Source organism: Alteromonas sp. IB21, assembly GCF_016405965.1.
In the GTDB taxonomy this organism is placed as follows: domain Bacteria; phylum Pseudomonadota; class Gammaproteobacteria; order Enterobacterales; family Alteromonadaceae; genus Alteromonas.
In genome coordinates, this window is record NZ_JAEFCD010000015.1 from 1 (window position 1) to 112654 (window position 112654).

Annotated in this window: 94 protein-coding genes, 8 tRNA genes and 2 pseudogenes; 44 read left to right on the top strand and 60 right to left on the bottom strand. The window is 43.9% G+C overall.

The annotated features are described in order from the left end of the window. Positions 1 to 176: 176 nt before the first annotated feature. The 15 genes and pseudogenes from JC525_RS11360 to JC525_RS11430 all read right to left on the bottom strand — a co-directional run. Positions 177 to 506, bottom strand: a pseudogene (locus JC525_RS11360) (M20/M25/M40 family metallo-hydrolase); the annotation flags it as partial. Positions 507 to 1214: 708 nt separating this feature from the next. Then, on the bottom strand, positions 1215 to 3107 hold the full coding sequence (locus JC525_RS11365) for a SurA N-terminal domain-containing protein (protein WP_198815953.1): 1893 nt from the start codon (positions 3105 to 3107) through the stop codon (positions 1215 to 1217). Between the two features lie 307 nt (positions 3108 to 3414). Beyond that, a complete protein-coding gene (hupB, locus tag JC525_RS11370) occupies positions 3415 to 3687 on the bottom strand; it encodes a nucleoid-associated protein HU-beta (RefSeq protein ID WP_012518978.1) in 273 nt (90 codons plus the stop codon). Between the two features lie 321 nt (positions 3688 to 4008). Next, positions 4009 to 6360: an endopeptidase La gene (gene lon / locus JC525_RS11375; protein ID WP_198815954.1), complete on the bottom strand. Its 2352-nt coding sequence runs from the start codon at positions 6358 to 6360 to the stop codon at positions 4009 to 4011. A 341-nt stretch (positions 6361 to 6701) separates the two neighbouring features. Then, positions 6702 to 7976, bottom strand: coding sequence for an ATP-dependent protease ATP-binding subunit ClpX (clpX, locus tag JC525_RS11380; RefSeq protein WP_105931757.1), 1275 nt, complete (start codon positions 7974 to 7976; stop codon positions 6702 to 6704). Between the two features lie 74 nt (positions 7977 to 8050). After that, positions 8051 to 8680, bottom strand: coding sequence for an ATP-dependent Clp endopeptidase proteolytic subunit ClpP (clpP, locus tag JC525_RS11385; RefSeq protein ID WP_105931666.1), 630 nt, complete (start codon positions 8678 to 8680; stop codon positions 8051 to 8053). Positions 8681 to 8778: 98 nt separating this feature from the next. Beyond that, positions 8779 to 10083, bottom strand: a complete 1305-nt coding sequence (gene tig, locus JC525_RS11390) for a trigger factor (RefSeq protein WP_198815955.1) — start codon at positions 10081 to 10083, stop codon at positions 8779 to 8781. Positions 10084 to 10435: 352 nt separating this feature from the next. After that, positions 10436 to 10512 (bottom strand) — tRNA-Pro (locus JC525_RS11395). Between the two features lie 43 nt (positions 10513 to 10555). Further along, positions 10556 to 10639 (bottom strand) — tRNA-OTHER (locus JC525_RS11400). A gap of 7 nt (positions 10640 to 10646) precedes the next feature. After that, a tRNA-His gene (locus JC525_RS11405) sits at positions 10647 to 10722 on the bottom strand. A gap of 168 nt (positions 10723 to 10890) precedes the next feature. Further along, positions 10891 to 10967 (bottom strand) — tRNA-Pro (locus JC525_RS11410). Between the two features lie 42 nt (positions 10968 to 11009). Then, positions 11010 to 11094: transfer RNA gene (locus tag JC525_RS11415), tRNA-Leu, on the bottom strand. A gap of 7 nt (positions 11095 to 11101) precedes the next feature. Beyond that, a tRNA-His gene (locus tag JC525_RS11420) sits at positions 11102 to 11177 on the bottom strand. A gap of 89 nt (positions 11178 to 11266) precedes the next feature. Then, positions 11267 to 11343 (bottom strand) — tRNA-Arg (locus tag JC525_RS11425). A 23-nt stretch (positions 11344 to 11366) separates the two neighbouring features. Beyond that, a tRNA-Pro gene (locus tag JC525_RS11430) sits at positions 11367 to 11443 on the bottom strand. Positions 11444 to 11833: 390 nt separating this feature from the next. Here JC525_RS11430 and folD point away from each other — a divergent pair. The 6 genes from folD (at position 11834) to JC525_RS11460 (ending at position 18146) form a co-directional block, all read left to right on the top strand. Continuing rightward, the gene (gene folD, locus JC525_RS11435; RefSeq protein ID WP_198815956.1) at positions 11834 to 12688 is read left to right on the top strand and encodes a bifunctional methylenetetrahydrofolate dehydrogenase/methenyltetrahydrofolate cyclohydrolase FolD; all 855 of its coding nucleotides are present in this window, start codon (positions 11834 to 11836) and stop codon (positions 12686 to 12688) included. 105 nt (positions 12689 to 12793) lie between these two features. Further along, complete coding sequence (locus tag JC525_RS11440) at positions 12794 to 13360, top strand: DUF1415 domain-containing protein (protein ID WP_198815957.1); 567 nt, start codon at positions 12794 to 12796, stop codon at positions 13358 to 13360. A 260-nt stretch (positions 13361 to 13620) separates the two neighbouring features. Next, the gene (gene tsaA / locus JC525_RS11445) at positions 13621 to 14340 is read left to right on the top strand and encodes a tRNA (N6-threonylcarbamoyladenosine(37)-N6)-methyltransferase TrmO (RefSeq protein WP_198815958.1); all 720 of its coding nucleotides are present in this window, start codon (positions 13621 to 13623) and stop codon (positions 14338 to 14340) included. Positions 14341 to 14494: 154 nt separating this feature from the next. Beyond that, on the top strand, positions 14495 to 16213 hold the full coding sequence (locus JC525_RS11450; protein ID WP_198815959.1) for a proline--tRNA ligase: 1719 nt from the start codon (positions 14495 to 14497) through the stop codon (positions 16211 to 16213). A gap of 38 nt (positions 16214 to 16251) precedes the next feature. Next, positions 16252 to 17094 (top strand): MBL fold metallo-hydrolase, encoded by an 843-nt coding sequence (locus JC525_RS11455; RefSeq protein ID WP_198815960.1) that lies wholly within the window; start codon positions 16252 to 16254, stop codon positions 17092 to 17094. A 35-nt stretch (positions 17095 to 17129) separates the two neighbouring features. After that, on the top strand, positions 17130 to 18146 hold the full coding sequence (locus tag JC525_RS11460) for a phospholipase A (RefSeq protein WP_198815961.1): 1017 nt from the start codon (positions 17130 to 17132) through the stop codon (positions 18144 to 18146). Between the two features lie 103 nt (positions 18147 to 18249). On the opposite strand, the gene JC525_RS11465 is transcribed toward JC525_RS11460, so the two are convergent. From JC525_RS11465 to guaB, 4 genes are all read right to left on the bottom strand, one after another. Further along, on the bottom strand, positions 18250 to 19152 hold the full coding sequence (locus JC525_RS11465) for a histone deacetylase family protein (protein WP_198815962.1): 903 nt from the start codon (positions 19150 to 19152) through the stop codon (positions 18250 to 18252). Between the two features lie 99 nt (positions 19153 to 19251). Then, positions 19252 to 20874: a methyl-accepting chemotaxis protein gene (locus JC525_RS11470; RefSeq protein ID WP_198815963.1), complete on the bottom strand. Its 1623-nt coding sequence runs from the start codon at positions 20872 to 20874 to the stop codon at positions 19252 to 19254. Between the two features lie 217 nt (positions 20875 to 21091). Next, a complete protein-coding gene (gene guaA / locus JC525_RS11475; RefSeq protein WP_198815964.1) occupies positions 21092 to 22669 on the bottom strand; it encodes a glutamine-hydrolyzing GMP synthase in 1578 nt (525 codons plus the stop codon). Between the two features lie 168 nt (positions 22670 to 22837). Continuing rightward, entirely contained in the window at positions 22838 to 24307 is a 1470-nt protein-coding gene (gene guaB, locus JC525_RS11480; RefSeq protein ID WP_198815965.1) for an IMP dehydrogenase, read from the bottom strand. Positions 24308 to 24407: 100 nt separating this feature from the next. Here guaB and xseA point away from each other — a divergent pair, with 100 nt between their 5' ends. Together xseA and JC525_RS11490 are read left to right on the top strand one after the other, a co-directional pair. Next, positions 24408 to 25760, top strand: a complete 1353-nt coding sequence (xseA, locus tag JC525_RS11485) for an exodeoxyribonuclease VII large subunit (protein ID WP_198815966.1) — start codon at positions 24408 to 24410, stop codon at positions 25758 to 25760. A gap of 75 nt (positions 25761 to 25835) precedes the next feature. Then, positions 25836 to 26936, top strand: a complete 1101-nt coding sequence (locus tag JC525_RS11490) for a hypothetical protein (RefSeq protein ID WP_233095137.1) — start codon at positions 25836 to 25838, stop codon at positions 26934 to 26936. On the opposite strand, the gene JC525_RS11495 is transcribed toward JC525_RS11490, so the two are convergent. The 23 genes from JC525_RS11495 to trmJ form a co-directional block, all read right to left on the bottom strand. Continuing rightward, the gene (locus JC525_RS11495) at positions 26933 to 27112 is read right to left on the bottom strand and encodes an exodeoxyribonuclease VII large subunit (protein ID WP_198815968.1); all 180 of its coding nucleotides are present in this window, start codon (positions 27110 to 27112) and stop codon (positions 26933 to 26935) included. The two genes, JC525_RS11490 and JC525_RS11495, sit on opposite strands and share 4 nt — an antisense overlap. Before the next feature lie 394 nt (positions 27113 to 27506). Further along, positions 27507 to 28952, bottom strand: coding sequence for a ribosome biogenesis GTPase Der (gene der, locus JC525_RS11500; RefSeq protein WP_198815969.1), 1446 nt, complete (start codon positions 28950 to 28952; stop codon positions 27507 to 27509). A gap of 306 nt (positions 28953 to 29258) precedes the next feature. Further along, positions 29259 to 30518: an outer membrane protein assembly factor BamB gene (gene bamB / locus JC525_RS11505; protein ID WP_198815970.1), complete on the bottom strand. Its 1260-nt coding sequence runs from the start codon at positions 30516 to 30518 to the stop codon at positions 29259 to 29261. A gap of 46 nt (positions 30519 to 30564) precedes the next feature. Continuing rightward, positions 30565 to 31185 carry a YfgM family protein gene (locus JC525_RS11510; protein WP_105931648.1) on the bottom strand — a complete coding sequence of 207 codons (621 nt, stop codon included), beginning with the start codon at positions 31183 to 31185 and terminating at the stop codon, positions 30565 to 30567. 12 nt (positions 31186 to 31197) lie between these two features. After that, positions 31198 to 32481, bottom strand: coding sequence for a histidine--tRNA ligase (gene hisS, locus JC525_RS11515; protein WP_198815971.1), 1284 nt, complete (start codon positions 32479 to 32481; stop codon positions 31198 to 31200). 82 nt (positions 32482 to 32563) lie between these two features. Further along, positions 32564 to 33682 carry a flavodoxin-dependent (E)-4-hydroxy-3-methylbut-2-enyl-diphosphate synthase gene (ispG, locus tag JC525_RS11520; RefSeq protein ID WP_198815972.1) on the bottom strand — a complete coding sequence of 373 codons (1119 nt, stop codon included), beginning with the start codon at positions 33680 to 33682 and terminating at the stop codon, positions 32564 to 32566. 8 nt (positions 33683 to 33690) lie between these two features. After that, positions 33691 to 34737 carry a RodZ domain-containing protein gene (locus JC525_RS11525; RefSeq protein WP_198815973.1) on the bottom strand — a complete coding sequence of 349 codons (1047 nt, stop codon included), beginning with the start codon at positions 34735 to 34737 and terminating at the stop codon, positions 33691 to 33693. A gap of 6 nt (positions 34738 to 34743) precedes the next feature. After that, a complete protein-coding gene (gene pilW, locus JC525_RS11530) occupies positions 34744 to 35934 on the bottom strand; it encodes a type IV pilus biogenesis/stability protein PilW (RefSeq protein WP_198815974.1) in 1191 nt (396 codons plus the stop codon). Positions 35935 to 35958: 24 nt separating this feature from the next. Next, a complete protein-coding gene (locus tag JC525_RS11535; protein ID WP_198815975.1) occupies positions 35959 to 37077 on the bottom strand; it encodes a bifunctional tRNA (adenosine(37)-C2)-methyltransferase TrmG/ribosomal RNA large subunit methyltransferase RlmN in 1119 nt (372 codons plus the stop codon). 309 nt (positions 37078 to 37386) lie between these two features. Beyond that, the gene (gene ndk, locus JC525_RS11540) at positions 37387 to 37818 is read right to left on the bottom strand and encodes a nucleoside-diphosphate kinase (RefSeq protein WP_012519000.1); all 432 of its coding nucleotides are present in this window, start codon (positions 37816 to 37818) and stop codon (positions 37387 to 37389) included. Positions 37819 to 38133: 315 nt separating this feature from the next. Further along, positions 38134 to 38544 carry a SufE family protein gene (locus tag JC525_RS11545; RefSeq protein WP_198815976.1) on the bottom strand — a complete coding sequence of 137 codons (411 nt, stop codon included), beginning with the start codon at positions 38542 to 38544 and terminating at the stop codon, positions 38134 to 38136. A 59-nt stretch (positions 38545 to 38603) separates the two neighbouring features. Further along, complete coding sequence (gene sufT / locus JC525_RS11550) at positions 38604 to 39137, bottom strand: putative Fe-S cluster assembly protein SufT (protein WP_198815977.1); 534 nt, start codon at positions 39135 to 39137, stop codon at positions 38604 to 38606. Positions 39138 to 39187: 50 nt separating this feature from the next. After that, positions 39188 to 39544, bottom strand: a complete 357-nt coding sequence (locus JC525_RS11555) for a HesB/IscA family protein (RefSeq protein ID WP_120961366.1) — start codon at positions 39542 to 39544, stop codon at positions 39188 to 39190. Between the two features lie 9 nt (positions 39545 to 39553). Beyond that, positions 39554 to 40771 (bottom strand): aminotransferase class V-fold PLP-dependent enzyme, encoded by a 1218-nt coding sequence (locus JC525_RS11560; protein ID WP_198815978.1) that lies wholly within the window; start codon positions 40769 to 40771, stop codon positions 39554 to 39556. After that, positions 40768 to 42024 carry a Fe-S cluster assembly protein SufD gene (gene sufD / locus JC525_RS11565; RefSeq protein ID WP_198815979.1) on the bottom strand — a complete coding sequence of 419 codons (1257 nt, stop codon included), beginning with the start codon at positions 42022 to 42024 and terminating at the stop codon, positions 40768 to 40770. The genes JC525_RS11560 and sufD overlap by 4 nt, the downstream gene beginning before the upstream one ends. Then, positions 42021 to 42782 (bottom strand): Fe-S cluster assembly ATPase SufC, encoded by a 762-nt coding sequence (gene sufC / locus JC525_RS11570; protein ID WP_198815980.1) that lies wholly within the window; start codon positions 42780 to 42782, stop codon positions 42021 to 42023. The genes sufD and sufC overlap by 4 nt, the downstream gene beginning before the upstream one ends. Before the next feature lie 3 nt (positions 42783 to 42785). Beyond that, on the bottom strand, positions 42786 to 44222 hold the full coding sequence (sufB, locus tag JC525_RS11575) for a Fe-S cluster assembly protein SufB (protein ID WP_198815981.1): 1437 nt from the start codon (positions 44220 to 44222) through the stop codon (positions 42786 to 42788). A 339-nt stretch (positions 44223 to 44561) separates the two neighbouring features. After that, positions 44562 to 45728: an IscS subfamily cysteine desulfurase gene (locus JC525_RS11580; protein WP_198815982.1), complete on the bottom strand. Its 1167-nt coding sequence runs from the start codon at positions 45726 to 45728 to the stop codon at positions 44562 to 44564. Positions 45729 to 45746: 18 nt separating this feature from the next. Next, positions 45747 to 46232, bottom strand: a complete 486-nt coding sequence (iscR, locus tag JC525_RS11585; protein ID WP_105931634.1) for a Fe-S cluster assembly transcriptional regulator IscR — start codon at positions 46230 to 46232, stop codon at positions 45747 to 45749. Between the two features lie 175 nt (positions 46233 to 46407). Then, positions 46408 to 47316, bottom strand: coding sequence for an alpha/beta fold hydrolase (locus tag JC525_RS11590; protein ID WP_198815983.1), 909 nt, complete (start codon positions 47314 to 47316; stop codon positions 46408 to 46410). A 31-nt stretch (positions 47317 to 47347) separates the two neighbouring features. Then, positions 47348 to 48820 carry a flavin-containing monooxygenase gene (locus JC525_RS11595; RefSeq protein ID WP_198815984.1) on the bottom strand — a complete coding sequence of 491 codons (1473 nt, stop codon included), beginning with the start codon at positions 48818 to 48820 and terminating at the stop codon, positions 47348 to 47350. 167 nt (positions 48821 to 48987) lie between these two features. Next, positions 48988 to 49812, bottom strand: coding sequence for a serine O-acetyltransferase (gene cysE, locus JC525_RS11600; RefSeq protein WP_198815985.1), 825 nt, complete (start codon positions 49810 to 49812; stop codon positions 48988 to 48990). A 5-nt stretch (positions 49813 to 49817) separates the two neighbouring features. Next, entirely contained in the window at positions 49818 to 50603 is a 786-nt protein-coding gene (gene trmJ, locus JC525_RS11605; protein ID WP_198815986.1) for a tRNA (cytosine(32)/uridine(32)-2'-O)-methyltransferase TrmJ, read from the bottom strand. Between the two features lie 363 nt (positions 50604 to 50966). On the opposite strand from trmJ, the gene suhB reads away from it, so the two are divergent. Continuing rightward, positions 50967 to 51743, top strand: coding sequence for an inositol-1-monophosphatase (gene suhB / locus JC525_RS11610; protein WP_105931756.1), 777 nt, complete (start codon positions 50967 to 50969; stop codon positions 51741 to 51743). 71 nt (positions 51744 to 51814) lie between these two features. On the opposite strand, the gene JC525_RS11615 is transcribed toward suhB, so the two are convergent. From JC525_RS11615 to JC525_RS11645, 7 genes are all read right to left on the bottom strand, one after another. Next, the gene (locus JC525_RS11615; RefSeq protein WP_198815987.1) at positions 51815 to 53002 is read right to left on the bottom strand and encodes an acyltransferase family protein; all 1188 of its coding nucleotides are present in this window, start codon (positions 53000 to 53002) and stop codon (positions 51815 to 51817) included. A 157-nt stretch (positions 53003 to 53159) separates the two neighbouring features. Continuing rightward, positions 53160 to 54101, bottom strand: coding sequence for a protein translocase subunit SecF (gene secF, locus JC525_RS11620; protein WP_198815988.1), 942 nt, complete (start codon positions 54099 to 54101; stop codon positions 53160 to 53162). 10 nt (positions 54102 to 54111) lie between these two features. After that, positions 54112 to 55956, bottom strand: a complete 1845-nt coding sequence (secD, locus tag JC525_RS11625; RefSeq protein WP_198815989.1) for a protein translocase subunit SecD — start codon at positions 55954 to 55956, stop codon at positions 54112 to 54114. 55 nt (positions 55957 to 56011) lie between these two features. Next, positions 56012 to 56350, bottom strand: a complete 339-nt coding sequence (yajC, locus tag JC525_RS11630; RefSeq protein ID WP_159494471.1) for a preprotein translocase subunit YajC — start codon at positions 56348 to 56350, stop codon at positions 56012 to 56014. Between the two features lie 24 nt (positions 56351 to 56374). Continuing rightward, positions 56375 to 57487 carry a tRNA guanosine(34) transglycosylase Tgt gene (gene tgt, locus JC525_RS11635; protein ID WP_198815990.1) on the bottom strand — a complete coding sequence of 371 codons (1113 nt, stop codon included), beginning with the start codon at positions 57485 to 57487 and terminating at the stop codon, positions 56375 to 56377. A 148-nt stretch (positions 57488 to 57635) separates the two neighbouring features. Further along, positions 57636 to 58682 carry a tRNA preQ1(34) S-adenosylmethionine ribosyltransferase-isomerase QueA gene (gene queA, locus JC525_RS11640; RefSeq protein WP_198815991.1) on the bottom strand — a complete coding sequence of 349 codons (1047 nt, stop codon included), beginning with the start codon at positions 58680 to 58682 and terminating at the stop codon, positions 57636 to 57638. A 426-nt stretch (positions 58683 to 59108) separates the two neighbouring features. Next, on the bottom strand, positions 59109 to 59312 hold the full coding sequence (locus JC525_RS11645) for a DUF6471 domain-containing protein (protein WP_233095149.1): 204 nt from the start codon (positions 59310 to 59312) through the stop codon (positions 59109 to 59111). A 335-nt stretch (positions 59313 to 59647) separates the two neighbouring features. On the opposite strand from JC525_RS11645, the gene JC525_RS11650 reads away from it, so the two are divergent. From JC525_RS11650 to JC525_RS11705, 12 genes are all read left to right on the top strand, one after another. Further along, positions 59648 to 60037 carry a DUF2170 family protein gene (locus JC525_RS11650; protein ID WP_198815992.1) on the top strand — a complete coding sequence of 130 codons (390 nt, stop codon included), beginning with the start codon at positions 59648 to 59650 and terminating at the stop codon, positions 60035 to 60037. Positions 60038 to 60061: 24 nt separating this feature from the next. Beyond that, positions 60062 to 60742, top strand: coding sequence for a PspA/IM30 family protein (locus tag JC525_RS11655; RefSeq protein WP_198815993.1), 681 nt, complete (start codon positions 60062 to 60064; stop codon positions 60740 to 60742). Between the two features lie 149 nt (positions 60743 to 60891). Continuing rightward, on the top strand, positions 60892 to 61947 hold the full coding sequence (locus tag JC525_RS11660) for a potassium channel protein (protein WP_198815994.1): 1056 nt from the start codon (positions 60892 to 60894) through the stop codon (positions 61945 to 61947). A gap of 12 nt (positions 61948 to 61959) precedes the next feature. Continuing rightward, positions 61960 to 62604 (top strand): YjfK family protein, encoded by a 645-nt coding sequence (locus tag JC525_RS11665; RefSeq protein WP_198815995.1) that lies wholly within the window; start codon positions 61960 to 61962, stop codon positions 62602 to 62604. Positions 62605 to 62620: 16 nt separating this feature from the next. Next, on the top strand, positions 62621 to 63037 hold the full coding sequence (locus JC525_RS11670) for a DUF350 domain-containing protein (protein WP_198815996.1): 417 nt from the start codon (positions 62621 to 62623) through the stop codon (positions 63035 to 63037). Between the two features lie 10 nt (positions 63038 to 63047). Further along, the gene (locus tag JC525_RS11675) at positions 63048 to 63716 is read left to right on the top strand and encodes a DUF1190 family protein (protein ID WP_198815997.1); all 669 of its coding nucleotides are present in this window, start codon (positions 63048 to 63050) and stop codon (positions 63714 to 63716) included. A 2-nt stretch (positions 63717 to 63718) separates the two neighbouring features. Further along, positions 63719 to 64885, top strand: a complete 1167-nt coding sequence (locus JC525_RS11680; protein WP_198815998.1) for a glutathionylspermidine synthase family protein — start codon at positions 63719 to 63721, stop codon at positions 64883 to 64885. Positions 64886 to 64906: 21 nt separating this feature from the next. Continuing rightward, positions 64907 to 65446: a rhomboid family intramembrane serine protease gene (locus JC525_RS11685; RefSeq protein WP_198815999.1), complete on the top strand. Its 540-nt coding sequence runs from the start codon at positions 64907 to 64909 to the stop codon at positions 65444 to 65446. Positions 65447 to 65492: 46 nt separating this feature from the next. After that, positions 65493 to 66194: a VC0807 family protein gene (locus tag JC525_RS11690; protein WP_198816000.1), complete on the top strand. Its 702-nt coding sequence runs from the start codon at positions 65493 to 65495 to the stop codon at positions 66192 to 66194. A 141-nt stretch (positions 66195 to 66335) separates the two neighbouring features. Further along, on the top strand, positions 66336 to 67028 hold the full coding sequence (locus JC525_RS11695; RefSeq protein ID WP_198816001.1) for an ABC transporter ATP-binding protein: 693 nt from the start codon (positions 66336 to 66338) through the stop codon (positions 67026 to 67028). Positions 67029 to 67135: 107 nt separating this feature from the next. Then, positions 67136 to 70072, top strand: coding sequence for an ABC transporter permease (locus JC525_RS11700; RefSeq protein ID WP_198816030.1), 2937 nt, complete (start codon positions 67136 to 67138; stop codon positions 70070 to 70072). Then, positions 70069 to 71559: a lipocalin-like domain-containing protein gene (locus JC525_RS11705; RefSeq protein ID WP_233095139.1), complete on the top strand. Its 1491-nt coding sequence runs from the start codon at positions 70069 to 70071 to the stop codon at positions 71557 to 71559. The genes JC525_RS11700 and JC525_RS11705 overlap by 4 nt, the downstream gene beginning before the upstream one ends. On the opposite strand, the gene glsB is transcribed toward JC525_RS11705, so the two are convergent. The 3 genes from glsB to JC525_RS11720 all read right to left on the bottom strand — a co-directional run bounded on the left by glsB (position 71556) and on the right by JC525_RS11720 (position 75256). After that, positions 71556 to 72464, bottom strand: coding sequence for a glutaminase B (gene glsB / locus JC525_RS11710; RefSeq protein WP_198816032.1), 909 nt, complete (start codon positions 72462 to 72464; stop codon positions 71556 to 71558). The two genes, JC525_RS11705 and glsB, sit on opposite strands and share 4 nt — an antisense overlap. A gap of 122 nt (positions 72465 to 72586) precedes the next feature. Then, positions 72587 to 74047, bottom strand: coding sequence for an alkaline phosphatase (locus tag JC525_RS11715; RefSeq protein ID WP_198816002.1), 1461 nt, complete (start codon positions 74045 to 74047; stop codon positions 72587 to 72589). A 246-nt stretch (positions 74048 to 74293) separates the two neighbouring features. After that, entirely contained in the window at positions 74294 to 75256 is a 963-nt protein-coding gene (locus tag JC525_RS11720) for a chemotaxis protein CheV (protein WP_198816003.1), read from the bottom strand. A 555-nt stretch (positions 75257 to 75811) separates the two neighbouring features. Here JC525_RS11720 and JC525_RS11725 point away from each other — a divergent pair. The 4 genes from JC525_RS11725 (at position 75812) to JC525_RS11740 (ending at position 82143) form a co-directional block, all read left to right on the top strand. Next, a complete protein-coding gene (locus JC525_RS11725; protein ID WP_198816004.1) occupies positions 75812 to 77407 on the top strand; it encodes an isocitrate lyase in 1596 nt (531 codons plus the stop codon). 283 nt (positions 77408 to 77690) lie between these two features. Further along, positions 77691 to 78635, top strand: a complete 945-nt coding sequence (locus JC525_RS11730) for a LysR family transcriptional regulator (RefSeq protein ID WP_071959609.1) — start codon at positions 77691 to 77693, stop codon at positions 78633 to 78635. A gap of 98 nt (positions 78636 to 78733) precedes the next feature. After that, entirely contained in the window at positions 78734 to 80929 is a 2196-nt protein-coding gene (locus JC525_RS11735) for a malate synthase G (protein ID WP_198816005.1), read from the top strand. A 320-nt stretch (positions 80930 to 81249) separates the two neighbouring features. Continuing rightward, positions 81250 to 82143, top strand: coding sequence for a patatin-like phospholipase family protein (locus JC525_RS11740; RefSeq protein WP_198816006.1), 894 nt, complete (start codon positions 81250 to 81252; stop codon positions 82141 to 82143). 23 nt (positions 82144 to 82166) lie between these two features. On the opposite strand, the gene JC525_RS11745 is transcribed toward JC525_RS11740, so the two are convergent. The 6 genes from JC525_RS11745 to JC525_RS11770 form a co-directional block, all read right to left on the bottom strand. Next, the gene (locus JC525_RS11745) at positions 82167 to 83183 is read right to left on the bottom strand and encodes an NAD-dependent epimerase (protein WP_198816007.1); all 1017 of its coding nucleotides are present in this window, start codon (positions 83181 to 83183) and stop codon (positions 82167 to 82169) included. Continuing rightward, positions 83184 to 84308 (bottom strand): nucleotidyltransferase family protein, encoded by a 1125-nt coding sequence (locus tag JC525_RS11750; RefSeq protein ID WP_198816008.1) that lies wholly within the window; start codon positions 84306 to 84308, stop codon positions 83184 to 83186. An 11-nt stretch (positions 84309 to 84319) separates the two neighbouring features. Continuing rightward, positions 84320 to 85222 (bottom strand): HprK-related kinase A, encoded by a 903-nt coding sequence (locus JC525_RS11755; protein WP_198816009.1) that lies wholly within the window; start codon positions 85220 to 85222, stop codon positions 84320 to 84322. Positions 85223 to 85250: 28 nt separating this feature from the next. Next, positions 85251 to 85484: a hypothetical protein gene (locus JC525_RS11760; RefSeq protein ID WP_198816010.1), complete on the bottom strand. Its 234-nt coding sequence runs from the start codon at positions 85482 to 85484 to the stop codon at positions 85251 to 85253. Positions 85485 to 85501: 17 nt separating this feature from the next. Next, positions 85502 to 86035 carry a twin-arginine translocation signal domain-containing protein gene (locus tag JC525_RS11765; RefSeq protein ID WP_198816011.1) on the bottom strand — a complete coding sequence of 178 codons (534 nt, stop codon included), beginning with the start codon at positions 86033 to 86035 and terminating at the stop codon, positions 85502 to 85504. Positions 86036 to 86317: 282 nt separating this feature from the next. After that, on the bottom strand, positions 86318 to 87112 hold the full coding sequence (locus JC525_RS11770) for a S1C family serine protease (RefSeq protein ID WP_332874105.1): 795 nt from the start codon (positions 87110 to 87112) through the stop codon (positions 86318 to 86320). A 67-nt stretch (positions 87113 to 87179) separates the two neighbouring features. Here JC525_RS11770 and JC525_RS20240 point away from each other — a divergent pair, with 67 nt between their 5' ends. The 6 genes and pseudogenes from JC525_RS20240 (at position 87180) to JC525_RS11800 (ending at position 95399) form a co-directional block, all read left to right on the top strand. Then, a complete protein-coding gene (locus tag JC525_RS20240) occupies positions 87180 to 87881 on the top strand; it encodes a YdcF family protein (protein WP_442859552.1) in 702 nt (233 codons plus the stop codon). Between the two features lie 63 nt (positions 87882 to 87944). Then, positions 87945 to 90458 carry a tetratricopeptide repeat protein gene (locus JC525_RS11780; protein WP_198816013.1) on the top strand — a complete coding sequence of 838 codons (2514 nt, stop codon included), beginning with the start codon at positions 87945 to 87947 and terminating at the stop codon, positions 90456 to 90458. A 107-nt stretch (positions 90459 to 90565) separates the two neighbouring features. Continuing rightward, positions 90566 to 91387 (top strand): PEP-CTERM/exosortase system-associated acyltransferase, encoded by an 822-nt coding sequence (locus JC525_RS11785; protein ID WP_198816014.1) that lies wholly within the window; start codon positions 90566 to 90568, stop codon positions 91385 to 91387. After that, the gene (locus tag JC525_RS11790; RefSeq protein ID WP_198816015.1) at positions 91380 to 93011 is read left to right on the top strand and encodes an FAD-binding oxidoreductase; all 1632 of its coding nucleotides are present in this window, start codon (positions 91380 to 91382) and stop codon (positions 93009 to 93011) included. Before JC525_RS11785 ends, JC525_RS11790 begins: the two co-directional genes overlap by 8 nt. A gap of 223 nt (positions 93012 to 93234) precedes the next feature. Continuing rightward, positions 93235 to 94224, top strand: a pseudogene (locus JC525_RS11795) (EDSAP-1 family PEP-CTERM protein); the annotation flags it as partial. 113 nt (positions 94225 to 94337) lie between these two features. Continuing rightward, a complete protein-coding gene (locus JC525_RS11800) occupies positions 94338 to 95399 on the top strand; it encodes a GNAT family N-acetyltransferase (protein ID WP_198816017.1) in 1062 nt (353 codons plus the stop codon). On the opposite strand, the gene JC525_RS11805 is transcribed toward JC525_RS11800, so the two are convergent. Both JC525_RS11805 and JC525_RS11810 read right to left on the bottom strand, forming a co-directional pair. Further along, the gene (locus tag JC525_RS11805) at positions 95380 to 95964 is read right to left on the bottom strand and encodes an acyltransferase (RefSeq protein WP_198816018.1); all 585 of its coding nucleotides are present in this window, start codon (positions 95962 to 95964) and stop codon (positions 95380 to 95382) included. The two genes, JC525_RS11800 and JC525_RS11805, sit on opposite strands and share 20 nt — an antisense overlap. Continuing rightward, a complete protein-coding gene (locus tag JC525_RS11810; protein WP_233095140.1) occupies positions 95961 to 97220 on the bottom strand; it encodes a TIGR03087 family PEP-CTERM/XrtA system glycosyltransferase in 1260 nt (419 codons plus the stop codon). The genes JC525_RS11805 and JC525_RS11810 overlap by 4 nt, the downstream gene beginning before the upstream one ends. A 140-nt stretch (positions 97221 to 97360) precedes the next feature. On the opposite strand from JC525_RS11810, the gene JC525_RS11815 reads away from it, so the two are divergent. From JC525_RS11815 to JC525_RS11875, 13 genes are read left to right on the top strand one after another with little or no spacing between them, the layout of a single operon-like run. Beyond that, positions 97361 to 99898, top strand: a complete 2538-nt coding sequence (locus JC525_RS11815; RefSeq protein WP_198816019.1) for a hypothetical protein — start codon at positions 97361 to 97363, stop codon at positions 99896 to 99898. Next, positions 99895 to 100860: a glycosyltransferase gene (locus JC525_RS11820; protein WP_198816020.1), complete on the top strand. Its 966-nt coding sequence runs from the start codon at positions 99895 to 99897 to the stop codon at positions 100858 to 100860. The genes JC525_RS11815 and JC525_RS11820 overlap by 4 nt, the downstream gene beginning before the upstream one ends. 2 nt (positions 100861 to 100862) lie before the next feature. Further along, positions 100863 to 101972, top strand: a complete 1110-nt coding sequence (locus tag JC525_RS11825) for a glycosyltransferase (RefSeq protein ID WP_198816021.1) — start codon at positions 100863 to 100865, stop codon at positions 101970 to 101972. Continuing rightward, a complete protein-coding gene (locus JC525_RS11830; protein ID WP_198816022.1) occupies positions 101965 to 102981 on the top strand; it encodes a polysaccharide deacetylase family protein in 1017 nt (338 codons plus the stop codon). Before JC525_RS11825 ends, JC525_RS11830 begins: the two co-directional genes overlap by 8 nt. Further along, the gene (locus JC525_RS11835) at positions 102981 to 104054 is read left to right on the top strand and encodes a GNAT family N-acetyltransferase (RefSeq protein ID WP_198816023.1); all 1074 of its coding nucleotides are present in this window, start codon (positions 102981 to 102983) and stop codon (positions 104052 to 104054) included. Before JC525_RS11830 ends, JC525_RS11835 begins: the two co-directional genes overlap by 1 nt. A 12-nt stretch (positions 104055 to 104066) precedes the next feature. After that, positions 104067 to 105947: an asparagine synthase (glutamine-hydrolyzing) gene (asnB, locus tag JC525_RS11840; RefSeq protein ID WP_198816024.1), complete on the top strand. Its 1881-nt coding sequence runs from the start codon at positions 104067 to 104069 to the stop codon at positions 105945 to 105947. Continuing rightward, a complete protein-coding gene (locus tag JC525_RS11845) occupies positions 105937 to 107001 on the top strand; it encodes an acyltransferase family protein (protein ID WP_198816025.1) in 1065 nt (354 codons plus the stop codon). The genes asnB and JC525_RS11845 overlap by 11 nt, the downstream gene beginning before the upstream one ends. After that, complete coding sequence (locus JC525_RS11850) at positions 106998 to 108107, top strand: glycosyltransferase family 4 protein (protein ID WP_233095141.1); 1110 nt, start codon at positions 106998 to 107000, stop codon at positions 108105 to 108107. Before JC525_RS11845 ends, JC525_RS11850 begins: the two co-directional genes overlap by 4 nt. 8 nt (positions 108108 to 108115) lie before the next feature. After that, a complete protein-coding gene (locus JC525_RS11855; protein ID WP_198816026.1) occupies positions 108116 to 109501 on the top strand; it encodes a hypothetical protein in 1386 nt (461 codons plus the stop codon). Then, positions 109488 to 110384, top strand: a complete 897-nt coding sequence (locus JC525_RS11860; RefSeq protein WP_198816027.1) for a glycosyltransferase family 2 protein — start codon at positions 109488 to 109490, stop codon at positions 110382 to 110384. The genes JC525_RS11855 and JC525_RS11860 overlap by 14 nt, the downstream gene beginning before the upstream one ends. A gap of 5 nt (positions 110385 to 110389) precedes the next feature. Then, positions 110390 to 111715, top strand: a complete 1326-nt coding sequence (locus JC525_RS11865) for a glycosyltransferase (protein ID WP_233095142.1) — start codon at positions 110390 to 110392, stop codon at positions 111713 to 111715. 10 nt (positions 111716 to 111725) lie between these two features. Then, a complete protein-coding gene (locus JC525_RS11870; protein ID WP_198816028.1) occupies positions 111726 to 112154 on the top strand; it encodes a polysaccharide pyruvyl transferase family protein in 429 nt (142 codons plus the stop codon). Between the two features lie 21 nt (positions 112155 to 112175). Then, complete coding sequence (locus tag JC525_RS11875; protein ID WP_198816029.1) at positions 112176 to 112559, top strand: hypothetical protein; 384 nt, start codon at positions 112176 to 112178, stop codon at positions 112557 to 112559. Positions 112560 to 112654 lie beyond the last annotated feature (95 nt).

Consider the following 112654-nt stretch of genomic DNA (forward strand, 5'->3'; position numbering starts at 1 on the left):
CGGACTTAGAAAAAGCTGCTTAACTGGGTTGTGTGAATTTGCTTGACCACGTCACCATAAATACGAAGTGGTCTACCAGCCCTCACTAGATTGCATTAGTGACGTTATCTAAACCCTTTGCTGTCAAAACATCTTAAAAGATAACTGCCTTAAGTGTGGTAAACAACATTGTGTCTTTACCTGCCACACACGTTTACAAGGACGGCGGCATAGATATCTTCAAGGGTAAGTAAATCTGATAAATGGATGTGTTCGTTTACCTGATGGATGGTTGTATTGGGAACCCCCACCTCTACCACTTGCGTACCCTCACTGGCAAAAAACCGTCCATCCGAGGTACCGCCAGATGTGCTCACCACTGGATAGCGCCCGGTTGCAGATTTTATCGCATTTTCTATGCAAGTGATTAAGCATACCTCTGCGTTATTGTTAGGTTTGCTCAGATACGCTTCACAAGGTCGGAAAGCACTTAAGGCTGGGGAATGAACAGACATACGTATAGACCTATAGTAAAACTTGGGTCTATTACACGAACTTAAGGTGACACGTTTATAACAGTTTTGAGACGATGCAATGACAGACGTGGGTTGATTTTCTCGGCACCTCAATAGGTTAAACATAAACGCCAGTCAACGCTAATATTACCGCTAGAGATTGTTTAACGCGCAGCGGCTTGTTATAACTAGAACATCTTCTTTAAAAAGGCATTACAGTGTTAAAAATTATTGTCTTAATACCACTTATTCTATCTCTGCTTTGGTTTGGTTATTTGCGAGCAAACAAGTACACGTTAGAACAAGGTAAACAGGGGTTCTTATATATCTTCGTACTCTCAGGTGTAATCTCTGCGTTTTACACTCTTATGCTTTTTTTAACGCATTAGCCAACTTCAGTAGACCAGAGTGCTAAACACCTTCAAAGACAGTGTGCGTTATTAGGAAAACATGAATAGCGTTTCTGAGTTGAATTTTTAAGGCTCTCTTTCACAAACTCGTTATTCAAAGTTCTCTTTTGAAGGCACCTCTTCTTAGAATGCCCTTCAGCTTTACCGAACTCTTCCCAGGTTCTGCACTGAATTTGGGGCATCACTTTCAACATTAACTACTTTGCACACTCAATAAAAAAGCCAGCATAATGAACTATGCTGGCTTTAAAACGCTGTATCCTCTATGCCCACCCATTTCGTTGTACTATGGGGGGCAGTGGATAAATCTCTACAGAGCTTCGGAAATAGTTACGTCGGCGCTTGCACGTAATGCATCGATATACTGCTGATAAACGCGCTGCCCCTGAACCTGCGCTAAGCGCTGCTTAAGGCTTTCACCTAGCTCACTTTCAAGGGCCGGCGCTGGGTTTACGCCCTCAAGCATAACTACAGCCACATCTCCGTTTACTGTCGTTGCGACGTCAACCTTATCATCACCTTCAAGGGCAAGAGAGAATAAAGTGTCAACCAGCGCACGGGATAACGTACCGCCGGCTCTCTGGACGTTGGTTGCCGTTTGCCAAGATACAGATTTTGCGGAGAGTTCACTTTCAACGCTTTCACCTGCTCGTACCTTTTGAGCTACGTCAAATGCCCATGCTTCCGCTGCTTCTCTTGATTTCTCGGCCTTCACTGATGCTTCAATACCTTCGCGTACTTCATCAAGCGACTGTGTACGCTGAGGCTGATGCTCAACTACACGAGCAACAACAACGGTCTCTTCGTCTAGCTCGATAATATCACTATTAAGCCCCTCTTCTACCAATTCAGAAGAAAACGCAACGTCTAGTAACCCCGGAGAACTTAGGTCTGCGGGCGCTGTATTACGACTGAACAATACCGATTCCCGAACAGGCAAATCGACCGCATTAGCTGCGTCTTCTAGCGTATCTGGCACTTCGAATGCAATCTCAGCTAGCGTATTTTGAAGCTCAAAATACTTTTCCATTGCTGCATCGTAAAGAAGCGTGTCGCGAATTTCACTAGCCACTTCGTCAAACGATTTAACTTGTGCTTCTTTTAGTTCAGTTAGCTTGATAATGTGAAAACCAAAGTCAGTTTCAACAACATCAGATACGTCACCTACACTTTCTAATGCAAACGCCGCTTCGTCGAACGCAGGGTCCATCATCTCTGGTGTAATGAAATCTAAATCACCGCCATTTTCGGCAGAAAAAGTATCGTCAGAATTTTCTTTGGCAAGAGCGGCAAAATCAGCGCCAGCATCAAGCTCGGTTTTAAGTGATTGAGCTTTCTCTCTGGCACCGTCTACGTCGTCAGCCGCTTCAATAAGAATATGAGAAACGCGGCGCTCTTCTTCAGTGCCGTAGCTAGCAATATTATTTTCGTAATAAGTGCGCACAGCCTCATCATTCACAGAGACGCGGCCTTTTAAGTCTTCAACGCTTAGTTTTACGTAGGCAAGTTTAACCTGTTCTTCTGTGTCGAAAGACGCGATATTGTTGTTATAAAAAGCTTCAACATCGGCATCAGTTACTTCAACAGAACTCGCAAATTCGTCAGAACTCACTAATACGTACTTGGCGTCTCGAGTTTGGCGCTGAAGCGCATTTGCTAGCTCCACTTCACCATCAAGAGCAAACGAAGAGTTAGTCAAGGCAGCGGCCAACTGATTCTGCGTCATCTGGACGCGTAAATAATCGCGGAAGTCGGCTACTTGAAAACCATTTTGACGAAGAATAGCCTGGAATCGCTCGTTATCGAACTGACCCCCGAACTGAAATTCAGGCATCTGAACTATGGTTTCACGAATTTGTTCATCGCTTACACGCAAGCCCATATCGGTAGCTTGCTGCTGAATTAGCTTCTCAGCAATCAGTCTGTCTAAAACATTTCTTCTGAAATCTGCAAGGTACTGCTCACTAGAGAAAAGCTGAGCAATGCTTTCGCCGTATTGTGATTCCATTTGTGCACGCTGATTTTGATATGCACGCTCTAGTTCTTGTGCCGAAATCTCTTCGCCGTTAACAGTAGCTACTGCAGTAGTACCTGATGACGTCAGATAACTTCCTACGCCTGCGAATACGAAACTTAAGACGATAAGCGCAATAATTGCCATCGCCCAAGGGCCTTGAGAACCTTCTCTGATTCTTTCTAGCATGATTGTTCTTCAACTCCGTTGCTTACTACAATTACCGAGGCACACCATTAATTGGCAAGGGCCAGGTAAAATAAGCGCTGATTATAACCCAATGCTGCCGAATATAAACGCCAAAACACACTAATTGTGTCGTCTTTTGCGTTGAAACCGCATTGCGAGGCTAAGCACAAGACTCATGACGCCTCAGGGATTATTCTGACTTTAAATAGTGAGGTCACGTCAAGCCGCTTACCCCAATATTGAATTATTTTGTTCACAAATAAAAAAGGCGATGGACTAGCCATCGCCTTTTTCTATAATTTTTTGCTTAGTTACAAGCGTCTTTCAGTGCTTTACCAGCTTTGAAAGATGGAACTTTCGCTGCTGAAATCTGAATAGTCTCACCAGTTTGTGGGTTACGGCCACTGCGAGCTGAACGTTCGCGAACTGAGAAAGTACCAAAGCCTACTAGTGCTACTTGGTCGCCGTCTTTAAGCGCCGCAGTTACTGAGTCAGTGAATGCGTCGAGAGCGCGGCCAGCGGCTGCTTTAGAAATGTCTGCACCAGCAGCGATTTGGTCGATAAGTTGAGACTTGTTCACAATTATGATCCCCTTCGATTGTTATTATACTGTTTGTCCAAAACGTTTTTGCTTGGACGTTATAGCAAGCTTGCTTGTTAACATCAAGCTTCAGTCACAATTAATTAACTTTATTAATGAATCGCTGCAATCCCTTTTGTGGCAAGGCTTCAAGCGAATACCATTTAAAGGTAACACAACTTTTGTGACTTGAAAGCCCTATTTTTAAAAAAATAGGCTTTTCTTTCCGCCAACGAACGTTTTTTATACAATTATTGCAATTTTATATAAAAAATGTGGCTGCACGCCTTTAAAATTAAAGGATTACAGCCACGACGTCAGTTATTTTTTAACCACCTCAAAGCTTTCCACTGGCTCCTGAAGTGCGATATCAAGTACTTCATCAATCCACTTGACCGGGTGAATAGACAAATCTTTCTTTACGTTATCTGGAATTTCTTCCAAATCACGTTCATTTTCTTTCGGAATAACCACTGTTTTAATACCACCACGATGGGCTGCCAGTAGTTTTTCTTTAAGGCCGCCAATCGCGAGCACTTCACCGCGCAGGGTTATTTCTCCGGTCATCGCCACGTCACATTTCACAGGGTTGCCGGTGAGTGAAGAGACCAGCGCAGTGCACATCGCAATACCTGCACTTGGGCCATCCTTCGGTGTAGCTCCTTCAGGTACATGGACGTGAATATCACGTTTTTCATAAAAATCATCGTTGATGCGAAGTTTTTCAGCGCGACTTCTCACTACCGTCATCGCAGCTTTAATCGACTCTTGCATAACGTCACCTAGCGAACCCGTTGACGTCATTTTGCCCTTACCAGGGACTGACGTGGTTTCGATGGTAAGCAAATCGCCACCTACTTGAGTCCACGCAAGACCGGTCACCTGACCGATTTGATTGTCCTTGTCCGCTTTGCCGTAATCGAATCGCTGCACCCCAAGGTAATCTTTAAGGTTATCCTGTGTTACCACCACCTTATCTTTGCTCTTCTTCAGCAAGATATCTTTCACGGCTTTGCGGCACACTTTAGACACTTCGCGCTCTAAACTACGTACACCTGCTTCACGGGTGTAGTAACGAATCATACCAATGACGGCGGAATCGGTAATTTCAAGTTCTTTGGTTTTTAGGCCATTGCGCTCCATTTGCTTACCGATGAGATGATTCTTAGCAATATTAAGCTTTTCATCTTCGGTGTAGCCTGACAAGCGAATCACTTCCATACGATCAAGCAACGGCCCAGGAATATTCATGCTGTTTGATGTAGCAACAAACATCACGTCAGACAAATCGTAATCCACTTCTAGGTAGTGATCACTAAAGCTATTGTTCTGCTCTGGATCAAGCACTTCAAGGAGCGCTGACGCTGGGTCGCCGCGCATATCTGAAGACATTTTGTCTATTTCATCGAGCAAAAACAGTGGGTTCTTAACACCAACTTTTGCCATTTTCTGCACTAACTTGCCCGGCAGTGAGCCGATGTAAGTACGACGGTGGCCACGAATTTCGGCTTCATCACGCACGCCGCCTAACGCCATACGCACATATTTTCGACCGGTCGCTTTTGCAATCGATTGACCTAACGAGGTTTTACCAACGCCTGGAGGCCCTACAAGGCATAATATCGGGCCTTTAAGCTTTTTCACGCGCTGTTGAACCGCGAGATACTCAAGGATGCGCTCTTTTACTTTTTCCAGACCATAGTGGTCTTCATTAAGCACACTTTCAGCGCGGGAAAGGTCTTTTTTCACAGGCGAACGCTTGTTCCAAGGTACATTTGTTAGCCATTCAATATAGCTTCGTAGAACGGTCGCTTCAGCTGACATAGGAGACATCATTTTCAGCTTCTGAAGTTCAGCCTTCGCTTTGTCTTCGGCTTCTTTTGGCATCTTCGCGTCAGTGATTTTCTTAGACAGCGCTTCAAACTCGTCAGGCGCGTCGTCTAATTCACCTAATTCTTTTTGAATGGCTTTCATTTGCTCATTCAAATAGTACTCACGCTGGCTTTTCTCCATTTGCTTTTTAACACGGGTACGAATTTTCTTTTCGACCTGCAGCAAATCAATCTCGCCTTCCATTAGCGCCATAAGATACTCAAGGCGTTCATTGACGCCCTGCATTTCCAACACTTTTTGCTTTTCAGTAAGTTTAAGGGGCATGTGCGCGGCCATCGTATCGGCTAAACGCGCTGCATCCTCTATACCGTTAAGTGATGTAAGCACTTCTGGTGGAATTTTCTTGTTGAGCTTTACGTAACCTTCAAACTGAGAAACGGCAGAGCGAATTAATACTTCTTGCTCGTTTTCATCAATACCTTCGTCTTCTAGCTTATCTACATGTGCTACAAAGAAAGGCTCGGATTGCTTGTAGCTTTCTATTTCACCGCGAACACTTCCCTCCACCAGCACTTTCACCGTACCATCAGGTAGCTTTAAAAGCTGCAGAATAGTGGCAATAGTACCTACGGTGTAGATATCGTCTGACTCAGGCTCATCAACGCCTGCATCTTTTTGTGCTACTAGGAAGATTTGTTTGTCATTCTCCATTGCCGCTTCAAGGCACCGGATAGATTTCTCACGCCCAACGAATAGGGGTATGACCATATGCGGGTAAACAACCACGTCCCGCAAGGCAAGCACAGGAATTTCAATGCGATTTTCACGCTCAACTGTCATACTTGTTCTCAATTTGTTTGAAATGTCATTTTTATATGGGGATGCAAGAGCAAAGTTCAATCGAAACTTATTAAAGTGCGTTAATTCCTTTATCTTACCTTCCCTGCTCTAGGGCCTGTTGACCTATACTATAACCATTATCGATTTTTTCGTTTAAGGCAACACTTAACTGGAAAATCTAGCAGAAAGGATAGATTGTATGGCTTCAAGCGGTTAAATATCGCTCAAGTTATCAATATTTCGAACAGGTATATGATTTTTGTTGGCTCGAAAGAGATAGGCAACAGCAATTAAAAAAGGCCCCGAAGGACCTTTTTAGACAAGTTTAGTAACGCTAACTATTATTCAGACGCTGCTTTTTTCTCATTACTGTCGTAAATCAAAATAGGCTTCGACTCGCCGCGAATAACCGTCTCGTCAATGACAACCTTGCTCACATCATCCATTGAAGGAAGATCGTACATGGTATCAAGCAGCACAGCTTCAACAATTGAACGAAGGCCGCGAGCTCCCGTTTTGCGAACCATTGCCTTTTTCGCTATTGCATTTAAAGCGTCGTCACGGAACTCAAGCTCAACGTCCTCCATTGAGAACAACGCACCGTATTGCTTGGTAATCGCATTCTTAGGTTCGCGTAGAATTTGAATCAGCGCTTCTTCATTTAATTCTTCAAGGCTGGTTACAACCGGTAGACGACCAATAAACTCTGGTATCAGGCCGTATTTAACCAAGTCTTCAGGTTCAACCTGTTTGAACAACTCGCTGATTTGCTTGCTGTTGTCTTTCGACTTAACTGTTGCACCAAAACCAATGCCCGTATCTTTTTGCGCGCGCTGCTCGATAACTTTATCAAGTCCAGCAAACGCACCGCCACAGATAAAGAGGATCTTAGAAGTATCAACTTGTAGGAATTCTTGCTGAGGATGCTTACGACCGCCTTGAGGTGGTACCGAAGCAACCGTGCCTTCGATCAGCTTAAGAAGTGCCTGCTGAACACCTTCACCGGATACATCGCGTGTAATAGACGGATTATCAGACTTACGAGAAATCTTATCAATTTCGTCAATGTACACAATGCCGCGCTGTGCTTTTTCAACGTCGTAATCGCATTTTTGAAGAAGCTTCTGGATAATGTTTTCTACGTCTTCCCCCACATAACCAGCCTCGGTTAACGTGGTGGCGTCAGCCATTGTAAACGGTACATCCAACAAGCGCGCCAAGGTTTCGGCGAGAAGCGTTTTACCACTTCCCGTAGGGCCTATAAGCAAAATATTGCTTTTGCCCAGCTCAACGCCATCATGAACATCGCCATTACGCAAACGCTTGTAGTGGTTGTACACCGCTACTGACAATACCTTCTTTGCATGCTCTTGCCCAATAACATAGTCGTCAAGGTGAGCATGAATTTCACTTGGTTTAGGTAAAGCGTCCTGCTTTTGCTTTGGCGCGATTTCCTTAATTTCTTCGCGAATGATATCGTTACATAACTCAACACACTCGTCGCAAATGAATACCGACGGGCCTGCTATCAACTTTCTTACTTCGTGTTGGCTTTTGCCACAAAACGAACAGTACAGTAGCTTGTTATCACCGTCACCGCTTTGCTTATCACTCATTACTTTTGCCTCTGCCTTACCTGAGCCGAAAACCAAAACGTGCTTTGCACTGACTCAGGTCTACTATAACTATACTACTTAGTTCCGGCTACGTCAGATCGATTTGCTAAAACTTGGTCAACTAGGCCATATTCTTTTGCCTCTGTTGCGCTTAGGAAATTATCGCGATCTGTATCGCGCGCGACTTTTTCATAGTCTTGACCGGTATGGTCTGCCATTAGGCGATTCAATTTCTCTTTAATAGACAGAATTTCTTTCGCATGTATTTCAAAATCAGATGCCTGACCTTGGAAACCACCCAGCGGTTGGTGGATCATAACACGCGAGTTAGGTAGACAATAACGCTTACCTTTCGCACCTGCAGAAAGAAGAAATGCGCCCATGCTTGCAGCTTGACCCATACATACTGTGCTCACGTCAGGCTTGATGAAGCGCATCGTGTCATATATTGCCATACCCGCAGTAACTGAACCGCCTGGCGAGTTGATGTATAGGAAAATATCTTTCTCTGGATTTTCCGCTTCTAAGAACAACATTTGAGCAACGATGAGGTTGGCCATGTGATCTTCAACTTGTCCTACTAAGAAAATAACGTTTTCTTTTAAAAGACGTGAATAAATGTCGTATGAGCGTTCACCTTTAGAGGTTTGCTCTACAACCATAGGAACAAGTGCATTCATTGGGTCAAACGGGGTATTAGTCATAGCTACCTTGATTATCTAGCGTTAAAAACAAAAATGCTCGGAAGGCTCCGAGCATTTAAGCAGTTGCTGACAAGTATTGTCAATCAGACAGTAAAAAATTACGCCTGTTTGTTCATAACCTCGTCAAAAGCTTTAGTTACTTCAGTAACTTTTGCTTGCTCAAGAACCCACTCGATAGCTTGCTCTTCAAGCGCAACGTTTTGCATTTGCTGCATAAGCTCTTGGTTATTGTTGTAGTAATCAATAACTTCTTGAGGGTCTTCATACGCAGAAGCGGCAGTTTCGATCATCTCGTTAACTTTAGCTTCGTCCGCTTTAAGTTCGTTCTGCTTAATCACTTCGCCTAGAAGTAGACCAATAGAAACACGACGCTTAGCGTTGTCTGTGAACAATTCAGCAGGAAGGTCTGGTAGGTTCTGACCGCCGCCTTGCTGACTAAAACGCTGTTTGGCCTGCTCGCGAAGTGCATTGACTTCTTGATCGATAAGCGCTTCAGGAATGTCAAACTCGTTTGCTGCTACAAGCTTTGCAATAACATCTTCTTTAACTTGCGCTTTAAGCGTTTGGTTTAGTTCACGCTGCATGTTCTTGCGAACTTCTGCTTTAAGCGCGTCAACACCGCCTTCTTCAACACCGAATAGCTTTGCAAACTCTTCGTCAACTTTAGGAAGATCTAGACCTTCAACTTTTTTGACGGTAGTTTTAAATACAGCGTCTTTACCTTTCAGGTTTTCTGCATGGTAATCTTCAGGGAAAGTCACTTCAATAGTCACTTCCTCACCTGCTTTCGCACCAACGAGTGGCTTTTCGAAACCAGGGATCATGCGGTCTTTACCAAGCTCTAACGCGAAGTCTTCAGCTTTACCGCCTTCGAACTCTTCGCCATCAATAGAGCCAACAAAGTCGATAATTACTTTGTCGTCTTTCTTCGCTTTACGCTTAACTTCTTTCCAAGTGGCGTGCTGCTTCTGAAGGGTTTCCATCATGTTATCTAAATCTTCGTCAGTAATTTCTACTACTGGCTTCTCGATTTCGATATCACTTACACCTTTCACTTCTACTTCTGGGTAGACTTCGAAAGATGCAACAAACTCTAGGTCCTGACCGTCTTCATCTTTAGTCAGTTCAAACTTAGGCATACCTGCAGGCTGAATTTTTTCTTGAATCACTGCTTGGTAGAAGTTTTGCTGCATAACATCGCCAGCGACTTCTTGGCGAACTGCCTGGCCGAAACGCTTTTTGATTACGCTTACAGGAACTTTGCCTGGGCGGAAGCCGTTGATGCGTTGTGTTTTTGCCAACTGCTGTAGGCGTGACTTAACTGCTGAATCAACCGTATCAGATGGAACGGTGATAGTAAGACGGCGTTCTAAACCCTGGGTCGTCTCGACTGAAACTTGCATTATGTTACCTCAACTATACGCCTTTACAGGCGCTTTGTTCCCAATCCCCTCTCCCGTCATGCATTAATTGCATATCACGCCGGGGTAGAGGTCGTTATTCGACGTTAATCACTTCAAAGTTAGGTCGCGAACTCGCGTCAAAATACCAACCTGAAGCAAACGTACTGGTTAAAAAAAGACGCGGTAGTATACAGCCGCATACCACAAGAGTCGAGAGGCAAACACAAGTTTGTAACACGCTTTTGAATGCATTTTGAGCAAAAAGCAAGACTTTACGCGCGGTTTTGAAACAAATAAGCAGGTGTTCGTGAAAAATACGAAAAGAGATAATGATAAGATTGAGAGAAGATAATGGTCGGTGAGACAGGATTTGAACCTGCGACCCCTTGTACCCAAAACAAGTGCGCTACCAAGCTGCGCCACTCACCGACAGAGATATCTTTTTAAGACAAACTTTTGCAAGCTTGATATATGGTGCGGAAGGAGAGACTTGAACTCTCACGCCGTGAAGCACTGGAACCAAATCCAGCGTGTCTACCAATTCCACCACTTCCGCAAAAAAGTGGGGTGGACGATGGGACTTGAACCCACGACAACCGGAATCACAATCCGGGGCTCTACCAACTGAGCTACGCCCACCACAGTAATCCTTTTTCGTCTCATGTGTGAATTGAAAACACATAAACGACTGTCGAGCTGTAAGGATTGAACAATTATGCTCGATTGTATTCTTAATGTCGATTTGATTATGAGCAGCCCGAAGAATTACTTAGACGGACAGCACTGATTAAATCGAAAAAGCAAAAATGGTCGGTGAGACAGGATTTGAACCTGCGACCCCTTGTACCCAAAACAAGTGCGCTACCAAGCTGCGCCACTCACCGACAGGAATGCTTTGTTAAGCTTTTAAGAAAAGCTTGAAAATATGGTGCGGAAGGAGAGACTTGAACTCTCACGCCGTGAAGCACTGGAACCTAAATCCAGCGTGTCTACCAATTCCACCACTCCCGCAAAAAAGTGGGGTGGACGATGGGACTTGAACCCACGACAACCGGAATCACAATCCGGGGCTCTACCAACTGAGCTACGCCCACCATAGGGTGTGTTTGCAGTTTACATGCCTATGATTTGGCAATATAAACGTAAAAATTCAGCCTTACTATCAGGACCTACCTGAGTCGCATGGCGCGCCCGGCAGGATTCGAACCTGCGACCCACGGCTTAGAAGGCCGTTGCTCTATCCAGCTGAGCTACGGGCGCTTGGCGAATCTTTACTGCAAAAATGGTCGGTGAGACAGGATTTGAACCTGCGACCCCTTGTACCCAAAACAAGTGCGCTACCAAGCTGCGCCACTCACCGACTGTCGTTTCGACCTTGACGCCTTAGCCTCAGTGCCGTCACGGGGTGCGAATATTACTGACATCCCCCCACCTCGTCAAACACTTTTTCAAATAAAATAAACAACCGCTCACAAAGCATCCATTCTCACGTTTTTTTGAACAATTCGAGCATCATATGGTGACGCTATCTTTATACTTTTGCCCTGTTTGAGCGATTACTTAAAGATACAAAAACAGGCGCCAATAGCGCGTTGATGATGTTGATGGAAAGCGTTAGTTTATTTTCCAAGAAGCATTCAAGATGTTTGTAATCGTCAGTTTCCAATAATTGCTAGAGTATTAGCCCCATTTTGTGAAACAATATAGGGCACTTGTTGACCACTCAACCATATAAGAATCGTACAAGACTATGACCGCTCATCTTATTGATGGCAAATTAATTGCCAAACAAGTTCGCCAACACGTAACCTCCTATGTTGAATCGCTTACACAAGCTGGAAAACGACAGCCTGGGCTAGCCGTTGTGCTAGTTGGCAGCGATGCAGCTTCTCAAGTGTATGTATCAAACAAGCGAAAAGCGTGTGATGAAGTAGGCTTCCTCTCTCGCTCTTTCGACCTTCCAGCTGATACCACAGAAGAAACGTTGCTAAATTTGGTGGACGAACTAAACGAAGATAAAGAGATAGACGGTATTTTGGTACAGCTTCCTCTGCCAGCGGGCTTAAATGCAGAAAAAGTACTAGAGCGTATTCACCCACATAAAGACGTTGACGGGTTCCACCCTTATAACATTGGTCGCCTGGCACAGCGTATTCCTGCGCTACGCCCTTGCACGCCAAAAGGCATTATGACCATGATCGAGTCTACTAAGCGTCCTGTGAAAGGGTTAGATGCTGTTATTGTGGGCGCTTCTAATATTGTAGGTCGCCCAATGAGCCTAGAGCTATTGCTCGCAGGCTGCACGGTAACCACTTGCCACAAGTTCACCCAAGATTTAAAAAGCCATGTTCAACGCGCTGATTTATTAGTGGTTGCTGTCGGTAAACCGAACTTCATACCGGGCGACTGGGTAAAACCGGGCGCGATTGTGATTGATGTGGGCATTAATCGCGTAAACGACGGCTCACTAGTGGGCGATGTAGATTTCGAAAAAGCAAAAGAACGTGCTGGTTGGATTACACCCGTACCCGGTGGTGTTGGGCCAATGACTGTGGCTAGTCTTATTGAGAATACCCTAGAAGCCTATGTGAAATACCACTCATAAAGAGCTTACATTAAATCTAATTTTTAAGGCAGAAAGTAAATTTCTGCCTTTTTTGCTTTATACTCTCCACACTTTAAATACAGACCTAAATTGAATAACTTCTTTATGGCAGAACCAACCTCTTCGTTGTGCGATAAGCACGTTATCGATGCTACGCTTATGTGGGTTGACGATATCGTAATAAAACACAACTTTTGCCCCTTTGCGCGTTATGTAAGAACGCCCAACCAAATTCGTTGTGTAGTCGTTGCTGGCGATACGGGAGATGTCATTCAATCCCTTTTTGATGAGTTGCGGCATTTAGAAGAGAATGAAAGCACTGCCACAACGTTAATTGCGCTTACCCACTCAACTATTGCTGATTTTGATGAGTACCTCGATGTGTTGGCTATTGGTGATAATATGCTTCACGATTGGGGATATAGTGGCACTTACCAACTGGCCAGCTTCCATCCAAACTATGTGTTCGACGGTAGTGACGTAGACGATGCTGAAAACTACACGAATCGCTCCCCCTACCCACTTCTGCACTTAATTCGCGAAGCTGACATTTCGCGCTATATGAAAAAAGAAGAGGATGCAGAGAAGATATTTAGTCATAACATCGAGAAGGCACAGGCACTGGGCTGCCCCTATTTTGAAAATGTGCTAGAGGGACTTAAAAAAAGATAAGCCCACCCTATAAAGCACGTTAGTTAATTTAGCACGCTGCGTGGAAGGCTATTTATAGCGCTTTCTCAAACGGTAAACTAAGTACGAGCTTTGGCAGGCCAAAGAATTGAATTACTCCAGGGAAACCAAAGAAGGACGTGGTCTTTTCGACAAAAACATCCTTGCTTGGTCCAAGCGTTAACTTGAAGCGTTATAGTACATGCCAATTATGAGAGATATATGACAATTCAACTCACATTTAATGACAATAGGAATACCGCGTGAGCTCTACTAGTTCCTTTGAAGTGTCGAGCATTGCGACTATTGAGACGCCTTTTAAGCAAAAGTTTGCTGTACCAAGACAGGCCAATCTAGCCAGAGCAAAAGGCACCATTACCTTCAACGAAGGTTTCAACGACATCAATATGCTAAAGGGTATCGAAAGCTATAGTCACCTGTGGCTTTTATTCGTATTTCATCAAAATATTGAACGTGGTTGGAAAAGCGCGGTAAAAGCCCCCAGATTAGGCGGTAACGCTACCATAGGCGTTTTTGCAAGCCGAAGCACTCATAGACCAAATAGTATTGGCATGTCTGTCGTTGAAAACGAGGGCGTGACGATAGAGGAAGGCAAAGTAACGCTAAAAGTCGCAGGGGTAGACTTAGTAAGCGGTACGCCACTCATTGATATCAAACCTTATATTTCCTACGCTGATAGTATTTCTGGAGCGAACGACACCCTCGATGACATTAATCCTATCCCCCATCGAAAGGTATTTTTCGCGCCGAATCTCTCGACAACGCTAGCCAAAATTGAACATCGACATCGTGATTTTTCCACTCTTGTGACCGCTGTGCTTGCACAAGATCCTCGCCCTGCCTATAAACAGCAGCATGATAATGACGAAAAAACCTATCGTGTCACGCTATACGATATTGACGTGGGTTTTATGATAAAAGACGCGGTTGTGTGGGTCACAGAACTCGCTCCGTTGGGATAATTACACGAATAGTGTTAAGCGTCTGTGGCGAAAAGGCTCACAGTTAATTAGAATACGCCCAAACGTGTGACGTCTTATCTCTGCCTAAATGGTTTTTTGATAGGCCTCTACACTTACGCTCATAAATACATTTATAACAGGATACCTGCTTTACATGCGCACTAGTCAATATTTGCTTGCCACGCAGAAAGAAACACCTGCAGACGCAGAGGTTATTAGCCACCAGCTTATGCTAAGAGCTGGCATGATCAGAAAGCTAGCTTCAGGTCTTTATACTTGGCTGCCATCAGGTCTTCGTGTCCTAAATAAAGTCGCTAATATCGTTCGCGAGGAAATGAATAAAGCGGGCGCAATCGAGGTGCTTATGCCGGTTGTTCAACCCGCCGATTTGTGGGAAGAATCTGGTCGCTGGGAAGAATACGGCCCAGAATTGCTTCGCATTAAAGACCGCCATCAGCGTGATTTTGTATTAGGCCCTACGCACGAAGAAGTGATTACTGCGCTTGTACGTAATGAGATTAGCAGCTACAAGCAGCTTCCACTTAATCTATACCAAATTCAAACTAAATTCCGCGACGAAGTACGCCCCCGTTTCGGCATTATGCGTGGTCGCGAATTTACTATGAAGGATGCCTACAGCTTCCACTTAGAAGACAGCTGCTTAGAAGAAACCTATCAGAAAATGTACGACGCCTACTGCGCCATTTTCTCGCGTATGGGCCTAGACTTTAGAGCGGTAATTGCAGATTCAGGTTCAATTGGTGGTAACCACTCTCACGAGTTCCACGTACTTGCGGCTTCGGGCGAAGACGATATTGCGTTCTCAAGCGACAGCGATTACGCAGCAAACGTTGAAATGGCAGCAGCCGTTGCTCCAGAAAAAGCGACGCCTTCTGGCGCGGCTGTTGAAACAAAAGATGCCAAGGGTAAAGATTTCAACGCTATTTTAAAAAGCGTTGAAGCAGATGTAACAAAAGCCGTTAAAGTTATCTTGGTTAAAGCCGCTAACGAACTTAACGACAAAGGTGAGGAAGTAAATTCTGATAAGTGGGTAGCATTAGTGCTACGTGCTGACCATGAGTTAAATGACGTTAAAGCAGAAAAGTTAGAGGGTGTTGCTACACCGCTTGTTGAAGCTTCTTTCGAACAGGCAAAAGACATTCTTGGCGTTTCTCCGTTGTTTGCTAACGCAAATAACCTGCCGATTCCCATGTATGTTGATGCCAGCGCAGCAGCCCTTGCAGACTTCACTACTGGAGCTGGCGTAGGCGGTAAGGTGAACATTAACGCTAACTGGTCAGAAGATATAACCGGTGTTGATATTCGAAACGTGGTGGCGGGTGATGCGTCTCCTGATGGTAAAGGCACCCTTGATATTAAACGAGGCATTGAAGTAGGCCACATATTCCAGCTTGGCCAAAAATATTCAAAGGCCATGAATTGTGGTGTGCTAAGCGAGTCAGGTAAACATCAAACGCTGACTATGGGTTGTTACGGCATTGGCGTATCACGCATAGTCGCGGCAGCGATTGAGCAAAATCACGATAAATTTGGCATAAAGTGGCCAGATCCTATCGCACCGTTTAAAATTGCATTAATACCAATGAATATGCATAAGTCTCATCGTATCAAAGAAGCGGCCGAAGCCCTTTACGAAGAGCTTATCTCGCTAGGTGTAGAAGTGCTGTTTGACGACAGAAAAGAGCGCCCAGGTGTTATGTTCAATGACATGGAATTAATTGGTATACCTCACAGTATTGTTATCGGTGAAAGAAACCTAGATAATCAACAGGTTGAGTATAAAAATAGACGTACTGGCGAGAAGCAGTTATTAGATCTCAGCGCAGCAAAAGACTTTGTAGCCGCACTCTAACATCTGAACTTGCCCCAAAGTTAAAGTAAAGAGGGCGTATGCGGTTAACATTCTATGGCGTAAGAGGGTCTATACCCACACCGGGAGCAGCTTTCGTTCGCTATGGCGGTAACACAGCATGCGTTCATATCGAGCTTGAGGACGGTACCGACATCGTCCTCGACTCGGGTACGGGCATTCGCCTACTTGGCGAGCACTTAGTGAAAAAGAACACGCCTATTCATCTTTTGCTAAGCCATAATCATTGGGACCACATCCAGGGTTTTCCCTTTTTTCCTCCAATATACCAAGCGGAACGAGAAATAAATATCTACCCCGGGCAAACCATATTTGAAGAACCCGACCAAATTTTAAAACAAATGGAAGGCTCGTTGTTTCCCGTACCAAGGAGTGCGCTTAAAGCAAACATATCACTCATTGATATTCCGAAAGCAGAAAAAGCCTTCGCGATAGGAAGTGCGAAAATCGCGAGACTTGCAATGAATCACCCGGGAAGCGGCAGCGCATATTGCATTGAAGCTGACGGTGTGAAGGTTGCCTACATTACAGATAATGAACTTTACCCTCCCTATAAAAAAGAAACTGATTTTATTGATTTTGCTAAATTTGCCGCGAATGCAGACTTACTTATCCACGATGCACAGTATATGCTAACTGATATGCCAGCTAAAAACGGGTGGGGCCATTCTGTGGCCGAGGAAGCAGTAAAATTAGCAATGGCATCCAATGCAAGAAAATTAGCACTATATAGTCATGATCCAGAACGTACCGATGACGATATAGATGATGTTGTAAAGCATTGTAATGAATATGTCACAGTAGCAGAGTCTACTTTACATGTTTTTGCATCATCCGAAGGCCAAACACTGGACTTCAGTTAAGCACAACAATAACCCCATGTTACGGAGAATTTAAGGTGTCAGTGTTAAAGCCTTTTGTATTTTTGGCTGCATTTGCTGCTAGCGCGAGTGTGTGTGGACAAGAAACATCATCAAATGTTGTTAATAACCCGCCCCAGACAGTTGAAAGCGTCGAACAGGAATCTACTCAAAGCGACGTCAGTGATGCCTCGCAAGATGAAGACGGCATTGAAATCATAGATATCATCAAGCGAGATACCACTTCCGAAAGCGCATTAGATGACCGTTTAGAAGGCGATAAAGAAGCACTGGATAACGTGTTTGCTATTACGCAACATCGACAAAATTACCTGCTTCCCATTACTTACGTTTCCAACCCCAATACCACTGGAAACGAAGACTTGACGGACGAAAACGTCGACAATAAAGAAGCAAAATTCCAAGTCAGTGCCAAACTCCCCCTTTACTTAGAAGATACAGGATTCGACGGGGTGTATTTTGGCTTTACGCTGACATCATTTTGGCAGCTGTATAATAGCGAGGCATCTAAGCCGTTTCGCGAGACCAACTACGAGCCAGAAATTTTTTGGCAGGAAACCGCTGATTATTCCGTACTGGGATATAAATTTAATACATTTCAAGTAGGCTTCAATCACATGTCTAATGGGCAAAGCGGTCTACAATCAAGAAGCTGGAACCGCCTATTTGCCTCTATTGTATTTAGTGACAACGACGATATTTATTATCTTAAAACGTGGTATCGCATTCCTGAAGATGAAAAAGAAGACCCTCTAGATCCTACTGGTGATGATAACCCTGATATCGAAGACTATTACGGCCGTATGGAGTTTGGGTACGGTAGAAAAATTGGTGCTTTCAAAGTACTTGCGCTGCTTAGAAACAACCTGGACTTTGATGAAAACAGAGGCAGCATTCAACTAGACTTTACTTATCCAATTTCAGACCGCTATGAAGTGCTTCTTCAGTACTTTAACGGGTACGGCGACTCGCTTATCGACTATAACCGTTCTCAAGAGCGTATTGGTATCGGATTCCAGTTACTCTTTTTGTAAAACAACTAAGCATGTTTGAAATAAAATGCGCGCTACAAACGATTCGTTTTTTTATTATCTTGTTTGAGCGCGCTTTTTATTTTTCGCTATATATTCGTTGCAGCTAATCAATCACACCGGCAGCGCGATAAAGCTGAATGTGCACATCCACCAGTGCTGCAATATCTCTTTGGTACCCCCCGCCAATCACTGCCGCTATCGGAACACCTAAGCGATCGGCCAAAGCAAACACCTGCTTATCTCTTTCATAAACGCCTTGGGTAGAAATATGTAGATGCCCTAAATCGTCATTCACGTGCACATCGACACCTGCATCGTAGATAATGGCGTCTGGCTGAAATTGCCGTAAAGCTAATGTCAGCGCTTGTTCAAGCGTAGTTAAATATTCATCGTCTTCGGTGCCTTTAGCTAGGCCAATATCAATATCCGAATGCTGCTTCCTATGCGGAAAGTTTTTTTCTCCGTGAATGGATAAGGTAAAAATATCTGAATCATTCTCAGCAAGCTTTGCCGTACCGTCGCCTTGATGCACGTCTAAATCAACGATAAGCACATTATCGATGGATGAATTTTTCTGCATGGTTTTAGCGGCAAGGTATAAATCATTGAATAAGCAAAAACCAGAGCCGAAATCTGCAAAGGCATGATGATACCCCCCTGTGAGGTTGAGGGCTTTACCATTCTCTAACGCAAGTGACGCAGTTAAACAAGTACCAGCAACAGCTGTGCGGGTGCGTTCAATCAGCTGCTGCGACCAAGGGAAGCCAATACGCCGCATGGCTTTCTTATCTAACGAACCTGCGGTGAGCGCCTCAACGTACATAGGATCATAGAAGCTAGTGAGCACCTCATCGCTGATAGGCTCCGGCTTAACAAACCGAGTCGCACTAACACCGCGGTTTATGAGTGCATCGCGAATTCCCACATATTTTTCAATTGGAAAGCGGTGACGCTCGGGAAGGTCTAGTTGGCTATAAATCGGATGAAATACAAGTGGTGTTGTCATTGGGATCAGCGTAATTTCTCGAAAACAAGCGCGCATCGCGCTATGAAAAAAGGAGCAATGCGCTCCTTTTAGTTATCGATTTATACTGACAAATAGGGATTAGCGGGTCAAACTATTCACCACTTTTTCCACGTTATCTGACATACTTTTCATAGAGCGAGACATATCGTCACGCTGCGCCAACTGATGGTATTTCTCTGACGATGTAACCACATTGCTGATAATTGCCTCTACCTGATGCAGCACCGCTTCTTGTTCGTCAGCTGCATCGTTTAACGCAACAACAACGCTTGCGGTTTCTTTTATATCTCTCACCACATTATTCAGCGTTTCAAGAGCGGCCGCCGCTTCAGCTGCGTTAGTATCGGATAGCTGTTTACCTGAGGACATTGCTGACACAGCACCTTTTGCTTCAGCCTCGAAACTGCTCAATATATCGTTGATTTCTTTCGTCGACTGTTGTGTTTTAGCCGCTAGCGCGCGAACCTCGTCTGCAACTACAGCAAAACCTCGACCGTGTTCCCCTGCCCTGGCAGCTTCAATGGCTGCGTTAAGCGCAAGCAGGTTCGTTTGATCTGCAATTTCGTTGATAACGTTTACCACTTTCAAGATATTCGTGCTGCGCGTTTGAAGGTCTAATACGATATTACTCGACTCTGTCACCGTTTTAGCCAGCTGTTTAAAGCCTGCGTTTGCACTTTCAAAAGTCGCATAACAGCTTGCCACATTTTTTTCTGAATTATTCGTTGCTACAGCCACTTGGTCAGTGATTGCTACCAAGTTTTGCACAATCTCTCTAAGCTTATCTGTACTGCTATCAAGAGATCTGGAAGCATCTCGCTGGCCATTCGCGCCTTCCATGATGGATTGACTAACATTACCTAGTGTTCCGAACGCTTTTTCCATTTCTTTCTCAGCTTGCTGTAATTGCGCCACCGAGTCTTTTAGCTTGCACTGCAGTGCGCGCGCTGAATCTGCCAGCATCCCGAGTTCATGGTCACTCGAATAGGTTAAGTGGTAATCGTAACGACTGTTGGCAAGGTTTGATATGCACGCGGCGACTTGTTTAGTTGGATTAATGACTTGGGAGCGCAGTCGAGCAATCACATACACCATAGAAAGTACAGACAGTACAATGGCGGCCAATAAAATCATCCAAAGCATAGCGCGAGTACTTGATTTAAGTTCAGCAATTGCATTTGCTGAATCTGTTGCAATATCTGACGCTATGGTGGACAAAAGCTCAGCAGGCTCTCGGTCAATACCCTTAACATAGCTGTCACCTACTTTTGGGTCAAACCCTGAATTGATAAAGGCGTCATACCCCTCTCGGTATTTTTCAGCCATGACTGAGTGAGCCTGCTGAAACTTGCGTATGTCGGATTTAACAGCGTCATTAATGACGCCATTTGCTAGCATTATGTCAAACTGACGGGTGATCTCAGCTTCCCGTTGTTTGAAGCGATCCCAGTACTTTTCTCTATCACTTTCCTTGTAGCCACGAAGCAATACGTTTTTCCACTCTTGCACCTGCGTTTTAAACGTACCAAGCGTAGTATTTACGTCACGTTCTGACTGAACAAGGGTGTTCTCCAGCTCGTCAAAAGAGTTAAGCAGTGAAAACGACTTATAGATGGACGCGCCGTTTAGTAGGACAAGAATGAGAAAGCTGGCGAGGACGGGGGTCATCACCAAACGGCTGATGCTTGTGTAGTTGAACACGGCTTAACCTTTAGTATGAATTGTAAGTAGGACGGCGCCATTAAATGATATTTTTGTGACATTTAAGTGACACCCTAGGTATAACAATAAATACTTTTATATTTATCTTTATACTAAATGGTACTCAGCGTTTTTACAGACAATAAAAAAGAGCCCGCGGGCTCTTTTAATGTAATAACTAAGAATAGTTGGCTAAGAATAGGTAGTAATTAGCGGCCTATTCCCACTCAATCGTAGCGGGTGGCTTACCAGAAATATCGTAAACCACACGGCTGATGCCGTCGATTTCATTGATAATTCGGTTCGACACCTTACCTAGGAAATCGTATGGCAAGTGTGCCCAATGCGCTGTCATAAAGTCGATGGTTTCTACAGCTCGAAGGCTTACCACCCAGTCGTATTTACGGGCATCACCCATTACGCCCACAGAGCGAACTGGAAGGAATACCGTAAACGCTTGGCTAACTTTTTGATACAAATCAGCCGCGTATAGTTCTTCGATAAAGATTGCATCAGCACGACGCAGTAAATCGCAATACTCTTTCTTTATTTCACCAAGTACACGTACGCCTAAGCCTGGGCCAGGGAAAGGGTGACGGTAAAGCATGTCGTATGGTAAGCCTAGCTCAAGGCCTATTTTACGAACTTCATCTTTGAATAGTTCACGCAGTGGCTCAACAAGGCCAAGTTCCATATCTTCTGGAAGACCGCCCACGTTGTGGTGCGATTTGATAACGTGTGCTTTACCTGTGGCAGAGCCCGCTGACTCAATCACATCTGGGTAAATAGTACCTTGCGCTAACCATTTGGCGTTCTCAAGCTTGCCCGCTTCTTCATCGAACACGCGAACGAATTCATTACCGATAGCTTTACGCTTAAGCTCAGGATCTTCTATACCTTTAAGGCGATCAAGGAAGCGTTCTTCAGCATCAATTCGAATAATGTTTAAACCAAAGTGGTCGCCAAACATTTCCATGACTTGATCAGCCTCGTTTAAACGAAGCAAACCATTATCAACAAACACACAGGTCAGATTTTTGCCGATAGCACGATGAAGCAACATAGCGGTTACTGATGAATCAACGCCACCAGACAGCCCTAAAATGACTCTCTCATCGCCTACTTTTTGTTTAATGCGCTCAATTGCATCATCAATGATGGCGTCAGCAGTCCAAAGCTTCTCGCATTTACAGATGTCCATAACGAACTGAGTAAGCAATCGCATGCCTTGGCGAGTGTGCGTTACCTCAGGGTGAAACTGTACGCCGTAGAATTGTTTTTCAGCGTTATACATAGCTGCATGCGGGCAAGATGCGGTTTGCGCAATGGTTTCAAAACCTTCAGGAATCGCCGCTACCTTATCACCGTGACTCATCCATACATCTAAAAGTGCTGCGCCATTATCGCCAATAGCATCTTCAATTTTATCCAGCAGCGGGCTTGGCTTTATTACTTCAACCTGTGCATAACCAAACTCACGTTTGTCTGAACCCAGTACACCACCACCTAATTGCTGTGCCATAGTTTGCATGCCGTAGCACACGCCTAGCACCGGCACGCCGGCTTCAAATACGTACTCAGGCGCGCGTGGTGAGCCTTCTTCGGTTACCGACTCAGGGCCGCCTGACAGAATAATACCCTGCGGGTTGAATTCGCGGATTTGTTCTTCGGTCACATCCCATGCCCAAAGTTCACAGTAAACACCGATTTCGCGAACACGACGCGCGATCAACTGCGTGTATTGCGAGCCAAAATCCAAAATAAGTATGCGTTGGTCGTGTATGTTTAAACTCATAAAAAGCCTTTTTCTATTCCAACCACTAAGCTACGTTTCGCAATAAAACGTGGGCATAGTGTTTGTAAACAACCTGTCCGAGGCATGGATGCCGAGGCCAAGCTCCCATGGATGGGTTTACAGCGTGGTTGTGTCAAACACTATGACCACGCTGAACGATAACTCGCCTTAACCTAAGCGGTAGTTTGGCGCTTCTTTGGTAATGCTTACATCGTGAACGTGACTCTCACCCATTCCGGCAGACGTCACTCGCACAAATTGTGCTTTAGTGTTGAGTTCTTCGATGGTCGCACAGCCAGTTAAGCCCATGGCTGAACGCAAGCCGCCCATTTGCTGGTGAATAATGTTCGCAATTGGACCTTTATACGCTACGCGGCCTTCAATACCCTCTGGTACCAATTTTTCCGCGTTATCAGATTCTTGGAAATAGCGATCTGACGAGCCATGGCTCTGATCCATAGCACCTAATGAACCCATTCCGCGATAAGATTTGTAATAGCGGCCTTGAAAAAGCTCTACTTCCCCTGGTGCTTCTTCAGTACCCGCCAGCATACTGCCGACCATTACGCAGCTTGCGCCAGCAGCCAGCGCCTTGGCAATGTCACCAGAAAAACGAATACCGCCGTCAGCGATAACAGGAATATCTGTACCTTTAAGCGCTTCAACTGCATCAGATACCGCAGTAATTTGTGGTACTCCACAACCGGTAACAATACGAGTTGTACAAATTGAACCAGGGCCAATACCCACTTTAACTGCATCTACGCCTGCATCGGCTAGGGCTTTCGCACCATCGCCTGTTGCTACGTTACCTGCAATAATCTGAACTTCAGGGTAGTCGGCACGCACTTTCTTAACACGGTCAATAACGCCCTGTGAATGGCCATGAGACGTGTCAATAAGCAATACATCAGCGCCGGCTTCAACCAATAGCGCAATGCGCTCGTCAGTACCTGGACCGACGCTTACCGCTGCGCCCACGCGAAGACGACCAAGCGAGTCTTTACATGCATTAGGCTTATTTTCTGCTTTTTGGAAATCTTTAACTGTGATCAAACCGGTTAGCTTGAACGCGTCGTCAACCACTAGAATTTTTTCAATACGGTGTTCATGCATAAGGTCTAACACGACCTCAGAGCTTGCACCTTCTTTAACCGTTACCAGATCATCCTTTCCGGTCATGACGTTACTAATAGGAAGGTTTAAACGTTTTTCAAAACGAAGGTCGCGACCTGTCACAATACCAATCAGGTTATTGTCTTTGTCTGTTACCGGGAAGCCTGAGTAGCCTAGGCGCTTGGAGAGAGCGATAACTTCACCGATAGTTGCGTTTTCTTCTACCGTTACCGGGTCAGATACCACGCCGCTTTCGTATTTTTTAACTTCACGTACGTGTTTAGCTTGCTCTTCAGGTTTCATGTTTTTGTGAATGAAACCAATACCACCCTCTTGAGCCAACGCAATAGCGAGTCGGGCTTCAGAAACCGTGTCCATGGCAGCAGACACCATTGGAATATTCAGCGTTACACCGCGCGTTAGACGGGTCTGTAAATTTGCAGTATGGGGAAGGACGGTCGAGTGGCCGGGAACCAGCAACACATCGTCAAACGTCAGGGCTTCTTGGATGATACGTAGCATGCAACAACACCTATTCAGTTGAGGGTTAATTGCGGCGCAATTGTAGTGTTTTTTGTTTTTCAGGTAAACTCTAAATGTATTAAACCCTGTGATTTTTTTTATGTTTACAAATTCGCCATCTACATCTCGACAAATTTTAACAGTTACCAAGCTAAATCGCTTAGCCAGAACCGTACTTGAGGGCGAGATTGGTCTTATTTGGCTGTCAGCCGAAATTTCTAACTTTGTTGCGGCAGCATCTGGGCACTGGTACTTCACGCTCAAAGATAATAAAGCTCAAGTTCGAGCCGCGATGTTTAAAGGGGCCAATCGCAATGTGCGTATTCGCCCCAAAGAAGGCGATAAAATACTCGTGCGCGCGTCTGTGGGGCTTTACGAAGCGCGCGGCGACTATCAACTGGTCGTTGAGCATATGGAAAGCGACGGCGAGGGTGCACTCAAGCAAGCGTTTGAAGCGTTGAAGTTCAAACTTAACAACGAAGGTTTATTTGATACTTCAAATAAGCGCCCTTTACCAGAGCGCATTAATCGCATTGGCGTAATCACCTCATCAAGCGGAGCAGCACTTCACGATGTATTGAGTGTATTGAAGCGCCGTAGTCCGCAAACTGAAGTCATTGTCTATCCGTCAATGGTGCAGGGAGAAACAGCGCCGCTACAGTTGATTAATGCACTGCGCACAGCCAACAGGCGTGCAGAAGTCGACGTGTTATTGCTCACTCGGGGAGGCGGCTCGTTAGAAGACCTGTGGTGTTTTAACGATGAAGGCTTAGCACGAGAAGTCGCGGCGAGTAGCCTGCCCATTGTAAGCGCTGTTGGCCATGAAGTAGATTTCACCATAAGCGATTTCGTGGCTGATTTGCGCGCCCCTACTCCATCAGCTGCTGCCGAAATCTTAAGCCAGGATTCAACTGCCCTCTATCAAACGTTAAATCAGCAAAAACAGCGATTAGCACGGGCTATTAATCAGTATTTGCAGGCAAGTAAGCAGCAACTAACGCTAAAGAAGCAGCGTTTGAACGCGTTGCACCCTCAAAGCCGTATTCAGTCTCAGTGGCAAACCTTAGACAGGCTGCAGCTTCGTTTAGCACATAAGATGCAAAGTGACCTAGCCAACGCCGAAAAGCAACTGCACGCGCTGAAGTACAGGCTAAACCAGCAATCTCCAGCGGCAAAGGTCGCACGAGCCAAGGACAAACTTGAGTATGCCAGCAATAAACTTACCGCTAGTATGAGCGCGCTTATCAAGAGTAAGAAAAATGAACTCGGAGGAAAGGTCAGCCTCTTACAATCTGTGAGCCCGCTTTCAACATTAGCGAGGGGCTATAGCATTACACTAACAGACAAAACTGCTATCAACAGCGTGGATAAAGTGAATATTGGCGATGAGATAAAATCACGAGTGACGGACGGTGAAATAATCAGTAAAGTGACAAGCATTCAGCGCCAATAGGTAGCCTTTAGTATTATGCCCGTTTATGTAACAGCGATTTCGTTTTCTAGTTTGTGCCAGCGGGCTCGTACAGTCTTGGGCGAAATTTTAAAATACTCAGCACCAGTCTCTGTATTTTTCTCGCGCTTTTTTACTTCGGCAATGCTGTTTGGCTTTGCCCATGCCTATGCGGTCAACCAGAGCGTGTCTGTTTTCTCTACCTACCCAAGCGAAGCCTTGCTTGAGGCCTGTCATTCACAACAAAAACTCGCCTTTTTAACGCCAGCCGATACAGACAATACCAACCTGTGTTTCGAAGATGCTATTTCGCCAGAAAGCTTCATTACAGTTCTCAACGAATCTGGCGAATTTGATAATCTACTTCCTTATGGCGAGGGAAACGACTATGAGTTGCTTATTGCCAATGTAGGTGCCGCGCCAAATGAGCACCAGCAATATGCCACGCAATTCGCTGAGTTCACGCTGCAATGGCGCGGTGTAGAAATAGATACTTCATCGTTTGATTCAGGCGTCGTTACACGTGACGGCAGCCCTATCGATAACCTTGATGGCAAAAAAGACGCACATCTTTTGGTCTCTCGCTGGCTTCAACACATGAAGCAAAGCGGAATATTCACTAGCAAATTCTTATTTAATGCATTAAATGCAAGCAATTATGATGAAGCGCTGCAAGTGCCAGACACCGTTGGAGAATTCACAAAACTAGACACCCAGCTTTTCCCTGACCCGTTTAGCGGCGCAATCACTCGCTATACCCATCCGGATTTCGAAGACGCCTTAGTTGATGTAACTATTTACCCTTTTTTAGGTCAGCTTTCTATCGAAGAAAATGAACTATTGCCAAAACAACTAGAAAGTGACTTGCAGAAAGCCCGCGCAACCGCCGAGCTACGACAGCTAACCTTGTATCAAGTTAGCCCAGTGTCACCTTATGAGGTAAATAGCCGATTAGCAGGATGGAAACTGGGGTTGAGTGCGGCCTCAGACACCTCGCCAACTATCTATGCAACCACCTATGTATTTAGGCAGCAGGATAAGATTGTAAAAGTATCTACCACCTTTCCACCTGATTTTTCAGATAACATTGTCAATCAGTTGATTGTTCAGGTTGAAGTACCTGAAGAGTCTGAAATGATGAAAAAGGTTCGTTCTTTGCTTTTAGAAACCCAGCGCTAAGCTTTTTTTACGGTAAGTCGCTTAGACAGCGCGACCTTCAATGTTGACTTCCTCTCTGTATCGCTGCTCAGAATATAAACCTTTTGTTGTTCTTTTGATTTGTATCTGTCAAACCAGTTATACATCTGATTCTTCTGAAGTGGTGTAGCGACATTAAACAATTTTTCTACTGACACAGTTACTCCTTAACGTGGCTAGTGGTTCGCTGAATCAAGGTTGATTGCAAAAATTACTCCACAACCTCCTGCCGTTGTTACCCTACGAATTTAAAGAGATTCAATGACAACAAAGGTAGTTACTGATAAACGGCAGGTGTGGAAAAAAGGAAAAGAATACAATCTGAGTGTAATTATGACTCAGTTGATTAAATTAATAAAAACAGTTAGTTAATTAAGTAAGACTAATCTAGAAAAGTGTGACACACCGCTGACTTGAATCCAACTCGCCCAGTATTTCATCATACTATACCTCAGCTTAAACTGGAGAAGAGCGCGGGACTATGACTGAACATCTCATGGAAACAGGACGCTACCTAAACTTAATCATAAATAGCGCCTTAGTTTTAACCCGTTATTTTTTATCTTTATAGTAAGACATCATGCGTCGGCGCTTACGCTGCTGCGCCAAGGTTAAATTGGCCTTTTTACCTTCGAATGGATTGGCACCTTCTCTGAACTCAATCTTAATAGGCGTCCCCATAATCTCAAGCGCTTTTCTAAAGTAATTCATCAAGAAACGTTTGTAAGAGCTCGGCAAGTCGTCAACTTGGTTACCATGAATTACAATCACTGGTGGGTTGTATCCGCCAGCGTGGGCATACTTCATTTTCACTCGACGACCGCGCACAAGAGGTGGTTGATGGTCGTCCTGTGCCATTTCCATAATTTGCGTCAGTAGTGCGGTATTAATACGCTTAGTGGCGCTTGAGTAGGCCTCTTGCACTGATTCAAACAAATTACCGACACCAGAGCCATGCAGTGCGGAAATAAAGTGAATACGGGCGAAATCAATAAAGCCTAAACGACGATCCATCTCACGTTTGATATCGTCTTTAACATCAGTACTCAATCCATCCCATTTATTCACGGCTACCACCAGTGAACGGCCGGAATTAAGCACAAAGCCCAGTAGGCTTAAGTCCTGATCAGTGATCCCCTCTCGGGCATCAATGACTAGTAAAACCACATTGGCCTCTTCGATGGCCTGAAGGGTTTTTACAATTGAAAATTTCTCCACCGCTTCGCTGATTTTTCTGCGCTTTCTCACCCCCGCGGTATCGATGAGAATGTACTCTCTCTCATCGCGCTCCATAGGGATATAAACGCTGTCTCGCGTCGTGCCTGGCATATCGTATACAACAACGCGCTCTTCACCGAGAATACGGTTCGTGAGCGTAGATTTACCCACGTTTGGTTTGCCTACTATAGCCAGTTTGATGGGAAGTTCTTGCAAGCGCTGACGCTGGGTTTCCGCATCTTCCTCTTCCTCTGGCTCTTCTTCGATAATTTCCATATCAGGAAAATCAACTTCCAGAGGTTTAAGCGCATCTTGTAATAGTTGGCTTATGCCGCGCCCGTGAGCAGCCGCAATTTGCTTTATCGCACCTAAACCAAGTGAATAAAACTCAGCGCTTTCACTGTCGCCATCAATGCCATCAACCTTGTTGGCTACAACAAATACCTTTTTGTTTATGCGGCGAAGGTGGTCAGCGATACCTTGGTCTGCTGGCAGTAAACCCGCCCTCGCATCCACTAAAAATAGAACGACATCCGCCTCTTCTATAGCTAAAAGTGACTGTTGGGCCATTTCAGCATCAATGCCCTCTTCATCGCCCGTAATACCGCCGGTATCCACTACGATAAACTGGCGCTTTTCAAATTTCGCCTGGCCATATTTACGGTCGCGAGTAAGGCCCGGGTAATCAGCAACGAGTGCATCGCGGGTATTTGTAAGGCGATTAAACAAGGTTGACTTGCCCACATTTGGGCGGCCAACCAAAGCAACAACGGGTAACATTTATCAGATCCTAAGGGTCATGAAAGCTAAAAAAGCACAAGCCATGCACACCAAATATCACAAACTAGGTTTAAGAGAATGATTCTCTCACACGTGGTGTTTTAGATGAGGCTTTCGAGAATGGGCGCATTATACCTTGTTCACAACCTAATACCAATGCAGTTCTGGGGGGACTTAACACATTGCCACAACAAAATGAATTAGGTGCTCGAAGGCTGTGTATGCACTATTGTAGACAAAAATAAAGGCGCTTCGACTATCACCCGAAACGCCTCTGCTAGACACGGTTGTTACGCCGCAACTCTATTAGTTTGGTATGCGCACCGACGCAACAACGCCATTTCGCGTTACCGCAACTACACTGTCATCCACCTTAAGAGGCGCAGCAAAAATAGCGTCGTCTTCGTCATCGCCGCCTACATCCAAGCGAGCTACGATTTCACCGGTTTCCTGTTCAATCCAATGAAGGAAACCCCAGTTATCGCCAACCACAATGTGGTCGCCCACAGGCGTGGCAGCAGTTAGCGAACGCTGCTTGAGTAAGCCTTGAGACCATAGTTCTACACCATTGCGTCTGTCGAGGGCGTAAACGTTAGAATTATTGTCTACTACGAAGATTTTGTTCCCCTCAATACTCAGATTGCGAAATGATGCATATTCACGTTTCCAAATAACGCGACCAGAACGAAGTTCGACTGCAGCTAATGTGCCGTTGTAAGAGACCGTATAAATAGTGCCGCCAAACAATACTGGTGTGGTATCGATATCAACAATACGCTCTAGCTCAGTTGCACCCGAAGGTGTCGCTATAACGGTTTCCCATGCAAGCACCCCTGTTTCGATAAGGTTCACCTGAATCTTTCCAGTCGGCGTACCTACGATAGCGCCACCGTTAGACGCAATAGGGCCTGAAATGCCGCGAAGGGTTAATGGAGGGGTGTCGCCTTCATGTCTCCACAACTGCTCGCCAGTGCGCGTGTTAAAACCGAAAAGACTGCCTGCACCTGTATTTACAACTAAAATGCCTTCGTCCGCTGCAGGCGCTGCTAGAATTTCACCTGGCACAGTGGCTTCCCAAACAAGCTCACCGCTTTCTGCGTCCATTGCCGCAACGTGACCGTTCTCAGTGCCGATAAATACATGTCTATCGGCAACGGCAATACCACCAATTCGCGCAGTTTCGCCGCTACGCCATAACTTGGTTACCGCGCTCATCATGCCTTCAGAACGAAACTGAGCGAAGTCTTTTTGCCACAACACCTTTCCAGACTCTGGCTCCATCGCCACAACGACACCGTGACGGTCTGCTGCATATAATTTGTCGTATGCGTAAACCGGGCGAAGACGTGAAAAATAGTGGTCTACACCGTCTCCAATATCACGGTCCCAGGCTACCTGTGGAGAGAACTTAGCTTCAATCGGCTTCAAACGGCGAATTTCTATTTCTTCGTCGTCTGCAAACCAATCAGAAATGGTTGAACAGCCTGACATTGTGATAGACACCGCGAGTGCCATACCTATCGTGCGAGCAAATCGACCTTTACGGCCACACGTGTTGTGAAACAAATTGCGTACCTCTTTATTATTTACACCAGCCCAATGGGGCTATCGCTTACTGAGCTGCAGATACCGAAAGGTTATCTAGCTTCATTTGTAAAAGCGGATTGTTGGCATTTTTTTCTAACGCATTTGAATAAGCTAAACGAGCATCGTCAAACTTGCCTTGTTTCTGATACACGTCGCCTTTTAGTTCAGAAACTTCTGCTGAAAATGCGTCGTTTGTTACATTGCTAAGCGTAGACAACGCCGCGTCCAGCTGGTTCATTTCAATTTGCACGCGAGCTAAACGAAGTGACGCAAGTACTTTTAATTCATCGTTTTCAGCAAAGGTAACAACGCTATTTAAATGCGATGCCGCTGCGTCTAAATCACCAGCATCTACCGCTTGCTTAGCCGCTAGTAGACCCGCGATACTCGCATAGCCACTGTCTTTATTCTCTTCGATAAACGCATTCACTTTTGCATCGCTGCCTTCGGTGCCAAAAGTCTCAACGGCATTTTGGTATGCAACAGATGCTGCTTCTTTGCTTTCAATTTGCGCATCTGAGTAATAACGCCAGCCCCAAAGACCGCCTAAACCTAGTGCAGCACCAACAATGATTGCGGTACCGTGTTCTTTCCAAAAGCGCTTGATCGCTTCTACTTGTTGTTCTTCTGTTGCGAACTGTTCCATGATGTCCTCTTTTTATTGTGCGCCCAGCATCTCTGCAACCTTATCAGATAAGGCATCAAAGCTAACTGTAACTTGTTCTTGGCCGTCGCGTAGTGGCTTCACACCTACTTCGCGAGACTGCATTTCGTCATTACCTAAAAGCAGCGCCAAACGTGCACCTGTTTTATCTGCACGCTTTAATTGTTTTTTAAAGTTGCCGCCGCCACAGTGCATCATAATGCGTGTATTTGGAAGCCGAGTACGAAGATGTTCTGCTACTTCTATTGCGTAAGACTGTGCCTCATCGCCCATTGCCGTTACGTAAACGTCAGCAAAACTTGAATCTTGGCCTTCTTGTGTTAGCGTTGTTAGCAACAGTACCAAACGTTCTATGCCCATGGCAAAGCCAACCGCTGGTGTTGCTTTACCGCCTAACTGTTCTACCAAGCCATCGTAGCGACCACCTGCACATACGGTGCCTTGGGCGCCTAGGCTATCGGTAACCCATTCGAACACAGTACGGTTGTAGTAATCTAGTCCGCGTACTAAACGAGGGTTTATTTCAAATTCAATGCCCGCTTGCGTTAAGCGCGCGCAAAGCGTTTCAAAGTGAACTTTAGATTCTTCATCCAGGTGATCGATAAGGGCTGGCGCATCGGCAATAGCCGCTTGAACATCTGGGTTCTTAGAATCGAGCACGCGAAGCGGGTTAGTTTCTAGTCGGCGTAATGAATCTTCATCTAGCTGGTCAGCTCTTTCTTTTAAGAACTCCACTAGCGTATCGCGATAGGCTGCTCGCGCTTCGTTTGAGCCTAGGGTATTTATTTGCAGTTTTACATGCTGCTCAATACCGAACACTTTCCAAAAACGTGCGCTAAGTAAAATAACCTCTAGGTCAATGTCTGGGCCATCCATACCATAGGTTTCCACACCAAATTGGTGGAACTGGCGATAGCGACCTTTTTGTGGACGTTCGTGGCGAAACATCGGGCCCATGTACCACAAACGCTGTTGTTGGTTATACAATAAACCGTGCTCGTTACCTGCACGCACGCAGCTTGCTGTGCCTTCGGGACGAAGCGTCAAACTGTCGCCATTTCTATCGTCGAAGGTGTACATCTCTTTTTCAACGATATCGGTTACTTCACCGATTGAACGCTTGAATAAGTCGGTGCTTTCAACGATGGGAGTACGTATTTCCTGGTAACCGTAACTCGCCACCACTTGACGAAGTACAGATTCTACCTTTTGCCACGTACCGGAAATCTCCGGTAGGCAGTCATTCATGCCTCGAATTGCCTGAATAGTCTTAGCCACGTGAAATTCTCATACTGCTATATAGTGAAAAGCCCCGCATTATAGGGGCTTTAGGAATAAACAACAATGAACAAAAAACCTCTTAGTCTTTTACCGAGACCTGTATTTTATTTTGTTCACTTATACGGGATGCTTTTGCGCGTATTTTTGCCTCAAGTTTGTCGACCAAGTCATCATTTGGAAGACGTTCTTTTACACGTTTGCCGTCTTCGTAAAGGCCGCTCATGTTACGCGCTCCGGTAAGGCCTAAGTCAGACACTTCCGCCTCACCAGGACCATTAACCACGCAACCTATGATAGACACATCCATTGGCGTAAGGATGTCTTCCAGTCTTTGTTCAAGGGCATTCACTGTGCCGATTACGTCAAACTCTTGTCTTGAGCAACTCGGGCACGCAATGAAATTGATCCCACGAGAACGAATGCGCAGTGACTTCAATATATCAAAGCCCACCTTTATTTCTTCTACTGGGTCAGCTGCAAGAGACACGCGAATAGTATCGCCTATACCTTCAGCCAATAGCATGCCAAGACCTACCGCACTTTTGACTGCGCCCGCCCGTTGACCGCCAGCTTCAGTGATGCCCAAATGAAGAGGTTGATCAATTTTTTGCGCCAACAAACGGTATGCACCTACAGCAAGAAAGACATCCGAAGCTTTAACACTTACCTTGAACTGATCGAAGTTAAGCTTGTCGAGAATATCAACGTGTCGCATGGCAGACTCAACAAGTGCTTCTGGGGTAGGTTCGCCATACTTTTCTTGCAAATCTTTTTCTAAAGAACCGCCGTTCACACCAATGCGAATAGGAATATTTTTGTCTTTCGCACAATCAACAACAGAGCGCACGCGTTCCATGTTACCGATATTACCGGGGTTTATACGCAAGCAATCCACACCGTATTCCGCCACTTTGAGGGCAATACGATAATCGAAGTGGATATCAGCCACGAGTGGCACACTCACCTGCTTTTTAATTTCTTTGAACGCTTCAGCCGCTTCCATGGTGGGGACAGATACGCGAACGATCTCCCCTCCCACAGCAACAATGCGATTAATTTGTTCGACTGTCGCCGCCACATCAGTGGTGCGAGTATTTGTCATAGACTGAACAGCAATGGGAGCGCCATCGCCAATGGGAACGTTACCTACATTAATACGCGTAGACTTTCTGCGTTTAATAGGGCTATCTGCAAACATCTGATTACCTATAAAGGAAGTGCGAACCGAGCTGTTTTACCGTTCTGGTATGAAGAAATATCAACAGTCTCGCCGTTAACTGATATACGCACATTATCCGGTGCGCCGAGCGTAACTTCAACAGGAGGGACACCCTGAATTTCCATCACACGTCCTTTTTGCTTAACCCCGTAGGCAATTGCTTCGCCGGACGCGTCTTTTATATTAACCCAGCAATCGTCAACGAAAGTAAAAACCATAGAAATGGGCGCAGCATCACTTTCTGCGGCAATTCCAAGATTAGGTTCAGATTGGCTATTACTGCTTACTAACGCCGTTAAATTATTGCTTTCGTCAATGTCCGTATCAGGGGCTGAAATAGCCCCTTCGTTTATACTACCGTCTTGTGCAAATTCATCGCTTTGTAAATCAAGTTCATTATCGGTAGTTGACTCTTCCATTGAAGAAGCGTTTGAATTGAAAACTCCATCACTAGAAGACGTTGATGATGCAGGCTTACTTGATAAATCACTGCCACCTAGCTGACTTCGATTCGATGCATCACCCTCAGGTGTGATAGGTGTATTAGCCGCCTCTCGCTTAACAGCTTCACTGAGCGGGACTTCTGAAACCGCTTCATCACCTGGCTGCTGATACCACCACATGACTACGCCAGCGATGATAAGCAGCAAAATAACATAGGTGACCATCATCCAGCGGTCATCGTGTGTCTGTTTGGCGACACGCTTTGAAAAACTTTGAAGTTTTTCTGAAGATGGGACCGATGTTTGATTGTGATACCGCTCAAAAGCCTCAATAACTTCGTGAGAATTCATGCCTAATTGTTTGGCATAGTTTCTTACGTATCCCTTCGTAAACGTCACAGATGACTTTTCGTCAATGATATCGCCTTCTAAGTCATTGATTTGCTTTGATTTTAAGAAAAGTTTGTCAGCAATATCCTGTTGAGATAAACCCAACTTCTCTCGGCGTGCTTTTAGCATTGCCCCAGGGCTTGGCGTATTTTCTTCTTGTTGCGAAATTACTTCTTGATTCGCGTTTTCTTCTGACACCATTAAACCTTATTCCTCCTGCATATTAGGTGGTACTAACCAAAGCTTCTGACCAGCAATAATAGCGCCAGTATTCTCTAGGTTATTCCACTCCTGCAGTGTCGCCATTCTGATATTGTGCAGTAAAGAAATACGATATAAGTTTTCACCGTCTTTTACTACATGGAATTTATTACTTTGGGCTGATAATTCAGTGTTTTGGTTCGTTTCGTTGTCCAACGCAAGGTTTACCTCAGGCGCCTCTTCATCTTTATGAAGTGTAGACTGTTGTTTCGAATCATTTTCACCGCTACTCGATTCAGCCTTTAAGGTTTGCTCTAGAGGCTTATCCTCTGCCTTATCATCTTCTCCCGAACTTGAACCTTGACCATTACTCGGTTCTGCTTTGGTAGATTTCACCGTTCTAACCACTTTGCTTTGCATCGTTTTTCGTTCGGCTAGATAGCGCTGGGTTAGTCCACTCTCGGGATAGACAGAAACCATCATATTACCGTAATCATTAGCGGCGTCGTAATCGCCCTTACCTTTTGCCACTTCATAGGCTAGCCATAAATAGTCTGGAGACACCCTGGCGACACGCTCATATTTACGTAAAGTAGACTCAGCGAGATCCCACTGTTCTGTTACAGTATACAATTCACTTAATAAGAAAAGGGATTTACCTCGCGCCGGCTGATGATTTAGCGCTTCTTGAAGATAACCCATCGCATCTTCTAATTCGCCTTGGCTTTGTGCGCATAGTGCGAGATTTTCATAGGTTTGGGCCGCATTCGCGTAAAGGCGATTATTGATGGCTTTAAAGAAATAACGCTTTGCGTCGTCATATTCGCCGTTTTGACATTTAAACGCACCATAGCTATTGGCAATGTCACCATTATCAGGGGCTATTTCGATAGCGGTTTGATAGAACTCTTCGGCACGGCGGTTATCACCAACCAGCTGGTAATAATAGGCCATAGCAAATTGAACGTCCGCAGAGCGTGGATTGAACTCTAGCGCCTTGTCTAGGTTCTTTTTTGCTTGAGTATAATTATTGTTTTTAAGGTAGGTAAGCCCAAGCGACGTGCGTGTTCTTGCCGCTTCCTCGTGGTCGAAATTACCACCGTACAAGCCAGACTGGCTGTTACTTACACAGCCAGTCGCTAATAAAACCGCACTTAATAAACCAACGCGAAGTGAAGTGCGCAATCCTGCAACCATAGTCTTACCCTAATATCTTAATGATTATTGGGCCATTTTTACTGAAATTGCCTCGCCCTTCACCTGTTTTTTTAACATTCTTTTCGTTCTATCTACTACATCGCCCACTAATTGACCGCATGCAGCGTCGATATCATCGCCTCGTGTTTTACGCACTACGGTGGTAAACCCATATTCCATAAGCACTTTAGCGAACCTATCGATACGAGAATTGCTCGAACAGGTGTATGGAGAACCTGGGTAGGGATTGAAAGGTATTAAGTTTATTTTGCTCGGTGTATCTTTCAATACCTTTGCCAGCTGATGAGCCTGCTCAGTGCTGTCGTTGATATTCGAAAGCATCACATATTCAACCGTCACACGACCTTGGTTCGCTTTAGACTTAGCAAGGTAACGTCTCACACCCGCTAAGAAAGCCTCGATGTTGTACTTTTTATTCACAGGTACAATTTCGTTACGCAACTCGTCCGTTGGCGCATGTAGTGAAATAGCAAGCGCAACGTCAATTTGATCGCCAAGCATATCAAGCGCTGGTACAACACCAGAGGTACTTAATGTGACACGGCGTTTTGATAAACCAAAGCCAAAATCGTCTAACATGATATCCATTGCTGGCACCACGTTTTTAAGGTTTAACAGCGGCTCGCCCATTCCCATCATCACAACATTTGTAATTGGACGCTTGCTTGTATCCTTAGAAAGCCCAAGGAAGGTGGCAACGCGCCATACCTGACCGATAATTTCGCTTACACTGAGGTTACGGTTAAATCCCTGCTGGGCCGTTGAACAGAAAGTACATTCAAGGGCGCAACCCACTTGCGAAGAAACACACAGAGTTGCACGGTCGGTCTCTGGGATCCAAACCGACTCTACCTCTTGACCGCCCTCTAAGGACAGCGCGAATTTGATAGTTCCATCGCTAGCTTCTTGAAAGTATGCAATCTCTGGGGCTTTAATTTCGCAATTTTCAATAAGCATGGCACGAAGGTTTTTATTGAGGTTACTCATTTCCTCGAAATCGCTAACACCGTGCTGGTAAATCCATTTCATTACCTGATCGGCACGAAATGGTTTCTCGCCCATTTCCTTAAAGAAACTGCGCAAGCCTTCGCGATTTAGATTTAATAAGTTAGTTTTTGCCATGAATACGATGACCCTTGTACCTTCGAGGGATGCCCCTCTTACTGCTAAAAATGGTGTAAAAATCAGGCAACTTGAAGATCGCTTGAACAGCGAATGGCTGCTGATTAAAATTTGTGCGGATTTTACCACAGATGAGATTTGAGAAAAAGCCGATTTAACGCAGAGTATCGTTAAGTTTGGCTATACTTGAAACGCCTAATTTAGCTTAACTATATGAGAAACACGCAGAGCGCATAAAACGCACATCTCCTCTTTTTCAGCGCAAAAAAAACGAGGCGCTGTAGCCTCGTTTTTTCTACTTCCGTAATCTTAGCGAGTACGTGGGCAGATTTCTTCTTCAGAGAAGAAGTATGCGATTTCACGCGCTGCAGATTCTGGAGCGTCAGAACCGTGGACTGCGTTTTCGTCGATTGACGCAGCGTAGTCAGAGCGAAGTGTACCTGCAGCGGCATCAGCTGGGTTCGTTGCGCCCATGATTTCACGGTTAGCTAGAACAGCGTTTTCACCTTCTAGTACTTGAACCATCACTGGACCAGACGTCATGAAGTCTACCAGTGCGCCGAAGAAAGGACGCTCTTTGTGTTCTGCATAGAAGCCTTCTGCTTGCTCTTTGCTCATGTGGATCATCTTAGATGCCACGATGCGAAGACCTGCAGATTCGAAACGGTTGTAAATTGCACCGATAACGTTTTTAGCTACCGCATCAGGCTTGATAATCGAAAAAGTACGCTCAAGAGCCATGTTCTCTCTCCAAACAATTAGTGTATGTATCTTTAAAATTTTGGCCGCGAATTATAGGCAATTAATAACGGCTTGACCAGCGCCTTTTTAAAACAGGCGTAACGTGTTGTTTTTTATTAAGATGTGTCGTCAGATTAACGCGTAGACCATGACAATTTGATGACAGTGTATACTTTATTTTGCGACGGCAGACATTTGATAGCCGCAATATCTGCCCTGAGCAAAGAACTAAAATGGAGTAACAGAACATCTATTCAGCTAAGTGTCTCAAGTAATCAACTCGTATTTGGCTATGGCGTCAAAAACTATAAAGTACTAAGCATTCGCTTTTGCTAGCTCTTGGATCTTTCCAACTATTGCGCGCAAACCATTCCCTCTTGTTGGGGTGATATGGCGCTCCAAGTCCAACGCTTCGAAATAGCCGTCTATATCAAACGCTAAAATATCGCTAGGCGTTTTGTTATTGTACGCCGCAAGCACCAGAGCGAGTAACCCTTGAACAATAACCGCGTCACTATCGACATCAAAGTTAATTTTGCTGCCATCATACGACTCAACCAACCAGACACTGCTCTGACAGCCTTTAACTAGGCGCTCGGGCGTTTTTGCATCTTCAGGTAAACCCGGAATAGATTTTCCTAAATCAATGATGTATTGATAACGCTGTTCCCAATCATCGAAGAACGCTAAATCATCAATAATTTCGTCACTGCTAGGTAGTTGCATTGCTATTTCCGTAATTTTGTAAAAAGAAAATGAATTGGACGCTAAGTTAACTTAACCGCTTAAAAGAATAAACCCGCTTCAAGCTGAGCTTCTTCGCTCATCATATCCCGTGACCATGCAGGGTCGAAGACGAGTTCTACGTTAACATCCTTAACGTGTGGCACCATAGCAACTCGATACTCAACGTCACCAACTAATACCGGCCCCATGCCGCATCCGGGCGCAGTAAGCGTCATATCGATATTTACAGCGCCTGATGCCTGGTCAATAACCACTTTATAAATGAGACCAAGGGACACGAGGTTTATCGGAATTTCGGGGTCGTAAATAGTTTCTAACGCGTCCCACACCTGCTGTTCGCTGATGTTTCCATCTTCGGGGGCGTCAAAGCTAAGCGTCATGGCTTTACGGCCAATTGCACCAGCATCTGTACCATCAATACGGTACATATTGCCGCGCCACGTTACCGTATAGTTACCACCGAGCTCTTGGGTGATATTCACAAACTCGCCTTCAGGGATCACGGTAGGGTTACCCGCAGGAACTAAGCGCGCTTTACAGTCGCGCTCGGTGGTCACCATTTTTTGCTTCATAAACTACTTAGTACTCTTAGTTCTACTGTTGATGATCTTTATCGCGGCGCTTAGCCTACGTTAAAGCTCTCACCACACCCGCACTCATCAACCACGTTCGGGTTGTTGTATTTAATAACGCCGTTTACGCCTTCCGTTACGTAATCAATTTCTGTGTTACGCAAAAGGTCTGTTGCATCTGCAGCTACTGCCACATTCACAATAGGAGAGATTTCTACTATCTCATCGCCCGCCTGCGCACTATCAGCAAAATCAAGCACATAAGCATAACCCGTACAGCCGCTGACTTTTGTTGATAAACGAATTAACTGACCAGGTTTGTCTTTAAGCTTACTTTCGAAATGCTTAACGGCACTGTCAGTTAGCGTAATGAGCTTTGTACTAGGTACGAAAGTTTCAACACTCATAATGCCTCCTTAGGCCAACATCATTTTTGCTTTTTTAAGTGCAGCAAATAGGCTGTCCACTTCTTCAAGCGTGTTATAAATTGAGAACGATGCACGAGCAGTACCGGGAACACCGAGACGCTTCATTAATGGCTGGGCACAATTATCGCCAGTGCGAATCGCCACACCTTGCCTGTCTAAGATAAACCCAATATCAGCCGGGTGTGCGCCATCAAGTGCAAAGCTTAGGACGCCAACCTTATTAGGGGCCGTTCCTATGATACGCATGCCTTCAAGTGCTTCAGCCTGCTGTGTCGCATAAGCAAGCAGTTTTTGCTCGTGCTCGTGCAAGGCTTTTACATCAAGGCCACTAAACCAATCTACTGCGGCTCCCATGCCGATAGCACCGGCAATGTTAGGCGTGCCTGCTTCCAAACGATTTGGTAACGCTCCCCATGTAGCTTCATGGTAAGTGACATCTTTAATCATTTCGCCGCCAACCTGCCAAACCGGCCAGGTTTCTAGCACGTCTTTTTTACCCCATAGGCAACCGATGCCCGTTGGGCCAAACAATTTGTGACCAGAAAAAGCGTAGAAATCGCAGCCAATATCTTGAACGTCAACACCGCCGTGAGCGATGCCCTGTGCGCCATCAACTAGAACCCATGCACCAACAGCTTTGGCTTTTTGGGTGAGTAACTTGATAGGGTTGACGGTGCCTAGCGCATTAGAAACATGAGGAAAAGCCACCATCTTGGTGTTTTCAGACAGCAATCTATCGAATGCGTCAACGTCAAGTTCTCCGCTATCGAAGATTGGAACAATGTTGAGCGTTGCACCAGCACGTCTGCAGGCCTGCTGCCACGTAACTAAATTGGCGTGATGCTCAAGTTCAGTCACCATTACTTCATCGCCTTCGCTAAGAAGCTGACCTACCCCATTCGCCACTATGTTAATGGCTTCAGTAGTGCCGGCAGTCCAGATGACTTCTTCGCGAACCGTTGCGTTAATAAACTTAGCTACGCTGGTACGTGCATTTTCATAGCGGCGGGTCGCCTCATCCGATAGATGATGCGCGCCGCGGTGCACGTTCGCATTCGTCCCTGTATAAAAGTCGACAAGCGCGTCAATTACAGCCTGAGGCTTTTGCGTTGTCGCTGCATTATCAAGATAGACGAGCGGCTTGCCGTCTACCGTTTTAGATAAAATGGGAAACTGGGCACGAAGTGCTGCAACGTCTAAGCTCATTTAACCTCCATTTGGGAGAAACGCTCACTCAAGATAGGTGCTAGCCATTCACGCACCGCCGCATTGGGCACGTCGTTGATAAGCTCTTGAATAAACCCAAAATTAAGCATGACCAACGCTTTGCTGCGAGAAATCCCGCGGGTTAGCATGTAGTACAGCGATTCTTCTTCAATTTCGGCAACCGTTGCGCCGTGGGCACATTTAACGTCATCAGCGTAAATTTCAAGCTCAGGCTTAGTGTTAATAACGCCACGGCGAGATAGCAACAAATTACGGTTGTTAAGCTCTGCTAACGTTTTCTGAGCATCACGATGAATATGGATACGGCCATTGAATACAGCACGGGCTTTGTCACCTACGATGCCGCGCGCATTTTCTTCTGTCGTGCCATTGGGCATGGCATGCTCAATCGTTGAGTGAAGATCGAATAGTTCGCCCTCAGCCAGAAGATAAATGGCGTTCATTTTCGCATCGGCAAATTCGCCAGCGTGATGGATATCAACGTCTAAACGGGATAACTCACTGCCATACCCCACCATAGTGCTGTTGAGCGTAGTGCGGTTGTGAAGTTTAAAGTGGCTACCACCTAACTGTTTTGCTTTGCCAGTAAACATGGCAAAACGATAATGCTCTAGATGAGCATCATCACCTAAATCGTATTCAGCAAACGCGGTTGTTAAGCTTTCGGTATCACCGAAGCCTTGCTCAATGACGGTAGCGCTTGCGCCTTCAGCGACTTTCACGACTACGCGGGTATGCGCATCTACATCTTGTGAGGCCATGTTTACGATACGAACCGGCGTATCAATTTTCGCGTTTGCTTCTACGTTGATAAATACACCGTGTTGGCATAATGCATCGTTCACCAAACCAAACATATGACGGGCAGGTTTAACCTGACCATATACGCTACTTATGGCCTGCTGTGTTGCAGCATCATCGGTATTTAGTGACGTGATTGTCATGCCAGCCGGTACGTCTAACGTATTAACCTGTGTTATCAAAACGCCATCAACAAAAATCAAGTCTAGAGCATTAAGGTTATCTATAGCCGGTACTGGCAGGTTCTCAGCTTGTACAGCTTGTTTTGCTTCACGCTTTTCTACAGACGTGAGCGGCGTAAAACGCCAGCTCTCACTTCTTCGAGCTGGCCAACCGTCGGCTTTTAACTGTGCTAAGGCCTGTTGACGCACGGGCGATAAATAGTCGTCGCGCTGCGCTGTATCAATGACCTGTTCTAGCCATTGACTCATGCCTCAGCCTCCTCGTACGCCTTACCTAGGAATGCGTATCCGCTCTTTTCTACTTCTAGCGCTAATGACGCATCGCCACTTTTGACGATTTTACCGTCGGCAAGAATGTGTACAAAGTCAGGCTTGATGTAGTCAAGAAGACGCTGGTAGTGAGTAACAACAATGAAGCTGCGCTCACCGTCGCGTTGGCTATTTACGCCATCGGCAACAACCTGTAGGGCGTCGACGTCAAGGCCAGAGTCTGATTCGTCAAGAATACAAAGTTTTGGCTCTAGCAAAATCATTTGCATGATTTCGTTACGCTTCTTCTCACCACCTGAGAAACCTTCGTTTACACCGCGCTTAAGAAAGTCTAGTGGAAGCTGAACTTGCTTACATGCCTCTTTCGCCTTTTTAAGGAACTCAGCAGCAGTCAGTGGCGCTTCGCCGCGCTCTTCACGCATGGCGTTTACCGACTCTTTCATAAATTCCATGTTGCTAACGCCAGGAATCTCTACTGGGTATTGAAACGCAAGGAAAAGACCTTCTCGCGCACGCTCTTCAACATCAAGCTCAAGCAAATTTTTACCGTTAAGGGTCGCTTCACCTTCACTTACTTCATAGCCGTCACGCCCAGAGAGCACGTAACCTAGTGTACTTTTACCGGCACCGTTAGGGCCCATGATAGCGTGTACTTCACCAGGTTTAACTTCAAGGTTAAGACCCTTAATGATGTTTTTCTCTTCCACGCTGGCATGTAAATTCTTGATACTAAGCATTGATTACCCCACTGAACCTTCAAGACTAATTTCGAGCAGTTTGCCGGCTTCTACGGCAAATTCCATTGGCAGCTCTTTGAATACTTCTTTACAGAAGCCGTTAACAATCATAGAAACGGCTTTCTCTGTGTCTAGACCGCGTTGCTGACACAAGAATAATTGTTCGTCGCTCACCTTCGATGTTGTTGCTTCGTGCTCAACAATGGCCGAAGGGTTACGGCTTTCGATATAAGGGAACGTGTGAGCGCCACACTTGTCGCCGATAAGTAGCGAGTCGCACTCGGTGAAGTTACGTGCACCGTCTGCGCGCGGGCCCATTTGAACCAGTCCGCGATAAGCATTGTTGCTGTTACCCGCTGAGATACCCTTGGAGATGATGGTCGACCTGGTATTTTTACCCACATGGATCATCTTCGTACCGGTATCGGCCTGCTGACGACCGCGCGTTAACGCTACTGAGTAGAACTCACCCACACTGTTGTCGCCTTTAAGAATACAGCTAGGGTACTTCCACGTTACCGCAGAGCCCGTTTCTACCTGCGTCCATGATATTTTCGCGTTGGTATGCGCAATACCGCGTTTCGTTACGAAATTGTAGATACCGCCTTTGCCGTTTTCATCACCCGGGTACCAGTTTTGTACCGTTGAGTATTTGATTTGGGCGTCGTCCATCGCAACTAATTCAACCACCGCAGCGTGCAGCTGGTTTTCGTCGCGCTGCGGTGCAGTACAACCTTCTAGATAGCTCACGTAGCTGCCTTCGTCGGCAACAATCAACGTACGTTCGAACTGCCCCGTGTTCATTTCGTTAATACGGAAATAAGTAGAAAGCTCCATTGGGCAGCGTGTGCCTTTTGGAATATAAACGAATGAACCATCTGTAAATACCGCGCTGTTTAGCGCTGCGAAGTAGTTATCTGTGCGCGGAACTACTGAACCAATGTATTTCTTAACAAGGTCTGGATATTTGTGAACCGCTTCAGAAATCGGGCAGAAAATAACGCCCGCTTCTTCGAGCTTTTCGCGATATGTGGTCACAACAGAGACCGAGTCGAATACGGCGTCAACTGCAACACCCGCTAACATTTCTTGTTCGTGCAGCGGTATACCCAGCTTCTCATAGGTACGCAGTAGCTCAGGGTCAACTTCATCTAGCGACTTCGGCTTATCTTTCATACTCTTTGGTGCCGAGTAGTAAGAAATTGATTGATAGTCGATTTTAGGATAGTCAACGTGTGCCCAATCTGGCTCTTCCATTTCGAGCCATGCACGATAAGACTTCAAACGCCATTCAAGCATCCATTCTGGCTCATTTTTCATTGCTGATATGCGGCGGATAACCGACTCGTCCAGGCCGCTTTCAAACGTTTCTGATTCGATTTCTGAATAGAAACCCGCATCGTACTTTCTTTCTAACGCCTGTTCGATCTGTTCACTCATGTTGGGATCTCACTTGTTTGCCTGCATTTGCTGCCACTTTGCTTTCCTGACGATTAAATTACCCCACGGTCTTGGTAATTTAAGTACTCACTTTTGTTCGGCCTTTAATCTGTTAAGCATCTATACGCTTACCTAAACGGCCGAAACTGCCAGTTACATTGAGGACAGCCTAAAATTTTGGTGCCGTAGTATATAATACCCGACTATTTCACTCAAATATTCAGCCGCTATTTTACAGCGGTAAATACTCTTTTGACGCTACATGTGGCATTTTCTGCGCCCCATGGCTATTAATTTTAATTCATAGTCTTCACATGAAGACTCACTCTGAATGGTGATTCACGCGGTAATTGCAGCACGTAATTTCGTCGTTACGTCAACAACCTTCTTTACTACGTAATCTATGTCATCTTGGGTCGTAAAACGTCCAACGCTAAAACGAATGCCCGCATGGGCAAGTTCGTTGCTTCGACCGATAGCCTTTAATACATATGAAGGCTCTAAGCTCGCCGATGTACATGCTGAGCCAGACGATACCGCAATATCGTTCAACCCCATCATTAGGCTTTCACCATCAACACCAGCAAAACTAACATTAAGAATACCTGCTATACGCTGTGTCGCATGGCCGTTAAGATAAATATCGTCTAGTTGCTGCAAGCCTTGCCAAAGTGAATTTCTAAGGGCGAGTATGCGCGCATTATCATCATCCATCTTAGATACGGCTAAAGAAAGCGCTTCACCCATTCCAACAATTTGGTGAGTAGCTAGCGTACCCGAGCGCATGCCCCGTTCGTGCCCGCCACCGTGAATTTGTGAAACTAACTTAATTTTAGGACGTCGGCGGACGTAAAGTGCTCCCATTCCTTTCGGGCCATACATCTTGTGAGCCGACATCGACAGCAAATCTATGGGTAACTCCGCCAAATCCATTGCAATTTTACCCACGCTTTGCGCTCCATCCACATGAAAAAGCACATCATGCCCGCGGCAAATATCACCAATAGCTTGAATATCTTGAATTACACCTAGCTCATTATTCACGTGCATAACAGACACTAAAATGGTGTCTTCGCGCAGCGCATTTTCTAGATCTGTTAATTTTATCAGCCCGTCTTCTTGTACCTTAAGATAAGTAACTTCAAAGCCTTGGTTTTCCAGGTACTCGCAAGTGTCTAGGACTGCCTTATGTTCAGTGGCCACGGTAATAATATGCTTACCTTTCTCGGCATATCCCTCGGCTACGCCTTTTATCGCAAGATTATTAGACTCGGTGGCACCTGAGGTAAATACAATTTCTCTTGGGTCACAGTTGAGGGCGTCGCTTATTTGATTTCTTGCGACATCTACCGCTTCTTCTGCCATCCAGCCAAATCGATAGCTACGAGAGGCTGGATTGCCAAAGTTTCCGTCAAGTGTCAGGCACTTTGCCATTGCCTCGGCAACGAGTGGGTCTACCGGTGTAGTTGCGGCGTAGTCTAGATAAATGGGTGTTGATAAAGCCATGGGTTAGTCAAAACCTACTTAGAGTTGAATACTTACTTCAATGTCGCTAGTTATGTGACGCAGGGATGCGTTACTGTCTTGACGACCAGCGACCTCTTGAACATCCCGCTTTGCCATTAGCTCACCTAACGTGATTGAATTTAAAAACGTAGCGATTCGATCACTTAAATCCTGCCACAGGCTATGGGTTAGACAGCGGTCGCCGCCTTGACAGTCAGCTTGACCTTGACAGCGTGTGGCGTCGATTGATTCATCCACTGCGCGAATGACCTCTCCTATCGCTATCTCGCTGGCTTCACGGCCTAATAAATAACCGCCGCCAGGACCACGAACACTATCTACTAGTTTCTCTTTACGAAGGCGAGAAAAAAGCTGTTCTAAATAGGATAAGGAGATTTCTTGTCGTTCTGAAATGTCGGCAAGAGGCACTGGACCACGCTTTGAATGCAAAGCGACGTCAAGCATCGCGGTAACCGCATAGCGCCCTTTAGAAGTGAGTTTCATTGGATTCTCCCGCCGTTTTGTGATGGCTGAAATTCTCACATACCCGACTAAATTGGTCAAGTATAAAACCTAGTAAAATAGTCAAGTATTATTGATGGGTGCAATCGGATTTCTAAATGAAAAAAGAGTGACTCACACTCCTTGAGATAGACGAACTACATTAAAGGCAGTCATCTTACTCAGTGTTTAGATGAATGTGGGCGAGAATACTGTCTGCTATTCGATGGGACTGAAGGGTATCAATTTGGTGGCGCAACCCGCGCAGAACCTGATGTTTCGCCCCCGATATTGCTTTTGCTGTAGCGGCACCGCCACTTGGGTGAACCATGCGATCCACATCACCATGTATCACTAACGTAGGGGCAGTGATCTTCTGAAGCGATGTGGTGCGATCGCCGGACTTCATTATAGCTCCAATTTGTCTAAACATGGCTTTAGCGTCACTCTTTGCGCCATTTCTTTGCCATGCTAGTCGCGCATATTGATGCCACTGATTAATAGCATCTTCTGCCACACCATCGCCAATATGGGTCATCATAGCGTGGTAGTTTTTAATGGCCTCGCTTTCATTCATCGGCGCTTTTGCTCTGGCCATTCGCAATAGCGTTGAATAAGAGGGCTGCCCTACCCGTCTATTCCCTGTTGTAGAAAAAATCGAGGTTAAAGACTTAACATTTTTAGGATATTCGCTGGCCAGCGTTTGGGCTATCATTCCACCCATCGACATGCCTACGATATGTGCATTCTCAATGTTCAATGCTGACATTAGCTGCACGGTATCCTCAGCCATTTTGTCTAAACCGTAAGCATCTTTGGGCGCTCTACCCCGCAACTGCTGCAATAAATTAGGGTGAGGAGTATTACTACGAACAGAACGGCCGGCATCACGGTTATCAAAGCAAATTACATGTAAACCACTTTCAACTAACCGCTCAATAAGAGCTTTGGGCCAATATACAAGCTGTAAGCCTAGCCCAGCTATTAAAATTAGGGTGTCGTCATTGCCCGCTCCGTGCTCTGCGTAGCAAAATTTGTCGCCGCATTTTAGCGTTATATACTGTTCATTATGCTGCGCTAAGCTCATATTATTTCTCTTGAAATTTTCGACAAAATCATCAGCCTTGCTCTGCTCTTTTTTCAAATTTCAGCGCAGGGTCATCAACGCAACCTTTGCGAAAAATCTTCACATCTTCTGCATAGTTGAACGACATCGACCAGGGAAAATGCATACCTTGCCGGGGTAGCTTGTCTAATGACCGTTGAATATATCCTGCACCGAAGTTTAGCAGCGGCTGTGTTTCCATATCTGGATCTGCAATAGGCGTACACTGCAAAAAGCCGTGATGCTTCATGTGATTCAGTAACCGTGTAAAATGCTCGCACAAAAGCCCTATTTTTAACGTCCAAGAAGACGCTGTGTACCCCACCGCAATAGCGAAGTTAGGGACACCACTAAGCAACATGCCTTTGTACGTGACGCATGTTGGAAGGGACACGGGGTCGCCATCTATCTTGGGAATAAGCCCCCCTAACGGTAAAAGATTCAACCCTGTGGCAGTAACAATAATATCAGCATCTAAATGTTCGCCTGACTCAAGTTGAATACCCGTTTCGGTAAAAGTATCGATAGTATCGGTGGCAACCGAGGCCTTTCCACTGGAGATTGATTCGAACAAGTCTCCGCCTGGAACAGCGCAAAGCCTTTGCTCCCAAGGATTATAAGGAGGATTGAAGTGCTTATCGACAGGATAGCCTTCAGGCAGCATTTTGATGTTTAGGCTGCGTATGATTTTTCGGGCTCGTTTCGGGAAGCGCTGGCAAAATGCATATACCCAGCGCTGTTTCGCAATATTAAACCGTCTGGCAGCATTAAATGCGATATCGTCGTTAAACAAGGCGCGTAAATACTTTGCGATAGGATCTTCTACAGGCACAGGCAATACATAAGACGGCGTTCTTTGCAGCATTGTCACGTGCGAGGCTGTTTTTGCAATTGCAGGAACCAGGGTTACCGCCGTCGCACCGCTGCCTATTACGACAACTCTTTTATTTGCGTATTCCAGATCTTCGGGCCAGTGCTGAGGATGAACGATTTGACCGTTAAAACGGCATTGCCCTGAAAAATCTGGCGTATAACCTTTGTCATAACGATAATAGCCTGACGCATTGAAGATCCACCTTGCAGCTACTTGTTCACTTTGCCCGCTTTGTTCAGACTCAAGCGTTACCAGCCAATACTGTTTGTCAGTTTGCCAATTTATATCAACAACACGGGTTAAAAAGCGTATGTGCTTTTTAATTCCGCTTTCGACTGCCGTCTCTTCTATGTAAGCCTTTATTGAATGTCCATCTGCAATGGCTTTTTTTTCTTTCCACGGTTTGAAGTCGTAACCGAAGGTAAATAAATCGGAGTCTGACCGAATTCCCGGGTACTTAAATAAATCCCAAGTGCCGCCGAGATCACCTCGTGCCTCAATAATCGAATAGGACAAGTCAGGACATTTCTTTTGAATGTGGTACGCACAACCAATTCCGGAGATTCCCGCGCCAACAATCAATACATCTAAAAATGGCACTGTCTTTTGCATACTTGACCTGAAGTGATGACTAACATTTCACATCAATGTATGTTCAAGATGGGGAGTAGTCAATTAAGACTGTTAATTTAAGGTTAACACAACATATTATCGCATTAATGCTGGGTTAAAGCTTAGCTTAAGGCTCGTCCTTTACACTTATAGGAATGACTCAGTGTTTAAATTGCCGGGTCGAACGAAGAATGTGCCTTCTCTCGCTCTTGGGTTTCTTTCAAATCGAAACCTGTGTCAGCAAAATCCTCAGCGCTGATATTATGTAAGTTGTCTGTACACACTTCACCACCTAGTGACTGAATAACCTTGCACATCTCTTCCACTTTTGTGTCCATTTGGTGCATATGTTCCAGCATGATACCCATGGCATTCGCCACAGGATCAGGGTTATCAAGCGCAACCGCGTAGGCATCAAAACCGTATTTTTGGGCAATTTTGTCACGCTGGGGGTTTACCGTTGCATTTGAGTCTTTTTGTTTGGAAATAATGATGCGCCCCGGGATCCCCACTGCGGTTGCGCCATCGGGAATATCTTTTACCACAACGGAGTTAGACCCTACTTTGGCATTTTCGCCAATAACGATTGGCCCTAGTACTTTGGCACCTGCGCCAATTACCGCCCCATTTTTAAGTGTAGGGTGACGTTTACCTGCCTTCCAGCTAGTACCACCAAGCGTGACGCCATGATAAAGGGTTACGTCATCGCCTATTTCGGCTGTTTCACCAATGACCACACCCATACCATGGTCGATGAATACTCTGCGACCTAAGGTTGCTCCAGGGTGAATTTCTATGCCCGTCAGCCAGCGGCTAAAGGTTGATAAGGTGCGCGCCAACCATTTCCATTCCGCCTTCCAGAGTTTGTGACTTACGCGATGCAGCCACACTGCGTGCAGGCCAGGATAATTAGTTAACACCTCAAAGGTGTTTCTAGCCGCGGGGTCACGATGAAAAACACCTTTGATGTCATCTTTAATACGGGCAAACATAATGCTTACTCTTGCTCTTCTTTCGACGTGTTTTCGATAACCGGCGCTTCAGTTGAGTCACTTTGACTTACACTTGCTGACTTAACAGATTTGTCGATAGACGCCAAAATACCGCGCAAGATATTCAACTCTTGCGACTCTGGGCGTGCTCGATTGAACAAACGACGAAGCTTAGTCATCACAACGCCAGGATGGCTTTTGCGAATGAACGATGTCCCCTCTAGTGTAGTTTCAAGGTGCGCGTAAAAACGCTCTAAATCTTCGTTTAATGGGTACGTTTCCTCTACGCTTGGGTAGCTTTCACGATTTAGGAAGGCCATGCGAATTTCGTAACACAGGGTTTGAACAGCAGCTGCCAGGTTCAGAGAGCTATATTCAGGGTTAGCCGGAATACACATATGGAAATGGCACTGCTGCAATTCTTCGTTCGTTAAGCCACTGTTTTCGCGACCAAACACCAATGCAACTGGGTACTTTTCCACTTCTTGAACTAGCTTTTCACCGCAGTCACGAGGGCCAAGCATAGGCCAAGAATGCGTTCGAGAACGGGCTGATGTGCCTACAACTAAACCACAGTCTTTTACCGCTTCTTCCAATGTGCTAACAATTTTGGCATTTGCTAGTACATCCCCAGCGCCAGCCGCTAAAGCACTTGCTTGGCCATCAGGTTCGTTCACTGGGTCAACAAGATAAAGGCTACTGAGCCCCATGGTCTTCATGGCGCGCGCCGTCGAGCCAATGTTCCCAGTGTGAGAGGTGTTAACCAAAATGATGCGAATATGTTCGAGCATGCCTGCGATACCTACGTACTTTCAAAAAAGGATGATACTGATATGTTAAGCATCATCTAATGAACTTCAATTAGGGCAAGTTTATCACAGCGGCAGTATAGATGGCTATTCGGAGCTGTCTCCAGACTAACGAATTGGATGCATATGCTAGTCCTTTTAAAAGTTGTGTAAGTCAGCCGCTTCTTGTTTTTCTGTATTCGTCATCTAATCCAGTCTTTACTTCTTTGATTAGCACGCTCTGTTATGGGATTTCATTTGCATCGCTCACTGATTCTGGTAGACTCCGCCCGTTTTCGAAAACAACTAGCTATTTTTTATACAGCTGGATTGTTTCATTGGTCTTTTACAATTGGTGGTTTATCTATGCATCCTATGCTGAATATTGCGGTGCGCGCTGCGCGTGCGGCTGGAACAGTTATTGTTCGCGGTTTTGAAAAACATAACGAAGTAGCAACAGAGTCGAAAGGCTTAAACGACTTCGTGACACAAGTTGATAAAGAAGCAGAACAAGCGATTATCTATAAAATTCAGCAGTCATACCCAGAGCACTGCTTCCTAGGTGAAGAGTCTGGTGAGGTTCATGGTAAAGAGACAGATTATCAGTGGATTATCGATCCATTAGATGGCACCACCAATTTCGTGAAAGGCATTCCTCATTTTGCCGTTTCAATTGCACTTCTTCACAAAGGCCGTTTAGATCAAGCGGTTGTATTCGATCCTATCCGCAGCGAATTGTTTACCGCTAGCCGTGGACAAGGTGCACAGCTTAATGGTTACCGTATTCGCGCTTCTAAGCCTCGTGATCTTTCAGAAACCATCATTGCTACTGGTCTTCCGTTCAAAAACAAGTCTGCATTCGGTGAATACGCACTTAGCCTAAACAAAATTTTCCATGAAGTAGGCGATATTCGCCGCGCAGGTAGCGCAGCGCTAGACCTTGCTTATGTAGCTGCTGGTCGTCATGACGGTTACTGGGAGCGCGGGATCAAATCTTGGGATATCGCAGCAGGTGAACTGATTGTTCGTGAAGCGGGCGGTTTGGTAACCGACTTTAAGGGTAACAATGACCCGCTACATAAAGGCGAAATTGTTGCTGGCAGTGCAAAAGTAGTTCAAGGCTTGGTTAAACACCTTAAGTAATCTGCTATCGAGCAGAAAAATAGTAAAGGCGCTATTTTAATTTCAGCTGGCGCCTTTCCTTTCACAAAGCTCTATGAAACTTTTCTTGGTAAGAACCTACCTTTTATACTTTTTAATGTGAAATTTTTTCCAGCCTTAATAGCAGGCCTTTCAATAAGCAAGAATGTTATTGCAGATATTACCACTACAACAAAAGACACTATCGGAAGGAATAGAGCGTACTCACTTAATGTTAAATTGGATATTTTTGTTGGTGACCAATAAGTGAAAATAAAGTACAACACTACCCCATGTAATAAATAGATGCTGTAGCTTATTTCACCGAGAAGCACAGAAGCCCTTGCAGATAGTATCCCAAAAATGCTGTTACCGGAGGCCACTAATATGAACAGAGCCGCCATCATAATTACATGAAACGAATCCAGCGTATGAGGATAAATTAATAGAATGGCTACTAAGAAAAGGCTTAGGGTTGAAACCAATAAATGGTCGTAATTTAAGTAAGCATTAATATACGCAGAAAGCGGGTAAGCAGCCGCACCGATAGCAAAGTATATTAAATATTCAGATGAAAAGTATCCAACACGAATTGGATATATGTAAGTATAAACCGCTACCAACCCGAGAAAAATAAGTCCTAACTTCCCTACAAAACGATTCAAACAAAATATAATTGGCAGCATCAAGTAAAACAACCATTCATACTTTAATGTCCAATCAACACCAGCGATTATAGTCTTTGTATCTGAAACGTCATTTATAGTTCCACCAATAAAAAACATCCATTTAACATATTCTTTAAATAAGTGTTTAGCTGACACGCTGACTTCAAAGCTTGAAGCTGAAAATACGAAAAACGATATCGCGCAAAGTGAAAACAGATATAACGGATATATCCTGAATATTCTCGACTTATAAAGAGAGAACCAATTTACAGCCCGATCTTTATTTATTATACGAGAGAAGAACAAGAACCCTGTGATCATAAAAAATATCGCCACTCCTACTTTTCCCAAGTTTTGAAAAAAATTTTCAGGTGGACGCTGCCAAACTTGATTTAACTTCCAATAATAGGTAATCACGTAATGGTGAAAAAAAACAGATAATGCAAGGTATCCTCGTATACCATCGATAGCTCCAAATCGATTGTTTCTACTTGAAAGGTAGGAAAATTTTTTCGTTTTGCTTAAAGTAAACCCAAGCACCATACAGGTAAAAAGAGACAATATAGTTATCAAAAAACCTTGCAAATTTTCCATGTCTTATATTCCTTCGATTTCAGAACCTCATCCATGAAATCTGCAGTTACAGTAAGGCGCTAGTAAAATAAGTTTGTATATTAATACTTTTTTGTTTGCAAAAAAAACCGCATCACTGGATGCGGTTTTTGAATTTAAATGCTATTTGCCCCACATCTTAAGGCATAGGGTCTAAATCTGCGCCTTCTTTATCCACTTGCGGTGGCATTAGGTCTTCTTTACTGATACCTAATGCAAGGGCCACTGAACTTGCTATGTACACCGATGAGTAAGTACCTACCACTACACCAAATAATAATGCAGTGGCGAACCCATGAATAAGTGCTCCACCTTTGTAAAATAGCGCAACCAAAACTAACACTGTCGTTAATGAGGTGATGATAGTACGGTTTAGGGTCTGCGTTAGCGAGATGTTGATAATCTCAACAGGTTCACCTTTACGAATTTTGCGGAAGTTCTCACGAATACGGTCACACACAACAATGGTATCGTTAAGTGAATAACCAATCACCGCAAGCACCGCAGCCAGTACCGTAAGGTCAAATTCAATTTGCAGTACCGAAAACAAGCCTAACGTAAGAATAACGTCGTGCGCTAGCGCCGAAACAGACCCTAACGCAAAACGCCACTCAAAGCGCATCGCGACATAAACTAAAATACATAACAGCGCAACCAGCATTGCTAGGCCGCCCTGTTCTGTCAGTTCTTCACCGACGTTAGGACCGACAAACTCAATACGTCGCATATCGACAGCCGTACCGTCAGCACGCAGTGCCTCTAGCACCTGCTCGCCAATAGTCACTGCTTTGACACCATCTCTCGGTGAAATACGAATAAGTACGTCTTGGCTGCTTCCGAAGTTTTGCACAATGGCATCTTCAAAATTAGCCTCGTTTAGTTGAACGCGAATAGCCTCTAAATTGGCTGAATCTTCGTAGCCCACCTCAATTAACGTACCGCCAGTAAAGTCTAAGCCCCAATTAAGGCTATTCACCCCAAGAGAAACAAAAGAGCCAATAATGAGAATTGTCGATAACACCATCGCAGGAAAGCGAAGGCGCATGAAATTAACGGTTTCGGATAATTTTAATAATTGCATTTTACGCTCCTTAAATCGCTAATTTCTCTACACGTTTGCCGCCCCATACTGCGTTAACAATAACGCGAGTAACCAAAATAGCGGTAAACATTGAAGTTGCGATACCAATCATTAGCGTAATAGAGAAGCCTTTAATTGGGCCGGTACCTACTGCGAACAGTATTAGACCAGCAATGAAAGTAGTGATATTCGCATCCAATATGGTTGAGAATGCACTGTCATAGCCGTGATGAATAGCTTGCTGTGGACTACGCCCATCGCGAAGCTCTTCGCGGATACGTTCAAAAATAAGCACGTTCGCATCTACCGCCATACCAACGGTTAGAACAATACCCGCCATACCTGGAAGCGTTAACGTTGCGCCCGGGATCATCGACATAATGCCAACAATCATTACCAAGTTGGTAATAAGGGCAATGTTCGCCACAACGCCAAATGCTTTGTAGTAAATCAACATAAAAACAAGCACTGCCGCTAAACCATATACAATAGCCTGCATACCTAGCTCAATGTTTTCTTTACCCAAGCTTGGGCCTACGGTGCGTTCTTCAACAATTTGAATTGGCGCAATAAGTGCACCCGCGCGAAGTAGCAACGCTAAATCACGAGCTTCTTTTGGAGAATCAAGCCCAGTAATTTGAAACTTACTGCCTAGCTGTGCACGAATGGTGGCAACAGAGATAACCTGTTCTTCTTTCTCAAAGATTAACTTGCCGTCTTTATTTCTCTCACCCGTGGATTTGTATTCAATAAATACAGTAGCCATTGGCTTACCAATATTGCCTCGGGTCAAGCGAGACATCTTGTTACCGCCCTCAGAGTCCAGTGAAATATTGACGTTTGGAAGACCGTACTCATCTACCCCACTGTTTGCATCAATAATATGGCTACCAGTAAGCATAATGCGCTTTTCAAGTAGCTGAGGAATGCCTTGTTGGTCTTCGATAACTTGAGAACCAGGTGGTACACGGCCATTCAATGCGTCGCGAATATCGTTCTTCTGGTCAACCATGCGAAATTCTAGTGTCGCCGTTGCGTTTAGAATTTCTTTTGCACGAGCGGTATCTTGAATACCTGGTAGCTGAACCACAATGCGCTCTGCACCTTGTTTTTGAACAAGCGGCTCTGCCACACCAAGCTGGTTCACACGATTACGAATAATGGTGATGTTTTGCTTAACCGCGTTGTCACGAATTTCCTGAAGCTTACTTTCAGCGAAAATAGCGCGAAGGGTTAGGTCGTCGATTTGATTGAAGGTAAGATCACGGCTTTGATTGCGTAGGAAGAATTCAGCCTTATCAAGGGTTTCTTCATCCCGGAAAGTAATGTCGATATGGTCATCAACCTGCTTTACGCCACGATAGCGAATACCTTCTTCACGCAAAGATGTGCGAAAACCATTCTCTGCGTCTTCCAACGACTTAGTGATTACTTCTGACATATCCACTTCCATTAAGAAGTGAACGCCACCTCGAAGGTCAAGGCCAAGCTTCATTGGCGTACCACCTAGCCCTTCAAGCCACTCTGGCGTGTCTGGCGCCAGGTTCATAGCAACGTAGTAATCATCACCGAGCACTTTTTCAAGGGTTTCGCGAGTAACAAGCTGCGTATCTGAATCAGAAACACGAACTAAAATTTGCTCGTTTTCAAACTCAACACGTTTAGGTGAGATATTCTTTTCGGCAAGGGCTGCTTTTACTTGCTCAACGGTGGCGTTTGTCACCACAGCATCACGGCCAGCTGAGATTTGTACGGCGTGATCTTCGCCGTAAATGTTAGGAAGTGCATAGAGTGCACACATTGCAACAACAATGAGTACACTCAGTACCTTCCAAATGGAGTTTTTGTTTAGCACTGGATAATCCTTTCGTGCCAAAACCGGGAAGCATCCCGGCCCCGGCGGTTGTTACTTACAGTGACTTCATTGTGCCTTTTGGCAGCACAGCAGTTACTGAAGACTTCTGAACAACGATGTTGTTTGATTCATTTAGTGCCACTTCAATGAAGTCTTTTTCTTCTGACACTTTTGTGATTTTTCCTACCAAACCACCTTGGGTTAGCACTTCATCACCTTTGCTTAGTGAAGAAACCAAGTTCTTATGCTCTTTTACGCGCTTTGCCTGTGGACGGTAAAGCAGGAAGTAAAAAATAAGACCAAATACGGCCAGCATAATGATCATTTCCATGCCACCACCTTGCTGAGCACCGCCAGCTGATTGCGCGTAAGCGTTTGAAATAAATAGGCTCATAAAATTCCCCAAGTATTATCGTTGTTATAGTGCCGGAACCGGCAACCCTTTTTGTTCATAAAATTCTTGTACAAATTCATCTAGCGTACCAGCGTCAATCGCATCGCGAAGACCCTGCATTACACGCTGATAGTAACGAAGGTTATGAATGGTGTTTAGGCGCGCACCCAAGATTTCGTTACATTTGTCCAAGTGATGTAGATATGAGCGAGAATAATTTTTACAAGTGTAGCAATCACAATTCTCATCTAATGGTGACGTGTCGTTTCTGTGTTTCGCATTGCGAATCTTCACTACGCCTTCAGTCACAAACAGGTGACCGTTACGGGCGTTACGCGTTGGCATTACACAGTCGAACATATCGATACCGCGACGCACAGACTCAACCAAATCTTCAGGCTTACCTACGCCCATTAGGTAGCGCGGCTTGTCTTCAGGAATTTTTGGTGCAGTGTGGTCAATAATGCGGATCATATCTTCTTTTGGTTCGCCTACTGAAAGACCGCCAATGGCGTAACCGTCAAAACCAATAGCTTCAAGACCAGCAAGCGACACATCGCGCAGCCCTTCGTACATACCACCCTGAATGATTCCAAATAAAGCCGCTGGGTTGTCGCCGTGTGCTTCTTTACTTCGTTTAGCCCAGCGAAGCGACATTTCCATCGAAATACGCGCTTCTTGCTCAGTCGCAGGATATGGCGTGCATTCGTCAAAAATCATAACAATGTCAGAACCTAAGTCACGCTGAACTTCCATCGACTTTTCAGGTGTAAGCAGGATCTTTTCGCCATTTATAGGAGAGCGGAATGTTACACCCTCCTCGGTAATTTTGCGCAAGTCGCCCAAGCTAAACACCTGAAAGCCGCCCGAATCAGTAAGAATGGGCTTATCCCAATTCATAAAATCGTGCAGGTCACCGTGCTGACGAATAATGCCAGTGCCAGGACGAAGCATAAGGTGAAATGTATTTCCAAGACAGATGTGTGCACCGCTGTCTTTTAATTCTTCTGGGGTCATCCCCTTAACCGTACCGTAAGTGCCTACGGGCATGAACGCTGGGGTTTCAACAACACCGCGTTCAAACACCAAACGACCGCGTCTGGCTCGGCCGTCGGTTTTTAACAACTCAAATTGCATGTGCAAGCATTCCCAATTTAATGCGCGTTTGCGCTGGGTATAAAAATAAATTGGCGGCGATTATACCAGTAATTTTGCTGAGATCATGCCCCGTATCTATGTTTATCTGTAACTAAACGAGTACGAGGCAAATAAACGCCTGCATTTTCTAGGCGCGCTCAATAAACATTGAATCACCATAACTGAAGAATCGATACTCTTTTTCAATGGCTTCTTGATAGGCATTCATTACATTATTTTTACCTGCAAACGCGCTAATTAGCATCATTAGCGTGGACTCTGGCAAGTGGAAGTTTGTGAACATGGCGTCCACAACTTTAAACTCAAAACCTGGATAGATGAAGATCTCCGTATCCTCATTAAACGGCGCAATAATTTCTTTATTTCCGCTATCAGCACTCGCCTTAGCGGCTGATTCTAGGGAACGCACTGACGTAGTGCCTACCGCAATGACTCGTTTGCCGTTAGCTTTTGTTTCAAGCACTGCGTCTACTACTTCTTGCGGAACTTCGGCAAACTCTGCATGCATTTTATGCTCTTGGATGTTGTCAACACGAACTGGCTGAAACGTCCCTGCACCAACATGCAAAGTCACAAACGCCAAATTCACGCCTTTCGCTTTTAACGCACCTAGAATAGCCTCATCAAAATGGAGCCCAGCTGTCGGAGCTGCTACTGCACCAGGCTTCTCATTATAAACCGTTTGATAACGCTCTTTGTCTGAGTTTTCATCGGGGCGATCGATATAAGGAGGAAGTGGCATATGGCCGTGAGCTTCTAACAGCGACAGCACGGTTTCATCGTGCTCAAATTGCAGAACAAATAACGCATCGTCTCTACCAGTAACCGTTACATTCACCTTTTCTTCAAGAATAAGCGTCGTACCCGGTTTCGGCGCTTTACTAGCTCGCACATGTGCAAGTGCAGTATTGTCAGACGTAATACGCTCTATAAGTACTTCTACTTGGCCACCCGTTTCTTTCTTACCCAGCAGGCGCGCTGGGATCACCCGTGTGTTGTTAAAAACTAGCAAATCACCAGGGTCTACAAATTTTAGCATATCAGCGAACATGGTGTGTTCTACACTGCCGCTTTTACCGTTTAGGTGTAATAAGCGACTAGCTGTACGCTGTTGAGTGGGATATTTGGCGATAAGTTTTTCGGGTAGCTCAAAGCTAAAATCTGATAGTTTCATAGTTACAACAATATTAGGTGTTAATGTTAAGCCAAGGTGCAATTTTAAGTATCGTTAAGTTTATACTAAAGGCTAAAGAATTGGCTAAAGCTTACAGAAAAGAAAGCAGTACAAATCTTAAAGCTCATACTTTTCAGATAGCTACACAGGTTCGTATAATTTCAAATAACTAAGCATCGAAAGAGATACGCTCGACCATCATTCTTTGATAGCATCATTTTTCTTAAACGCTTAAGATGAGCGTAGATAGTGATGATGTTCTCCCAATAACATTCCTTATTATTTGTACCCGGCATTTGCTGGGTATTTTTTTATCTGCAATGCCGATATATCATCCACGCTTTCACAATTTAAATCTGGTTATAAACCTGGCTCTGTGTCAACAAAATCTCTACTGCCCAACGATATCCCCTTATTTTACGCGTTTTAGCGTTCAAGATCAGTTAAGATTTCTTCTAAAAGTGCAGCATCTAGTGGACGTGCTTTCAATACATATAAGATTTGTAACAGTAAATCCGCGCCCATTATCCCTTTGTTAACCTTGTTTCTAAGATTATCTGCGCTTTGCTCAACCCCAATTTCCTCAAGCCTTTGGCTTAACGCTTGGTACTTTACGCCCCGAACCGACATTTCAGACTTCACTACTCTAGCCACGGTTTGTCGCCACGCATTTTTAGCTTTTATCGTCGTCAAGACGACCTCCAAAACCACACATTTGTGATATATAATTTACAAAAACACACTTTTTTACACTTAAAGCACGTATTTAATATTGACGATTATGGCACAATGCGTCTACACTGCAAGTCAAGATATTGGCGAAAGTGGAAATAGTCGGTACAGTACAGCGGGTGCCGCCACCTTTGATTGCTTTCTTTATAAGGTAGAGAAACACAATAAGGTTAGCGCCCCACACACGACATTCATTTTCAACATTATCGCTTCAATAATTAAAGGAGAAAGGTATGAGCTGGGAACTGGAGAGCATCGAGAGCTTATTAAAAGAGCACGATGACTTTGTGGTAACACGTGAGGAGAACTGCCTGCTTATTGCTAATCAAGACGGCATTGATGCATGGCTTGCGATTAGCGGAGAGCAGATATTAGTGGAAAGCCTCTTGTTTGCTGCTTCTGATGTAAAAGACAAAGCCGCGTTAGACCATGAAATTTTGTCTACCCATATGGTGTTTCCTCTTACCACAGTAGGCATTTCAAACATTGGTGGTGAAGAATACTACACAGCCTTTGGTGCACTAAGTGCCCAGTCAAAAGCCGAAAGTATTGTTATTGAAGTCGAAACCCTGTTTCAGAATGTTGCATCTTTCTTAGATGCCTACGAAACACACCTTAACTAAAATTTACTTCTTAAGGAGAAGCGAATGTCAGTGTGGAAAAAACTAATTACTGCAGTAAAAGGTGGTGCTACCGAAGCTGCTCAGTCTGTTGCAGACAGTCAGGCTATTCGAATTCTGGAACAAGAAATCAGAGAGGCCAAAGAAGAGTTGCGCAAGTCCGACCATGCGCGTACGCAAATTTTGGCGAAGTGTAAGCTTTCTCAACAGAAAGTCGATAGCTTTAATTCGTCCATCGCCGAATATGAAGCGCATGCTCGCAAGGCGATTGATAGCGACCGTCAACTTGCCCTTGACTGCGCGCAGAAAGTGGCTGAACTGAAAGAAGAGCGTGAGCAAGAGCAAGCATATCTTGATCAATTTAAGCAGTCAGAAAAACAACTTGCGCATAATATTCAGCAGGCTAAAGCTAATTTGCGTCGACTTGAACAACAGGTTGATATGGTAAAGGCCACTGAAAGCGTTCAGAAAGCACAAGTTGCTGTGTCTTCACGCCACATGGGCGCGAATAGCAAAATGAAAACGGCGACAGAGTCATTGTCTCGTATTCAGGATAAGCAAAAGATGCGCAATGCTGAACTACAAGCAGCGGAAGAGCTTGCTAGCGAAGAGTCGAGCAGCGATCTTGAAAAGCGCTTAGCCGAAGCAGGTATTAAAGGCAGTAAAACCTCAGCCGATGACGAGCTAGCGCGAATTCTTGGTAAGTAAGTATGTGAAATGGGAGCTTTAACGCTCCCATTTTTAATTCTTGTTACAAAATCATACAGTTAAACTCACCTTTTGGTGATAACCTAACCTAGACAAATCAAGCACTTCAAGGCAGAGTAAGGGCACGCATAACAAGGGCTGTTTCTTTTATGTCTCCATGGATAAAACTGCGAAAAATCATGCTGCAATATTTTGCAGAATCACGTTGGTACACCATAGTTGGTGCCACTGCTTTTTACGCAGTAACAAGTTACTGGCTGCTGTACGCTGCTAACGAAAAAGATCTCATTGCCAATACCGACTTTGTCTACTGGCTAGCGGTAACCGCCTCAACGGTAGGCTATGGCGACTTGTCCCCTGTCACACCAGCCGGAAAATTAATTGTAGCGCTTTACGTCATACCGCTTGGTTTAAGTATCTTCGCCATGGTTATTGGTCGAATTGCAGCTTGGGTTTCATTAACGTGGAAGAAAGGATTGTTGGGTATGAATAGCTTAATGCTGAATAACCATATCTTGGTAATTGGATGGAATGAGCAGCGTACCATGTTGCTTCTCGATTTGATCCTTAAGGAGCGTGACGCCATGGCTGAGCGCCCAGACATTGTGTTGTGTGTAAAAGCCGATATTACTAACCCAATGCCAGGTGTTATTGAATTCGTGAAAGTCGACTCATTCAATAAAGACGAGGACATGGACCGCGCCTGTGTTGGCACTGCCCGAACCATTCTCATTGATAATCCTCAAGATGATGTAACCATGACAACCGCGCTTTACTGTACTAAACGTAACCCTGATGCGCATCAAGTGGCTTATTTTAACGATGATAGCTTGGTCGGCCTTCTGCAAGACCACTGTCCGAAAGTGGAGTGTACACCCAGTGTTGCTATTGAAATGCTGGTTAAAGCAGCCTTTGACCCAGGCTCAAGCATGCTCCATCACGACTTATTGAGTATTGATGAGGGGCAAGCGCAATTTTCTGTCAAAATTCCAGAAAGTTGTTCAGCGATTTCCGTAGCCAAATTGTTTGTTAACTTGAAACGTAAGCACGACGCTATATTTATCGGCTATGCGCCCAATGGTTTGGTAAAAGAAATGGTAGTAAACCCGTCATTAGATGCTACGTTGAATCCGGGCGACACGTTATTTTATATTGCCGAGCGCCGAATTAATGCAATTAACTGGTCGTCTCTTGACGCTGACTAAGAGGCCGTAAATATGTTTAGTAAGTTATTTAAGAAAGCGGAACCCAAAAAGCCTAAATCGCCTGAAATCATGGGGCTTTATCTTGGTGGTTCCTTCGAATTGGATAATTTAAAGCTCTCCCTTTTAGAGCCTGAATTAACCATAGAAGGCGCTGCACGCTCCCAGCTTATTCAAGCGGTTGGCGAAGCACCGCTAGATACTGGCGGTACCCTACTTCGATTTTATACCGATGACGACGGCTTCTTACAGGTCGTTACCGATGGCGGTTTATCAGAAAACCATGTTACTGATGTTAAGCTCTGGCACTTTTACGAAACAAAAACCATTGGCAATACTGCCCAGTGGAATGACTGCTTGAAAAACGTGATTAGCCAGCCTACCTATGAGCTAGATGGCAAGGTGTTTACCCGGGTTTGGGGCGCAGTAGGTGACGAATCGCCGCCGGTAGCGGTAACAGAAACTACTTATGAAGAAGATGGGGATGTAAGTAAAACCGATCAATTTATGATGCTTTACGAGCGTCCTATCGCAAATAATAGAGTAGAAACATTGCTTGTTGTAGGTGAAGAAAAACAAGTGGGTAATAATTTAGACAGATGTTTGGTGGTCTCTACAGGCTTTGATATAGAGCCTGCCGATATCACGATAAACGGTTAATTAAAAAGGAATAGTTATGGATACAATCATGCAATCTTTGGCAGGCTTAGATAACTTTGCGCTTTACTTCGGCTTGTCGATTGTCTTTCTGTTTATCTTTAAACTCGTGTATGCGCTAGTTACCCCGCATGATGAATGGAAGCTGGTTAAAGAAGATAAGAACGTCGCTGCCGCTATTGGTTTCGGCGGTGCGATTATTGGTTTTGCCATTGCATTAGGTAGTGCTGCTTCAAACTCTGTTGCCGTGGTGGATTTTGGTATTTGGGCGCTGGTCGCTGTTGTTGCACAGTCTCTCGCCTTCGCCATCTTACGCTTTAGCTTCATGCCAAAAATCGCAGAGCGCATCAACAACAATGAAGTTTCGGCAGGTGTGATGCTTGCCAGCATGTCAATTGCCGTTGGCTTATTAAATGCCGCTTGCATGACCTATTAAGGGGGCAGCGATGACTGATAAACAAAATACTCCGCTTAACCTTCATGAAAATATGCAAGGTGAAAAGCCCGTACTAAAGCGTACCAAGCACATTGACCTTAGCCGCATGCGAAAAGGCTTTAGTATTAAGCCCTTGGCGTTGGGTGTCGCTAGCGTTATGTTAAGCGGTTGTGGTGGGGAAAAAGAAGATGCCACTATTTACACTTCACTAGAAGACTGCAAACAGGACTACCCTGGCGCCGTAGAGCGTTGTGAAGCTGCTTACCAAACGGCGGTAGACGAGGCCATGCGCACCAGCCCGCGCTTTAGTTCTGAATATGACTGCGAACACGAATTTGGTCCTAATCAGTGTCAGCAAGTGAATAATGGTGGTGGTAGCTTCTTTATGCCATTTATGGCGGGCTATATGGTGAGCTCTTTGCTTTCACCAAGTCGTTATTACTCTCAACCTTTGTACACGTCGTATTCGTACAACTCACCGTTTCGTTCACGCTGGATAACTGCAGACGGCTATGTCTTCGACGGTGATATTCGAAAAAGAAATTACCGTGTAAATAAGGACGTTTACAAGCCTAAGCCCACAGTGAACCGCACGATGAAACGAGGCGGGTTTGGTAGCAGTGTGCGTGCTAAATCGTCTTGGGGCAGCAGCAGCCGTAAAGGCGGCTGGGGCGGATAAGTATGTTTAGAATGCCATGCCAGCCTCGCAAAGGCTGGCAGCAACTGGCCAATGAGTTCGGTTTTCATTTTCATACCATGTATGGCGAACCCTACTGGGATGAGAGCGCCTACTACCAATTTACGCTAGCGCAAATCGAAAATGACATCGAAGACCCCACTGCCGAGCTACATCAGATGTGTCTAGCAGTGACTGAGGATGTGGTAAATAGTGAGGAATTACTCACGCGCTTTCGCATCCCTGAACAGCATTGGGACTTAGTACGTAATAGCTGGCGTGAGCGAGACCCAAGCTTATATTCACGTCTTGATCTTGTTTACAGCGGCAAGGGACCAGCAAAATTATTAGAGAACAACGCAGATACGCCCACCAGCTTGTATGAGTCGGGCTTTTGGCAGTGGCTGTGGCTATCGCAAAACGTGGATAGGGGAAAGCTGCCCTTGCACGCCGACCAATTTAACAGCTTGCAAGAAAAGCTGGTGCACCGCTTCCGAGAAATAGCCCTTCATTATAATATCAATCAGATGCACATGGCGTGCTGCAAAGATACCGTAGAAGATCGCGGAACCGTGCAGTACCTTCAAGATTGCGCAAAGGAGGCCGGTCTAAGCACCGACTTTACTTTCATTGAAGATATCGGCTTGGCGGACACTGGCGTTTTCACTGACCTTCAGGATGCCCCCATCACAGATTGCTTTAAGCTTTATCCTTGGGAATTTATGCTGCGCGAAGAATTTGGCGACGTATTAGAAGATGCCCAGGTTAATTGGATAGAGCCGCCGTGGAAATCAGTGATTTCTAATAAGGCGCTTTTGCCTCAGCTCTGGAAAAAGTTTGAAGGCCATCCCAATCTCCTCCCCTCTTATTTCTCAGATGAAATCAGCGCAAAGAGTCTGTCTGGAAAATGGATTAAAAAGCCACTTTTTTCCAGAGAAGGCGCCAATGTTTCTATGATTGAGAGTGGCTTTGAAAACGTGCTTAGCGAAGGCCCGTATGGTGAAGAAGGCTTTATTGTTCAAGCATTTGAACCTTTACCCGTTTTTGAAGGTAATCATACTCTTTTAGGGAGTTGGTTGGTAGATGACATGCCAGCGGGTATTTCGGTAAGGGAAGACGCGTCTGCTATTACTCAAGATCTTTCTCGCTACCTTCCTCATATTATTCTGTAGTCTATTTTAGGGGCCCTTTTGATGAAGCCGCTTTCTTTCCAAATTCGCGTACTGCTAACGCTAGGTGCACTATTAATTGTAATAGAAGCTGCCAACTTGCTTACCGGTAATGCACTTAACCAATTTGGTGTAGTGCCGCGCACGCTATCAACATTGCCCTATATTTTTACTGCCCCTTTTCTTCACGGTACGCCGACGCATTTAATGGCCAACTTGGTTCCGCTATTACTATTTATGGGGCTAACCATGCAATGGGGAAAGCGCACCTTTATTATCGCTACGTTCAGCGCACTTATTATAGGTGGTTTAGGCGTGTGGCTATTTGGCAGAACGGCAACCCATATCGGCGCAAGTGGTATGGTATATGGCTATTTCGGCTTCCTTGTACTAGCTGGCTTTCGTAGTAATAAAGTGCGGTATTTGCTTATTTCACTTGTCGTTGCTGCACTTTACGGCGGAATGCTGGTTGGCGTACTTCCCACATCGAAATTTATTTCCTTTGAATATCATCTGTTTGGCTTTATTGGCGGCTTATTCGCCGCATGGCACTGGGCACGCTAATTAGTTTACGTATAATTGGCTACAAGATAAGACGTTGTTAAAAGATATGTCAGCAGTACAAGAACCGACTCAAAAAAACCAAGGCTTTTTCGGCAACCTCGCGTTTAACATTGTTATTCCCGTGGTACTGATGAGCTATGCAAGCTCTGAAGATTATTTAGGCCCGGCGTGGAGCATTGTCGCTGCATTAAGCTTTCCTATTGGCTATGGGCTATGGGACTTAAAAGAATCTGGAAAGGTCAACGGCTTTTCTGTGCTAGGTATTATCAGCGTGCTGCTCACTGGCGGCTTCAGTTTACTTAAACTTCCTGCTGAATACATTGCGATTAAAGAGGCAGCGATACCAGGTCTTATCGGCATTGCTGTGCTCATTACCCAATACACTAACAAGCCTTTGGTTAAGATCCTTATCCTAAACGACCAAATTATCAACTGGCCCCATCTTAACCGAGTACTAGATGCCAAAAACAAACAGAGCGAATTTAAAAAGAAAGTAGCGGTTAGCTCTTATATCGTTGCCAGCTCCTTTTTTCTTTCATCGGCGCTTAACTACATTCTGGCTAAAATGATTTTGGTTAGTGAACCGGGCACCACCGCTTACACTGAAGAACTAGGTCGAATGACCGCGCTTAGCTATCCGGTGATTGTCATTCCGAGCATGATTTTGCTTATTGCTGCCCTTTGGTATTTGTTTGCGCAAATTAAAAAGATTACTGGCGAAGAACTCGACAATTTTATAAATCAGTAACGCGTTTACCACTAAGGGGCTCACCGCCCCTTTTTTGTTTCTCGCAAACAGCTACGCCTTTTAAGCCTAATACCTCCCCCATACGTATAGAGTTTACTGCTGAGTATTGTCGGCGCTTATAGACTATAAAAATACCTGCCTATGCTGATTATAAACAAGTTGAAAAAATCATTTTCTGCCTCAGAAAAGCCGCTGCTAAACAATCTTGAACTTACATTAAATAGCGCTGAATCAGTAAGCATTCAGGGCGCATCTGGCTGCGGAAAATCAACATTGCTGTCGCTAATCGCTGGTTTTGACAGGCCAGATAGCGGTGACATACTCATCGACAACTTATCTATTACGGAACGTAAAAATAAGGCTCACGACATTGATGGGTTTCGCAAAAACAAACTGGGCATTGTCTTTCAAAGCTTTAACTTGTTCGATTGCTTTAACGCATGGGACAACATTGCATTCACAGCACGGCTCAAAGGAAATTACGATAAAGGCTATCAGCAAGCACTTATGCAGCAGCTGGGTATTGTAGCGCTTTCCAAAAAGCCCCTAAGCCAGCTTTCTGGTGGTGAACAGCAGCGCTGCGCCATTGCCCGTGCCCTTGTGCATCGCCCTTCCCTTGTGCTAGCCGACGAGCCTACAGGTAACTTAGATGAAACCACCAGCGAGAGCGTAGCGGATCTGCTTTATCAAACCTGTAAGAATACTAATACCGCGTTAGTGGTAGTTACGCACAGTAGCGATGTGGCCAAACGAGCAGACCGAGTTATGAGACTGCATAAAGGTGTACTAGAAAATGCTGGGTCTAACGACAGTTTCGTTTCATCTACCCTTTAGTGCATGACATTGCGATGACATCCAACACCAAAATAAAGCGCCAAAACAGCAAGTAAAAGGAGAAACGGTTGCGTACCTTATTGCTCACTACCTTAGCTCTCTTTGCTATGGCGAAAAAGCGTCCGTGGGAGCCGTTGCTTATTATTTTTGCTATTGTTTTGGCAAATGCAGGGCTAGTTACCGTTCTATTGATAAACGAGGGCGCCACGCAGGGTGAGCTGCTGCAAAATAAGCAAAATCTTTTAACCAATAGCCTTGTTACGCCATCTGACAAGGCGGTAAATTTCACCAAAGAGCAGTATTCGTTATTGCGAAGAAGTGGTTTTACTCAGCTTATTGCATTTACTACACGCGATATCACGCTAACCTGTAGCAGCGAGAAAAACGAAGCTCAGGAAACCAAAAAGCATTCGACTATTACGCTGTTAGGTATAGATTCCCAGCCATTTCTGGGAAGTCGGATGCGAGGCTTTTCTGTGCCTGACATGTCTTTACTCCAAAACTCAATGTCCACTTCGCAAGCTCCATCGAAAAATAACACACGGATATTTAGTCCAAAGCCATCGAATTCACAGCGCTCAGCCTCAGATACGTTTGATGCTTTTGCAGTAAATGGGCTTCTACATCCTGCCACAAGTGCGAAGCTAAATTGCCATAACCATCATGTGCCGCCGCAAATAGAGTCAGCAGAAGGTAAAGAGACACAACTTTTCTGGCCCGCGAATATAGCTACTAACGCCACCAATCTGGTTCCCCAAGATACGCTAGTGATCCCAATTGAAGATTTTTATAAAGGCAGTATTAATGTAAACGATGGGCAATTTCCACTTGCCGGGGTTATTGCTTTAACTGCGCTTAACACGCAAGACATCAGTGATATAGAGGCGATTCTTGGTATATCCGTCTCGGTGACTACTTCAGGTGCTACAAATGAAACAGGCTCTCTACCCGACAGCTTTCGTTTAAACCTGTGGGCGATGAGTGCACTTATGGGGGTAGTAGCGCTATTCATCGTGCTTAATGCGCTTAATTTAATGTACCGTACACGCTTACCTAACATCATTCGTTTTCGTCAGTTGGGTATATCAAGTGCAATATTAACGAGTGCTTTGTTTACAGAACTCCTTTTATACTGTCTGATAAGCATACCTATCGGAATGTTTTTAGGCTTTCAGGCCGCGACGTTGCTCTCTCCGGTAATTAGCGGTACTTTTACGTCGCTGTTTAACGCAGTGTTTGTTAACCCCGATGTTAATTTACTCTCGCTGTTTGGCCTGGCGCTATTCGTAACATTTCTCTCGCTAGCCCTGTTTGCACTCGTACCGGTAACAAAGCTTTCAAAGGCTTTGACCGTTAATCGAGTGAAGAAAACGAAAGGCGCTTCTCTCTTATTTGTTCTGACTTCAACACTGTTTACGCTCCTGTTGCTCTTCGCTGTAGAGCAGGTTGTTGCCTCAACCGCTTCTGCACTTTTCTTCGTTGCACTGCTTCTGCTATCTAGCTGTGTGCTAGTACTACTATGGCTTCCGATTATCGCAAAAGCACTAACAAGCATTATGCCGAAAAGGTGGCCGGTGTTTTATTATGTTATTGCCAATATGCATTCATTATCGGGCAAAACCCGCCTTGCAGTATGTGCTTTTTTCATCGCCCTTACAGCCAATATTGGCATGAATACCATGACGGATAGCTTCAGGAACGCAACCGAGCAGTGGTTAACCCAAAGGCTTTACGCCCCCTTCTATTTATATACCAACCAGCCACTTTCAAAGGTGAAGCTTTTATCCTCGATGACCACGACACCTCTTTTGAAAGTAGAAGGAAAAGTCATAGGCGTCGCTGGAAACGAAGGGGGCTCAATAAGCAGGGTAGATGCGCCCACAAAGATATCTATAAGTAGCTACCCTGTTCACGACACCGGCAAAAAAGCACTAGTGTTAGATTCAGTACTTAAAACAGTTTCAAGCACCGTTTCGGGCTCAATGTCAGGCTCAGTGTCAGGCTCAGTGTCAGGCTTAGCGCCGAATTCAGAAAAAGGCACATCACCACAGAATAGGCTAGAGGGAGACAAAGCGCTTAATTCTGTGTGGCGAAAATTTGTTAACGGCGAAGGTGTTTTTATCAATCAACAGCTTGCCTACAAGCATGACATAACGCTAGGTGATACGCTGGCTATTTCGAGTATCACATTGCGTCAGTCAGAAACATCAGACAACGCTGCGCTAAATGCTCAAATAGCGCAGGCTGGTTCAGAGGTAAGTTCAACTGTCTTTTCAACAATGCCTAAGTGGAAAGTACTCGGTATCTATCCTGATTATGGAAATCTGAACGGTCAAGTATTGGTACCCCTGCCCTTCTTTGCCACGCAAGATGATGTCATTAAAAACGCATTGTACTCTGGCGTGATGGCAATCTACCCAACGGCAAAAACCGATAAACCTGAAGCCAAAAGCGCTGAAAAGAATAAAGAGAGGAGCGGTGATATTAGCGACGGATTATCGATGCCTCTTAATTCAAACGACGCTAAGTTTAAGGCTCAAGTAGAAAAGGTGCTGGACGCACAGCCCCAAATGCGTGGTAAATACACCTTGTATGCCAAGCAAAACTTACTCGATATCTCTATGCAAACCTTTGATAGGACTTTTGTGTTGACGGATGGCCTAAATATTACAACGCTTCTGGTTGCAGGCATTGCTTTCGCGGTTTCACTGACGGTATTAACCCTAGGCAGCGCGGCGCAGCTATCGGTACTTAGAGCCCTTGGAGTAAGCCAAATCAAAGTGAAATTTGCACTTTTTATGCAGTACATGTTGCTGTGCTTTATGTCTGCACTTCTTGCCGTACCTTTTGGTATTTATCTGGCGTATGTATTTATCAACTTAGTAAACAGATACGCGTTTAACTGGACATACCCGCTCGCCATTAACGCACAAGTCATTGTATCTAGCGTGGGCTTGTCTCTGCTTATCGTATCACTAGTACTGCTACTTCCTTTGGGCAAGTTAAAGCCTAAAATCGACTTAAGGCAAGAGGTTCAGCTATGACGCTAAATCATGCTAAAAAGCTGTCATTACAACTGTTAAACCACTATCTAAAACAATGGAAAAAGTTACTGATAAGCCTGTTAGATAAAGAGGAAAAACAGATAAAATCTTCAGCATTGCCTGGAATTATCGCTGCGTGCTGTATATTAGCGGCTTGCAGCGATCCCGCCGATGGAACGATGAAAAATGAAACCGGTGGCAAAAATACCTCTTATAGCGAAGCTAACGTCAGTACAGCTGATAACAATGTAAAGAAACCCACCAGAAAAACCAATGGAGTGAATAATACCCCCAACCGCTTCTTTGGAGACATGGAAACTAGCGCTCGGTTTACCTCTGTAGAGCGCAATACGCCCTTAACATTGCCTTCTGATCACAAAAGCCATCCTGATTTTCAGCTTGAGTGGTGGTATTTAACCTTCGTACTGGAAAACGAAACTGGCGATGAAATCGGCCTTCAATATACCCTCTTCCGTTTTAATACCAGTGACGATGCTCATAACGATGCCACAAGTAGTAGCTGGTCAAACGGGCAGCAATGGATGGGACATGCATCACTTCATACCGCAAACGCTCATTACTTCGAAGAACGCTTCGCTTCTGGCGGCGTGGGCAACGCTTATGTTCGCTCACAACCATTCAGTGCAGCCATAGACGATTGGGTGTGGGAAAGCTCAACGAAAGATATAGGTGACAACAACGAACGTGAGAGCATGTTCCCCTCCACACTGTCTTTTGCATTTGGACAATCTAAGCAAGCAATGTCTGACATTCCTGAAAAAGAAAACCAAAAGGCATCATCACCTGCTGCAGTAACCAGCGCTCACAAGCTCAACGACAATGCCGTAGATGTCTCGTTAACCCTAACCACTTCAGGCCCTTTTATTAAGCATGGTGAAGAAGGCTATAGCAAAAAGACCCAAGACGGGCGTCTGCGCTCGTACTATTACAGTCAGCCTTTTATTCAGGCCGAGGGCATTATTGATGTTGACGGGAACGCGATAAACGTAAAAGGCAACGGTTGGTTCGACCATGAGTGGACAAGCCATCTAGCCAATAATCAAGCCATGGGATGGGATTGGTTTTCGCTTCATTTAAACGATGGCAGTAAGTTAATGGCTTTTCGCATGCACGCCGCTAAACAGAACGAAAGAGTAAGTAAGGATTACGACAAGCATGACGAAAACCACGTAAACGAAGTTTATACAACCGCCAGCTATATGAATGAGAACGGACGTAAAGAGACCTTGAGCCAAAATGACATTTCTATCTCGCCATTAAATAATGAAACGATACACCGCTCAAATCGCCGCCACATTGTTCCCTCTCATTGGCAAATAAAGATCCCTTCAAAGGATATCGACGTGACTGTCTCTACGTTTAAAAAAGATCAATGGAACGACAGTGTTTTCCCCTACTACGAAGGGCGCGTGGAGGTACAGGGAAGCCACTCTGGGAGCGGCTTTATGGAGTTGACAGGCTATTAATAAATAGACCAGTTTATGCGTTCACTCAGCGAGGTTAGTGCGGCAACGCCTAGTTGGGAGTTACCTACACTGTTAAGCGCTGGTGAAAATACGCAAATTGAGAAACGTCCAGGTACGACAGCAACAATACCACCGCCTACCCCGCTTTTACCTGGCAGCCCCACTTTGAACGCGAAACTACCGGCTTCGTCGTACATGCCGCTGGTTGCTAACAGGGCATTCACCTGTTTAGTTTGATAAGGCGTAAGCACTTGTTCGTTGGCGCAAGTAGAAAAACCGGCGTTAGCAAGAAAACTGGTAGAACGCGCCAAATCTTCACAACTCATTTCCAGCGCGCAGTTGTGAAAGTAGTTTCTAAGCACATCTTCCACCTCATTTTCAAAGTTACCGTAGGCTTTCATCAAATAAGCCATTGCCGCGTTGCGAGAGCGATGCTCAAATTCAGATTCTGCCACTACTTTATTAACAACAATCTCACCGTTACAACTTAAGCGCCTTACAAAATCTCGCATGGCAATAAAAGGGGAAGCAAAACGGGACTGCACCATATCGCTAACCACCAGCGCACCGGCGTTGATGAAAGGATTACGTGGAATACCGTTTTCGTATTCCAGCTGCACTAACGAGTTAAACGGCAGACCCGAGGGCTCGCATCCCACGCGGTCCCACATGGTATCTCCATAGTGATTAATAGCTAACACTAAGTTGAAAACCTTCGAGATACTTTGAATAGAAAAAGGAACGCTGGCGTCGCCGATTGACGTAATTCGCCCTTGGGTGTCACAAATTGATATACCAAATTGTCGTGGGTTTACCGTCGCCAGAGCTGGAATGTAGTCAGCAACCTTGCCCATTCCCAACATAGGTTCAACTTCTTCAAAGATATCTTGAAGTAACGACAGCATTTCGTTTTCCATTCTCTGTTATAGCCTCATTTTTTGCTGATAAAAATAAAGCGCCTGTTATATAACGCCGGCGCTTTATTTATTAAATGGTAAATCTCAAATCAAAGAAATTACCGCACTAACTAGTTGCAGTGCCAGTCCTCTTTAAAATTACACTGTTCGTCTTCATCAGACGTAAGCTCTATATTAGTAGATACTTTCTTCGCTTGCGGCGCGATCTGTACTGGCTGTTTTTTATCAATAAAACTGAAGATTTTCTTCGCAATATCCGTATTGTCAATTTGCCCCATGAAAGACTGATAGCCCGCACCGAAAGCAAAAACTTCAACATCTACCCCAGTATGGCCACCAGTTGTCCAACCTGTGTTAGTTTTTGTATCTAGAAAGGTCTTCACCGCCATGAAGCGTGTCTTATCATCCTGGTTCGATACGCTATCAAGGGTGGCAAGCTCTTCCTCACTTAAAGAAAGACCTAGCTTTTTCGCAACAAACTCGCCGGGGTTTTCTTCGTTCGCCATTTCAAGTGCAATAGTCATTACCGATGCAGACATCGATTTCAAATGCTCTGGGCTCCAGCGGTAGTCGCCATTAGCGCCAATCGTTAAACCGCCAGTACTGTGATCAGCAGTTAACACGACCAAGGTGTCTGGATTAGTTTTAACGTAATCCCGCAGGTACTCCATGGTTAGCGCTAAGTCGTGCATTTCAGCCATAGCAGAAGCGATGTCATTTGAATGACCAGCCCAGTCTACCTGACTTGCTTCAACTAAAAGAAAATACCCGTTATCGTTTTCTAAGTGCTTGATGGCATTTTGCGTTAAGTATTCAAGGCGATTTTTACGCTTATCATCAAGTACTGCAGGCAGCGCTACAGGTGCAAATAAGCCCAAGACGTTACTGCCAGCCGGTACTGATGCAAGGCGGTTGTATGATTCAGCATATTCGTAGCCCGCATCAATAAACTGGGCCAAAATGTCTCTGTCTTCACGTTCAAAGTATGAAGTACCGCCACCCAGCATTACATCGGCAACGAACTTTCCATCAGCGCGAACATCGAAAAAATCTTCCGCAATTTCGTTATAGTTCTTGCGGCTTTCATTGTGCGCAATATAAGAAGCAGGCGTCGCATGAACAATTTGAGATGTCACCGCTAAACCAGTGCGCATGCCTTTACTTTTCGCGTGATACATCACTGAGTTCACTGGCTGTTTATTTACGTCAACGCCAATTGCACCATTGTATGACTTAACGCCAGTAGCCAATGCGGTTGCCGCTGCCGCCGAATCTGTTACATAGCCAGAAATCTGAGCAGGATAAGTCGATGCATTGCCAACCAAAATATCGTCAAATACAACGGGTTCTATCTGAGGTGTTGAAGGGTCATCAACATAATTACGGTATGCGGTTGTATAGGCAGGCCCCATGCCGTCTGCAACAACCATAATAATATTTTTCGGTACAGATTGTAGCTGAACACGATTGGCGTTTGCAGGCTGGTTTGCAGATTCAGTAATACCACAACCCGCTAGAATGGCGATTGACGCACAGCTTAAAACGGATGTGCGAACAAATTGTTTAATCATTTAAACTTCCCTGAGTAAGTTAAAGTATCTAACAACGCTTTTAATCAGATGCAGATACGAAAAATTGGTGCTATCGCTTTTATTCGCTGATGCGCGTTAAAGTTTTTGCAGCGATAAGAGATATTAGTGTAATGCAGGCAAGCGAGATGCTCAAAGCTTTTGGATAAAATTACTACACGACAAGCTCTGCGCTACAAGATGACCATATGGTCATCTTGCAAGTCTAGCGTTGAAAAGGGGAAAAAGTTACTTATCGTTGGTAGCGCCTAGATATTCGCGCATGCGCTGCTGTGCAACGTCGACAAGCATATCCGGCTGGAATTTTGAAATGAATCGATTGCATCCCACCTTTTCTACCATCGCATCATTAAAGCTGCCGCTAAGGGATGTATTAAGGGCAATAAACAAATCACTCATTCTCGGATCGCCGCGCACTTCCGATGTCAGTCTATATCCGTCCATCTCTGGCATTTCAGCGTCGGTAAACATGAGTAATATCTCATCAGTAGGATTTTTGCCTTCATCAGCCCATTTCTTCAGTAACGAAAGCGCTTCAGCCCCGTTCTTACGCTCAATAATGGAAATACCTAGCTGCTCAAGCGTATCCCTAATTTGTTTCCTTGCCGTGCTGGAGTCATCCACTATAAGCACTTTCTTGCCCACGAAGTGATTCACTATTTCTTTGTCCAGCACTTCCTCGGAGATAGATGTGTCGTAATCAATGATTTCAGCCAGTACTTTTTCGACGTCAATGATCTCTACTAGCTCTTGTTTACCCTCAACATTCACCTGAGTTATGGCGGTTAAATAGTTTGACTTTCCAATTGCAGAGGGCGGCGGCTGGATAGAGCCCCAAGAGGTGTTAACAATGTTTTTAACGTTACCAATAATGAAACCCTGAACACTTCTATTGTATTCCGTAATGATAACGTTCTTTGCCGTTTCTTCTGTGGATGTGCCTCGCATCTTGATTGCTTGGCGTAAATCGATGATAGGAATTGAACTACCACGGTAGTTCATCACGCCCTTAAGATTATGGTGAGAACCTGGCATGATATTGAGCTTTGGGACATTAATGACTTCTTTAATCTTGAAGACGTTCATAGCAAAAATATGACGCGTTCCAAGCTGAAACATTAAAAGTTCCAGCCTGTTTTCTCCAACGAGCTTAGTTCTTTGATCAACTGACGACAGTACACTGCTACTCATAAAACCCACTTTTTATCTTAATATCAATTAGCTAGCCAAAATATTGCAGACATGTCACCGCTAAATTTGCTCACCGAGAATGTACCCTGCCTACTCACACAAAGCCATTACCCTTTTAGCTAATAGACTGATTAAATAACCGACAGCAACTACTGCTTATACCAACTACTGCTTACTGCACCTAGCATTACACCTGCTATTACATCCACACTATAGGCACATATCTGTCTCTTTGTATGGACCTATTTGAGGGGGGCACGTCGTATCACCCAGCCGTTTTCACGTCACCATGCCTTTACACTGGAAGCTTAGGGAGCAGCAACAACACATTCTGCGTTATGTCTTCATACACTCTGTGATCTCACTATATTAGCAAAAGTGTCCGAGATACTATTTACGCCCGCCAAACATTCACAAAATAAATGACCGCAATGCAAAATATATATTTCTCTTATTCCAATTCCGGCACTAGGATGAAATGGAATCAACGGGAACGCCCTACAGCGTAAACATAAACAACGTTAAGTATTTTAATTATAGTCGGGAGAGACGCTCATGTCGCAATATCAACAAGACATTGATAACTTCGCCACATTAAAGGCAGCACAAAACGGAACTTGGGAAGGCATTAATCCAGAGTTCGCTGCACGCATGAAGGTTCAAAACCGTTTCAAAACAGGTTTAGACATTGCTCGTTACACAGCAAGCATCATGCGCAAAGACATGGCTGAATATGACGCAGATTCGTCTCAGTACACACAGTCATTAGGCTGCTGGCATGGTTTCGTAGGCCAACAAAAAATGCTTTCAGTTAAAAAGCATCAAGGCACTACAAGTAAAAGCTACCTTTACCTTTCAGGCTGGATGGTAGCAGCACTTCGCTCTGAGTTTGGTCCTCTTCCTGACCAATCAATGCACGAGAAAACGTCAGTTTCTGCACTTATTGAAGAGCTTTACACTTTCCTTCGCCAAGCAGATGCACGTGAATTGGGCGACCTTTTCCACAAACTAGACGACGCAAAGAAAAATGGCGGTGATGTAGCGGCTATCCAAGCTGAAATCGACAACTACGAAACTCATGTAGTACCAATTATTGCAGACATCGACGCAGGTTTCGGTAACGAAGAAGCAACGTATTTACTTGCAAAGCAAATGATTGAAGCTGGCGCGTGCTGTATCCAAATCGAAAACCAGGTATCTGATGCGAAGCAATGTGGTCACCAAGACGGTAAAGTTACGGTTCCACATGAAGACTTCCTAGCAAAAATCAATGCGGTTCGCTATGCATTCCTAGAACTAGGTGTTGATGAAGGTGTGATTGTTGCACGTACTGACTCTTTAGGTGCTGGTCTTACGCAGAAAATTCCTGTGTCTACCTCTGAAGGTGACCTAGCTGCCCAGTATAACGCATTCCTTAAAACAACTGATGTTGCGGGTGTAGAAGACCTAACTGAAGGCGACTTAGTGCTTAAGCAAGGTGGTAAGCTTGTTAAGCCAGAGCGCTTACCAAACGGTTTATTCCGCTTTAAAGACAACACAGGTTTTGACCGTGTAGTACTTGACTGCGTAACGTCACTTAAGCACGGTGCTGACCTACTGTGGATTGAGACTGAAAAGCCTCACGTTGGTCAAATCGCAGAAATGGTTAACGCTATTCGCGAACAAGTTCCAAACGCTAAGCTGGTATACAACAACTCTCCATCGTTCAACTGGACGCTTAACTTCCGTCAGCAAGTATTTGACGCATGGACAGAAGCAGGCAAAGACGTGTCTGGTTATGACCGCGCGAAACTTATGTCTGCTGACTACGATGACAGCGAACTTGCAGCAGAAGCTGATGAGAAGATTCAGAGCTTCCAAGCTGATGCGGCACGTGAAGCAGGTATTTTCCACCACCTTATCACGCTACCTACTTACCACACTGCAGCACTGTCTACTGACAACCTTGCAAAAGGTTACTTTGGTGAAGAAGGCATGCTTGCTTATGTACGCGGTGTTCAGCGTCAAGAAATTCGTCAAGGTCTAGCATGCGTTAAGCACCAAGCGATGGCAGGTTCTGACCTAGGTGATACACACAAAGAGTACTTCTCTGGTGAAGGTGCACTGAAAGCATCTGGTGAAGACAACACCATGAACCAGTTCGACGTATAACGCGAACTAGCAATGAGTTAAACGGAAAGTATCCCAACCTTTCCTACAGGGCACCTTCGGGTGCCCTTTTTTATACCTTCCATTTATTTCATTTATGCCTTAAACAAAAAATAAAGAAAACTATCTTTTTTTTGATTTCATCAAAAAACCAATATACTCAATAAAAACCAATAACTTAAAGAGATAAAAATTATCAATTTAAGACTAAACGCTTATCTGACATTGAAATAAAAAAGCTTTATAATAGCTGCGTTTAATTCGGTTTAAGAAGAGCATTAGAATAATGAATATAGCGAAGGTCGACCTGAATTTATTGGTTTATTTGGATGTGCTGTTACGCGAAGGAAGTGTAACAAAAGCGGCAAACCAGCTAAGTATTACTCAACCAGCAATGAGTAACGGCTTAAAGCGCCTTCGCGATCTGTTTAAAGATCCGCTTCTAGTCCGCACCAGTGACGGGATGACACCCACTAAGCGCGCGCTTGAACTGCAGCCTATTATTCGCGATGTGCTTAGTCGATTAGAAAGTTCTATTCAGCCAGAAACTGACTTCGATCCGCTGACCAGCGACAGAACCTTCCGCATAATGACCAGTGACTATGCGGAGAGTACCTTGCTACTTGAATTAGTGGGCAGGCTAGCCGATTTAGCGCCTAATATTACTCTTGACCTTATAACGCCAAGCGACGTGACGTTTCACGATGTAGAGCAAGGTAAGGTGGATATGGCGATTAACCGCTTCGATGAACTTCCTTTGTCTTTTCACCAAAAAGTGATTTGGTACGACACGTTCAGTTGTGTGATGAGTGCCGACCATCCGCTCGTTGAGAAATGCAACCTTGAAGGCTATCTGAGTGCTCAGCATATTTGGGTTAGCAAAACTGGCTTTGGCGTGGGCGTGGGTATTGACCCAAATGAAGTTCAAAAACTTGGTTGGGTTGACGCTGAGCTAACAAAAATTGGAAAACAACGGGCAATTCGTGTGTTTACGCGTCATTATCATGCAGCCCTACAGATTGCGAAAAAACAGAAGCTTATTGCTACCTTGCCAAGCAAAGCTGCCCGTTTATTTAAACACGATCCAGACGTAGTGATTAAAGAGCCCCCTTTTGACATACCACCGATTGCGTTAAAAATGGCGTGGAGCGCCCTACTTCACCACGATGCAGGACACATTTGGCTACGCCGTTTAATCAGCGATGTGGCTAGCGAAATGAACGCCGGCTAAACATTCACGAGATATATGGCAAAAATACAAACCATAAATTAAAAAACTATCTCTATACACACTACACTGGGTTAACAGACAAATGTATAGAGGTAGTTATGCAAGGATATATTACTAGAGGCCGACTACAGGTTGCCGAACAACTCGATAACTTTATCAACGAACAGGCTCTTCCTGGTACAGGCGTAGATAAAGATGCTTTCTGGCAAGGTGCTGAAGCCCTCTTCGAAAAATTCATTCCTCAAAATCGCGCGCTGTTAGAAAAGCGAGAGCAGCTTCAACGTGCAATTGACGACTATCACAAGGCTGGCAACCCAGTAAGTGGAAATCAATATACTGATTTCCTTAAAAATATTGGCTACCTCGTTGAACAACCTTCTAACGTAAATGCTCAAACACAAAATGTTGACGCTGAAATTGCTGCTATGGCAGGCCCTCAGCTAGTAGTGCCAATAAACAACGCTCGCTATGCACTTAACGCGGTAAATGCCCGTTGGGGAAGCCTTTACGACGCATTATACGGCACTGACGTTATAAGTGATGAAGACGGTGCAGAAGCTGGCAAAAGCTACAACCCTGTACGCGGTGCCAAAGTCGTTGCGAAAGCGAAAGACTACTTGGATAGCATGATACCGCTTGCTAAGGGCAGTCATGCCGATGTCACGAAATACAAAATAGAAACAGGCAAGCTTTCCATCACGCTTTCAGACGGCGATGAAACTACCTTAGCAAATACTGAGCAATGGCAAGGATATCAAGGTGACATTAGCGCACCGTCAAGCCTGCTATTTGCACACAATGGCCTGCACTTCGAAATTCAAATTGACCCCACACACCCTATTGGTGAGAGCGACGCCGCAAACGTAAAAGACGTGCTGGTTGAAGCCGCGCTTACAACTATCATGGACTGCGAAGATTCAGTTGCTGCAGTCGACGCTGAGGACAAAACCCTAGTGTATAGCAACTGGTTGGGCCTAATGAAGGGCACCTTAAGCATTGAAATGACAAAAGGCGGCAAGCAACTCGTTCGCGCTATGCACGACGATAGAAGCTATCAGCCCTCTAAACACGCGTCAAAGAGTCAATTAATAGATGGAGAGCTGCGGCTTTCTGGGCGAAGCCTTATGTTTGTTAGAAACGTAGGCCACCTAATGACGAACAACGCCATGCTCTTTGACGGCGAAGAAGTGCCAGAAGGGATCATGGACGGGTTAGTCACTTCACTTATAGCAAAGCATGACCTTTTGGGTAATAGTAAATTTAAAAACAGCCGCGAAGGCAGTATTTATATTGTTAAACCTAAAATGCATGGGCCTGAAGAAGTGGCGTTCTCTAACGCGCTATTTGGTGCTATCGAGCCTATCATCGATGTTCCAACCAACACCCTCAAGATGGGCATTATGGATGAAGAACGTCGTACGAGTGTTAATCTACAAGCGTGTATCGCTGAAGCAACCTCACGTGTTGTGTTTATTAATACAGGTTTCTTAGATAGAACCGGTGACGAAATTCATACCTCAATGCTTGCTGGGCCCTTTGCAGAAAAAGCTGCGCTTAAGTCGATGGCGTGGATTAAGGCCTATGAAACCGCAAACGTCGCTATAGGCCTTCGCTGCGGCCTTTCTGGCAAAGCACAAATTGGTAAAGGCATGTGGCCAATACCAGATGAAATGCAAAATATGATGACCGCTAAAATAGGTCATCCGAAGGCCGGGGCTAATACGGCGTGGGTGCCCTCACCTACTGCCGCGACACTGCACGCGCTTCATTATCATGACGTAAACGTGTTTGACGTTCAGAAGTCTCTTGATGCCGATTTTGATGGGTTAAGCGATATTCTGACCATTCCATTGTTAGAAGACGCTTCAACGCTCACTCGTGACAGTATCAAACGAGAAATCGACAATAATGTTCAAGGTATTTTGGGCTACGTTGTACGCTGGGTTCACCAAGGCGTAGGTTGCTCTAAAGTGCCAGACATCAACAATGTTGGTCTTATGGAAGATCGTGCGACCTTACGTATTTCGTCGCAGCACATTGCGAATTGGCTAGAGCACGGCATTGTGAGTGTTGATCAGGTAAAAGAGTCCTTGGCTCGTATGGCAGTGTTAGTCGATGAGCAAAACGCCGGCGACCCTGAATATATTCCAATGGCGCCTGATTTAGACAATTCAATTGGCTTCTTGGCCGCAAGCGACCTTATCTTTAAAGGTAAAGAGCAGCCTAGCGGTTACACTGAACCTTTATTGCACGCCCGTCGACGTGAGATGAAGGCGAAGCTTGCTGGCAATTAAGTTTAGTTATTGATAACTAAACGTCTACTATCAAAACCTTGCCCACCTGCTGTTATAACAGAGGTGGGCATTTTGTTTTGACCTCTTCTACAAGTGGCGTCTTTTTAGCTGAATGCTTCGCATGAGTACATAGATACGGGGTACTCTACATCGCGTTGTGTAGCGATGGAGCCACACACTAGACTAAAGATTTCCACTAAATAGCCCCGCTATTTTGCCGTTATACAGCAAGTAAACAAAGCTTTTGACAAGAGGTTAAGCATTGGCAGTTAAAGCAAAAAACTGCGGTTGTAACAGCCTTATTATTATGGAGTATGCAGATGCAGCCAGCCTCGGCAACAGTTCCAAATGACCTATTACAAGGGGGCATCTCACACATTGTGCCCATTTTTTCAGGCGGAGGAACGCGTTTAAGCGCACACATTGGTATAATTAAGGCCTTGAATGATATGCGTATTGACTTCGATACGCTAGTAGGTGTATCGGGGGGCTCTATTGTCGCATCGCTCTATGCCAAGGGTTACTCTGTTGAACAAATGCGAGAGCTAGCGCTAGTCACTGACTTCAAGCAATTTACCGAGTTCTCACTCGTAAGACTTCTGCGCGAAGGTGGACTTTCATCCGGTGACGTTTTTCAAAAATGGATAGATAAGCAACTCGATGGAGCTGTGTTTAGCGATATGCCGATGGATTTGAACATTCTTGCCACCGATGTGAACGGCGGTGGGCCCGTTTTATTTAACAAAAAGACAGCACCTGATATGAAAGTGTCTGAAGCTGTACGTTACTCCATGTCAATCCCGCTTATATTTTCGTTTAAGCCGTTCAAAGAGTATTTGCTAGTAGATGGCGCCATATTATCAGAAGACGCTCTCTTCGAAGATTGGCGAGGTGATGGAACGCCTTCGGTATGTTTCAGGCTGCAAAGCACTGAACAAAAGCGCAAGGTAATTAAGAAAAATATTCTTCAACTGCCTCAATATGTCAGCATGCTTATTCGTACGTTTATGACGGCAATTTCTCGGGAATACGTTAATGCTAAGTATTGGCATAATACTGTGGTGGTAAATACGGGTGAGATTTCAGCGGTAGATTTTTCACTGTCGCCTGACATCAAGAACACACTTTTTGAACTTGGTTATGCCACCACAAAAGAGTTTCTGCCCAAAAAGTGTGCGGGTGTAATGAAACGAAGTGCACTTGATGTGATGTAACCTAATCAAGTGCTCAATAGAAATCAAATTTTGTAAAAGTCTCGATACCAATCGACAAAGGCCTTTATGCCGGTCTCTACATCCGTTGAAGGCTGATAGCCGGTATCAGCAACTAAAGATGATACGTCAGCATAAGTATCAGGCACATCGCCCGGCTGCATAGGAAGCAACTCTTTTTTAGCCTCAATGCCCAAAGCACTCTCAAGGGTCTCAATAAACTTCAAAAGATGAACGGGCGTTTGCGCACCAATGTTATACACCTTATAAGGCGCCTTACTGGTACTTGGGTCAGGATTGCTGCCATCCCAGTTTTCATTAGGTTGAGCCACATTATCCAGCGAGCGAATGACTCCTTGAACGATATCATCAATATATGTGAAATCACGACGGTGATTACCGTAGTTATAAACTTGAATAGTTTTGCCTTCTAATATGGCTTTGGTAAATTTGAACAGCGCCATATCTGGGCGCCCCCAAGGGCCGTACACGGTGAAAAAGCGCAGCCCAGTTGTAGGCAAGTTATACAAGTGGCTGTAAGTGTGCGCCATCAGTTCATTGGCCTTTTTAGAGGCAGCATACAAGCTAACTTGGTGGTCTACATTGTGTTGCTCTGAAAACGGCATTGTTTCATTCGCGCCATAAACTGAGCTAGATGACGCATACACCAAGTGCTCGACTTTATTATGGCGACACCCTTCTAAAATATTTACGAAACCGACGATATTGGAATCGACATAAGCGTTCGGGTTTTCAAGGGAATAACGTACGCCAGCTTGCGCCGCCAAATGCACTACTCTGTCGAACTTGTGTTCCTCGAAAAGAGCAGCCATTTTTTCGCGTTCTTCAACGCCCATTTCTACGAAAGAAAACAAATCAGCAGCAGATGATGATTTAATCTCGTCTAGACGAGCGTGCTTTAAATTCACATCGTAATAATCGTTAATGTTGTCAATCCCGACAACTTGGTCACCACGATTGATAAGGTATTGCGATACAGCTGCACCAATGAAACCAGCTGCTCCGGTGACCAAGATTTTCATTTATTGTTCCTTAACATCTTTTTGTTGGATATGCTGATTATTTTCAACATCTCCTGTAACTGACTTGACAATACTTCGCCAAAGTTTAGCGGCGGTATGTTTCACTAGTATATTAAATGGCATTTTCAATAAATGCCCGCGGACGAATGCCAGCCATTCTGCTATTCTTCGAAATTTTACATCAACTAAGCGGTGATTAGCAGCAAGAACCTTACCAAAAATAAAATCGTCTATTGCTAACCTAATGCCCTTGGGCTGTGGGTACTTGAAATTTTGAATAACGTTAGCTGGAACATGCTTATTAAAAACTCTAGCGAGATATCTAAATGCTAAAAATAGTTCGTTTTCAAAACCGGTGTTCTCCGCAAGTTCAAACAAATAATCCACTTCATCAACGTCACCAACAATTTCATCTAGCAATAATGACAAATCCGATAAATCTCTAAACCCGTTAGTAAATTCTTCAGAGAAAAACAAATGTATAGCGGAGTGAAGGAACATTGCCGCAGGCCGAAGTACTTCAACTCCATATTCGGTCTCTATGGTGGATTCAAAAAAGAACTCAATATTTGGGGCTCGGCCACTTACAACGGGAATAATATTATGGTGAACATCTAAGACCGTTCCCCTCTGAAAATGACGCAGAGGAGGGATTTCATGAGCCCACTCTCGGTAGTACTTTTGGTCATATTCAGAGTCCGTGTCTGAGACAAAACCAAACAAATGAAGTGCTCTTTCAACTTTCGGAATATCATCTTTGAGTACCAAAAGATCGATATCTGAAAATATTCTCCCCTTTGCAGCTTTGCTGTCTGCAATAACGTAACCTGCTCCCTTTAAAACAATCAACTTATTATTTAATGCTCTAGAAATTTTTGCATTAACGAGTTTCACTTCATTTATAACTTGATTGTGAAAAAGAGTTTCATGACGAATACTTGCAACCAAGTGGGCATGTGCTGTAGGAGGTATATGAAAATCGTTATCTGCATCACTTAAAAGTATAGAGGCGACTCTCGGTAGCAAAGAGTTAGCACGGGCAACAAGAATCAAATCACGCCACTCTGATTTAGAAAGCGAATTAAAGTGACTACCGGTTAAGATACCCGTTAAAATTGTTTGCACACAGCGAGACACTAATTATTCACCTCGCTTTCCAAGATATTCCTCAACTCATCCACGTTACTGTATGTCGCTTCTAATAAAAGCAGATTAGGTAGTTTACTAGAGATGAACTCGAAACCTTCGTGACCAAATAAGTCAAAATTAAAAGCGTTTTCAATCAACATATTTAATGTTGAGATTTGTGTCATTGAAAAGACTTCTGTAGGGCTATTTGCAACATACTTCGGGAAGACCACAGCAAATAAGTCGGCACTTTCTTCACACCGCCTCACAGAATCAGTGGGAGGCCTTACGTGTGCTACATCACCTTTCTGAGTATCTGTCGCTATATCAGAGATAAAAGCTTCGGGAAACCAATCTTTAACGAGTGAAATAGAATTATTCTTTAGGCATATAGGGCGAACGAAAGGTAGAACTTTTCCCGTTTCTATATCTAGCACCGCCATCTCATCAGACAGTAACCGCCATCCGGACAGCGCCAAACTGGCACATAAGGTACTTTTTCCTGAGCCAGGAGGTGCAGGGAATATTACAGCTTTACCATTTTTTTCTAGTACAGCAGCATGAAAAATTAAGTATTTATGATAGAAGTTTGCAACACACCAATTCATCCCCCATTCAAACAGAGGGTAGGCATGGGCAGAAGGCAACGGCTTGAATGGGATATGCCCGTCTAATTTGAAGACGGCCTGTGGTCTAAAGAATCGGCGGAAATTTGAAGGTCTCTCAACTGAAATATTAAAGTCAAACCAGTCTGAATTTAGAGATACTTTATAATCGCGATAAAGCTCTGCAATAGTTTTTGTAACCTGTGAGAAGGAAGAACTTACATTAACTGAAATCAAACCGAACTCGATATTCAATTCTGACTTTTTAACCGCATTTAAGTATTGAGTATCGGCTAACTCTGACACTAACAAATCACTACGCCCCAGAAAACTTTTAATCTATCAGGTTGTTTTGAGAAAGTAAGTCAGTGAATTCAGAAATATCGTCGTCGGAAAGGCCAAATTCAACTCCATCCAACTCCGGTATGGCAGGGAAGTCCACTGAGTCCTTCCAAGCTTTTATCAGGCTTTCGTATTTAGAAGGGAGAAACAGTACCTGATAAGACGGTAAAAACTGAATTGCGACTCCTGAATTATCAGGAGCGTAAAAAATACTAATGGACTGCAACTAACTCAACTCTACGATCAGTATGTAGCTCGGACAGCGTCAACTACATCAGACTCTTGAAATACACCGTTGTTGATATCGTCGTAAAGACCTTGAACGTAAGCACGAGCACTCGATTCACTCGTTCCGTTAGGAAGAGGGTATAGCCCACTTCGAGCATTCAGATATGCAACAACTAACGCTTCGTTAGTCGCATAATAATAGTCTCTGCTGGAAATCAAAAAGTTTCGAATGGTCTTTTCGCTTTTGCTCGAAAAACCAAAAGGTGGGCGAGTTGCGTCAAAAACATCTTTCCATTTAAAATTTGTAACAGATTCGGATGTAGGTTGTGACCTTTGACCATTAAGAACCCTTTTCCACGTGTAAGGGGATTCGCCTTTAATATTGGCTGTGGTGCAGTCTCTTGCCTGTGACAAGTTTCCCGACAAATTACCAGAAACCGAACACCCTGTTGCAGAGCTCGAACCACCAGCCCAAGCTGTTTTAGAAGCAATAGCAGCTACAACGCCACCGGCAGCAGCCTTGGTGATAAACTGCCGACGTGAATTCATACCTTTCCTAATGTCCTTATCAACATTCGAGTGCTTCATAAATTTTCTCAGATTCTGTTTATTGTAGCGTTAGAAGAATACTTAGCAAAAATAGAGCCAACTATAAAAATCCAACAAATCAAAAGCTTATACATAACAAAAATGTAAGTCGTTAAAAATGCTGACAGGGCGTGCACTTCAATTTGCGACGTATGGGTGAATTATAGCTCAAACAAAAAACTAATTACTACCTTTAAGAAAACAACTCATCATCTTCGAAACCAGCGTGAAACAGAAACTATGTCAATTTGTAGCGTCACTGATGAGTTTATGGACATATTTAACAGGGATAGCATACGAGATGCCTGTTGGTGATGATAAAGCACTTTCCTTTGTGTCTTTTACTAATACTTTATTGATAACACCCACTACTTCTCCTGATTTAGGGTCGTACATGGGGCTTCCACTATTTCCGGGGTAAGCAATGGCATCCAATTGATATATCAGACTAACACTATCTAACCTCTGCATCATCTTTAAGTTCAATTGCTGTGAATTCATTGCAGGTATAACGTCTGGTGTTATTGCTGATATGTAGCCACGATGGGTGGAAGGGTATATACCCAACACCGCCCCTATGGGAAATCCGGTGAATGCTATGTCAGTACCCGGTCTTTGCATACGCTCGGTCGATAATTTTAGAGGGGGCAAAATGCTATCTAGCTTTAACAAAGCTAAGTCGTGCTTAAGGTCTATTTTAATAATCTCTGCTTTTACTTTTTTAACAACCGTACCTTCACCACTAAGCACTACGTAATTTTCAACATACTTAGGATCTAGCGGTTCAGATACAACGTGATAGTTGGTAATAGCATAAGACCCATCATCCACTATGAAGCCCGTTCCCAAAACCCTCGGAGATGCATGCTTATACGGAGCATCTAACGCAATCGCAACGGTACTCTTTGTAACGCTCTCAACTACATCAATAAATTGTTGTTCTGCGCGCAAATGAGTTGATGTGGCCAACAAGAATATAGTACAAAACCCCATTAGCTTGTTTAAACTACCTACCATTTTTAAAAATCGAGCTAACACTAGGACGTTGCTAATTGTGCATCTTTTACGAGAGCTGTTTTTCATTATTTCTTCACCATTAAGCTTAATGTGCTTGATTTTAGCTATTGCCTTAATTCTGAGACAGTTTAATTTCAAACGATTATGCAAAGCATGCTTGTATAGTGTTATATCATTAGCGTTGCTTACAACACAGCCTTACTTTGCAGATCTACTTTTATATCCTTTGGAGCATGAAATAGCATATTCAGAATCATTGGTGGAGTTCGAAGAAACAGACTTTATCGTTTCTCCCGCTTGTTATTACTCTACAGTCGGCAAAGTAACAGAATTATCTAGGTGGAGTCACTGTTCGTTACAACGATTAATTCAAACAAGCAAACTCTCGAAAGAACTAGACAAACCAATTTTGGTAACCGGAGGAAACTTCTTACACGACCCTGACACAAACTATTCTCAAAAAGCGTATGACTTTCTTCTTGACCTCGGCGTTTCGCGAAAAAATTTAATTTTAGTAGCTAAAGGTACCAATACCGAGAGTGAGGTTGAATCAATAAAAGACTATATAGAGAAAAAAAATGTCATTCTAGTTACGTCAGCTACACACACGAAAAGAGCTTCATTACTTCTCTCCGAACATTGTAATAATATTAATATTTACCCAGTAGATTTCCACAGCTCGGGAAGCCTTACTCCGTACCTTAAGATACCGTCTGTAAGCGCTATGCGCAGAGTGGAGATAGCGCTATACGAATATGGAGCTCGCGTAAAGTATTTCTTGTTTAGTTAAATTGCTTTGAAAAGCAGAAAATAAGTGCGTAATGTTAGCGAAACAAAGGAAATGGATTCAACCATGAATAAAAAACAAATTTTATTTCTAGGCTTAACTAGCCTTCTGTCACTAGGGTGCACTCAAGAAACTGACCAAGAGAAATTTTTACTAGCTGAGAAGGACTATGAAGCTAGCGCCTACGAAAAGTCAATTATTCAGTTGAAAAGCTTAGTTCAGGAAAATGAAACGTTTTTGGATGCTAGACTTCTGTTAGCGGACGCATATTTGAAAACTGGTCAGATATTAAATGCTAAGAGGGAATACACTCGCATACTCGAAAATATTAAAGAAGAAAATGCTGACAAAGCCTTTTCGGCGATAGAAAACTACTTTTTACTGAGTTTTTTTAATCAGGAATTCGAAGATATTGAGTCTTTCAATACTACATTTCCAGAGTTACAAAAGAACTCAAGAATTAGTAAACTTAATGATAGATTCTTGATCCTTGTGGGGAGTACTGAGAAAAAAAGCGCCAAAACCCAAGATTTATTAGACCAAGCACTTATTGCACTAGAGAATAATATTTCGGACCAAAAACTGAAGCTATCTCAAGACGAAACTGCTGCCATCGAAACAGAAAGCGATGGTATTTTTTTACCCATGCTAGGGCACTATTATCTTGCTAACGGTGAGGCTACAAAGTGCATTGATACCTTTGAAAAAGTAAATGAACAACTTTTTACTCACCCATACTCCACCCTACGGTTGGCGCAATGCTATTACAATAATAAAGAATATGATGAAGCACTGTTGTATTCCGATGAAGTTTTATCTCGATTCCCCGATCAACCATTAGCGAACAGGTTGAAAGGAACGATCAATTTTCTTAACGGCTCTCTTGGAGAAGCTGAACAATATCTACTTAAAGCTGCAGATTTTTATCCCAATGACAGCGCCCTCAAAACTTACCTTGGCACGCTATACCTCCAACAGGGATATTACGAGAAAGCATTTCAACAGCTAAAAGGGGCCAACTCAGTATTTCCAAAAGGACATCCTGCAAGAAAAGTGCTCGCTATAACTGAGCTAAAGCTTGGAAATTACGAAAAAGGAATTGAGGTGTTCAAAGATAGCTTAATTGATAGCGACGAAGCTGACCTGTCACTATTTGCTATTGCCGCAAACGCTGCTCAGGCAGAAGGCGATATCGATACGAGAAACCAACTCATCCAAAGTATTGCCTCGATCGAAACCTCTTCTTTGTCATCTGAATTTCAAAAGTTTTCTCAACTAAATAAATTTAAAGCAAATGTTGAGGAAATGAATTTCGATTTCATTCCTTTGGTAGCACCTGAAAATGGTGCTTTAGCGCAGGTAATGATTGGAACACTTTATCAGTACAATCAAGTGGAAAAGTTAAAGCAAATTGCTAACACATGGCAGAGCAAAAACAAAGAGGCAGCAATTTTTGCAAGCAGCGTCGCAAGCTATCTGCAAGGCGATTACGACGCTGCACTTAAGAGTCTTCGGGCAAATAAAGTTGTTAGCCCTCTGAAACATACGCTAATCGTTGAATCACTCTTAGCGACTCAGAATGCTAAGAAAGCAAGTGAATATCTAGAGGGAGCAATATCAACTGAAAAACCTGACCTACTATTGCTTAATCAGCTTTTTATCGTGAATTTGGAAAATAGCTTTAGCCAGAATTACGTCTATAACGTAACCGACTCACTTATTGAAAAATCTTTTGAATTTGAGCTTTTGAAAGCCAAATTTTTATTACTTGAGAGCAAAAACAAAGAATCCTTAAGTTCTCTTTCTCGCTACAAAACAAGTGCTAAACAACTAAATTCTTCATATTGGAAGTTACTATTAAAAAATAAAGTAATGGCGACAGAACCTGAAGAAGTTTTGATAGCGTTAGATGAATGGATAAAACACACCCCCGACATTCCGGATGCTTATATTGCTAAAATCAATTACCTTGAGACGTTAGGAAACGCGAATAAAGCACTAGAAACAACAGAGCAAGCTCTTCAGAAGTTTGATGATCCGAGATTACAGTTACTTCAAGTCAACTTTTTGTTGTTAACAAGTTCGTTAGAGTTAGCTAAACAGAAGTTCGCTCAAATACCGAAAGCAACTCAAAATACTCCTTTAGGCAGAGGGATCTCCGCAAGCTTTGCATTGACGAATAAGAATTTTGCTCTAGCCGAAGAAAGACTCTCCGAAGCATATGAAAAAGCACCTAGCCCACGAGTCGCTTCCATGATGTTCAGCGCGCTGATGAACCAAAGAAAAACTAGCGAAGCAATTTCATTCTTAGAAAAGCATGTTTCGTATCTACCGACAGATATTATCAACATGCGCTTATTGGCAGACGCTTTAATTGAGAGAGACATGCTGAAAGCCCGTAGTTATTACATATTCTTGCTTGAAGCTACGCAAAATAACCATGCTGTCATGAATAACTTGGCTTGGATCGAGAATGAGCTTGGTAACAAACAGAATGCATTAACACTAATTGAGAAAGCGTTAGAACTAAAACCTAATGACCCGAATTACGAAGATACACTGGGATCAATAAAAAATTAACTTAATCTTCAAGGTCTCCATAAATAATTGTAGCCCAAAGTAGGTCTAGACAGCCTATCTGGGCTATGCTTATCTAGTAGTAACACCGTGCCAATAAGAGAATGACAATGCTACAGCAATTGTTTAAAAAAATGGATAGTAATCCACTGCTTAAGAATGTGTCTAAATCACTTCAGACCACACTTGCAAACCGAGAAGTAAGTAAAATAGCTACCCATTTTAAACAATTTTTCAATACCTCCATAGCAAATGACCAGGCCACCAAGGAACTATCATTCAGGATAAGACATGATGTTTACTGCACTGAGCTAGCGTTTGAACCGGAAAAATCAGACGGCTTGGAGAAAGATGAATTTGACGAGCACTCGATCCATTGCTTAGTCCAGCATAAAGGGTCAAAAAACTTTGCAGGCACGGTTCGCATGGTAATGTCGAATTCTCCCGAGCAACTGCTCCCTATCGAGCAATTTTGTAGTCACGCTTTAGAAGATGAAGTCCTTCATCCTAAAAATTACAAGCGTGAAGAAATTTGTGAAATATCGCGTCTTGCTGTTCCCGCGCAATTTCGTAAACGGAAAACTGATAAGTATGAAGGCGCAGGTACTGGTGTAATTGATGAACATAGCTTCTCACAAAATGAAATGCGTTGCTTTCCCTTCATTGCCATCAGTTTATATTTTATGGCCGCAACGGTTACGCAACAAAAAGGCATCAATCATATATTCGTAATGATGGAACCTAGGCTTGCTCGCAGCCTTAGATTTGTGGGTATCCCTTTTACCCAAATAGGAAAGGTGACTGAATATCACGGGAAAAGAGCGCCTTATCATATCGACCCCAAAGTGTTATTTCAAACACTATCTCCTGGTTTTAAGAAGTTGATGATGGTCATTGGAAAAGACATGAAAGAGCAACTCGATAATGTCTAAAAAAATGGAATTAGTAAACAAAATAGAGGCTATCGTTGGAAAGCCGAATGTTCTTACAAATGGCGATATGTTTGACGAGTTTTCTACAAGCACAATGAAGGAACAGACACACCCTTGTGCTGTAATCATACCCAATGACAAAAGTGATGTTTTCCAAATAGTTAAATTGTTCAACGACGTTAACAGTCAAAGCGATGAAAAATTTCAATTACACCCTATTAGCAGTGGGAAAAACTGGGGCTATACGTGCTCGGAAGCGGGAAGCGACAACGCTTTCTTACTGTATCTAGCTAACCTTAACAGCATCACAGAATATGACGATACTTTGGGTACAGTACGAATTGGGGCAGGTGTTACGCAAAAGCAGCTTTATGACTTTTTAAGAGAGAAAGGCCTTAAGTTTTGGATGGACGCAACAGGCTCATCAGTAGATTGCAGTGTTTTGGGTAACAGCCTAGAGAGAGGGTTTGGTCATACTCCCGCCGGCAACCACTTTGAGTTCATTAGTGACTTAGATGTAGTTTTAGGAAATGGTAAAGCTATTTCAACTGGATTTAGACAATTTTCTGACGAATCAAAACGATTTGCGAGTGAAGGGATATATAAATGGGGCGTGGGCCCTTACGTTGACGGAATGTTTTCTCAATCAACGCTGGGTATTGTAACTGAGGCAACACTTAAACTTATAGCTGCCCCTGAATGCTATCTTCCATTCTTTATTTCGACAAAGAAAGACACAAACATTAATATCTTGGTCGATAGAATTCGTGAATTACGAGAAAGGCAAGTTATAAAAAGCTGCGTCCACATAACAAATCTCGATAAATCATTGCAGGCAGCCCTTGATGAAAGTGACTGGCCCCTTTCAAAGCTTTCACTATCAGACGAAGATAGAAAGGGACATGCAAAAGTTTACATGTTAAACGAATGGACGGCATCAGGTGCACTTTACGGAAGTAACGACGAAGTAGAAGTTTGGAAGAAGAAAATTAAACGTACCTTTGCAAATGGAGAGTTTAAAGTACAGTTTATTAGCGAAGCTAAATTCAAATGGTTAAAGAGAATTGCCCCAAAAGTATCCCAATTAAGTGGTTTAAAAGTCGACAAAACACTCGACAAGTTAAACAGCCTAATGAAACTCAAACGCGGTGAACCTACGAATGACTTTCTAAAAAGTGTGCATTATAAACTAACAAAGCTTCCTCCTGACAAAGACTTCACAAAGCTTGAAAGAAACAAAGTTGGTCTTATATGGCTCGCACCAACAGCCCCAGCTACAGGTAAAAATGCCGAAAGGCTCGTATCTATTGTTTCAGAAGTTCTAGAGAAATTTGACGTCGAATCAGCAATATCGATGACTGTACTCACCTCAACGGCAATTGAATGTGTAATCTCTCTGTTATATGACAGACGTTCTGATAGCTCAGACCATCATGCGGAGAGCTGTCACAGTTCATTGGTAAGACGACTCATAGAGAGCGGCTACCTGACCTACAGGCTCAATAGCTTACAGCATCGTGATTATGACAAATACTATTCCTCGACCTTGATAGAAAGCATTCGAGAGATTAAACATACACTAGACCCTAACTCCGTAATCGCGTCGGGGCGTTACGGGTTGTGATAGCGTGTCAGGTTATTTAACACCTCAAAATTCACCGAGCACAAAAACAAAACAAATCCCATTAAAATCATAATCTTAAATTAATGGCACATTACCTGCTAACATTTTAATGACAATCGCTACTAACGCTGTGCAGTCAACTAGTCGCGAAAAACAGAATGCTTATTCAAAAGGAAAAGACATGAAATTTTCTAAAATTTAAAAGAGCTTAGTAGCTGGAGCTGTTCTAGCAGGCGCTTCGCTCTCTGCGAACGCGGGCGTTGTAGCAACATCCTATTTAGATGTTCAGTCGTTTGGGATCGTTGCCTACTATGACGCTGCACTGACACAGCAAGTTGCTCCTCAAGACCTAGGGACATTCATAACTATCACAGGCGGTCTACGTTCAGCATCTAGCAGTACTGGCTTTAACGGTGTTGGCCTTCCCGACTCACCTGTTTTCGCAGACGATGCAACTAGTTTCGTTATTGCTGAAAACACAGCGGATGGTGTGTTTGACTGTACAGGTCCTTCGTGTGGGATTTTAGGTGTTTCTAATAACAGTTTATTAAACAATTACGGTAGTGCGCTTGCTATTCACAATGATAGTCTTGCAAATGGGTACGGCTATGGCATGGCTGACGCGATTGTGAGTGGTAATGCTCTTGCGGATCCATCCAGTCAGGCATCAGGGATGACATATGCAGCAGCATCTGTCGGCAGCAACAACAATATCGCTTCAGGTAATTCAGATATAGCTGATGCTCTTACAACTGCGCTACAAATTACTGTACAAAATGTTTCTGAATTATACTTGGGTTTTGCTGCGACTTACTCACTTATTGTTGATACGGCTCAATCTATAGGTTCAGGTCAGGTTTCTAATGCAACGGCATCAGCAATTCTTACTGTTGGTCTAGGTACTGATACTTCTAATGGAAATGGCGGTGCACTTGGATTCGACTTTGGCGGTGGCTTCGTTGATATCGGCCCAACACTTCTGAGCCGAAATCTTGTTAATGAAGGTGATGACTTCTCTGGAAGCGACACTGGCAGTTTCGTGGCTACAGGTTCAGGCGATAGCGGATTTTTCCGTGTAGGTTCTGGTGATTATCAGGTTGATATCAAGCAGGAATCAACAGCACGAGTTTCTCTAGTTTCAGCGCCTGGAACTTTAGCAATTGCTGGCCTAGGTCTTCTAGGTTTAGCTGCATCTAGACGCAGAAAATCGTAAAAAAAGATTGACAAACTATCTAAAGGCCCTCGCAAGAGGGCTTTTTTCATTTTACTGAAACCATTTTTATCGTTAGGCTTGATATCAAGCTTTCTCAACTTAAAATTTTGTTTATGGCAGTATTCCTAGAGCGTAAAATTTTCGCTTCATTTGAAGAGGTTAAAATATTTCTAAGAGAAGTTCATGAGCATATTGACACACCTACCCCCTTCACCTCTCTAGCTTGGCAGGAATCTTGGGTATATTCCCTGAAACTATTTCCTAGTCTTTACATCTTCAAGTTAGAAAACCAGCCTATCGGCTATTGTTGGATAGCGAGTAAAAAGACGCTGCTTTTCCCTCCCATTCATTCATGGTATTTAAACCAATCTGGCATAATTAGTGAAGACCAAGTTTGGATTGAATATAACACTCTAATTTGCTCAAAAAAACACGAACAAGCATGCCTTATATCCCTTTTAGAGGAAGCCAAAAAAAGTCATGCTTGTAAGCTGTATATTTCTATGTCGCACGATATATCAATTAGCAAGGAGATAATTGAAAATACCTTTGACATTAAAGCCGAAACAATTAATGGCTATCGAACTTCAATGCTTACTCCAGACTTGGAAAAGCAATTGTCAAAAAACACCCGTTCTCAAATTCGCCGCTCTACTAGACTGCTTGAAGACCAATATGGCTCGATTTCAGTGAATGAAGCATCAGAAGCCCAGCGTCATATTTTTTTGGATAATTTAGGCGCGTTGCATAAAGAGAAGTGGAGCGACAGCACAGAAGGTAGTGGATTTGACAACCCATCTTTTCTCGCGCATCACAGGTATTTTTTAGAAAATTTTTCTGAATATGTGAGTATTGCAGAAGTGAAAGCAGGCGCTACACTATTGGGCTACACTTATAACTTAGCTTTTGGTGATACTGTTTATTTTTACTGCTCAGGCATAAATTATCAGTTTGCTAACAATAAAATCAAACCTGGGTACACTTTGCATTTTACGTTGATGGAGTATTACCGAAAAAAGGGCTTTCATTGGTATGATTTCTTGGGTGGAGAGAGTCGATATAAAAAAAGCTTTTGCACAGAAGCTTATGAATTCAAGAATTTAACTTTATATACTAAGTCTATCGAGGGGGGATTAGCCAGCTTTCTTAAACACCTTAAACAGAAACTTTCTTAAGCACCCTAGCCGGATTCCCTCCAACAATTACCCCATCAGGAACATCATCAACAACCACCGAACCTGCTGCGACAACGCTTCCCTTACCTACGTTTGCCATAATCAAGGCGCCATTACCTAACCAGCAGTTTTCTCCAACACTAACTTTAGTAAATACTCCGCCTTGGTCCTTAATAGGTTTATTTGGGTCAGAAAAGTTATGCTGGCCTTTGCCGCTCATAATATGCACGCCACTGCCCAGCAAGGTGTTTCTGCCTATAGCACATTTGCCTATATTACATTGCGGCCCGATGTATACTCCCTCGTCAATCTCAGTATCTTTTTGTGAAAAAAGGGTCGCAAAGCCAATGAGAGCATTAGGAGCACAAGACGTCATAGTAAATCGATAAAATCCAGCTCGTAAATAGCACCCCAGCTTGCCGGGCAAAAGAGACAACAATTGGCTAAAAGAAGAAAAAGTGCTGTCTTTATTAACAAAAAAAGATAGCAGAAAATAAAGAAGCGTAAACGGCATCATAACGATTGCGCACAGTACAAAAAAAACTTGCTTAATCAAATTCTTCATCTCTGCCCCAACGCCTCTTTTAAAGGAGTTAATTGTTGCTCCCAACTATATTCACTGATAATGGCCCTATAACTCTTCTCAGCTTTTGTTTGAGCGAGCCCAAGGTCGTTAATACTTTCCAAACAAGCTGATGCAAATTCATCAGCATCCTTAACTATCCACATTGCATCGCTATTAGCAAAATGAATCCCCTCTCCTCCCATTGGCGTTGTTATAATTGGGAGTTTGCATGCTGCGGCTTGTAACACCTTATTTTGGACGCCTCTTGCTAGCCTGAACGGTGCAACAAATGCGTGAGCGTTATGAAAATACGGCAATATATCATCTACAAAACCAGTAACTTCTACCCCAACCTTTCCGTTTAATGACTTAATGTCTTCAATAGGGTTCATACCTGCTATCGTAAATTTGGCATTTGGCGCCCCTTTGCGAATCAAGGGCCAGCAATTTTTCATGAACCAGAGCACGGCATCTACATTTGGCTTGTAATCCATTACCCCTGTAAAGAGAAAGTGGGGATGAGATATAGTTTTTGTCACAACCGTTTTAGAATTAGCGGGGTAAAACGCATTAAAATCTAAGCCATTGCCTAGCACGGTAACTGGCTTTGAATCGTCGACTTTTTTACTAAACAAAGCTGTCTCTTCCTCGGCAATCAAAAAGCATTCATCAAACATTTTATTGGTTTTTGCTTCTAAATTTTTAATACCTGCACTTTCTCGTTTGTAAACATGATTCATAGGAAATGAAGACGACGCTGCGTATTGTGCCCATTTATCAGAGTCAACATCCATAAAGTCCATGAATAAACGGCACGTTGACCCGCTAAGGTTTGGAGAATTGAAAACATAATGACTTAGACTTGATGCAGTGAGTAAGAGCGTATCGCTGCCTTTCTTAAGTTTCTGATTAACTACTTTCTGGAGCGCTTTTGAATAAAATGCACCTACACTGATTGGCAGCCCTTTACAGACCGCCTTAATATAACGCGACAATTTGCTTTCTAATAGGTAAGTGTTGACTGCAATATCTAAATAAGCAGAAAGAGACTCTGCATTTTTCTTGTCATCTTCAGTCTCGATTAAAGAAAAAACTTCTACTTCATACCCCCAGCGCTTTAAGAATTCAATCTGGTGGTAAGTCCTCAGTTTTTCCCCCTTATTTGGGGGATACGGTACTCGTTGCGACAACACGCAAACTTTCGACATCAGCGCCTTCCAAGCTATCTTTAATGTTTTTATTTGTCCTGTAGTCATACTACTTCGAAGCAAATATAAGGTCAAAGCAACAAATTAGTGATGAAGGCTACACAAGTGGCAATTCCATTGGCATACTAGAGTCATTATGCATATGTTCATCAAGAACATTGCTCACGGAAGAAATAAAGAAAGCAGTAATGACACAAACGGTTGGAACTATCCAGATTGCCTCTTTAGCGAAAGAGACGTGCGGACATTTTAAAACAGGGTTGCCCTGCCCTAAGGGAATGTGGCCCGCCGTCACTCAATTTCGGCTTGCCGCAAACGGAATACTACTAACTGACGCTTTTATCAAAACCTCGCAGCTATGGCCAGATGGTTCAATAAAATGGTTGTTATGTGAAGGTTTGATTGATTTACAGCACCATTCGGTAAGCGATGAAATAGTTCTGACGTTAGAAGCGGTGGAAAGCGGCTCACCATCGAAAAAGCTTGTCTCACCTGTAAACAATAACGATGAGGCGCTTTCACTGTCATTGTGCAATGGCAAAACATTCACAATTAACAAAGCCAAGCCTTTTGAGTTTGCAACCAACAAGCACTTATTCAGCTCTTTCGATATTGTTGATATTACTCCTCAATCGATAACCCCTATTGCATTCTCTTATGCTCTTCATTGCAATAACAACGAATACAGCGCATTAACCGTTGAACAAAAATACGAGATTAGGCTTGGCAGCGATAAAAAGCTGATTGTTGAAACAGAAGCGTCAATCTTCCTTAGTACCGGAACGGTTTGTGCTCATTTAACAATGCGAAACCCAAGCGCTGCGTCACACCCAAATGGGAAGTGGGACTTGGGAGACCCAAACAGTATTTATTTAAAAGAATGCTGTATCTCGTTCAAAGGTAAATCGCTAGAGCCTACGCTGACGCTAAATTCTGATGTCTTTAGTTCATCTGAACATGAAGAGCTGACACTTCATCAGGCTTCCAGTGGTTTTGAAAACTGGCAAAGTCCAGTCCATGTAAATCAAGACAACGTTAACTCGCTTCCGTTTCGCGGTTTTAAGCTTTACCAATCAGAACAGATATTACTTTCGGGTGATCAAGCGCAACCGCAAATTAAGATTTCAAACAGCGGTAGCACTTTTAGTATTCATGTTGATAAGTTTTGGCAAAATTTTCCTTCTTCAGCACATTTAACAGCAGACAGTTTGAGCGTTAGCTTGTTAGGTTCTAGGCATAGTGAGAATACTGAACTCCAGCCTGGTGAACAAAAAACAAGACGCATTTCAATCGCACCTTTTGACATACAATCGCTGCAGGTAGTCATTGATAGCGCTTGGTTAAAAAACGCATCTGTTTTGCCTTTTCTCCCTTCTAAATCATGTGAGTTTGACTCACTTATAAAAAATGGCATTGAAGGTTCGTCTTCTTTTTATCAAAAGCGGCTCGATATCGACGAATTTGGCTGGCGACATTTTGGTGAGTTGTATGCGGATCACGAAAAGGCACTCGCACCTGACGAGCCCTTTTTCGTGTCACATTACAACAATCAATACGACCCTATATTTGGAATGCTGATGCAGTGGTTGTTAAGCGGCGATCCTTGTTGGTTTGAGCTAGCCGATGACCTTGCCAAGCATGTTGCAGATATTGATGTTTATCACACCAGCGACGATAAACCTGAATATAGCGGCGGACTATTTTGGCATACGGACCATTATGTTCAGGCATATACGGCTTCTCACAGAACATATTCAAAGCACCAGCCTACTGGTGTTTATGATGATCATGCTGGAGGCGGCGGCCCGGGTGGGCAGCATTGTTATACTAATGGCCTCACTTTGCATCATTTGCTTACTGGCTACACACCGTCTCGAGACGCCGCATTATCCATAACGCAATGGGTAACCAATTATTATGAAGGCGACGGTACGTTTGTAGGCGCCCTGCTTGCGTTTAAAAATAGCGATATTCCTGGTGTTAAAAATGTAAAAACAGGAAAGTACCCTCTAGACAGAGGTACGGGTAACTACCTGCAAGCAAGGCTAGATAGGTACGAACTACAAGGTTGTGATAGCGATATTGAGGCCGCGTCCTATATTATAGCGCATACGGTCTCCCCCACCGATGACTTCGACCAGTTGCAATTAGATAATGTCGAAGCAACCTGGTTTTATACTGTCTTCTTACAAGCCGTTTGCCGATTTATATCAGTTAAAGAGCAGCGCAGTGAGTGTGATTCTAGCTACCAATACGCAGTAGACTCACTTACTCACTATGCCAATTGGATGGCAGTGAACGAATACGCTTATTTAGATAAGCCTGACATTCTTGAGTTTCCGAATCAGACATGGAGTGGGCAAGACTTAAGAAAACTATGCGTACTGCATTTTGCATCTAACTATTTAACTGAAGCCCAACGTGCACTTGCTGAACAAAAAGCCGAACAACTAGCAGATACAATTTATCAACGCCTTAGTACGAGTACTGAAACGAGCACCACGCGCGTAATTTGTTTAATGATGCAAAACGGTCATTACTCCGGTTTTAAGCAGGCTGCCCGCCCCCTTTTATCGACTTCTACACAAAAAGGTCAGGCCTTAACAGAGAAATCCAGTTCATTACGTTTTCTTTTGTCCAGCCTTATTGATTTATCTCCGTCAAGAGAGAGAAAACAACTAGTTAAACGTTTTCCACAGCTTCAGAAGTGGTTAGGTAAGCCATGAGTATTAATACGTCTTTTATCATTCCGCATAAGGGGCGTGAAGACATGCTCATTGAAACGTTAACGAGCATTGCGGAGCTAAAAACACCTAAAGAACAATACGAAGTTATCTTGGTTAGCCAAAACAAAGAAATTTCAGAAGCGCTTAACGAGTTTAAAGAAACGGTAAATTTGCGAGTTTTATATAACGAAGAAAATAACACGATTTCACATTCTAGGAATCTGGGTGCCTGCTTGGCCACAGGTAAATACTTGGCATTTTTAGACGCAGATGTTGCACTTGCTTCGAATTGGCTAGACGTGATGATTGATACTCTCAAAACGCGAGACAATACGGCTCTAGTTAGCGCCATGCAGGTGAACAGCCCTAACGCGCCGCCTTTAGAGAGAATAAGAACGGCGTTAAGCAATGCTGAACTTGATGTACCTGTAAACTTTCTGCCTGGCCGCAACTTATTTCTTTTAAAGGAAACATTTGAAGCGGCAGGTAAGTTTCCTGAACACCTTCTTACTTGTGAAGATTATTTCTTTACCGATAAGGTTAGTAAATTAGGTGAGTTGTTTTACACCTCACAAACCCAGTATATTCACATTGGCGAAGACAAAGCTTACGCACCGATGTATAAAAAAGAAATATGGCGCGGCCAGTCCAATATTGCATCTTTAAAAGGAAGGCGCATTCCGCTGAGAGAATGGCCAAGTTTTGTTGTTCCTTTTGCGTTTACAGGAGGTCTTTTACTGGCTTTTCTCGCGATAATATTCTCGCAACCTATTGTCGCTATAGTTATGTTAGTAGGCGCTTTACTGCCTTTTGCAGCGTACACGTGGCGACTAAAAAGGCTTGTTAAGCAGCAAGTAACTTGGTGGCATTGTTCACTTTTTTATCTGCTTTATTTTCCGGCTAGAGCACTTGGAACATTAATAGGAGTACGCGGCGCTGTTAGTACCAGCTCGCATAAATAACAATGAAAGTTTTACAGTTTATATGTTCAACCGGTTTTTACGGTGCAGAAAGATGGGTGTTAGCGCTATCAAAGCATTTACCAGATAATGTTTCGAGTGAGCTTGTGGTTACCTTAGAGCCGGGTACAGAAGAGCTAGAACTTGTAAAACAGTTCAAAGCGTTTGGAAAAACTCACCACATTCCTATGCAGGGTCGTTTTGACCTGCGTGCCGTTTCGAAATTGGCGGATTTAATTCAAGAACAAGATATCGATATTATCCATACTCACGGCTATAAGTCAGATATTTTGGGCGTAATGGCGGCTAGAAAAGCAGGTATTCCGTGTGTTGTAACACCCCACGGCTTTGAAAATGCTGCCGACTTGAAACTCCGTCTCTTTATTTGGTTAGGATGTCAGTCGATGCGCTTTGCCGACAAAGTTGTTCCACTTTCTAAACAACTAATGAGTGATGTGGAGAAGTTTAATATATCGCCTGACAAACTTGAGTATATCCAAAATGGCGTAGACTTGTCTGAAGTAGAAGCCGTTAGACAAACAAAAACAGACAAGCCAAAAGAAAAGAAGACCATTGGCTTTGTGGGCCAAATGATCAGCCGGAAAAATATAAAAGCCATTTTAGACTGCTTCGAGTCTTTATATAAAAAGCGTCAAGATATTGAATTAGTACTGCTGGGTGACGGCGAAGACCGCCCCAGCTTAGAGGCGTATTCAAAAACACTGGCTAGTGCCAGCGACATTCATTTTTTAGGCTTTAGAAATGACAGGCTACAGCTGCTGCGCGACTTTGACTTGTTCGTAATGACGTCGACGCTTGAAGGCATTCCTCGCTGCTTAATGGAAGCATGCGCCATGGAAATTCCGGTGTCTGCTTATGATATTGCGGGTATCGACCAGCTAATAACACACAACGAATCAGGTTTATTGGTCCCGCTTCACGACATCAACCAGCTTGAGAAAGATTGGGAGAAGTTGCTAGATGACAAAGCGCTCGCCTCTTCACTAGCTCAAAACTCAAAGTTGTTTGTAGAAGCAAATTTCTCTGCCAAGAGAATGGCTGATGAATACCTTGAATTATTCGAAGGAATCCTGAAAGAGAGTGTAAATGCATAAACAGGACGTGTTATTTGTTTTAACTATTGATACTGAAGAAGAATGGCAGTGGGACGAAGAGTTTCCGCAGCATAACTGTTCAGTTGAAAACGTTGAAAAGCTTCCTGCATTTCAAACTTTCTGTGAAAGTCTTGGTATCCGTCCTACGTATTTTGTTGATTACGCCGTTGCAAGCAATAATGTTGGCAGTCAAACTCTGCGAACCTTTGCTAAGTCTAACAGCGCGGAAATTGGAGCACATCTACACCCTTGGTGCAACCCTCCCTATTTCGGTAAGACAACCGAAGCGGAATCTCACGTAATAAACCTTCCTTTAGAGCAAGTAGAGCAAAAACTCGATGCACTAAACGCCCTTTTACACGACGAAATAGGCGTTCGCCCACAGTCCTTTAGAAGCGGGCGATGGGGCGTAAGTGCCAAAATGCTTAGATTACTTGCATCAAGAGGCTATGTTGTGGATTCAAGCGTTTATCCCTTTTACAGGAACGACTATTTTAGCTGCCTCGGCGCGCCGGAATCACCCTATTGGCCTTCTTTTGACAATGCACTGGCACCTGGAGAACAGCGTCAACTGCTTGAGATCCCTGTTACCGCCGGGTTTAACATTCAAAACTTTTCACTTGGTGAACGCATTCATAATCGTCTATCTAAACCGCCTTTTAATTGGTTTAAATCTGTCGGTCTACTTTGGCACAGTAAGCTTTTAAGAAAGATTTATTTGAGTCCAGAGCTTACCGAAATCGAAGACATGCTTGCGTTAGTCGACCAGAGCATTCAGAAAAGACAACCCGTTATTCATATGTACTTACACAGCTCTAGTCTAATCGACGGAGCAACGGGCCTTTTAGACGGGCCAAATGCATTTGAAACAATATGCCAGCGCATTGAGGTTGTAACTCAACACTTAGCGAAAAATGCCAATGTTAAATTTTGCACTATCTCAGAAGCCAAGGTGCATTTAAGTAACCGCAGCGCTTCAAGCGGTGTTATTAAAGGTGAGCAAAATTAATGACGGCACATCAAAATACAAAGTTACGAATAGCGTCAGCCAGCGACAAACCTTTGTGGGATGCCTATGTATCACAACACAAAAATGCTTCCGCTTATCACAAGTTTGCGTGGCTTGAAGCGGTAAAGGCCGCTTACGGTCATTCAATGCTTGGCGTTATTGCCACATGTGCTAATACGGGGCAAGTTGTTGGTGTTTTCCCTGCTGTTTTAATGAATATACCTTTACTGGGCAAACAAATATGTTCTTTACCTTATTGCGATGTAGGCTATGGCTTAGCCGACAACGACAAGGTGTTAAATGACATGCATGCGCTTCTTGTTGCGCAGATGCGAAACGTAACAGGAAAAAAATTGGAAATTAGAGGTATAGAACAATCACCTTTAGACAAAATCCAGTTTGAAAACAAAAAAGTACGTATGCTTTTGCCACTGCCTGAGTCAAGTGAAATACTGTTATCAAGTTTCAAATCTAAATTACGCAGCCAAATAAGGAAGGCGGAAAAAAATGGGCTTACCTTTGAGTTAGGCACATCGAACCTCCTAGTAAGTGATTTCTACAACGTATATGCTCAAAACATGAGAGATCTCGGCTCTCCTGTTCATGCCGAAAAATGGTTTAAGGCAATTATAAAAAGTTACGGCCAAAGTAGTTTAATTAGCGTGGTTTATCACGATGGCCAGCCTATTGGTGGTGGCGTTATCATAAAATCGGGTGACAACGCTTCTATTCCATGGGCCTCAACACTTCGTGACTTCAATCGCCTTGCTCCTAATATGTTGTTGTATTGGTCTTTGCTTTCCCATTGCGCCGACAATGGCGTGAAAGTTTTTGACTTTGGCCGCTCAACCTTTGAAGAAGGTACATATAAATTTAAAAAACAATGGGGCGCAGAACCTCAACTGCTTAACTGGCAGAGTTTTGATAAAAATAATGAGTTGATAGACGCTAAAAGCGACGCTGAGTCAGGCTCAAGCAGGGTTAGAGAAATGGCCGAAAACATTTGGCGTGAACTTCCCTTAAAATTTACCATTGTAACTGGGTCAATTCTTCGACCTTATATTAGTTTGTAGGGATAACCATTCATGTGTGGCATTGCAGGATTTAGCCTTTTTAATTTCAACGAAGGCGGTGAAACTTCATTAGAAGCTATGCACAAGGCTATTCATCACAGAGGCCCAGATGCCAGCGGCATGTATATCGATGAACATATCGGCCTTTGTCATAGGCGGCTAAGTATTCTTGATCTTTCAGAAGCAGGCAATCAGCCCATGTACTCAAAAGAGGGTGACTTGGTTATTGTTTTTAATGGCGAGATCTACAACTTCCTTGAATTGCGAGCCGAGCTTGAAAACGACGGTGTTATATTTAAAAGTCATACAGATACCGAAGTTATATTAGAGCTATACGCACGCGAAGGAACCAAGTGTTTAGATAAACTAAACGGAATGTTTGCCTTTGCTCTGTGGGACAAAAACAAGCAAGAACTGTTTATTGCACGAGATCGATTGGGTAAAAAACCCCTTTACTATTTTAATGATAATGGTCGATTTGCGTTTGGCTCTGAAATTAAAGCTATATTGGCGCTGGAGAACATTCCAAGAGAAATTCGCTTAGACGCCGTATATGACTTTTTTGCATATCAATACGTTCCCGACCCAAAGAGTATTTTTAAGCACATTCACAAGTTACCACCTGCTCATTATTTAATGCTTAATAAAGACGGTTTCAGCATTCATGAATATTGGGATTTGAGCTTTAAAAACACCACAAGTGCCAGTGAAGATGCCAATAAAGCGCAGTTAAAGACCTTACTTGAAAAAGTCACTAAACAAAGAATGATCAGTGATGTTCCGCTTGGCGCTTTCTTAAGCGGCGGTGTGGATAGCTCGGGTGTTGTGGCTATGATGGCACAAGCCAGCGAAACTCCCGTAAAAACCTGTACCATAGGATTTGATGATAAAGCATTTAACGAAGCGGATTTCGCTCGTGAAATAGCTGAAAAATACGAAACAGAGCACCATGAATTTACCGTTCACCAAAACGTTAGCGACAGACTAGAACATATCGTGAGCTTTTTTGATGAGCCTTTTGCTGACCCCTCGTTAGTGCCTACCTTCTTCGTTTCGGAACTGGCGAGAAAGGCTGTAACCGTTGCTCTCGCGGGAGACGGCGGCGATGAGATGTTCGCTGGCTACGAAAAGTACTCGATTGACGATGTCGAAAACAAGCTAAGAAGCAAATTCCCCGAAGCGGTCCGAAAGTCTGTTTTTCCACATTTAGCGAAATTGGCTGGAAAAGTGCCTGGCACGGTCGGTAAAAAAGCGAAATCATTACTCACAAGCTTATCTCACGAACCGGCGATGGGCTTTTATATCACTAACAGTATGATGACTGACGAAATGTGGCAAAGCTTAATTAAGCCTGAAGTTGCACAGCAGCTCGCCGATTACCACCCTAGTCAATATACCCTAGACATGTATAACAAAGCCGACGGTCCGGACCATTTAAGCAAAATTCTTTACACCGACATCAAGACCTACATGACGGGCGACATCTTGGTAAAAGTCGACCGCATGAGTATGGCAAATTCGTTAGAAGTACGAGCGCCTATTCTGGATTACCAAGTTGCAGAGTTCGCTGCTACACTGCCCTCTTCACAGAAATACCGGGACGGTGAGAAAAAATACTTACTGAAAGAGGTCTTTAAGCCCTTTATTCCCGACTCACTGCTTTATAGAAAGAAAATGGGCTTCAGCACACCGCTGGATGAGTGGTTTAGAGGTGAATTGAAATCACTGTCCGAATCTCAAATTATTGGTTCACAGCGCGGGCTTTGCGATGTATTTGAAAGCGCTGCTATAAACAAACTGTGGCGCGAGCATCAAACGCGCAAAGCTGACCATGGCATTGTACTGTGGAGCATGTTGATGTATCAAATGTGGTATGAAAAATATGCAGCGTAATTTTTCATTGGATTGCTTTAGAGCTCTCGCCATTATGTTAGTGTTTACCGCACACAGCATTTTAGCTTTTGGTGCACCTGCCATTTTGGCGCCGTTTCAATTCGGAGGAACTGGCGTGGACCTTTTCTTTGTGTTGTCAGGCTGGCTAATAGGCAACCAATTATTGCTGGAAAAGAAAAAATTTGGTGATATTGATGTACCGCGCTTTTGGATCAGGCGGTGGATGCGAACTATGCCAGCTTATTATGCTGTGCTACTTGTCACTATTTTACAGCTTTACTTAACAAAAGAAGATTTCTCTTTTCCCTGGCCTCATCTGTTCTTTTTGCAAAACTACCTTGGTGATCTTAGTGTTTTCTATGTAAGTTGGTCTTTATCCGTGGAAGAGCAATTTTACTTATTTATTGCCCCATTGTTCGTACTTACATTAGCCCTCGACAAAAAGTATCAAGTTTTCGTCTTATTAACGTTATTAGTTTGCCCTTCTATTTTTCGTTACCTCGAACTTTACTCCTCTCATACCGAAACTCACGTTAGGTTAGATTGTTGTGCGATGGGTGTATTACTAGCTTATTTGAAGCACTATAAGCAGCATGTTTGGGGTGAAGCACAGAAAAAAATTAACGTTTTTTTTATTGCTTCAATTGCAGCCTACGCGTTTTTCTATATCGCCAGATACAATCGTGAGTGGGAAATCGGTGATCCTAGCAGCTTGGGGCTTGCATTCATGTTTGGGATTTGGATTGTCTGGGGCGAGCAAACCAACTTCAATCCAACAGGTATAGCGTCGCGCGCTGTCATGCACATATCTACACGTTCTTATGCCATGTACTTATTGCACGTTGACGCACTTGCAGTATTAAATAAGCTCGACCTTAACAACACTGCTTTTCCAATCTACTACGTAGCGGCGTTGTTTATTACTCTGCTGTTGTCTGAGTGTCTGTATCGCTTCGTAGAGTTGCCTTTTATGAAGTCTCGCTCTAAGTTTTCGTTTTCGCAGTCCCGTGCGCACAACGATAGAACTCAAAAGATGAAGATGGAAGGTATATGATTAAAGTTCTACACGTTACCTATGACATGCGTATTGGCGGCACTGAAATGGTAATAAAGAATATTATTGACGGCAATTCTGATCGTTCCATTGCGATGTCGATATTCTGTATTGAAGAGCCTTTAGGACCTTGGGGAGAAGAGCTGAAAAAAGCTGGCACGGATATCTCTACCGCTCATCGTCAGCCTGGCTTTGACACTTCGCTAATTAAATCGTTAAGACGTCATATCGAGCGCTATGACATCGACGTCGTGCATTGCCATCAGTATACTCCTTGGGTTTACGGCACGCTTGCCGCATTGTTCACTAAAGCCAAAGTTATTTTCACAGAACACGGTAGGTTTTACCCTGATTCAACGAGCTGGAAACGCCAGCTTGTAAACCCAGTTCTAATGAGAGCAACTAAAAAGGCAACTGCAATCTCGCACGCCACCAAAGACGCGCTCGAAGAATATGAGTTTATTCCTAAAGCACGAATAGACGTTATTTATAATGGCATTAAGCCACTTGAAGTCGATCATACAATAAAGGCCATTACAAAAAGCGAACTAGCCATTCCAGAAGGAAGTATTGTCCTTGGCTCGATAGCGCGTTTTGACCCGATTAAAAATCAAGAAATGATGATAAAAGCATTTTCAGCAGCTTTGAAAGAAAATCAAAATTTAGTCCTTGTACTTGTTGGAGACGGTGAAATGCGACCAACACTTGAAGCTCTTGTGCTAAAAGAAAGAATTGAAGATCATGTACGCTTTACTGGTTATATAAAAGATCCAAGCCGCTATCTGGCCATTATGGATATTTTCCTACTTTCCTCGTTGAGTGAGGGCACATCAATGACGCTGCTTGAAGCTATGTCATTGTCCAAGCCTTGCATTGTTACCGATGCAGGAGGAAATTCCGAGATTGTAGAGCACCAACAAACTGGTCTGGTTACAGAAAACGCAAATCAGAAGGCATACACTAGCGCTATCAATACACTTTGCTCATCGCCCATGTCTATCAAGGAGATGGGGGCCAATGGCTATAGCGTATTTTGCCAAAAGTTTAATGCGAAGAACATGGTGGCACAATACGCTCATCTTTATCGGGAAATAACAGGAAGATAACTATGTGTATGATAAAACATTCGACTCAACTCCTCCTGCTAATTGTGGTTAGTGTTTTTGTTTCAACCTGCTTGGCTAAGGCTTCTACCAGCGAGCAATGTGACGATAAAAGACAAGAAGTATTGCAATATCTGGGGCTAAGCCAGAAAAAAGCGTTGTTAACATGCTCGCAAGTTAACCAAGCATACGAGTTAATTCACTCACCTAAGCTTGACATCTCCGCATGGGAATACGAAGGCGGTTTCCGGCTATCGACCAAACGCGCAGGCGAAACGGAGAACGCAACTGTCGATTTTTCATTGGGTATATTCAGCCTTAGTACATCTAAAAAGTCGATGTTTGTGGCTAGTAACCCAAGATTAGGAGGCATTGGTGAATTCCTTATCCCTCAAATAACAAAGTCAGAAGATTTGAGGGATTTTGTAAAAGGCGAAACGGTTCTGCAGAACTTTATTCCGTTAATAAATACCCCAAAGGTCTCAACAGGAATAGATGGTTACTTTAGAATTACCGGCGTTAAGCAAATTGATAATGCCTTAATGGTCAACTATATCAACTGGTACGATGCTCCAGGTACGGAAACCGATACGAGTATAATGATTTGGGATGCCAACAACCTGTCGAAAAGTAAAATGTACGGCCCTTATCAACTGCAAGGCGCAGCCCATGCCGCAGGTTGGTTATCTGAAATTCCACCTAACTTAATCGCTCTCTTTGGCGCAACGCATATTACGGGCTCGCAATTAGACGCGGCAATATCGTCTAGGTTGTCTATTGGCCCGACGGCATTTTCCTTTAACCCGCGAAAAGATGTGGTTTATGGGCCCTCTGGGTTTGTTGAAACGGACGCACTGCTGGACTTTTCGATGAAAACCCCCCTGTACGACCATAGCGTTTATGAGCATCAGCCTGACTATAGATCTCTAAGCATTAATAAAGACGGTTTAAACAAAATGTGGACGCTGTCTTCTGGGGCGTCTTTCGGTTTTATTGTACCCGGCACGCGCACTTACCTGACACTGGGTAAGTCAGCAGGTCACGAAAGTGGTATAGGCTATAAAATTGAGCAAAATAATGGACATAAATGCGGAGGTCCATGCCCATACGATGCATCTGATTACTATAGCTTTTATTGGGCATGGGACGTGGTTGATTTACTGAAAGCCAAGCTTAATTTAACGATGCCCTACAATCTTCAACCATACGAACACGGCAAGTTTCCTTTACCAGAAAGATACAAAGGATTGGCTATAGGTGGTGCCGATTATGATGCTGAGCAAGGAAGGTTGTTTATTTCCTTAACAAAAGGCGACACGCTTGGAAAATATGCTAGACCACCTTTGTTTCTTACCTATAAACGTAAAGTATCTACACTAAAAAATGAAACAGAATAATCAAAAAGTGAGCGTCATTATGCCTGCTTATAATTCTTCTCACTACGTAGAAGAATCAATAAGCAGTGTGCTGAATCAAACTCACCGAAACATTGAGCTTATAGTGATTGACGATGGTTCCACAGATGAGACGTGGTCTATCATAAATGTATGGTCAGAACGTGACGACCGCATAATTGCTATGAGACAAAAAAATCAAGGTGTTTCTGCGGCCCGAAATAATGCTATTTCGAAGTCCACGGGCGATTTTATCGCATTTTGTGACTCGGATGACGTGTGGTATGCAAACAAGCTGGAACGCCAATTAAATACAATTGGAGACGCGGCATGGTCGCACTGCGATTCGCAATATGTAGGTCTGGGGTACGATAACAAAACGGTTTACCGCTCTACCTACAGCCGCCTTTATGACGAAAATGTATTCGCGCATTTAGCTGTCGAAAATTTTATCACTACTTCATCACTGTTAATTAAGTCAGATATTTTTAAACGTTATTGCGGCTTTGATGAGTCTTTAGTGGCACTGGAAGACTGGAAACTATGGCTTCAAATAGCAAAGGATCATCCAATTGTACTGTGTGACGAAGTGCTTTTAGATTATAGAGTTCAACCGCAATCTACGTCTCGCAATGCACGCTCATTATTACCTGTACATCTCGAAATACTTGATGAAACCTTCAACGACGAAGAATTGAGAAACAGCACGTTAAAAAAAGAAGCTAAATGCCGTGCTTATCTTATTTTTTCTTATATCGCTGAAGAGAAAAACGATCACCTTTTCTCTTTGCAATGTTCGTTAAATCTTTTTCTATGCAAGGGGAATGCTATGAGCGTTAAGCGCATATTGCGCACTTTTGTTAACTTAATCACCAAAAAGAAGTGATAAATATGAAGTTGGGACATAGTAAGGATCGATTAATAGAATTTATTAAGTTCGATCACAACAGTAAAAAAGGGCTACTTGTTGCGTGTGTAAAGTTATGTGCATTTGTACTATGGAAACTTGGTTCTAGAAGTAAGGCGTTCGCTCTGGTTTCAGCAGTTTTCAGAACGGGGTGGTCTGGCAGTTACTCACTAGGTGTAGAATACGCTAAACGGTATTTCGTTAACGGTCAGCAATATGAAAACGAAATACAGGACTCTTTCATTAATGCCGTTGAGCCTCTATCAAATACGGCGGAGTTCTTTACCGCACCTGAAAAGATGCTAAATGGAATCATCACCGTACTGAAAAAGCCTAATGGGTCTGAGAAAGGCGTAATTATTATTAACTATAGTTACTACTTCCCTTTGTTCCTGCGCTTTTTCAAAGCAGAAGAAATTTTAGAAAATTATCATCTCATTCTGGAGCCTAGTTGGGCAGGTTTTTGCGAGTCGAATATTCTTATTTACACGCAGCTAGAGTTTCCAATTTTCATTCAAACCTATGAAGAAAGAGACTACAACTTTGTTAAAGCACTCAATTCAAATCTTATTCCAATTAAGGTCGGCCCAAGCTGGTTTATAAATTATAAGAATTTCGCTCCCCCTCTTAAAGATGAAGAAAGAGACATAGATTTAATTGTTGTGGCTGCATGGGCGAAGTACAAGCGTCACAGAGCACTTTTCCAAGCTTTGAAGGGCGTAGTGTCAAGAAAGCCCGACTTCAAGATTGTGTTAGTCGGATACCCTGGTGACATATCACAATCTGATATCCTTTCGTATGCAGATGAAATGGGGCTGGCTGATAATGTAAAGATTTACGAATGGATAACACCTCAAGAAGTCGCTGAATTATATAAGCGGGCAAAAATAAACGTCTTGTGGTCAAAGTTTGAGGGTAACAACAGGGCGATTATTGAAGGAATGCTGTGTGATACACCGGTAATAATGAGAGAAAACCATAATTACGGTGAAAAATACGATTTTATAAATGCTCAAACAGGTTACTTTGCAAACGAGCAAGATCTTGAAATTAAGATATTGAGTTTATTAAACAATGAGGGAACCTTCTCTCCAAGAGAGTATATTTTAAACAACAGGAATTGCGACGTAGCCACTCAAATGATGCAAGACGTGATAAGAGACTACGAGATAGAACAAAATAGCGTCGTAAAATGGCACTCAAACCTCGCAGTAAAAGTGAATGACTTACATGGCATGCATTACCTTTATGAAGAGCAGAATGCATTTGACGATTGTTATAGCTGGATTGAAAAGAAAATAAATAAATGATGAGTTGGTAGTGTTAATTCAACAGTTTGGTGGAAAGATAAACTACCTTCCCAATCCTGGCAACGCTGGTGACTCACTAATCACGTGTGCAACGTATCAATTTTTTAGAAGAAACAATATAGAGTACAAATGCTGCCAGTCAGAAAAAGATATCTCAGACAATGATATTCTTGTTTATGGTGGAGGCGGCAATTTTGGTAGTGAAAATAGCCGTGTTGGTTATTATATCAAAAAATACGCTTCTCGCGTGAAAGCCTTTATATTGTTACCTCACACGCTTTTTGGTGCAGAAGAGTTATTGCAATCGCTTCCTGAAACCGTTCATCTCTTTTGCCGAGAACGGGATTCTTATGAATTTGCTAGCAAAATGGTAACAAGAGCGAACGTATACCTTCACGATGACATGGTGTTAAGCGCAGAAGTGGAAAAGATGCTATAAAAACCTGCCAACCAATCGGCATTGGGTAGTGTTGGTTCAGAATTGAAGCGCCGCCTACTCCTTAAAAATGAAGATTTTGGTATATCGCTGAAGCACTACGTTGTCTACACGTTAAAATCACTGTTTGGTCATCCCTACCCGAGCAAACCTCAAAGCGGTGAACTCAATGCATTTAGAATAGACGTTGAAAAAACCGACATTCCCATTCCATCAGACAACGTGGACGTTTCGGCACTGTATGAGTTGAGTTCATGCGAACCTAAGCTCGCCAAGCTGTCTACATTTCGTTTTTTATCTCACATTAACGCCTTTAAAACGGTTAACACCAACAGGCTACACGTAGCCATTGCGGCAGCTAAGTTAGGTAAAAAAGTAAATCTATACGGTAACTGCGTATTTCGGTGAATCCGATCGGTCGTTTCGGTTTTATCCGATCACTTTTTCATCTTCTTTTTCGTCCTTGCCAGTTTTACCTTAAGTGATCGGATTGGTCTAGTTTT

What these genes read in the sequence shown, in the direction of transcription:
- sufD (WP_198815979.1), bottom strand. Translation starts at nt 42,024, where the DNA reads ATGAGTCAATGGCTAGAACAGGTCATTGATACAGCGCAGCGCGACGAC.
- ispG (WP_198815972.1), bottom strand. Translation starts at nt 33,682, where the DNA reads ATGTTTGCAGATAGCCCTATTAAACGCAGAAAGTCTACGCGTATTAAT.
- queA (WP_198815991.1), bottom strand. Translation starts at nt 58,682, where the DNA reads ATGAAACTATCAGATTTTAGCTTTGAGCTACCCGAAAAACTTATCGCC.
- JC525_RS11800 (WP_198816017.1), top strand. Translation starts at nt 94,338, where the DNA reads ATGGCAGTATTCCTAGAGCGTAAAATTTTCGCTTCATTTGAAGAGGTT.
- JC525_RS11545 (WP_198815976.1), bottom strand. Translation starts at nt 38,544, where the DNA reads ATGCAACTACCTAGCAGTGACGAAATTATTGATGATTTAGCGTTCTTC.
- JC525_RS11615 (WP_198815987.1), bottom strand. Translation starts at nt 53,002, where the DNA reads ATGGAAAATTTGCAAGGTTTTTTGATAACTATATTGTCTCTTTTTACC.
- guaB (WP_198815965.1), bottom strand. Translation starts at nt 24,307, where the DNA reads ATGCTACGTATCATCCAAGAAGCCCTGACGTTTGACGATGTGTTGCTG.
- JC525_RS11645 (WP_233095149.1), bottom strand. Translation starts at nt 59,312, where the DNA reads ATGTCGGTTCGGGGCGTAAAGTACCAAGCGTTAAGCCAAAGGCTTGAG.
- folD (WP_198815956.1), top strand. Translation starts at nt 11,834, where the DNA reads ATGACCGCTCATCTTATTGATGGCAAATTAATTGCCAAACAAGTTCGC.
- der (WP_198815969.1), bottom strand. Translation starts at nt 28,952, where the DNA reads ATGTTACCCGTTGTTGCTTTGGTTGGCCGCCCAAATGTGGGCAAGTCA.
- sufC (WP_198815980.1), bottom strand. Translation starts at nt 42,782, where the DNA reads ATGCTTAGTATCAAGAATTTACATGCCAGCGTGGAAGAGAAAAACATC.
- JC525_RS11780 (WP_198816013.1), top strand. Translation starts at nt 87,945, where the DNA reads ATGAATAAAAAACAAATTTTATTTCTAGGCTTAACTAGCCTTCTGTCA.
- JC525_RS11595 (WP_198815984.1), bottom strand. Translation starts at nt 48,820, where the DNA reads ATGCAAAAGACAGTGCCATTTTTAGATGTATTGATTGTTGGCGCGGGA.
- JC525_RS11785 (WP_198816014.1), top strand. Translation starts at nt 90,566, where the DNA reads ATGCTACAGCAATTGTTTAAAAAAATGGATAGTAATCCACTGCTTAAG.
- JC525_RS11670 (WP_198815996.1), top strand. Translation starts at nt 62,621, where the DNA reads ATGGATACAATCATGCAATCTTTGGCAGGCTTAGATAACTTTGCGCTT.
- JC525_RS11590 (WP_198815983.1), bottom strand. Translation starts at nt 47,316, where the DNA reads ATGAGCTTAGCGCAGCATAATGAACAGTATATAACGCTAAAATGCGGC.
- JC525_RS11820 (WP_198816020.1), top strand. Translation starts at nt 99,895, where the DNA reads ATGAGTATTAATACGTCTTTTATCATTCCGCATAAGGGGCGTGAAGAC.
- JC525_RS11715 (WP_198816002.1), bottom strand. Translation starts at nt 74,047, where the DNA reads ATGATTAAACAATTTGTTCGCACATCCGTTTTAAGCTGTGCGTCAATC.
- JC525_RS11855 (WP_198816026.1), top strand. Translation starts at nt 108,116, where the DNA reads ATGATAAAACATTCGACTCAACTCCTCCTGCTAATTGTGGTTAGTGTT.
- JC525_RS11830 (WP_198816022.1), top strand. Translation starts at nt 101,965, where the DNA reads ATGCATAAACAGGACGTGTTATTTGTTTTAACTATTGATACTGAAGAA.
- JC525_RS11450 (WP_198815959.1), top strand. Translation starts at nt 14,495, where the DNA reads ATGCGCACTAGTCAATATTTGCTTGCCACGCAGAAAGAAACACCTGCA.
- iscR (WP_105931634.1), bottom strand. Translation starts at nt 46,232, where the DNA reads ATGAAACTCACTTCTAAAGGGCGCTATGCGGTTACCGCGATGCTTGAC.
- JC525_RS11805 (WP_198816018.1), bottom strand. Translation starts at nt 95,964, where the DNA reads ATGAAGAATTTGATTAAGCAAGTTTTTTTTGTACTGTGCGCAATCGTT.
- JC525_RS11825 (WP_198816021.1), top strand. Translation starts at nt 100,863, where the DNA reads ATGAAAGTTTTACAGTTTATATGTTCAACCGGTTTTTACGGTGCAGAA.
- JC525_RS11815 (WP_198816019.1), top strand. Translation starts at nt 97,361, where the DNA reads ATGACACAAACGGTTGGAACTATCCAGATTGCCTCTTTAGCGAAAGAG.
- JC525_RS11510 (WP_105931648.1), bottom strand. Translation starts at nt 31,185, where the DNA reads ATGGAACAGTTCGCAACAGAAGAACAACAAGTAGAAGCGATCAAGCGC.
- JC525_RS11700 (WP_198816030.1), top strand. Translation starts at nt 67,136, where the DNA reads ATGGCGAAAAAGCGTCCGTGGGAGCCGTTGCTTATTATTTTTGCTATT.
- JC525_RS11695 (WP_198816001.1), top strand. Translation starts at nt 66,336, where the DNA reads ATGCTGATTATAAACAAGTTGAAAAAATCATTTTCTGCCTCAGAAAAG.
- guaA (WP_198815964.1), bottom strand. Translation starts at nt 22,669, where the DNA reads ATGAGTTTAAACATACACGACCAACGCATACTTATTTTGGATTTTGGC.
- JC525_RS11680 (WP_198815998.1), top strand. Translation starts at nt 63,719, where the DNA reads ATGTTTAGAATGCCATGCCAGCCTCGCAAAGGCTGGCAGCAACTGGCC.
- JC525_RS11675 (WP_198815997.1), top strand. Translation starts at nt 63,048, where the DNA reads ATGACTGATAAACAAAATACTCCGCTTAACCTTCATGAAAATATGCAA.
- glsB (WP_198816032.1), bottom strand. Translation starts at nt 72,464, where the DNA reads ATGCTGTCGTTACTTCAAGATATCTTTGAAGAAGTTGAACCTATGTTG.
- JC525_RS11735 (WP_198816005.1), top strand. Translation starts at nt 78,734, where the DNA reads ATGCAAGGATATATTACTAGAGGCCGACTACAGGTTGCCGAACAACTC.
- JC525_RS11860 (WP_198816027.1), top strand. Translation starts at nt 109,488, where the DNA reads ATGAAACAGAATAATCAAAAAGTGAGCGTCATTATGCCTGCTTATAAT.
- trmJ (WP_198815986.1), bottom strand. Translation starts at nt 50,603, where the DNA reads ATGCTCGAACATATTCGCATCATTTTGGTTAACACCTCTCACACTGGG.
- clpP (WP_105931666.1), bottom strand. Translation starts at nt 8,680, where the DNA reads ATGACTAATACCCCGTTTGACCCAATGAATGCACTTGTTCCTATGGTT.
- JC525_RS11685 (WP_198815999.1), top strand. Translation starts at nt 64,907, where the DNA reads ATGAAGCCGCTTTCTTTCCAAATTCGCGTACTGCTAACGCTAGGTGCA.
- JC525_RS11465 (WP_198815962.1), bottom strand. Translation starts at nt 19,152, where the DNA reads ATGACAACACCACTTGTATTTCATCCGATTTATAGCCAACTAGACCTT.
- suhB (WP_105931756.1), top strand. Translation starts at nt 50,967, where the DNA reads ATGCATCCTATGCTGAATATTGCGGTGCGCGCTGCGCGTGCGGCTGGA.
- JC525_RS11555 (WP_120961366.1), bottom strand. Translation starts at nt 39,544, where the DNA reads ATGAGTGTTGAAACTTTCGTACCTAGTACAAAGCTCATTACGCTAACT.
- sufT (WP_198815977.1), bottom strand. Translation starts at nt 39,137, where the DNA reads ATGAAGCAAAAAATGGTGACCACCGAGCGCGACTGTAAAGCGCGCTTA.
- clpX (WP_105931757.1), bottom strand. Translation starts at nt 7,976, where the DNA reads ATGAGTGATAAGCAAAGCGGTGACGGTGATAACAAGCTACTGTACTGT.
- JC525_RS11560 (WP_198815978.1), bottom strand. Translation starts at nt 40,771, where the DNA reads ATGAGCTTAGACGTTGCAGCACTTCGTGCCCAGTTTCCCATTTTATCT.
- JC525_RS11845 (WP_198816025.1), top strand. Translation starts at nt 105,937, where the DNA reads ATGCAGCGTAATTTTTCATTGGATTGCTTTAGAGCTCTCGCCATTATG.
- tgt (WP_198815990.1), bottom strand. Translation starts at nt 57,487, where the DNA reads ATGCAATTTGAGTTGTTAAAAACCGACGGCCGAGCCAGACGCGGTCGT.
- cysE (WP_198815985.1), bottom strand. Translation starts at nt 49,812, where the DNA reads ATGTTTGCCCGTATTAAAGATGACATCAAAGGTGTTTTTCATCGTGAC.
- lon (WP_198815954.1), bottom strand. Translation starts at nt 6,360, where the DNA reads ATGACAGTTGAGCGTGAAAATCGCATTGAAATTCCTGTGCTTGCCTTG.
- JC525_RS11455 (WP_198815960.1), top strand. Translation starts at nt 16,252, where the DNA reads ATGCGGTTAACATTCTATGGCGTAAGAGGGTCTATACCCACACCGGGA.
- JC525_RS11650 (WP_198815992.1), top strand. Translation starts at nt 59,648, where the DNA reads ATGAGCTGGGAACTGGAGAGCATCGAGAGCTTATTAAAAGAGCACGAT.
- JC525_RS11665 (WP_198815995.1), top strand. Translation starts at nt 61,960, where the DNA reads ATGTTTAGTAAGTTATTTAAGAAAGCGGAACCCAAAAAGCCTAAATCG.
- JC525_RS11790 (WP_198816015.1), top strand. Translation starts at nt 91,380, where the DNA reads ATGTCTAAAAAAATGGAATTAGTAAACAAAATAGAGGCTATCGTTGGA.
- JC525_RS11765 (WP_198816011.1), bottom strand. Translation starts at nt 86,035, where the DNA reads ATGAATTCACGTCGGCAGTTTATCACCAAGGCTGCTGCCGGTGGCGTT.
- JC525_RS11745 (WP_198816007.1), bottom strand. Translation starts at nt 83,183, where the DNA reads ATGAAAATCTTGGTCACCGGAGCAGCTGGTTTCATTGGTGCAGCTGTA.
- JC525_RS11655 (WP_198815993.1), top strand. Translation starts at nt 60,062, where the DNA reads ATGTCAGTGTGGAAAAAACTAATTACTGCAGTAAAAGGTGGTGCTACC.
- JC525_RS11690 (WP_198816000.1), top strand. Translation starts at nt 65,493, where the DNA reads ATGTCAGCAGTACAAGAACCGACTCAAAAAAACCAAGGCTTTTTCGGC.
- JC525_RS11660 (WP_198815994.1), top strand. Translation starts at nt 60,892, where the DNA reads ATGTCTCCATGGATAAAACTGCGAAAAATCATGCTGCAATATTTTGCA.
- JC525_RS11720 (WP_198816003.1), bottom strand. Translation starts at nt 75,256, where the DNA reads ATGAGTAGCAGTGTACTGTCGTCAGTTGATCAAAGAACTAAGCTCGTT.
- asnB (WP_198816024.1), top strand. Translation starts at nt 104,067, where the DNA reads ATGTGTGGCATTGCAGGATTTAGCCTTTTTAATTTCAACGAAGGCGGT.
- JC525_RS11865 (WP_233095142.1), top strand. Translation starts at nt 110,390, where the DNA reads ATGAAGTTGGGACATAGTAAGGATCGATTAATAGAATTTATTAAGTTC.
- secF (WP_198815988.1), bottom strand. Translation starts at nt 54,101, where the DNA reads ATGCAATTATTAAAATTATCCGAAACCGTTAATTTCATGCGCCTTCGC.
- JC525_RS11740 (WP_198816006.1), top strand. Translation starts at nt 81,250, where the DNA reads ATGCAGCCAGCCTCGGCAACAGTTCCAAATGACCTATTACAAGGGGGC.
- JC525_RS11730 (WP_071959609.1), top strand. Translation starts at nt 77,691, where the DNA reads ATGAATATAGCGAAGGTCGACCTGAATTTATTGGTTTATTTGGATGTG.
- pilW (WP_198815974.1), bottom strand. Translation starts at nt 35,934, where the DNA reads ATGGTTGCAGGATTGCGCACTTCACTTCGCGTTGGTTTATTAAGTGCG.
- JC525_RS11440 (WP_198815957.1), top strand. Translation starts at nt 12,794, where the DNA reads ATGGCAGAACCAACCTCTTCGTTGTGCGATAAGCACGTTATCGATGCT.
- yajC (WP_159494471.1), bottom strand. Translation starts at nt 56,350, where the DNA reads ATGAGCCTATTTATTTCAAACGCTTACGCGCAATCAGCTGGCGGTGCT.
- JC525_RS11580 (WP_198815982.1), bottom strand. Translation starts at nt 45,728, where the DNA reads ATGGCTTTATCAACACCCATTTATCTAGACTACGCCGCAACTACACCG.
- JC525_RS20240 (WP_442859552.1), top strand. Translation starts at nt 87,180, where the DNA reads ATGTGCTTGATTTTAGCTATTGCCTTAATTCTGAGACAGTTTAATTTC.
- JC525_RS11725 (WP_198816004.1), top strand. Translation starts at nt 75,812, where the DNA reads ATGTCGCAATATCAACAAGACATTGATAACTTCGCCACATTAAAGGCA.
- JC525_RS11810 (WP_233095140.1), bottom strand. Translation starts at nt 97,220, where the DNA reads ATGACTACAGGACAAATAAAAACATTAAAGATAGCTTGGAAGGCGCTG.
- xseA (WP_198815966.1), top strand. Translation starts at nt 24,408, where the DNA reads ATGTTTACAAATTCGCCATCTACATCTCGACAAATTTTAACAGTTACC.
- JC525_RS11835 (WP_198816023.1), top strand. Translation starts at nt 102,981, where the DNA reads ATGACGGCACATCAAAATACAAAGTTACGAATAGCGTCAGCCAGCGAC.
- JC525_RS11365 (WP_198815953.1), bottom strand. Translation starts at nt 3,107, where the DNA reads ATGCTAGAAAGAATCAGAGAAGGTTCTCAAGGCCCTTGGGCGATGGCA.
- JC525_RS11535 (WP_198815975.1), bottom strand. Translation starts at nt 37,077, where the DNA reads ATGGCAAAAACTAACTTATTAAATCTAAATCGCGAAGGCTTGCGCAGT.
- ndk (WP_012519000.1), bottom strand. Translation starts at nt 37,818, where the DNA reads ATGGCTCTTGAGCGTACTTTTTCGATTATCAAGCCTGATGCGGTAGCT.
- JC525_RS11850 (WP_233095141.1), top strand. Translation starts at nt 106,998, where the DNA reads ATGATTAAAGTTCTACACGTTACCTATGACATGCGTATTGGCGGCACT.
- JC525_RS11525 (WP_198815973.1), bottom strand. Translation starts at nt 34,737, where the DNA reads ATGGTGTCAGAAGAAAACGCGAATCAAGAAGTAATTTCGCAACAAGAA.
- tig (WP_198815955.1), bottom strand. Translation starts at nt 10,083, where the DNA reads ATGCAAGTTTCAGTCGAGACGACCCAGGGTTTAGAACGCCGTCTTACT.
- sufB (WP_198815981.1), bottom strand. Translation starts at nt 44,222, where the DNA reads ATGAGTGAACAGATCGAACAGGCGTTAGAAAGAAAGTACGATGCGGGT.
- JC525_RS11705 (WP_233095139.1), top strand. Translation starts at nt 70,069, where the DNA reads ATGACGCTAAATCATGCTAAAAAGCTGTCATTACAACTGTTAAACCAC.